At 44.8% G+C, this 113,104-nt stretch carries 127 protein-coding genes, 2 pseudogenes, 2 riboswitches and 1 other annotated feature (2 of these 132 cut by a window edge); of the genes and pseudogenes, 91 read left to right on the top strand and 38 right to left on the bottom strand.

Translation table 11 applies throughout. The annotated features are described in order from the left end of the window. From EL268_RS24540 to EL268_RS24505, 9 genes are all read left to right on the top strand, one after another. Positions 1–28, top strand: partial view of a hypothetical protein gene (locus tag EL268_RS24540; protein ID WP_106655988.1) — the final stretch only. 302 nt of this gene lie to the left of the window's left edge; 28 of the gene's 330 nt are visible here — the last part of the coding sequence; its start codon lies off the left edge, out of view; the stop codon is at positions 26–28. Further along, positions 25–258, top strand: a complete 234-nt coding sequence (locus EL268_RS24535; RefSeq protein ID WP_106655987.1) for a hypothetical protein — start codon at positions 25–27, stop codon at positions 256–258. Before EL268_RS24540 ends, EL268_RS24535 begins: the two co-directional genes overlap by 4 nt. Next, complete coding sequence (locus tag EL268_RS24530; protein WP_106655986.1) at positions 255–596, top strand: hypothetical protein; 342 nt, start codon at positions 255–257, stop codon at positions 594–596. Before EL268_RS24535 ends, EL268_RS24530 begins: the two co-directional genes overlap by 4 nt. A gap of 140 nt (positions 597–736) precedes the next feature. Next, on the top strand, positions 737–1,867 hold the full coding sequence (locus EL268_RS24525) for a hypothetical protein (RefSeq protein ID WP_106655985.1): 1,131 nt from the start codon (positions 737–739) through the stop codon (positions 1,865–1,867). A gap of 81 nt (positions 1,868–1,948) precedes the next feature. Then, the gene (locus EL268_RS24520; RefSeq protein ID WP_106655984.1) at positions 1,949–2,668 is read left to right on the top strand and encodes a hypothetical protein; all 720 of its coding nucleotides are present in this window, start codon (positions 1,949–1,951) and stop codon (positions 2,666–2,668) included. 223 nt (positions 2,669–2,891) lie between these two features. Next, positions 2,892–3,524, top strand: coding sequence for a hypothetical protein (locus EL268_RS24515; protein ID WP_106655983.1), 633 nt, complete (start codon positions 2,892–2,894; stop codon positions 3,522–3,524). 195 nt (positions 3,525–3,719) lie between these two features. Further along, positions 3,720–3,890: a hypothetical protein gene (locus EL268_RS32955; protein ID WP_164724517.1), complete on the top strand. Its 171-nt coding sequence runs from the start codon at positions 3,720–3,722 to the stop codon at positions 3,888–3,890. Further along, entirely contained in the window at positions 3,887–4,375 is a 489-nt protein-coding gene (locus EL268_RS24510; protein WP_106655982.1) for a crossover junction endodeoxyribonuclease RuvC, read from the top strand. The genes EL268_RS32955 and EL268_RS24510 overlap by 4 nt, the downstream gene beginning before the upstream one ends. Beyond that, a complete protein-coding gene (locus EL268_RS24505; RefSeq protein WP_106655981.1) occupies positions 4,372–4,731 on the top strand; it encodes a hypothetical protein in 360 nt (119 codons plus the stop codon). The genes EL268_RS24510 and EL268_RS24505 overlap by 4 nt, the downstream gene beginning before the upstream one ends. A 36-nt stretch (positions 4,732–4,767) precedes the next feature. On the opposite strand, the gene EL268_RS24500 is transcribed toward EL268_RS24505, so the two are convergent. After that, a complete protein-coding gene (locus EL268_RS24500) occupies positions 4,768–5,061 on the bottom strand; it encodes a YolD-like family protein (protein WP_232030044.1) in 294 nt (97 codons plus the stop codon). Between the two features lie 218 nt (positions 5,062–5,279). Between EL268_RS24500 and EL268_RS24495 the strand changes: the two genes are divergently transcribed. The 23 genes from EL268_RS24495 to EL268_RS32945 all read left to right on the top strand — a co-directional run bounded on the left by EL268_RS24495 (position 5,280) and on the right by EL268_RS32945 (position 23,149). After that, positions 5,280–5,729 (top strand): hypothetical protein, encoded by a 450-nt coding sequence (locus tag EL268_RS24495; protein ID WP_106655979.1) that lies wholly within the window; start codon positions 5,280–5,282, stop codon positions 5,727–5,729. Positions 5,730–5,884: 155 nt separating this feature from the next. Further along, on the top strand, positions 5,885–6,169 hold the full coding sequence (locus tag EL268_RS24490) for a hypothetical protein (protein WP_106655978.1): 285 nt from the start codon (positions 5,885–5,887) through the stop codon (positions 6,167–6,169). 2 nt (positions 6,170–6,171) lie between these two features. Beyond that, a complete protein-coding gene (locus EL268_RS32950; protein ID WP_164724516.1) occupies positions 6,172–6,333 on the top strand; it encodes a hypothetical protein in 162 nt (53 codons plus the stop codon). 46 nt (positions 6,334–6,379) lie between these two features. Continuing rightward, on the top strand, positions 6,380–7,174 hold the full coding sequence (locus tag EL268_RS24485) for a sigma-70 RNA polymerase sigma factor region 4 domain-containing protein (protein WP_126435473.1): 795 nt from the start codon (positions 6,380–6,382) through the stop codon (positions 7,172–7,174). A 641-nt stretch (positions 7,175–7,815) separates the two neighbouring features. Further along, on the top strand, positions 7,816–8,274 hold the full coding sequence (locus EL268_RS24480; protein WP_106655975.1) for a phage terminase small subunit-related protein: 459 nt from the start codon (positions 7,816–7,818) through the stop codon (positions 8,272–8,274). Then, positions 8,267–9,583: a PBSX family phage terminase large subunit gene (locus tag EL268_RS24475; RefSeq protein ID WP_106655974.1), complete on the top strand. Its 1,317-nt coding sequence runs from the start codon at positions 8,267–8,269 to the stop codon at positions 9,581–9,583. The genes EL268_RS24480 and EL268_RS24475 overlap by 8 nt, the downstream gene beginning before the upstream one ends. Before the next feature lie 12 nt (positions 9,584–9,595). After that, positions 9,596–11,008: a phage portal protein gene (locus tag EL268_RS24470; RefSeq protein WP_106655973.1), complete on the top strand. Its 1,413-nt coding sequence runs from the start codon at positions 9,596–9,598 to the stop codon at positions 11,006–11,008. Continuing rightward, positions 11,001–11,885 carry a phage minor capsid protein gene (locus tag EL268_RS24465; RefSeq protein ID WP_106655972.1) on the top strand — a complete coding sequence of 295 codons (885 nt, stop codon included), beginning with the start codon at positions 11,001–11,003 and terminating at the stop codon, positions 11,883–11,885. The genes EL268_RS24470 and EL268_RS24465 overlap by 8 nt, the downstream gene beginning before the upstream one ends. A gap of 108 nt (positions 11,886–11,993) precedes the next feature. After that, positions 11,994–12,641 carry a hypothetical protein gene (locus EL268_RS24460; protein ID WP_106655971.1) on the top strand — a complete coding sequence of 216 codons (648 nt, stop codon included), beginning with the start codon at positions 11,994–11,996 and terminating at the stop codon, positions 12,639–12,641. A 46-nt stretch (positions 12,642–12,687) separates the two neighbouring features. Then, positions 12,688–13,530: a N4-gp56 family major capsid protein gene (locus EL268_RS24455; RefSeq protein WP_106655970.1), complete on the top strand. Its 843-nt coding sequence runs from the start codon at positions 12,688–12,690 to the stop codon at positions 13,528–13,530. A gap of 49 nt (positions 13,531–13,579) precedes the next feature. Next, the gene (locus EL268_RS33765; protein ID WP_269149374.1) at positions 13,580–13,705 is read left to right on the top strand and encodes a hypothetical protein; all 126 of its coding nucleotides are present in this window, start codon (positions 13,580–13,582) and stop codon (positions 13,703–13,705) included. Beyond that, positions 13,702–14,121: a DnaT-like ssDNA-binding protein gene (locus EL268_RS24450; RefSeq protein WP_106655969.1), complete on the top strand. Its 420-nt coding sequence runs from the start codon at positions 13,702–13,704 to the stop codon at positions 14,119–14,121. The genes EL268_RS33765 and EL268_RS24450 overlap by 4 nt, the downstream gene beginning before the upstream one ends. Continuing rightward, a complete protein-coding gene (locus tag EL268_RS24445; protein WP_106655968.1) occupies positions 14,121–14,408 on the top strand; it encodes a hypothetical protein in 288 nt (95 codons plus the stop codon). Before EL268_RS24450 ends, EL268_RS24445 begins: the two co-directional genes overlap by 1 nt. Beyond that, positions 14,405–14,842: an HK97 gp10 family phage protein gene (locus EL268_RS24440; protein WP_106655967.1), complete on the top strand. Its 438-nt coding sequence runs from the start codon at positions 14,405–14,407 to the stop codon at positions 14,840–14,842. Before EL268_RS24445 ends, EL268_RS24440 begins: the two co-directional genes overlap by 4 nt. A gap of 18 nt (positions 14,843–14,860) precedes the next feature. After that, positions 14,861–15,223: a minor capsid protein gene (locus EL268_RS24435; RefSeq protein ID WP_106655966.1), complete on the top strand. Its 363-nt coding sequence runs from the start codon at positions 14,861–14,863 to the stop codon at positions 15,221–15,223. Further along, entirely contained in the window at positions 15,220–15,780 is a 561-nt protein-coding gene (locus EL268_RS24430) for a hypothetical protein (RefSeq protein ID WP_106655965.1), read from the top strand. Before EL268_RS24435 ends, EL268_RS24430 begins: the two co-directional genes overlap by 4 nt. A gap of 71 nt (positions 15,781–15,851) precedes the next feature. After that, on the top strand, positions 15,852–16,250 hold the full coding sequence (locus tag EL268_RS24425; RefSeq protein ID WP_106655964.1) for a hypothetical protein: 399 nt from the start codon (positions 15,852–15,854) through the stop codon (positions 16,248–16,250). Positions 16,251–16,273: 23 nt separating this feature from the next. Continuing rightward, positions 16,274–16,582, top strand: coding sequence for a hypothetical protein (locus EL268_RS24420; protein ID WP_106655963.1), 309 nt, complete (start codon positions 16,274–16,276; stop codon positions 16,580–16,582). A gap of 15 nt (positions 16,583–16,597) precedes the next feature. Then, complete coding sequence (locus EL268_RS24415; protein ID WP_106655962.1) at positions 16,598–18,613, top strand: phage tail tape measure protein; 2,016 nt, start codon at positions 16,598–16,600, stop codon at positions 18,611–18,613. Between the two features lie 14 nt (positions 18,614–18,627). Then, positions 18,628–19,032, top strand: a complete 405-nt coding sequence (locus tag EL268_RS24410) for a hypothetical protein (RefSeq protein WP_106655961.1) — start codon at positions 18,628–18,630, stop codon at positions 19,030–19,032. Then, positions 19,029–21,218 (top strand): hypothetical protein, encoded by a 2,190-nt coding sequence (locus EL268_RS24405; protein ID WP_106655960.1) that lies wholly within the window; start codon positions 19,029–19,031, stop codon positions 21,216–21,218. Before EL268_RS24410 ends, EL268_RS24405 begins: the two co-directional genes overlap by 4 nt. A gap of 14 nt (positions 21,219–21,232) precedes the next feature. Beyond that, on the top strand, positions 21,233–22,963 hold the full coding sequence (locus EL268_RS24400; RefSeq protein WP_106655959.1) for a hypothetical protein: 1,731 nt from the start codon (positions 21,233–21,235) through the stop codon (positions 22,961–22,963). A 15-nt stretch (positions 22,964–22,978) separates the two neighbouring features. Beyond that, complete coding sequence (locus tag EL268_RS32945) at positions 22,979–23,149, top strand: hypothetical protein (protein WP_164724515.1); 171 nt, start codon at positions 22,979–22,981, stop codon at positions 23,147–23,149. Between the two features lie 26 nt (positions 23,150–23,175). Here the strand turns inward: EL268_RS32945 and EL268_RS32940 are convergent, their stop codons facing one another. Further along, on the bottom strand, positions 23,176–23,325 hold the full coding sequence (locus tag EL268_RS32940; RefSeq protein WP_164724514.1) for a hypothetical protein: 150 nt from the start codon (positions 23,323–23,325) through the stop codon (positions 23,176–23,178). Between the two features lie 98 nt (positions 23,326–23,423). Here EL268_RS32940 and EL268_RS24395 point away from each other — a divergent pair, with 98 nt between their 5' ends. The 9 genes and pseudogenes from EL268_RS24395 (at position 23,424) to EL268_RS24355 (ending at position 30,611) form a co-directional block, all read left to right on the top strand. Beyond that, the gene (locus tag EL268_RS24395; protein ID WP_106655958.1) at positions 23,424–24,074 is read left to right on the top strand and encodes a hypothetical protein; all 651 of its coding nucleotides are present in this window, start codon (positions 23,424–23,426) and stop codon (positions 24,072–24,074) included. Beyond that, positions 24,064–24,936, top strand: a complete 873-nt coding sequence (locus EL268_RS24390; RefSeq protein ID WP_106655957.1) for a peptidoglycan recognition protein family protein — start codon at positions 24,064–24,066, stop codon at positions 24,934–24,936. The genes EL268_RS24395 and EL268_RS24390 overlap by 11 nt, the downstream gene beginning before the upstream one ends. Before the next feature lie 188 nt (positions 24,937–25,124). Beyond that, positions 25,125–25,424 (top strand): hypothetical protein, encoded by a 300-nt coding sequence (locus tag EL268_RS24385; protein WP_106655956.1) that lies wholly within the window; start codon positions 25,125–25,127, stop codon positions 25,422–25,424. Positions 25,425–26,495: 1,071 nt separating this feature from the next. After that, positions 26,496–27,029 carry a Rad52/Rad22 family DNA repair protein gene (locus EL268_RS24380; protein ID WP_126435471.1) on the top strand — a complete coding sequence of 178 codons (534 nt, stop codon included), beginning with the start codon at positions 26,496–26,498 and terminating at the stop codon, positions 27,027–27,029. 132 nt (positions 27,030–27,161) lie between these two features. Further along, complete coding sequence (locus EL268_RS24375) at positions 27,162–27,467, top strand: hypothetical protein (protein WP_106655954.1); 306 nt, start codon at positions 27,162–27,164, stop codon at positions 27,465–27,467. Positions 27,468–27,625: 158 nt separating this feature from the next. After that, entirely contained in the window at positions 27,626–27,919 is a 294-nt protein-coding gene (locus tag EL268_RS24370; protein WP_106655953.1) for a hypothetical protein, read from the top strand. Positions 27,920–27,968: 49 nt separating this feature from the next. Next, positions 27,969–29,012: pseudogene (locus tag EL268_RS24365) on the top strand (protein prkA); the annotation flags it as partial. Between the two features lie 69 nt (positions 29,013–29,081). Next, complete coding sequence (yhbH, locus tag EL268_RS24360) at positions 29,082–30,239, top strand: sporulation protein YhbH (protein ID WP_106655952.1); 1,158 nt, start codon at positions 29,082–29,084, stop codon at positions 30,237–30,239. Between the two features lie 84 nt (positions 30,240–30,323). Further along, positions 30,324–30,611: a YiaA/YiaB family inner membrane protein gene (locus EL268_RS24355; protein ID WP_106655951.1), complete on the top strand. Its 288-nt coding sequence runs from the start codon at positions 30,324–30,326 to the stop codon at positions 30,609–30,611. 192 nt (positions 30,612–30,803) lie between these two features. Here EL268_RS24355 and EL268_RS24350 read toward each other — a convergent pair whose 3' ends face one another. The 3 genes from EL268_RS24350 to EL268_RS24340 form a co-directional block, all read right to left on the bottom strand. Continuing rightward, positions 30,804–31,853 carry an alpha/beta hydrolase gene (locus EL268_RS24350; RefSeq protein WP_106655950.1) on the bottom strand — a complete coding sequence of 350 codons (1,050 nt, stop codon included), beginning with the start codon at positions 31,851–31,853 and terminating at the stop codon, positions 30,804–30,806. Positions 31,854–31,966: 113 nt separating this feature from the next. Continuing rightward, a complete protein-coding gene (locus EL268_RS24345; RefSeq protein WP_106655949.1) occupies positions 31,967–33,439 on the bottom strand; it encodes a methyl-accepting chemotaxis protein in 1,473 nt (490 codons plus the stop codon). A 3-nt stretch (positions 33,440–33,442) separates the two neighbouring features. Further along, positions 33,443–33,997: a GNAT family N-acetyltransferase gene (locus tag EL268_RS24340; protein WP_106655948.1), complete on the bottom strand. Its 555-nt coding sequence runs from the start codon at positions 33,995–33,997 to the stop codon at positions 33,443–33,445. A 193-nt stretch (positions 33,998–34,190) separates the two neighbouring features. Next, positions 34,191–34,274: riboswitch (cyclic di-GMP riboswitch) on the bottom strand. A 191-nt stretch (positions 34,275–34,465) separates the two neighbouring features. Here EL268_RS24340 and EL268_RS24335 point away from each other — a divergent pair. The 5 genes from EL268_RS24335 to EL268_RS24315 all read left to right on the top strand — a co-directional run bounded on the left by EL268_RS24335 (position 34,466) and on the right by EL268_RS24315 (position 37,914). Beyond that, a complete protein-coding gene (locus EL268_RS24335) occupies positions 34,466–34,651 on the top strand; it encodes a hypothetical protein (protein WP_106655947.1) in 186 nt (61 codons plus the stop codon). 124 nt (positions 34,652–34,775) lie between these two features. Then, positions 34,776–35,483, top strand: a complete 708-nt coding sequence (locus tag EL268_RS24330) for a DNA alkylation repair protein (RefSeq protein WP_106655946.1) — start codon at positions 34,776–34,778, stop codon at positions 35,481–35,483. Between the two features lie 160 nt (positions 35,484–35,643). Then, positions 35,644–36,420, top strand: a complete 777-nt coding sequence (locus EL268_RS24325; RefSeq protein WP_106655945.1) for an amino acid ABC transporter substrate-binding protein — start codon at positions 35,644–35,646, stop codon at positions 36,418–36,420. A 73-nt stretch (positions 36,421–36,493) separates the two neighbouring features. Then, on the top strand, positions 36,494–37,153 hold the full coding sequence (locus tag EL268_RS24320) for an amino acid ABC transporter permease (protein WP_106655944.1): 660 nt from the start codon (positions 36,494–36,496) through the stop codon (positions 37,151–37,153). A 14-nt stretch (positions 37,154–37,167) separates the two neighbouring features. Next, on the top strand, positions 37,168–37,914 hold the full coding sequence (locus tag EL268_RS24315; RefSeq protein ID WP_106655943.1) for an amino acid ABC transporter ATP-binding protein: 747 nt from the start codon (positions 37,168–37,170) through the stop codon (positions 37,912–37,914). 65 nt (positions 37,915–37,979) lie between these two features. Here the strand turns inward: EL268_RS24315 and EL268_RS24310 are convergent, their stop codons facing one another. Continuing rightward, positions 37,980–38,243, bottom strand: a complete 264-nt coding sequence (locus EL268_RS24310) for a KTSC domain-containing protein (protein ID WP_106655942.1) — start codon at positions 38,241–38,243, stop codon at positions 37,980–37,982. Positions 38,244–38,709: 466 nt separating this feature from the next. Between EL268_RS24310 and EL268_RS24305 the strand changes: the two genes are divergently transcribed. From EL268_RS24305 to EL268_RS24295, 3 genes are all read left to right on the top strand, one after another. After that, entirely contained in the window at positions 38,710–39,036 is a 327-nt protein-coding gene (locus EL268_RS24305; protein WP_007726768.1) for a PadR family transcriptional regulator, read from the top strand. A gap of 5 nt (positions 39,037–39,041) precedes the next feature. Beyond that, positions 39,042–39,797, top strand: coding sequence for a VanZ family protein (locus EL268_RS24300; RefSeq protein ID WP_106655941.1), 756 nt, complete (start codon positions 39,042–39,044; stop codon positions 39,795–39,797). 139 nt (positions 39,798–39,936) lie between these two features. After that, positions 39,937–42,231 carry a glycoside hydrolase gene (locus tag EL268_RS24295; RefSeq protein ID WP_106655940.1) on the top strand — a complete coding sequence of 765 codons (2,295 nt, stop codon included), beginning with the start codon at positions 39,937–39,939 and terminating at the stop codon, positions 42,229–42,231. A gap of 51 nt (positions 42,232–42,282) precedes the next feature. Here EL268_RS24295 and EL268_RS24290 read toward each other — a convergent pair whose 3' ends face one another. Further along, a complete protein-coding gene (locus EL268_RS24290; protein ID WP_106655939.1) occupies positions 42,283–43,209 on the bottom strand; it encodes a LysR family transcriptional regulator in 927 nt (308 codons plus the stop codon). Between the two features lie 136 nt (positions 43,210–43,345). On the opposite strand from EL268_RS24290, the gene EL268_RS24285 reads away from it, so the two are divergent. The 5 genes from EL268_RS24285 to EL268_RS24265 all read left to right on the top strand — a co-directional run bounded on the left by EL268_RS24285 (position 43,346) and on the right by EL268_RS24265 (position 49,138). Continuing rightward, positions 43,346–44,092, top strand: coding sequence for an SDR family NAD(P)-dependent oxidoreductase (locus EL268_RS24285; protein WP_106655938.1), 747 nt, complete (start codon positions 43,346–43,348; stop codon positions 44,090–44,092). Positions 44,093–44,245: 153 nt separating this feature from the next. Next, positions 44,246–44,515, top strand: coding sequence for a spore germination protein (locus tag EL268_RS24280; protein WP_106655937.1), 270 nt, complete (start codon positions 44,246–44,248; stop codon positions 44,513–44,515). Between the two features lie 124 nt (positions 44,516–44,639). Then, on the top strand, positions 44,640–45,785 hold the full coding sequence (locus EL268_RS24275; protein WP_106656003.1) for an alpha-hydroxy-acid oxidizing protein: 1,146 nt from the start codon (positions 44,640–44,642) through the stop codon (positions 45,783–45,785). A 208-nt stretch (positions 45,786–45,993) separates the two neighbouring features. Continuing rightward, positions 45,994–48,120, top strand: a complete 2,127-nt coding sequence (locus EL268_RS24270) for a bifunctional diguanylate cyclase/phosphodiesterase (RefSeq protein ID WP_106655936.1) — start codon at positions 45,994–45,996, stop codon at positions 48,118–48,120. A gap of 112 nt (positions 48,121–48,232) precedes the next feature. Further along, complete coding sequence (locus EL268_RS24265) at positions 48,233–49,138, top strand: DMT family transporter (RefSeq protein ID WP_106655935.1); 906 nt, start codon at positions 48,233–48,235, stop codon at positions 49,136–49,138. A 59-nt stretch (positions 49,139–49,197) separates the two neighbouring features. On the opposite strand, the gene nadD is transcribed toward EL268_RS24265, so the two are convergent. The 4 genes from nadD to EL268_RS24245 all read right to left on the bottom strand — a co-directional run bounded on the left by nadD (position 49,198) and on the right by EL268_RS24245 (position 52,074). Then, complete coding sequence (gene nadD, locus EL268_RS24260) at positions 49,198–49,836, bottom strand: nicotinate-nucleotide adenylyltransferase (protein ID WP_106655934.1); 639 nt, start codon at positions 49,834–49,836, stop codon at positions 49,198–49,200. A 29-nt stretch (positions 49,837–49,865) separates the two neighbouring features. After that, the gene (locus EL268_RS24255; protein ID WP_007729905.1) at positions 49,866–50,411 is read right to left on the bottom strand and encodes a cysteine hydrolase family protein; all 546 of its coding nucleotides are present in this window, start codon (positions 50,409–50,411) and stop codon (positions 49,866–49,868) included. A 34-nt stretch (positions 50,412–50,445) separates the two neighbouring features. Next, complete coding sequence (locus tag EL268_RS24250) at positions 50,446–51,234, bottom strand: NUDIX hydrolase (protein WP_106655933.1); 789 nt, start codon at positions 51,232–51,234, stop codon at positions 50,446–50,448. A 153-nt stretch (positions 51,235–51,387) separates the two neighbouring features. Continuing rightward, positions 51,388–52,074 (bottom strand): YceI family protein, encoded by a 687-nt coding sequence (locus tag EL268_RS24245; protein ID WP_106655932.1) that lies wholly within the window; start codon positions 52,072–52,074, stop codon positions 51,388–51,390. 280 nt (positions 52,075–52,354) lie between these two features. On the opposite strand from EL268_RS24245, the gene EL268_RS24240 reads away from it, so the two are divergent. From EL268_RS24240 to EL268_RS24220, 5 genes are all read left to right on the top strand, one after another. Continuing rightward, on the top strand, positions 52,355–53,038 hold the full coding sequence (locus EL268_RS24240; protein WP_047071237.1) for a response regulator transcription factor: 684 nt from the start codon (positions 52,355–52,357) through the stop codon (positions 53,036–53,038). Further along, positions 53,035–54,531 carry a sensor histidine kinase gene (locus tag EL268_RS24235; RefSeq protein WP_106655931.1) on the top strand — a complete coding sequence of 499 codons (1,497 nt, stop codon included), beginning with the start codon at positions 53,035–53,037 and terminating at the stop codon, positions 54,529–54,531. Before EL268_RS24240 ends, EL268_RS24235 begins: the two co-directional genes overlap by 4 nt. A 49-nt stretch (positions 54,532–54,580) precedes the next feature. Next, positions 54,581–54,822 (top strand) — a binding site (T-box leader). 125 nt (positions 54,823–54,947) lie between these two features. Then, the gene (locus tag EL268_RS24230; protein WP_007722565.1) at positions 54,948–55,448 is read left to right on the top strand and encodes an Lrp/AsnC family transcriptional regulator; all 501 of its coding nucleotides are present in this window, start codon (positions 54,948–54,950) and stop codon (positions 55,446–55,448) included. Continuing rightward, a complete protein-coding gene (locus tag EL268_RS24225) occupies positions 55,445–56,623 on the top strand; it encodes an aminotransferase (RefSeq protein ID WP_106655930.1) in 1,179 nt (392 codons plus the stop codon). The genes EL268_RS24230 and EL268_RS24225 overlap by 4 nt, the downstream gene beginning before the upstream one ends. 312 nt (positions 56,624–56,935) lie before the next feature. Further along, the gene (locus EL268_RS24220; protein WP_106655929.1) at positions 56,936–57,847 is read left to right on the top strand and encodes an aminoglycoside phosphotransferase family protein; all 912 of its coding nucleotides are present in this window, start codon (positions 56,936–56,938) and stop codon (positions 57,845–57,847) included. A 71-nt stretch (positions 57,848–57,918) separates the two neighbouring features. On the opposite strand, the gene EL268_RS24215 is transcribed toward EL268_RS24220, so the two are convergent. From EL268_RS24215 to EL268_RS24195, 6 genes are all read right to left on the bottom strand, one after another. Beyond that, positions 57,919–58,974: a TolC family protein gene (locus tag EL268_RS24215; RefSeq protein WP_106655928.1), complete on the bottom strand. Its 1,056-nt coding sequence runs from the start codon at positions 58,972–58,974 to the stop codon at positions 57,919–57,921. A 221-nt stretch (positions 58,975–59,195) separates the two neighbouring features. After that, on the bottom strand, positions 59,196–59,342 hold the full coding sequence (locus tag EL268_RS32935) for a hypothetical protein (RefSeq protein WP_164724513.1): 147 nt from the start codon (positions 59,340–59,342) through the stop codon (positions 59,196–59,198). Next, complete coding sequence (locus EL268_RS24210; RefSeq protein WP_106655926.1) at positions 59,335–59,523, bottom strand: hypothetical protein; 189 nt, start codon at positions 59,521–59,523, stop codon at positions 59,335–59,337. Before EL268_RS24210 ends, EL268_RS32935 begins: the two co-directional genes overlap by 8 nt. A gap of 146 nt (positions 59,524–59,669) precedes the next feature. After that, positions 59,670–60,530, bottom strand: coding sequence for a hypothetical protein (locus EL268_RS24205; RefSeq protein WP_106655925.1), 861 nt, complete (start codon positions 60,528–60,530; stop codon positions 59,670–59,672). Positions 60,531–60,748: 218 nt separating this feature from the next. Beyond that, positions 60,749–62,197, bottom strand: a complete 1,449-nt coding sequence (locus EL268_RS24200) for an amino acid permease (RefSeq protein ID WP_106656002.1) — start codon at positions 62,195–62,197, stop codon at positions 60,749–60,751. 113 nt (positions 62,198–62,310) lie between these two features. After that, positions 62,311–62,496: riboswitch (Lysine riboswitch) on the bottom strand. 84 nt (positions 62,497–62,580) lie between these two features. After that, positions 62,581–63,075, bottom strand: coding sequence for a DinB family protein (locus EL268_RS24195; protein ID WP_106655924.1), 495 nt, complete (start codon positions 63,073–63,075; stop codon positions 62,581–62,583). Between the two features lie 168 nt (positions 63,076–63,243). Here EL268_RS24195 and EL268_RS24190 point away from each other — a divergent pair, with 168 nt between their 5' ends. Continuing rightward, positions 63,244–63,801, top strand: a complete 558-nt coding sequence (locus EL268_RS24190) for a CGNR zinc finger domain-containing protein (protein ID WP_106655923.1) — start codon at positions 63,244–63,246, stop codon at positions 63,799–63,801. Positions 63,802–63,832: 31 nt separating this feature from the next. Here EL268_RS24190 and EL268_RS24185 read toward each other — a convergent pair whose 3' ends face one another. After that, entirely contained in the window at positions 63,833–64,633 is an 801-nt protein-coding gene (locus tag EL268_RS24185; RefSeq protein ID WP_164724512.1) for an inositol monophosphatase family protein, read from the bottom strand. Positions 64,634–64,838: 205 nt separating this feature from the next. Here EL268_RS24185 and EL268_RS24180 point away from each other — a divergent pair, with 205 nt between their 5' ends. Continuing rightward, positions 64,839–65,591, top strand: a complete 753-nt coding sequence (locus EL268_RS24180) for an alpha/beta fold hydrolase (RefSeq protein WP_106655921.1) — start codon at positions 64,839–64,841, stop codon at positions 65,589–65,591. Here EL268_RS24180 and EL268_RS24175 read toward each other — a convergent pair. From EL268_RS24175 to EL268_RS24165, 3 genes are all read right to left on the bottom strand, one after another. Next, entirely contained in the window at positions 65,569–65,967 is a 399-nt protein-coding gene (locus EL268_RS24175; RefSeq protein ID WP_106655920.1) for a hypothetical protein, read from the bottom strand. The two genes, EL268_RS24180 and EL268_RS24175, sit on opposite strands and share 23 nt — an antisense overlap. A 32-nt stretch (positions 65,968–65,999) precedes the next feature. Further along, positions 66,000–66,524 (bottom strand): ImmA/IrrE family metallo-endopeptidase, encoded by a 525-nt coding sequence (locus EL268_RS24170; protein WP_106655919.1) that lies wholly within the window; start codon positions 66,522–66,524, stop codon positions 66,000–66,002. 72 nt (positions 66,525–66,596) lie between these two features. Beyond that, positions 66,597–67,043 (bottom strand): helix-turn-helix domain-containing protein, encoded by a 447-nt coding sequence (locus tag EL268_RS24165; protein ID WP_048031497.1) that lies wholly within the window; start codon positions 67,041–67,043, stop codon positions 66,597–66,599. A gap of 180 nt (positions 67,044–67,223) precedes the next feature. Here EL268_RS24165 and EL268_RS24160 point away from each other — a divergent pair, with 180 nt between their 5' ends. From EL268_RS24160 to EL268_RS24130, 8 genes are all read left to right on the top strand, one after another. After that, positions 67,224–67,418, top strand: a complete 195-nt coding sequence (locus EL268_RS24160) for a BhlA/UviB family holin-like peptide (protein ID WP_017251979.1) — start codon at positions 67,224–67,226, stop codon at positions 67,416–67,418. Positions 67,419–67,654: 236 nt separating this feature from the next. Then, positions 67,655–68,632 (top strand): homoserine kinase, encoded by a 978-nt coding sequence (locus EL268_RS24155; RefSeq protein WP_106655918.1) that lies wholly within the window; start codon positions 67,655–67,657, stop codon positions 68,630–68,632. Positions 68,633–68,726: 94 nt separating this feature from the next. Further along, the gene (locus EL268_RS24150; protein WP_106655917.1) at positions 68,727–69,659 is read left to right on the top strand and encodes a hypothetical protein; all 933 of its coding nucleotides are present in this window, start codon (positions 68,727–68,729) and stop codon (positions 69,657–69,659) included. Between the two features lie 189 nt (positions 69,660–69,848). Then, a complete protein-coding gene (locus tag EL268_RS24145) occupies positions 69,849–71,015 on the top strand; it encodes a dicarboxylate/amino acid:cation symporter (RefSeq protein ID WP_106655916.1) in 1,167 nt (388 codons plus the stop codon). A gap of 208 nt (positions 71,016–71,223) precedes the next feature. Then, entirely contained in the window at positions 71,224–71,604 is a 381-nt protein-coding gene (locus tag EL268_RS24140; RefSeq protein WP_106655915.1) for a hypothetical protein, read from the top strand. A 108-nt stretch (positions 71,605–71,712) separates the two neighbouring features. Continuing rightward, positions 71,713–71,853 carry a hypothetical protein gene (locus EL268_RS32930; RefSeq protein ID WP_164724511.1) on the top strand — a complete coding sequence of 47 codons (141 nt, stop codon included), beginning with the start codon at positions 71,713–71,715 and terminating at the stop codon, positions 71,851–71,853. Positions 71,854–71,971: 118 nt separating this feature from the next. Then, a complete protein-coding gene (locus tag EL268_RS24135) occupies positions 71,972–72,352 on the top strand; it encodes a hypothetical protein (protein ID WP_106655914.1) in 381 nt (126 codons plus the stop codon). Between the two features lie 177 nt (positions 72,353–72,529). Further along, positions 72,530–72,991: a hypothetical protein gene (locus tag EL268_RS24130; RefSeq protein WP_106655913.1), complete on the top strand. Its 462-nt coding sequence runs from the start codon at positions 72,530–72,532 to the stop codon at positions 72,989–72,991. Between the two features lie 105 nt (positions 72,992–73,096). Here the strand turns inward: EL268_RS24130 and EL268_RS24125 are convergent, their stop codons facing one another. Continuing rightward, on the bottom strand, positions 73,097–73,534 hold the full coding sequence (locus EL268_RS24125; protein ID WP_007722508.1) for a Dps family protein: 438 nt from the start codon (positions 73,532–73,534) through the stop codon (positions 73,097–73,099). An 87-nt stretch (positions 73,535–73,621) separates the two neighbouring features. Between EL268_RS24125 and mobA the strand changes: the two genes are divergently transcribed. Further along, on the top strand, positions 73,622–74,254 hold the full coding sequence (gene mobA / locus EL268_RS24120; RefSeq protein WP_106655912.1) for a molybdenum cofactor guanylyltransferase: 633 nt from the start codon (positions 73,622–73,624) through the stop codon (positions 74,252–74,254). A 37-nt stretch (positions 74,255–74,291) separates the two neighbouring features. On the opposite strand, the gene EL268_RS33760 is transcribed toward mobA, so the two are convergent. Then, positions 74,292–74,822, bottom strand: a complete 531-nt coding sequence (locus EL268_RS33760) for a hypothetical protein (protein ID WP_126435469.1) — start codon at positions 74,820–74,822, stop codon at positions 74,292–74,294. Between the two features lie 152 nt (positions 74,823–74,974). Continuing rightward, positions 74,975–75,772 carry a formate dehydrogenase accessory sulfurtransferase FdhD gene (gene fdhD, locus EL268_RS24110; RefSeq protein ID WP_106655910.1) on the bottom strand — a complete coding sequence of 266 codons (798 nt, stop codon included), beginning with the start codon at positions 75,770–75,772 and terminating at the stop codon, positions 74,975–74,977. 401 nt (positions 75,773–76,173) lie between these two features. Between fdhD and EL268_RS24105 the strand changes: the two genes are divergently transcribed. The 6 genes from EL268_RS24105 to hmpA all read left to right on the top strand — a co-directional run bounded on the left by EL268_RS24105 (position 76,174) and on the right by hmpA (position 83,669). Continuing rightward, positions 76,174–77,448 (top strand): L-lactate MFS transporter, encoded by a 1,275-nt coding sequence (locus EL268_RS24105; protein ID WP_307724149.1) that lies wholly within the window; start codon positions 76,174–76,176, stop codon positions 77,446–77,448. Positions 77,449–77,501: 53 nt separating this feature from the next. Continuing rightward, positions 77,502–77,867 carry a Na-translocating system protein MpsC family protein gene (locus EL268_RS24100; protein ID WP_012684864.1) on the top strand — a complete coding sequence of 122 codons (366 nt, stop codon included), beginning with the start codon at positions 77,502–77,504 and terminating at the stop codon, positions 77,865–77,867. Positions 77,868–78,061: 194 nt separating this feature from the next. Beyond that, positions 78,062–80,410, top strand: a complete 2,349-nt coding sequence (locus tag EL268_RS24095; protein ID WP_106655908.1) for an FdhF/YdeP family oxidoreductase — start codon at positions 78,062–78,064, stop codon at positions 80,408–80,410. Between the two features lie 42 nt (positions 80,411–80,452). Beyond that, positions 80,453–81,712, top strand: a complete 1,260-nt coding sequence (locus tag EL268_RS24090; protein ID WP_106655907.1) for a molybdopterin molybdotransferase MoeA — start codon at positions 80,453–80,455, stop codon at positions 81,710–81,712. Between the two features lie 3 nt (positions 81,713–81,715). After that, positions 81,716–82,234, top strand: coding sequence for a molybdopterin-guanine dinucleotide biosynthesis protein B (mobB, locus tag EL268_RS24085; RefSeq protein WP_106655906.1), 519 nt, complete (start codon positions 81,716–81,718; stop codon positions 82,232–82,234). 217 nt (positions 82,235–82,451) lie between these two features. Beyond that, complete coding sequence (hmpA, locus tag EL268_RS24080) at positions 82,452–83,669, top strand: NO-inducible flavohemoprotein (RefSeq protein ID WP_106655905.1); 1,218 nt, start codon at positions 82,452–82,454, stop codon at positions 83,667–83,669. 26 nt (positions 83,670–83,695) lie between these two features. Here the strand turns inward: hmpA and EL268_RS24075 are convergent, their stop codons facing one another. Then, on the bottom strand, positions 83,696–84,205 hold the full coding sequence (locus EL268_RS24075) for a Crp/Fnr family transcriptional regulator (protein WP_017251999.1): 510 nt from the start codon (positions 84,203–84,205) through the stop codon (positions 83,696–83,698). Positions 84,206–84,370: 165 nt separating this feature from the next. Here EL268_RS24075 and EL268_RS24070 point away from each other — a divergent pair, with 165 nt between their 5' ends. The 7 genes from EL268_RS24070 (at position 84,371) to EL268_RS24040 (ending at position 92,856) form a co-directional block, all read left to right on the top strand. Next, complete coding sequence (locus EL268_RS24070; protein ID WP_106655904.1) at positions 84,371–85,312, top strand: MBL fold metallo-hydrolase; 942 nt, start codon at positions 84,371–84,373, stop codon at positions 85,310–85,312. Between the two features lie 126 nt (positions 85,313–85,438). Further along, positions 85,439–87,229, top strand: coding sequence for a M3 family oligoendopeptidase (locus EL268_RS24065; protein ID WP_106655903.1), 1,791 nt, complete (start codon positions 85,439–85,441; stop codon positions 87,227–87,229). 180 nt (positions 87,230–87,409) lie between these two features. Further along, entirely contained in the window at positions 87,410–88,372 is a 963-nt protein-coding gene (locus tag EL268_RS24060; protein WP_106655902.1) for a metal-dependent hydrolase, read from the top strand. 336 nt (positions 88,373–88,708) lie between these two features. Next, positions 88,709–89,629, top strand: a complete 921-nt coding sequence (locus tag EL268_RS24055; protein ID WP_106655901.1) for an ArsR/SmtB family transcription factor — start codon at positions 88,709–88,711, stop codon at positions 89,627–89,629. Between the two features lie 51 nt (positions 89,630–89,680). Continuing rightward, positions 89,681–90,919 (top strand): MDR family MFS transporter, encoded by a 1,239-nt coding sequence (locus EL268_RS24050; protein WP_106655900.1) that lies wholly within the window; start codon positions 89,681–89,683, stop codon positions 90,917–90,919. 372 nt (positions 90,920–91,291) lie between these two features. Continuing rightward, positions 91,292–92,464 carry a bis-aminopropyl spermidine synthase family protein gene (locus EL268_RS24045; RefSeq protein WP_106655899.1) on the top strand — a complete coding sequence of 391 codons (1,173 nt, stop codon included), beginning with the start codon at positions 91,292–91,294 and terminating at the stop codon, positions 92,462–92,464. Positions 92,465–92,517: 53 nt separating this feature from the next. Beyond that, positions 92,518–92,856, top strand: coding sequence for a DoxX family protein (locus tag EL268_RS24040; protein ID WP_106655898.1), 339 nt, complete (start codon positions 92,518–92,520; stop codon positions 92,854–92,856). Between the two features lie 47 nt (positions 92,857–92,903). On the opposite strand, the gene helD is transcribed toward EL268_RS24040, so the two are convergent. From helD to EL268_RS24020, 4 genes are all read right to left on the bottom strand, one after another. Then, positions 92,904–95,264: an RNA polymerase recycling motor HelD gene (gene helD, locus EL268_RS24035; RefSeq protein WP_106655897.1), complete on the bottom strand. Its 2,361-nt coding sequence runs from the start codon at positions 95,262–95,264 to the stop codon at positions 92,904–92,906. Positions 95,265–95,517: 253 nt separating this feature from the next. Further along, entirely contained in the window at positions 95,518–96,138 is a 621-nt protein-coding gene (locus EL268_RS24030) for a DUF6143 family protein (protein ID WP_106655896.1), read from the bottom strand. A gap of 79 nt (positions 96,139–96,217) precedes the next feature. Continuing rightward, entirely contained in the window at positions 96,218–97,063 is an 846-nt protein-coding gene (locus EL268_RS24025) for an arylamine N-acetyltransferase (RefSeq protein WP_106655895.1), read from the bottom strand. A gap of 147 nt (positions 97,064–97,210) precedes the next feature. Continuing rightward, the gene (locus tag EL268_RS24020) at positions 97,211–97,585 is read right to left on the bottom strand and encodes a DUF423 domain-containing protein (RefSeq protein ID WP_106655894.1); all 375 of its coding nucleotides are present in this window, start codon (positions 97,583–97,585) and stop codon (positions 97,211–97,213) included. A gap of 197 nt (positions 97,586–97,782) precedes the next feature. Between EL268_RS24020 and EL268_RS24015 the strand changes: the two genes are divergently transcribed. After that, positions 97,783–97,965 carry a hypothetical protein gene (locus EL268_RS24015; RefSeq protein WP_088906177.1) on the top strand — a complete coding sequence of 61 codons (183 nt, stop codon included), beginning with the start codon at positions 97,783–97,785 and terminating at the stop codon, positions 97,963–97,965. A gap of 135 nt (positions 97,966–98,100) precedes the next feature. Beyond that, positions 98,101–99,522 (top strand): SpoVR family protein, encoded by a 1,422-nt coding sequence (locus EL268_RS24010; RefSeq protein ID WP_106655893.1) that lies wholly within the window; start codon positions 98,101–98,103, stop codon positions 99,520–99,522. A gap of 368 nt (positions 99,523–99,890) precedes the next feature. Here EL268_RS24010 and EL268_RS24000 read toward each other — a convergent pair whose 3' ends face one another. Next, positions 99,891–100,358, bottom strand: a complete 468-nt coding sequence (locus tag EL268_RS24000) for a hypothetical protein (protein WP_232030042.1) — start codon at positions 100,356–100,358, stop codon at positions 99,891–99,893. A gap of 323 nt (positions 100,359–100,681) precedes the next feature. Between EL268_RS24000 and EL268_RS23995 the strand changes: the two genes are divergently transcribed. Continuing rightward, positions 100,682–101,023, top strand: coding sequence for a YolD-like family protein (locus EL268_RS23995; RefSeq protein ID WP_106655892.1), 342 nt, complete (start codon positions 100,682–100,684; stop codon positions 101,021–101,023). A gap of 123 nt (positions 101,024–101,146) precedes the next feature. Here the strand turns inward: EL268_RS23995 and EL268_RS23990 are convergent, their stop codons facing one another. From EL268_RS23990 to EL268_RS23965, 5 genes are all read right to left on the bottom strand, one after another. Beyond that, positions 101,147–101,614, bottom strand: coding sequence for a hypothetical protein (locus tag EL268_RS23990; protein WP_106655891.1), 468 nt, complete (start codon positions 101,612–101,614; stop codon positions 101,147–101,149). A 25-nt stretch (positions 101,615–101,639) separates the two neighbouring features. Continuing rightward, positions 101,640–102,056 carry a hypothetical protein gene (locus EL268_RS23985; RefSeq protein WP_106655890.1) on the bottom strand — a complete coding sequence of 139 codons (417 nt, stop codon included), beginning with the start codon at positions 102,054–102,056 and terminating at the stop codon, positions 101,640–101,642. A gap of 129 nt (positions 102,057–102,185) precedes the next feature. Next, positions 102,186–102,497: an aspartyl-phosphate phosphatase Spo0E family protein gene (locus EL268_RS23980; protein ID WP_106655889.1), complete on the bottom strand. Its 312-nt coding sequence runs from the start codon at positions 102,495–102,497 to the stop codon at positions 102,186–102,188. A gap of 334 nt (positions 102,498–102,831) precedes the next feature. After that, positions 102,832–104,196, bottom strand: coding sequence for a helix-turn-helix domain-containing protein (locus tag EL268_RS23975; RefSeq protein ID WP_106655888.1), 1,365 nt, complete (start codon positions 104,194–104,196; stop codon positions 102,832–102,834). A gap of 964 nt (positions 104,197–105,160) precedes the next feature. Next, entirely contained in the window at positions 105,161–105,529 is a 369-nt protein-coding gene (locus EL268_RS23965) for a hypothetical protein (protein ID WP_232030040.1), read from the bottom strand. 695 nt (positions 105,530–106,224) lie between these two features. Here EL268_RS23965 and EL268_RS23955 point away from each other — a divergent pair. Beyond that, entirely contained in the window at positions 106,225–106,626 is a 402-nt protein-coding gene (locus tag EL268_RS23955) for a hypothetical protein (protein WP_174769477.1), read from the top strand. A gap of 305 nt (positions 106,627–106,931) precedes the next feature. Here EL268_RS23955 and EL268_RS23950 read toward each other — a convergent pair whose 3' ends face one another. Together EL268_RS23950 and EL268_RS23945 are read right to left on the bottom strand one after the other, a co-directional pair. Continuing rightward, the gene (locus EL268_RS23950) at positions 106,932–107,699 is read right to left on the bottom strand and encodes an SDR family NAD(P)-dependent oxidoreductase (protein ID WP_106655887.1); all 768 of its coding nucleotides are present in this window, start codon (positions 107,697–107,699) and stop codon (positions 106,932–106,934) included. 30 nt (positions 107,700–107,729) lie between these two features. Then, the gene (locus EL268_RS23945; protein ID WP_106655886.1) at positions 107,730–108,431 is read right to left on the bottom strand and encodes an SDR family oxidoreductase; all 702 of its coding nucleotides are present in this window, start codon (positions 108,429–108,431) and stop codon (positions 107,730–107,732) included. A 199-nt stretch (positions 108,432–108,630) separates the two neighbouring features. Here EL268_RS23945 and EL268_RS23940 point away from each other — a divergent pair, with 199 nt between their 5' ends. From EL268_RS23940 to EL268_RS23925, 4 genes are all read left to right on the top strand, one after another. Then, positions 108,631–109,563, top strand: coding sequence for a 3-hydroxyacyl-CoA dehydrogenase family protein (locus EL268_RS23940; protein ID WP_106655885.1), 933 nt, complete (start codon positions 108,631–108,633; stop codon positions 109,561–109,563). A gap of 308 nt (positions 109,564–109,871) precedes the next feature. Next, positions 109,872–111,851 (top strand): methyl-accepting chemotaxis protein, encoded by a 1,980-nt coding sequence (locus tag EL268_RS23935; protein WP_106655884.1) that lies wholly within the window; start codon positions 109,872–109,874, stop codon positions 111,849–111,851. Between the two features lie 116 nt (positions 111,852–111,967). Then, entirely contained in the window at positions 111,968–112,504 is a 537-nt protein-coding gene (locus EL268_RS23930) for a GNAT family N-acetyltransferase (RefSeq protein WP_106655883.1), read from the top strand. 139 nt (positions 112,505–112,643) lie between these two features. Further along, on the top strand, positions 112,644–112,985 hold the full coding sequence (locus tag EL268_RS23925) for a GRAM domain-containing protein (RefSeq protein WP_106655882.1): 342 nt from the start codon (positions 112,644–112,646) through the stop codon (positions 112,983–112,985). Between the two features lie 62 nt (positions 112,986–113,047). Here EL268_RS23925 and EL268_RS23920 read toward each other — a convergent pair. Next, a pseudogene (locus EL268_RS23920) lies at positions 113,048–113,104 on the bottom strand (hypothetical protein); it runs 181 nt beyond the window's last position.

Below are 113,104 nucleotides of genomic sequence, written 5' to 3'. Positions count from 1 at the left end.
GTTAACGGCAGGAGGTGTTGCGATATGAATTTGTCATTAAGTGAGTATATTTCCGCAAATTATGTAGTCGCTTTGTTCGTTGAAGAGACACAATCATACAAAGTAATCTTGAATTTTTGGGAAACAGATCCGAACGGTGAGTATTTTAGAGACTCATACACTAGAAATGCAACAGTAGAAGATTTTCGTTCATTTAAACAATTAAGAGTTCCAAACGATGAACGCACAATTGAAAGATGGGAGGATGATGAAATATGAATAAAGATTATGTTCTTTCTAAAGAAGAGATTAAAGAAATCCTTTCGGAACATTACGAGAACTATCAAAGAGAAAGAGAGATTGATTCACTCTCATTCAAATTGTTCGATATTAATTTCAGTTTCAAGAAAGTCAAATACTCACCGGAACTAATTGGTGTAAATGTAGTTGTGGAAGGAACCACACTTACATATGTAGATATTGATGATTTCTTTAAAATCTTTATGCCACAGTTGAATGAAATTTGGAGAATCGAACAGACGAATAATCCGACATTCGAGAAATACAACTACTTCAAAGAGTGCAAGAACAAGATATATGAGTATTTGAAAAAGTAACAAAAAGGGGTTATGCCCCTTCTGGAGCCTACAAATCACTTCACAGTGTAGGTTGCATAAGGGATATAACAAAACACGAACACACACTTACAACACACTACAAACACACCTCTAGCCCTTCTACATGGGAGGTGTATAGTATGAAATTTTACACGATGGATACAAACTTTTACGAACTGCTTGGTTGGCAGCACTATATAAAAGATTGCGGTCTTGCTGTTATGAAGATGCTTTGGAAATTAGAACAGATATATCACTTTAGAAAACAACGTGACTGGGAAACTGAATCAGAAGAAGTCATTGTTTCAGATGCAGAATTAGCAGAACTAATTGGGACAAGTTTAAATTCAATAAAACGAGCAATAAACGGAGATAAAAAGTTGGGAAAAATCGGATTAATAGAGTATGGCTTAATTAGACCAATTAAAGATAGAAGATTTAATAAAAAGGGTGAGGCGACTCAATGGATTATTACAAAGCCAATTCCTTTCCCAGAAGAAATTAGGACTCCGCAAGCATTTATAACACTATTCGGCATCGTTTGGTGCGAACAACAGATTGAGCGATTAAAAGAACTTCACGAACAGAAAGGTACTCAAAATGCATACCTGAACTCAGGTACCCAAAATGCATACCATATGGGTAGCAAAATGGATAGTATAGATAAGCAAATTGCACATCCTATCTATAATAAGAATAAGAATTTGAAAGACGGACGGATGGATGCTGAGGGTGTATTTTCTGATTCTGTTTCTGATAATCAACAAAACCAACTTCCTGCTGAGAACCAACCTATTTCAAAAATCTCTTTTGAAACGGAAAAAGAACTCATTAAGTTAGTGAGTGTCTTTCTAAAGAATACAAATGTCAAACAAGCGATTCTGCCTTACATTTCAAACGAAGAAACTGCTCTACTTTCCATCCAGTGTTTGAGACATTCAGTTCGGGCTTACGATAAAGGATTCGTCCCCGACAATGTCGCTGGCTTCATAAGAAATGTATTAGAAAATCCTGATGTTCTAAAAGCAGATGCCGAAGCGACTGGTTATATAAACAAAGCAGATGGGGTAATCCAAAAAAATGAGAATGTCAGTCCGGGCGGCGGCTCGGCTGCACAAATGAAGCAGAAAGTTGAGACAAGCAAGAAGAGAAAGTCAGTAACACCAACAACACGTGATTTTTATAAAGAACTACTCGCTTCACTTAATGAAAGAGAGCAGTTAGAAAACAACGAACAGATGCAGAGTAGCGAAGAAGTAGTTCCATTCTAACACTCAAAAACAGACAGTTTGCAATTTCAACAAAAGACAGCACTTAGCCTTTGCTAAGAGAGAAAAAGGAGGAGTGATACTATGAGTATTTTAAAGAACAAGCGAAAGGAAGATGTCGCTTTTGAGCAACAAATCAAATTCTCACTAAATCAGATTTCTAAAGTAAAAATCTCTATTCATTTCAACGAAGAAATGAGCAAGTTAGACAATATCAGTTTCGTGCAGCAACACTTGAATTTAAGCGAGAGCGAGGCCATTTCGTATCTCCAAGAGAACTTCCAGAAGGACTTCTTACTTGGCATGATGAATGGCAGGAACTACGAACCAATTCCGCTTAAAGACTTACAGTGGATTTCGTGGGAACTAGACTGCAACTTGAGAGTGAAAGAAAACATTGTTCAAACTTTTGACAACGGAAGATGGATTAACCACTCGATTGAAAAAGAGGCTTGGGCTTTACCGAAAGAACTCTTATATCAGCACATTAAAGAACTGCTGAGTCCACCGTTAATGCCAATCATAAAACAGAAAGAAGTAGCGAAACCGAGTTTCCAATGGCTGTTCCGTGAACCCGCTCCTCCAAAACAAACTAAACAGGAGCCTCCGAAGCCGTCGATTGAATTCAAACCAACAAAACAAATAGACACGAAGAAAATGTTCGCTGCTCTTGATGAAGCATTTGCGAAACACTCTGCAGAAATGAAAGCCGAGCAACAAGCAGAAAAAAAGAAAGAAGCATCTACTGCGTGGCTGGGCAATCTCGAAATGACAGAAGAAGAGTATGACAATCTGCCGTTCTAAAGGTTTTGGATGTTTTTTCCTTGATGGTGCGACAAGTGCTTAGAGGCATGATATAATAAAAATACAAACAAATGTTCTCGAAAAAACAGGATTTGAAGCAGATATGTCAAAGAGACAAGTAGATAATTCACTTTATCTTAATGTATCTTTGACAGAGACAGTTTGGCTACAAATGACAGTTCTAGTTGTTGCTCAAGACAACTTCGATGAGGTGCTATGAACAATGACACAGAATAAGTTCTTTGTTTACAAAAAGACATTTGTAAAAAGCGGCTCTATGGCAGTTGTTAAGTTCTTCTTCAACAGAGATAATGAGAAACTTTGTTCAGAGATTTTCTTTTTCAGTCCGAATTTTTCTCAAGAAACAAGTTATGACAGCATAGAGAAGCAATTGGCTATAACGATTCAGTCAGTAAGAAGACACAATCTGTTTAAAAATGTTTCTTTCACTCAAGATGATTACTCCGTGATACTTCAAAAAACAAAGCAAATGAGTAAAAAACTGAAGGGAAGAGCAGAAACTATGACATTAAGCGACTTGATGGACGGAATCAAAGCCTCCGAGGGCATTGCTACAGTGATTGAGTATCCTAGTGGGAACTCACATTTACGGCTGTCTTATTCGTTCACAGACAGGGAAGGGCAGACTCACGGAGCCACGGAGAGGATCTACTTGAATCGTGAGCAAACGAGTGGCTTGTATCACCTGTTTTTGACTCAAACATCAGGCAAGGATTACTGCTCATTGAACTGGGTGATTCTTGACCAGATTGACATTGAGAATGCTTCTGATGACTTGATGCTAAGTCAAACAGAGTCTGAGTCAGAAGCAGAATCAGCAGCCGAACAAGGCTGAATTTACAACAACAACAAACTTTTCAACACAGCAACCATACAATTTGTCCCCCCGCTTCAACAGGGACATCTTTGGTTGCTTTTTATTTTATCAGGAGGGGTTACTTAACATTATACAAATACTTATCGGCTAGAAAGCCTTACAGACACAATCAACATAACAGATACTCCTCCTCCACAAAGAGGAGGCGATAGTATGGAAAAAGATTTAGTTCGTTTATTTTTTACTGATAATTTCAAGGACTGTCAGATTCATTTCGTTGATAAAAGCAAAGAGCGAGTACATAGTGAAATGCTCGATTTGTGGCTTTATTGGAAGAGGAAACAGGCACAGTCTCAATCCTCGCAAGAGGAGGTGAGGCAATGATTATTATGGGTGTTGATTCTGCTCTTGGACAAGCAGGTATAGCCATTATCAACGACAAGAGAGAAGTGCTTTATACATTGAATCTCAAGACGAGTAATAAAGACACTCTCCAGTACCGCTTGGCTGACCTATATCTGAAAGCGATTGAACTTATTCAGGATTATAAAGTCGATGTGATGGTTATTGAAGACAACTTTTTTGCGAAGAATGCCGCAACTGTAAAGAGGCTGGCTAATGCTTTCGCCGCTTTCCTGCTTGCTGCTGAGATAAATCGTATACCGACTGTTGTGTATGCCCCCGCTTCCCACAAGGCTGTTACGGTGAGGAACAGTAAGGCTACGAAGGAGCAAACGGAACAATGTGTTAGAAATATCTTTGCCTTCACAGGCAAATTAACTGATAACGAAGCCGATGCTTTAAGCCTTGCGAACTGCTATCTAGTCAAAGAAGTAGAGAAGAAGAAAAAGGAGGATGATGTGGAATGATCATTTACTGTACACCAAGAAATTTTCGTCACGAAGTTATTTTAAGGACTATTCGTGTTCAAGAAGAGGAATCATATTTCTTTAATGTTAATTCTATTCGTATTTACTACAATGCTTTTGAATGTGGAGCAGACAAAATCGTATTGAACAATTGCATACAAACTGAATCATTATTTCAAATTATTGACTACTTTGGATTCGATACAGAAAGTGGAGAAAGAACAAGTAACATATTCGAACAAATTAGATTAGTTGTCTTTTATAGTGTAGATAATGAAATGAAAATAGTAGAATACATAGTTGAACCAATTGATATTGATGCTAAATTGAGGACAATACAATTTAAACAACTGTAAGATACTCAGAAGCGGGACCGTCCCCGCTTCTTTTCTTTAATCAGCAATCACACTTGTTATGAAGCGGGACTCGATCCAGACCACTTCAGTTACATTTACGATTTTGATTTTTTTCGTATCTACATATTTCACTACTCCCCAGAATGTGAATAGAGAGCCAAGTCCGTTCTTTTTCTCTTTCCACAAACTGACTGTGATTGCATAGTCGTTTCGTGCGGAGTCACGGATTGCATAGTCGAAATGCTCTAATTCGTCCTGCTCCAGAATCGGCTGCGGAACCAGTTTTTTTTCTTCTTGCAGTTCAAGAATTACTGTCTTATGTTCAGACAAGATAAGCCTCATCGATGCAAACAAATTGTCCCGCTTCCCCATAAATGCAAACACTCCAATCTGAATAAGAACGTATGTTTGTATTTTATAACTTATCACGATAAATATTCAATAGGCATTTTGTTTGGATATGACAAATACTGGAATGGATGATATACTAGATATAGTATAAGAACATACATTCTTGTCTATATTTTCAAATATAGGAGTGATGACGGATGTTGGATAAAATCGAACGGATTCTAGATAAAACGAATTTTCCTGCTTTACTGACTGGAGTTATTTTCTTTTTCAATTGTTTGATTATGTCTATCATTGTGTATCTTCCCGTTACAAGGCTTTTCCTTGCGGAAATTTCGCTTGGAAGATATGCGATACTGTCGCTGGGAGCATTGCTGGTTGGAGGATTCGTATTGTGGCATATTGACCGTGAATTCGGAGTGGAGAATCGCTTCATTTTGGCTGCTCTGCTGGCTGTTGTATCGCTCGTATGTGCGACAGGGACATACTTCTATGCTACGAATACATTCTTGCCAAATACGGACTTCTTCAAGTTTATCAGTGTCGTGTCTGTGTTGGTTTCAACCGGAGGACTGCTTTACTTAAATGCAATCAGTTCCGCAAGGAATGCTATGGCGAGACATAAACTTGAAAATTTATCTAATTAAAAAAAGGGATTCAATAAGTTTTGTCTAAGAGAGATGTACCAGAATTGCATTGAACAATATGAGCAAACCCATTTAAGAGCATTCCAACACACAGAGGGTGAAAGATGTGTTGGTGTGCTCTTTTTGGTGTATAGAGAAAGAAGGTGATATAGAAAATGGAATTCAGAATCGGTGGAATGGTTTATTTTGTTGAGGATGCTTCCAATTTAGCAAGGAAACATGATGCATGGGGGAAGGTCTACTACGACACATGCAAAATCGAAATAGAGGAAGAACTATGTGAGAACAGAAAAAAAGAAGTTATTGTTCACGAGTTATTACATGCAATGTTTCACGAAGCGGGTTTTTCGCAACAGGACGAAGAAATTGTAAACAGAGTAGGCTTAATCCTTCATCGTTTCCTGCAGGATAACGATTTATCAATTTTCAGGGAGGAATAACAATGATTCTCAGTTTCTACTTGCTCGGAATGGCAATCTTGTTTTTAGTTTTGGCAGTTGGAATGTTCATTGTCGATAGAGATAAACTAATTAGCAGTATCTGTGTGTTACTCGTTGCAATCGTTCAATTTGCCGTATTTTTCTGGCATCGAACTTACTTGTAGGAGGTGATTGTGATGGATTATAAAAAAGAAGAGGAGGTGAATCAACTTGAACAGTGGCATTTTAAGAAAAGAAAAGGTTGGCGAGAAACTATACAGAACATTGGATTTTTTACTCTCAAATAACGGATACGACATTCGTTTTATGTTTGACAGTCAGGAGGAACTGGTGAATGATGTCTATGCTTATCATAACGATTTGCTAACTCGCTATGACAGTTCAAAGGGAAGTATCTGCAACTGGCTTTCGCAGACCCTTACAGGACGATACATAAGGAAATACGGGGCTTCTTTCCGAGTTCTGGCACTAGATGACTACCGAGACATTCCATGCGAATATGAGGCTCTGAGCACGCCTAGCACGGTCCCGCTACTAAGGCCTGATTTTGGTCGTATGTATTTTCTTTCTGATATACAAAAAATGATTGCCGAACTTTATCATGGTGAAGAAATGACGGTTAGAGATATCGCAGAACGAACAGGTCTTAAACTACAACACATACATAGTGAAATACTTCGAATCAATAAAAAACTGAAAACAAAACTTAGAGATCCGCTTGAGTTTTATATATATTGCTCTATCGATTCGTTTCCTGATTTGAGTTTCTTGGCGAACACTCAGGAACATATCGTTATCCAATTGTACGGCATGGGAATGAGTTCTACTAATACGATGAAGGTGTTTGATATGAAGTCAAAGGATGTATTCTACAAGCAGTTGTCTGAAGCGAAGAAAAGAATGAGAGAGAAGTGGTGGCTTGAACTTGAAGTATGTGAATGCATCTATCACATTCTTGATAATTACATTAGCAGCAAGTTTACAACGAACGGACGAACTGCTTAACAAGTTGCCTATATATAGTGTGAAGAACTTTTTTCTACTTCACCTCCTCTTTCAAAGACAAGGTACTTAATTGTATCCTGTCTTTTATTATTATGTGGGACATATCTGGTGTAGCAGGTTCGATTCCTGCAGTCCCGCTCCAAATAGGGCTGTGCAGAAGAGGATTACACCGAACCGAAGGTATCAGACTTTTAATCTGAATTATTTTCCTCTTCGATTTTCTCCCTAATTTTATATTTGATTAAATCAGTACGAATCTGGCTAAGGTAGAACAAGAGGTGATGACAGTGAAATTTTTCTGGAGATTTCTATATTCACTTTCATTTGCATTTGGCTTTATCGGATTGTTAGCAATAGCAATCGACTTGATTGTATTTAGACAGCACACATTTACACAAGCAGAAACAGTCGAGTTTATTTGTTTAATTGCATTGGCTTATTTGATTAAGCGATTTATATACCCAAAATTTGTATGACAGATGTTTGATGGTAAATATCACTCTCAAAAAGAGCCGGTGATGATACGTGATCGAACGTGATAAACAAGCACAATCTGAAGGCTGAATAAGCCTTTTATTTTTTTGTCTTTAAATAGCACACACATTGCATCTGCATAGCAAAGAAAGAAAGGAGGGAGTGATATGGCTAGAGCAAAAAACGGGAAAAGACAACGAGCATTAGATATGTATTTACACATGCAAGAGCGAAGCACAAGACTTGTAGCAGAAGAGTTAAGTATTTCAGAAGCAACTGTCTGGAAATGGAGCAAAGAAGACGAGTGGGTTCGTCAGGCCAAAGAATTCGACCTTGCGGTTCGTGAACAGAAAGCCGTTGAACTCCTTCCTACAATCGTTGAGGCAGAGTTGGAAGAACTGAAGAGGCTATACGAAGCACGAACACGTGTAAATGTATCAAACCTTCCGACAACAAACTGGTATGAGTACGAAAAGATGTCCAACATTATTTTGAAAGAACTGAAAGAGATAAAAGAACTACTCCTGATTCGTGGGAATCCTACTGAAGTTGAAGTTACAGGAGAACAAACTCATGTTATCGAGGTGATGATAGAAGAAGACGAAGGAGTTGATGAAAATGAGTAAGACAATATTAAAACTTAAAAAGAGCCACTTTAATAAGATTTACTGGCCGCTCATTTCAGACAAGAGCCGTTACGAAGTCCTGTACGGTGGAGCCGCTTCTGGTAAGTCTTTTTTTGTTGCCCAAAAGATTGTATATCGTGTGCTTGTTGAATCCAATCATAAGTTCCTAATCATTCGCAAAGTCGGGACAACTCTTCGTCATTCAGTATTTGAAGAAATAAAGAAAGCAATAAGCAACTGGAATGTAGAACACATGTTTACGATAAACAAAACGGAAATGACAATTACTTGTGCGAACGGAAATCAAATCGTCTTTAAAGGTTTAGACGACCCTGTGAAATTAAAATCTATTCAAGGTGTGACTGGCATCTGGATTGAGGAAGCAGCGGAAATTACCCAAAAGGATTTTCAAGAATTAGACAGACGATTGAGGGGACGGAATAAACACTATAAACAAATCATTGTTACATTTAACCCTGTCTCCGCTTCACACTGGCTAAAGAGTTATTTTTTTGACAGAAAGTTAGACAGTTGTTCAATTACGAAGAGCACATACTTGGATAACAAATTTGTAGACAAAGGAACTCTGATAGCACTTCAAACTTTGAAAGAGACTGATCCTGAAGAGTATGAAGTGTATGCGCTCGGAAATTGGGGAACAACCGGCAAAACACTTCTTCCGAAGTCATTCATTTTCTTACAAGAAGAAAAGCATGCAATGGACCCGCTCCCGCTGCAAGACGAATATGAAGAAATCAAGATTTGGGCAGAACCAATCAAGAATGTCGAGTATGTTGCTTCAATTGACCCATCCAAAGGGACAGGTAACGATAATCATGTTCTGCAAATATGGACAAGACAGGGAGAGCAGGTGCTTGAATTTGCAATCAATGACCTGCCTACTGAGTTTTTCGCTCGTAAGTGTGACGAACTCATGAGGAAGTACAACGATGCTTTCTGTATCGTAGAAAACAACATGGGTGATTTAGTTCTACACATATTGATAAACGAACGAATGTATCCAAATATTTATTTCTCGTTCAATACAGGAAGGGCTGGATTTGAAACAACGAAGACAACAAAGCCTATTATGATTGCAGACCTGTCTGATGCTCTCCGTGAGGAGAGTATAAAAGTCAGAAGCAGAGAATGTCTTGAAGAAATGAAAGTGTTTATACGAAAAGAAAACGGAAAAATGGAAGCGGCTGACGGTTGTAAGGATGACCGTGTGATAGCGGCTTCTTTATTTTTGCAGGCTATAAAAGCATATGGCGGCCTAGCCGGTTACAGCAATAACTCTGCACTATGAGGAGGTGAGGATATGGAGTTAAAAAGACAACAATTGAGTAAAGCAAGCAAATATCAATACTGGAAGAAACTATACTTAACAAAACAGCCGGAACTATTCCGAAATAAGACGAAACTAAAAAATGATGAATTGTATATCCCGACAAAAGTGTTTCAACGAATTTCTGATACGGCAGCGGATTTGGTTATGCAAGAAACTCCCCGCTTCGTCGTTCAGACGGATAATCCTAAAACATTAGAGTTTATCCAACTGCTTCAAGATAACACGAATCTCGAAGCGAACGGAAAGCCAATGGTTCGTGAAATGTCGTTTGCTGGCTGTACGATTATCAAGGGACTACTGCAAGAAAAGGAAGGAAAACTTGCCCCGAAATTCGACTCGGTGAATCATGAAATGTTTTATGTTGTATTCCATCCTGACGATGCCACTCAGATTCTGGTGGCAGAAATTCGTTGGCTTATAAAAGTAAACGAAAAAAGATATATCAGAAAAGAAATTCATCAACAAGGTCAAATCATTCAACAACTTTTTGATGAGCAGAATGGAGAGCAATTAGACATTGCTCTTTTTTATTTGAATACCTTCGGAATTGAGTTGAATACAGAGGTAGGGACTGGCATACAAAATATCCTTGTTCGTTACATTCCAAATACAAAGGCTTCACCAAGCGATTTTGAAGGTTTAAGCGATTATGAAGGGCTTGAAGATATTGTATTTGCACTAGAGAACTTATTGAGTGAATCTAATGTTACTACAATCAAGAATCTTCGTCCCAAATGGTCTGTTCCCGCTTCAATGGCTCAAAAAGATAAAAATGGAAATCTATTTCTGCCGAATTCAGAAGTCTACTTTGTGAATGCTCCAATGCAACAAACGTCTACCGGCTTATGGGTTCCAGCCCAAATTGGTGTAGATATAGACATGGAAACAGTAAAAACAATGTATGAGTTGTTGATTCAAGATTTACAACTAGCAAGCGAACTCAGCCCCGCTGCTTTAAGCATGTTGAAGGATGGTATGAATGTCGATTCAGGAAAGGCTCTCAAATTTAAATTCTATGACCCGCTCAATAATGCGGCTCGTAAGAGGAGCAATCTCGATATGGCTTTCCGTGACTTGGCTTACGATCTAATGCAAGTTGCGAAGAATCTTGACCCGTACTGGAGCGACATGGAGGTAATTCGTCCTTCCATCGATTGGAGTGATGGACTACCGGCTCAGTGGGATGAGAATGCAAATACAGTTATGGCCTTGTATGCAAATGGTACAGGCATTCTTTCACAAAAAGAAGCATTACGATTGCAGTTCCCACATTGGAGTGAAGAAAAAATAAATCAAGTCATAGAAGAAAAACTTTCTGAGCGCTCGGCTCCTCTTGATGCTGGTTTATTTCCTACATTCGGGAGCGGGATGACAAATGAATAATCAAGAACTTATCAATGCACTTATAAAGGCTAAAACAGATAGAGAAATCAATTCAATTGTTCGCATTTATCAACTCGCTCACAAGGAGATTTTTAAGTTAGCAAAAGGCTTGAATCCATATAGGGGAATCGATACGAATTACTACATGGACAGTACATATGTAGCAAATGTCCTTTATCAACTGAGTTTAATCTTGAAGCGGGTTGAGGAGCAGACAATCGGAAGAACTCAAGCAGTCATTCGTCAGATGGCCTACGAAGGACATTTATTCGCATTGAGTAATATTGCAGCGATGGGTGTAAAACCAACTCCCGCTTCTTTTTCGATAGTGAAAACTAGAGCAGTTGAAGCGGCTGTGCTTCTTGCAACAAGACAATTAAGAGATGCGAACAATACGGTAATGGAATTTTTCCAACTATCGATTTATGAGGGATTAGAAAAAATAAATAAAGAAGTAGCAAAACAAAGAGTAAACGATATCGTATCAAGCGGGATAGCCACTGGAAGAAGCCGTATCAAGACAACTGATATTTTGCTCGATGAAATGAAGCGACAAGGATTAACTGCAATGGTGAAGTCCAACGGACACAAAATGAATCTAAGTGATTATGCCGATATTGTGGTCCGATCGCAGACGATGCAAGCCTACAATTTCGCTAATGTGCAGACTATACAAGATAATGGTTTTGATTTAGTCAGAATCAGTAAGCATGCAAATCCGTGTAAGAAATGCCAACCATACGAGGGCAAAGTTTATAGCATAAGCGGGGAACATCCTGAGTATCCGTCTATCAACATACTGCCCGGTGGAATTGTCGGCTCATTTCATCCACGATGCAGACATACATGTGTGCCATATATCGAAAAATTCAATTGAATACTTGTCCCGTTATGCCGTGGGACATTAAACATAACGGTTTTCGTTAAGACCTGACAGGTTAATCCTCTGTATGGTCTTTTTTCATTTTGAAAGGGGGATGGATTTATGGGTGATGATATGCAAACTCAACAAGTTGGCAACTTAGAAACAACAGCCACTGATAACGGACAGGTGCAAACCGTTGAGAATCAAAATGCACAAGACGATAAGGACACGAAGGGTAAAGAACTTTTCGACAAAGGATACAAACAAGGACTCAAAAAAGCGCTTGAAAAGTTAGGCTTTGAGGATTTAGAGAAAGCCTTGAATGAATTAACTTCCCTTCGTGGACAAAAAGAAGAAAAACAAAAAGCAGAAGAAACTGAAATGCAAAAGATGCAGCGAATGGTTGAAGAGATTCAGAATCAACTGAAAGCCGAACAGGAAAAAGCGAAACAGTTGGAGTTAGACAAATTGAAAACGGCAGTCACTACTAAACTGCAAGAAGAATACGGATTCAAACTCCCAACATTTGCGAAACTCGAAGGTGAAGACGAAGCAACTATTGAAGCCTCTGCCCGTGTGTATTTTGATTCGTTGAAAGAGTTCGTTGGAGAACAAAAGCCAACAGTAAAGTCTGTTGGTGTGACTACGAAACCTGCTCAAACTTCGCAAATCACAATAGAGCAATTTAGAAAAATGACTCCAAGTGAAAAATCGGACTTATTTCGTAGTAATCCTGACTTGTTCAAACAACTAGCGGCACAGATATGATTCTGTGCTTTTTAATTGCCATTTATAAAAAGGAGGCTGATGTGTAATGGCTACTACAAAAACAACTGATTTGTTCATCCCAGAGGTTGTGGATGCTGAAATCAAGGAAGGTGTAAAAAATAACTCTATTTTTATGACAGATGCAGAAGTAGATTACGATTTGGTTGGTAAGCCCGGTGAATCTGTAACTTTTGTTTCTGACAACTCAATTGGTGAAGCAGAAGAATTAACTGAAGATACTGCTCTTACTCCTGCTAAGTTAACTCAAAACGAAATGCAAGCAACAATAATCGAGTTCGGTAAAGCAGTAGAGGTTTCTTACCGTGCAGAGACTCAAGGTATGGGTTCTGCGGTTGACCGTGGTACGAAACAAATCAAAACAGTAATTTCTAACGGGTTGGATACAAAACTATACAACACTTACTTAGCAGAGGCTACGAATGTATTGGACGTTTCTACTGAATCAGAGACTAAACTTTCTTACAGCAATATTGTTCGTGCAGTTTCCTTAATGGAACTGGATGAAGAAGGTGCAGAGGTTCGACTGTACATTCATCCTGACCAAGTCGTTGATGTAATTACTGACCAACACTTTATCGATGTGGCTAAATACAGTCAAGGTGCAGTAAATCCACGACTGGCATCTGCAGAAGTCGGTAAAATCCATGATGTTCGGATCTTCAAGACGAAAAAAATCCACAAATCTGCCGAAGGAGTTTACAGCAATATCTTAGTTTCGAAAGGTGCTGCTAAAGTGAAATTCCAGAAGGAAGCAGAAATTGAATCTGACAAAGACATCTTGGCAAGAAAAATCGTTGTGGCTGCCACCACTCTTGTTGCATTAAAGACCGTAAACCAAAATCGTCTTGTTGTTCTCAAAACTAAGTAAGTGAAGCGGGGCTGGTTCCCCGCTTTTTGATGATAAGGAGGTGTTTCTGATGGGACTAACAGGATTCAATAGACTACGTAGGGAGCAATTATTGAAAAAACAAAAAGAAGAAAAAAAGGAATTGGATAAATCCATCAAGCAGATACAGAAAGTAAAGAAGGCTGATGCGAAATGAGTTATATAACTGTTTCCGAAGCCGATTACTTTTTACGATTCCACGACTGGAGCGAAGAGTGGACTCAATTATCGAGCGAAGAAAAAGAGTATCTGCTGAACTATGCTACCAGTCAAATCGATTCTTATCGTGTATTCATTTTCGGAGTCAAGTTAGACGAAAACCAGCCAAACGAATTTCCACGAAGAGGACAAGATACTGTTCCAACAGAGATTAAACAGGCTACGGCTGAACTTGCTGTATATAAAGCAATCAATAAACAAAACAAGCAACATCGTCTTGCTCAAGAAAATGGTTTGCAGTCTGTCGGAATGCTCGGCATTTCATTTGGATATGCTGGCGGCTACTCTGACATTCCGAAATCTGTAGAAAGGCTCATGATGCCGTTTCTGTCTTTCTGTGGAGGTGTTTACTGATGATGAGTATGTACTATCCAAAAGCAGAACTGTTTCGAGGAGATGAACTGGATGAATACGGGCGACCAATCAAAGGTGAACTGGTTGAAATACGAATGCTGATTGTGCCATCTGCAAAGCGAATTCGTGGCAAAGATGGAGTGGAGGAAATCACTCTCACTGCAAGAGGCTTGACTAACTCTGACATAAGATTGCACGACATTGTAAAACAGGACGGCAGAGAGTATAAAGTAGAGTCTATTACTCCGTTCCCGTTTTCTAGTGACAAGGAGGTGGGGCTGGTATGAATATAAGCAGTCAAGTGAACGGAATTCATAATGTATTAAAAAATATGGCTGAGAAGCAAAAAAAGCACGAAGAGGCTGTATTGAAGGCTTTGAAAGAGAATGCTTTCGACTTAATCAGTAAATCTGAACCGATGGTTCCTGTCGATAAAGGTCCGTTAAAGGCAAGTTGGGTTGTCTCAGTCAATGGGAAGCAGACACAACAAGGTCCTGATGCAGATATTCAAGATCCTACACTCTTGAAGAAAAGGAACAAAGGTGACGACAAATTAGAAGTCCTTGTCGGTTACTTCACCGAGTATGCTTGGGAGCAGCACGAAAACTTGGCTTACTATCATGATGATGGGGAAGCAAAGTTTCTCGAGAAAGCATACGAACAAAATAAAAGAAAGTATCAGCAGAATCTAGCAGATGCCGCAAGGGATGCACTCAAATAAAAGGGGGTGTATTTTTTTATGGAGATAAACAAGATTATAAAAAAATATCTGGTTTCAAAAGGATACAACGAAAAAGAAATCTTCTTGAATGCACGACCTGCTAGGGAGTGTATTTCTGTTTATTCAACACCGGGAGGTGAGCCAGAAAACGGTCTATGTTATCCGGGGTTTCAAATCAATGTAAAACGAAAAGATGGTGCTTATGAAGAAATACAACAGATCACCAAACTGTTACATAAAATTGTGAACGCAACTGTTTCTGGTGTAAAGATAAGAGGATTTAGAATTCTTGATTCAACACCATACAAGTTGACTGAAGAAGATGGCTGTTTCGTTTATATCCGTAATTTCAGACTTATCGTAAAGGAGAGTGATATATGATGTCTATTATAAAAAGAGGGACTGAAGAAGATTATGCAATTGGAGCATATGTTTTATGTATTGTTCAAAACAATATTGATGTTCCAATTGGTGAAACCTCTAGTGAAGGAGTAAAACTATCTGTTGAATCCAAAACTAAGGAAATTCCCGGTGCTAAAGCAAATATATTGGGAGACTTTCATTATGGAGACATAGGTTATGTCGAGTTTAAATTAGTAATGTGGGGCAATAATACTTTTGCGAACATTGCTTTACCGGGTCAACCGCATTCAATCAGTTCTGATACTGCGGGAAAAAATCGTGTGACAATAAGATCCAGACAATATGACCTAAAAAAATATGCTCAAAAATTTGTATTAAAAAAAATAGATACAGATCCAAGCGATCCAGATTATGATCGAATCGTATTACATTGTGCTGTTAATGTTGCAAATCTAGAATTAGATTTGAAACCTGATAAAGAGGTTGAATTACCGTTGAAGTTTAAGTGTTATGAGGATTCTAATGGAGACATAATTACCTTTGGTGACGAAACCGTTTCAATTCCAGAGTTATAAAAAAATTTGGCAGAGTCTAATTCGGCTCTGCTTTTTTATTTTACTTAAAAAAATTAAGGAGGCTGATATTAATGAGTAACTTTATTGATATATATGGGAAATCTCACACACTCCCACTTGTTGTTAGAACAAGAGAAGGAGAGTTTATGGAGAAACAGGTTATGGTAAATCGAGTTTCAGCAACAACGGCATTCAAAGGTGGACTTATTCTGTTCGGAGCGATTAGTGACTTTCAGCAATTTGCAAAGGCAAATGAGCAAGATAAGATTTCCAGTCTCATCATGAATTGTGGAGATAAAGTAGAAGCGGCAATTCCGTTTTTTGTTGACATTAATCCAGACGAAGAAATTTATGACCTATCTCAACTATTTGACCTTTTACTTGCAATATACGATGTGAACGATATTGGAACAGTTTTAAAAAAAGTAGCCGCTTTACAAGCGAAAGCAAATCAGACACTCAAGAAATAAAAAAAGAAGAAGAAAATCAATTTTTGGAACTGTATCACTATGTCATTCATTTTGCTTTTTCAAAGGGAATAAACAAAAATGACCTATTGGATCAGTATTCACTCTTGGAAGTTGTTGAAATAGTTGTAAGGGACTATGAGGAGAAATTACGAAACGACTACAAACAGGCTTACTTTTCAACTTTCCCTGCAATGTTGAAAACTGAAGAAGGTGCTAAATGTGTACAGGAGTACATGAAATCACTTGAAAAAGAACTTGGTTGGAATTCAAAACCAAAAGTTGATAAAGAAAGACGAAAAAGGCTATTCCAAGCACTCGGAATTAACAAGTAAAGGAGGTGTGAAACTATGGGATTTGAAAGTATCGCAGGTGAGATTGTCACTCGATTTGTAGCAGACTCTTCTGATTTGATGGACACATTCTCTAAGATAACAGATTACTTTCAGAATTTCGGAAATCAGTCTGCTACGGCTCAAGTCGATATTAAGGCAGTAGGAGGGGCTTTTATGGCGGCCGGTGCGGCTGGGGTAGCCGCTTTCGGAACGATGGCCGGTATGTCTGCTCTCCGTACAGATGATATGAGAAAATTGGCCGCAAGGACAGGTGCTACTGGCGAAGCATTTGATAAATTGAAAAATACAATAAGAGATATAGAACTATCTGGATTTAGCGATGGGATGGAAGATACCAGCAGGGCTTATCTACTTGCTAAAAGAGGTGTTGAGGAATATGGCGGTGAGATTGATAAAACTGCAGAAAAGTTTCTCCAGTTCAAACGAATATTTGGAACTGAACTGGAGGATTCAGGAAAAGCCGCGAACAATATGTCTGCGGCTTTTAAAATTAACCTAGACGAGTCGTTGGACACCATTACAAAAACCGAACAGTCGTTAAAAAGACCTGTGGATGATTTGTACGACACATTTTGGGAGTTCTCTGTTCAATTTAAAGATGCTGGTTTTACATACAAAGAAATGGCACAGATTATTGTAAATGGCATTAACGATGGAAATGCTTTCAATACTACAAAAATTGGCGATGCAATCAAAGAGGTAGGAATAGGATTTGCTGATTTACAAACTAAAGCAGAGGCACTTCAAGGTGTGGCTGAAAAAGCGATTCCTTCTTGGGACGAGTTTTACTCCGAGAAAATGGGTGATGTGCAAATCAAAAATGCAGAAGATTTATTCAAGATAAAAGAAAAAGAAGTAGAACTACAAAAGGAATATCAAAAGTTAGTTGAGGACACGAATCAATCAAATCAAGATGCAATGCAAGCCGCATTGGAGTATGACGATAAGGTAAAAGACCTTCAATATCTAGGTATTGATCCTGAGCAATATGTCCAAACAATCCGTAAAGGTGGAGAGTCTGCAAAGGCTGCTGTTATTGATTTAATGACCCGTCTTGGCAATGTAACAGACGATAAGATGTTTCGTAAAATCCGAACGGATTTCTTCACGTCAGCAGGTGAGGATTTGGGACACGACTTCTTCCGTTCGTTTGCAAACTTCAAAAATGTAGAGATGAATACGAGTGGCTCTTTGGATGAAGCAGTCAAAATTTATACAGATGGGAATCTACTACAAACATTAAGACAAACACTTGCATATATAAAAGACATTGGAAATTCGCTAGGTTCTGGTCCAGCAATGGCATTAGATTTATTAGCGAAAGGATTCAACTATTTACTCATGGCAGTTTCTTGGCTCCTTAATTCGATACCCGGCTTAGGTCCACTAATCGGAATTCTTGGAACATTAGCAAGTTTGGTGATGTTGATTGGTGGGGCAAGCATGGCTCTCGGAGGTGCTTGGACTTTCCTTTCTGGCTTGTGGTCAGCAGGTATTGCGGTATTGAACGGTGTTCGTGTGGCTATGCTGGCACTCAATCTTACAATGTTGGCAAACCCTGTCTTTCTAATCACCGCAGGTATTGTAGCACTTGTTGCAATTATTGCAGTTGTTGTTGAGAAAACAGTTGGCTGGAGAAATGTTTGGAGTGGCATTTCTAACTTCTTCAAAAATGTATTTACCGTAGCCATCAATCTCGTAAAAGGAGCAATAAACGGATTGATTTACTTCTTTACTGATTTGCTTCCAAAATCGATACTCAGATTTATCGACTTTGTTACTGCACCATTGAAATACTTCTATGACCTCATTCTTGCTCCAGTGAGGATGCTGGGTAAATTGGTTGGGTTCAATATTCCGAAGTTTTCTGATTATAGTCTTTATGGGATGGTATACGGCAATAACGGTGGAGGTAATAAGACAACAAACATAACCATCAATGCAAATCAACTTGATATGGCTAATGCTGACCGAATCGGTCGTTCAATCGCTCGTCAAACTGCACAATAGAAGGAGGTGGTTGTATGCAGTTACATAATGAACAATTTGTTTTTGCTATACAGGATTTCTCGGGATTACTTACTTTCTATATTGCGGCGGCATCGGCTGACTACCAACCGCCTACTTTTGAGGTGCAAGCCAACTCGTACTATCCAATCGAAGTTACAGAAGAAACAGAAGAACTTATCGATTTAATTAAACAACCAAGACGACCATTGGCACTTACAGGGTATATAAGTAGAGATTCGGGAGTTTTGTTACAGAACTTAATTGGAAGAAAAGTACTCTTCTATGAAGCAAGTGAAGATAGGAATTTCTTAAATACTCCTCCCAACTATAAAGGTATTCTATTGAAATGTGACAACATGTGGGATGATATTCAAGAATTATACCGCACCACGGTTGAAATAAAGGTGGTGGAATCATGAGTCTACAATCAAGTTATCCTGCAGACCGTCTGGCAGTAATGAAGTCTCGGATTCGTGGACCATTCGATAACCCACCAACGAAATCAGTTGGTGTACATATCGAAAATGATCACTTCCGAGCAATCACTAACGAATGTATTGAAGAAATAAATGTAGAAGACAAGGATGAAGGTAAAGCCACAATCACCTTGATAGAGGTAAAAAGTGGCTATTCTTTCGACTGGAATAAGGATGGCGAATGGAAAGGGATATTGAACACAAAAGGTCGAAAAATCAACATTGCTGAAGGCTGGGGAAATATTATCGAACGAACTTTTACAGGCTATATCGATAGTTGGGTAAAGGACGAGAGCAGCACAGATACAACTCGTTACACTATTACATGCACGAACAAATCATTGGATTTAAAAAACACGGATACGAATGCTCAGTCCTTGTCAGAAGGCTCAAGTCCACTCGATGCAGCAACAAACATTCTGCAAGATGCGAACAATCAGGCTGGAGGTCAAATTCCATACAATGTTGACCGAACAAAACCAAGTGTGATTGGTGGAGATCAACTACTGATAAAAAAATGGAATCAAATAGCGAATTATCCAAACAACATTGATGATTATCCTTCTTCTATCTCAACACTTCCTCAGTACAATTACATAGTTGCTCCTGAAATGTGGACAAACAAATTGCTTGTGTATGACTATGCTAGAAACAAAAAAGTGACTGACCATCCGTTTGCGAATTTTTTGCACGATGGAGGAGATATTACGGACACGAAGGTACTTACGAATCCGTATACGAGCGATCCTCAACTCGGCAGTAAAGTATTTATGTTCGGGAAAGTAGTCAGCCGACAAAATGACAATCTGTACGATTTAACTGCAAGCCTTTTGGATTTCGGAACTCGAACAACAGATATATTCACATTTGATTATCCATTCTTCAACACAGTAAATAGAAGAGTTGTAAAGGCTTGCTTGGGAAAAGACGGAAATATCTACTATACAGGCGGGAACAATGTGATTTATAAATGCAAAGTCGATTATGCGAAACGAATTATTACTACTGAAAAGTTGATTGACTTAAAAGAAATCACTGGAGTGGATATACCAAGTGACACTTATTTCGACCACGATTTATTTGGAATCTTTCAAGGTTCTATTGAGGTTCTATATCAGAAAGGGAATAAGTATCAGATTGCTACGATAGATATTCGAAGTGGAAAAGTTGCTCAGACTGTCGAATCTGCTCTAGAGTTCAATATTCCAGCAACTGGAGTCTCGGTTTACAAAAACTCTTTCTATTTTGGAGGCTTCTTCATTGTTGCTGTTCAGTTTATTAAATCAACTGAAAATAATTTTAACGAAACAGAAATCAAATACATTGTCATAGATGGTCAGGACGGAAGAAGTAAAATTGTCAATTTGGAAGGATTTAAATTCAAGACAAGTAGCAAAGAAGATTATCCTCGTCGATTTGTCCTTATGAACGATACTTTGCTGTTAAAGCCAGTCAGAACTTATCCAACATCGAATAAAACATACACTCTGTACACACATAAAATCGAATTGTTCGATGGTGGATATACCAACAATGAACCCGACAACATTTGGAGCGATCCAAACGGTGCGGGAACATATGAACCGCCTCAACCGATAAATTACACTGTTCCAGCAAATCAAAACAGTTGGGATATGCTCAAAAAAACCACTGGAGATGCAGGGGCTGTTGTTCATACCGACACAGCCTTGGGAGAAACAAGAGTATTCTATCCGCAAATTAAAAGTATTCCAACGTACATATTTGAAACACATGTAGACATCATTGAAATGAGCGAACAACAAATTAACGATGTATATAACTCTGCCGAAATTTTTTACGGCTCAGGTTCAAACAGCGGAGTTGTTCATTACGGTAAAGGTGGAAATGTATTTAAAAGATTGAGTCCATCTTTAACTCAAGCACAAGCAATCGAATTGGCAAAACTCATTGTTACTCCAGAATTCCGTTCTGTTATTAAAATCAGAACCCGTGCAGTTGTTGGGCTGAAACGGTTTGACACTGTTTATATAGCGAATAGTGAAGATAAAGTTCTCTTCCGTGGAATTATCAAAGCACTAAAAACTGAGCACAGCCAAACGAACTACTACTGGGCAGAGTACGAAATCATGGGGCATATACCTGAGTAAAAAGGGAGGTGGAAATGGTGAAAGATATAGACTTTAAAGACTTTCTAATACAGTTGGACAAGCGAATCGAAAAGAAGTTATGGGAACACAAATTGAATGGTCAATACATTATTCTTCCGAATGGGCAGACAATTGATGTAGAATACGAATTCAGTAAAGGCAAAGAACGAGTAGACAATCTAAAAGAATTGCTAAAATCATATGCTACAAAACAGTGGGTTCTTGAGCAGTTACAAGACCCCACTCTTTTTAATAAAATCAATCAAGACATAAAGAATCTTCGTGACGAGAACAAAAAGACGAACATAAATCTGCTGAAACAGGCTACTCGTTCACGGATTGTGGAGGAGTCTGTTGGCTACAACAACAAGCCCGTCAAGGATTTTACTGATATGAAATACGATGCTCTGTTTGATTCAAAAGAGTTTGATAATACTCTCAGCAAAGAATGTTTTTGGGATTATGAAACAAAAACTGTACGAAGCATAAGAGCAGTAAATAAACGACCATCATTCAGCGAAGCGAAAAAAGACATGCCTGTTCAGTACAGCAACATTATGTTTTACAGAACTTCATACGATAGCAATTATCAACTGTATTTCTTTGACCAAATGAAAAAACTTCACAAGATTAATGTTGGACATTCAGGATTAGAGCAGATTGAAGAACTCGTTATACAAAATCCAGAAGTGATTTCAAAAGAGAATTTGTATGGATTCAAGGCTGCATACAGTTCAGACCACAACTCTCTCCTTATTTTCCCCGGCTATATCGATAATCAGAGTTTTACTGCTTACATATTAGATATCAACACTTTGACAATTACCAATATAAGCCTCAATTCTGGCACTAAACCAGAAAAGCATATTTTCGGAGATGCACTTGTCTGGTATGACAAGGCAAACAGAGTATTCTGCTTTAGTGGCAGTAGTTATAACAACGACAAATTGTATACTTACAGTCCTGATACGAACTCATTCAACAGTTACAATAACTCTTTTTCATATATGCATAATCATATAAAAGCATTTGACGAATCGACTCAGACTGTATATGTCTTCAATCCAATTACACGTACCGTATCGGCTATAAAATTTAATGGCTCTGGTTTTGTGATTGAAACAAAAAACACTACTGGTGATGCAACAAATTTGGCTGGAGCAATGGCATTTATAAAAGATGACGAAATGCTTTTCTTTTACTGCTATGAAGCGAATGACAAAGTGTTTTCTCTTAATCTCCACAACAATCAAATTTACAATAAAAACTACTATGTGCCGAAGCCACTAAGTTCAGACGATACTTCATCAGTTCTATATGTTGAGATTTTGCAAGATGAGTGGGGAAATCCATTATACAACCAAGTTCGTACTGCTTATTTCTATAACTTAAATTCAGACTCAACACTATACACATGGACATACAAGTACAACGAAGATCCTGCAAATCCGTACAATCCGAGTGCTCCCGAAAATCAGATTCCTTGGGAGTTCGTGACCATGCCAATTTCAACGAGTGAAGTGCTTAATTTCGTCTACTCGTATGTAACTGTCTTGAATAACCTGTACGGACAACTCATTGGTGTGCAGTACAGCCGTGACGATGGTCAAACTTGGTCAGGATTTGTGCAGACAGAGGATTTGACTGATATAAGTAGCCAGCCGAACGGCACTAAACTGAGGCTTAAAATAGTGGCTAAACACGATGCAGAGATTGTTTCCTATGGCTTCGGTGGCATGCGATAAAGGAGGGATGTACGAATGGCTTTTGAACGAATTGAAACGAATAGAAATACGGAGGATAGAAAGAAAAATGAAATGGAAAATCACGAATTCATTATGAGACTGGCAGAAGAGATTAATCAGTTGAAGCAAGACAGAGAAGTATTGATGAATGAACTAAACGAATTAAAAGAAAAGCAGGGTGTGTAGTTAGATAATGCGGCTACATACCTTGCTTATTTTTTCAGACTGTTTATGGCTGACTGAATGACTGATGTAGGCCAGTTGCTCATGTTCTCTGGAGCCGGTGTATTGTTTTGCTTGGTTAGATCCTTCAGTTCTCTCTCTAAGCGAATACGGTCAATGTCATAAACATTGTTATTCATCAGAATCATCCTTTGATTTTCATTATTACTATTATAACCAAATTTTGAGAGATGGAGTGCCATTCAAAGGCACTTTTTTTGTGAAAGGAAGTGGGGGAATGCAAGAGGTAATAATTATTGTCAAAAAAGCAATCATTGCTAAATTATTAGCACTTCCGAAATACGCATGTATAGGAGCATTTCTAACTATAACTATGAAAATTTTAGATTTTCTGGGACTATACAGTATTGAGGTTTTAAAAGTAGGAGGTGCAGCAATTGCATTGATGTTTCTTGATTTTTACTCAAAGAAATATCAATACTTTAAACATTTTGGGAGCATTAAGAAGGCTGAAAAAGCAGGTGCTTGGCGAAGTGAATTCAAGCGACTATTTACTGCGATTAAACTACTGCTGTATCTTATTTATTTTTTGGCTGCTATCTTATTAATTGCAATAGTGAATGAGATACAAATGATTTCCATTGATCTTAACGGCTTTATAATTGCACAAGAACAGTTAGTTATGTGTGTGCTTCTCTGCATATGTTCCATCGAATTTGACTCGATCAAAGAGAACCTTACGACTGAAATCAGTGAAAAGGAAAAGAAGCGATGGGCAAATTCAGAAGAATATATTAACAGAGTGATGTCTGAGTCTGAAAAAGGGAAATTAGAAATGATTTCAACCATTGTCTATCTAGGAATAGATAGACTTTTTGCTTTGCTAAAAGGCTTAAAACGGAAGGGAGGAGATAAGGATGGGAAGTAATTTATCTTTTGAAGATATACAGCCGCATCTGGTCAGAATGGCTATCTTGGAAAATGAAACAGGTCAACGGTTAGCAACAGGTATCCTACTTGTTACAGGTGATGGAGACAAACAAAATTGGTCTACATATGCAGAGAAAATAGCACTTGAGAATATTGTTCAACAGAAAATTGATTATCCATTTTCGATGGCTCCAGTGGCTCTGGTTGCTAAGTACGGCTACGAAACGAAGCAGGTTGACCGTTCTGACGGACTACTACATATACAGATAAAAAAATCAGTAACAGTAAAGTTCACCTCTCCTTGTCCTTGGGAGATAAGATACTTAACGAACACAAAAAACTTTGAGCATAATCCAGACGGGAGTTTCTTCAGAATCAAGCCAACTAAAGGTATCATCCACTGGACTGCTAACGAGGCAGTTGGTGCCAATGCTGATGCACATTACAAATACTTCAATAGCGATCATGTTGCTTATCCAAGCAATGCAAACATATTTGTAGATGATAAGAAGATACTACAGATTCTTCCGCTTTGGGCTAAGGCTTGGCATGTTGGTGCAGCGAAATATAATCCGGGCTGGAACAATGCAAACAACTTCACATTCGGAATTGAGATTTGTGTAAACAAGGATGGGGATTTCAAAAAGGCTTATCAAAATGCAGTTTATGCAATGGCAAAGTCATTAAAAGAATGTGGTCTTAAAGCAGGAGATTTTGACCGTCACTATGATGTGACCGGCAAGGTCTGTCCTGCTTTTTTTGTTGACGATGCAATTACCAAGAGATTCTTCAACAAAACGGCTGCACAGGCATATGCGATGTTTAGAACTGATGTAAACAATGTCTACAATCTGCTTTAATTCATAACCGTACTTTTTTATTAATATTAAAAAATAACAAAAAGTTTTATTAATAATGATTAATAATCGTTATTGACTATTCTCACAAGGATTTCTGATATGTCGATAATGGTTATTTTTTATTAATAACAAAAAATAATAAAAAGGTTTTGTTATTATCCAATGCTATTTGAAAGGAGTGGTTCGTAATGGATATGTATACTGAATTCTTAATTTATGTGATTGCTTTCGTAGCAGCATTCATAACACTGTATTTGTGGAGAAAAAGGGATATTGTGGTGAACAGATTGGAGCAAAGTCTTGGGAAAGATACTGTACAGCAAGTGTCTTCTGTACTCATAAATGCAATCAGAGCCAATAAAGACAGGATTCAAGCATTTTTAAAAACATCTGTCCTAAAAATCACGAAAAACAGGGTCAAGGAACAGGATATAGACAAGTTTATTGATGAGTATGAAAAGCAATTGAAAGACCAGAACAAGCAGTAATTTTCGATAAATCAGTGGAAATCTTTCCAATCCGCAACGGTGAAAAAAATGCGAAATAAATACCTGAAAAAAATCGCCTACATGCAGTTTAACATTCAAGAAAAAAAGAGAAAAAATCTAAGAGTGCGAAAAAAATAGAGATTGTATCGACATTTAATTAGAACGAGGTAAAACAAAATTAAACAAAACAAAATCGGTCTAAATCGACTTTTCGATGAATTACCATGCTTCTCAAATTTTCGAATGCACGTCTACATTCCACATTTCACGCCTAGACTAAAAGTAACATGATGAACTTGTTTGGAGGTACGAAATATGGGCAGATACAATGACGATGAGCACACGGATTACAGAGGAAACGGGTTAGGAACAAGGGTTGCTTATTATATTCTGATTCTAGGCTGTTGGCTGATTGGCATGTTGTATGTAGTTCATTATTTTCAGGAAAAGTTCTAGAAAAACAAGGGAACTGTTGTTCTTTGTCAAAGAGATAAGTGTAAACAATAAACTTACTTAGACAGAACAAATTGAGAACACGAAGACAGACAGGCTTAGTAATAAGTCGCTGTTTTCGTGTTCTTTTTTGTTTCGAAGTCAGTAAGAAGTCACTAGAAAGAGGAGGTTTAGTATTGACTGTTTTTCTGAAACGGTTTGCAGAAATTACTTCTGCCATCGTGTTCGTGGTATTAACTGTTTGGGTAATTGCATCATGATTAACACTTTGTCTTCTGGCCAGAGAACAAAGAGAAGAAAAATTGAAGAGGAGAAATGAGAAATGACATACGGAAAAATGAGAGCAGTCATGTATCTAGCAATTGCAGTAACTTTTATTTCGTATCTTGCCAAGTAACAAATGATAGCAAGCCTTTAAATTTGATAATGGAGGATGATAACATGAACAAAAAAATCGTACCGAAATGGTTTTACAAATCCGTGAAGGTGACTTTTATCGTGAGTGTTAGTCTGTTAGCAACTTTCGTTGCTGGACTTGTTGTAATCGCATATTTACAGTAACTCACACAAACAAAGCCGTTGTTTATTCTAGCAACGGCTACTTTTTTAAGGAGGTTCATGATGAACTTAGAATTGTTGACGAAACAATTTCCACGGGAACAAATCAAGTCACGGCAAGGCAAGAAAGGAATGACATATTACTATGTGCCAGCCGCTTTAGTGATTGAACGGCTGAATGAGGCACTAAACTACAAATGGAGTTTCACAGTGATAAAGGAGTACATTTTTGAAAACGAGACTGTTGTACTTGGAGAATTGAGGATTGGAACAGATATTGTAAAGCAAGCATTCGGCAATGCACCGATTAATGGAACGGTTGGGGATGCATTGAAATCAGCCACTTCTGATTCCATTCGCAAGAATGCCGCTGCACTAAATGTACCGTGCATTTTTCATACTCAGTCAGAGCAACAACAAGGAAATAATCAACAGAGTTCTCCACAGTCTCCACAACAGCAGACTGATAATCCGTACCGCTGCTCGGTCTGCGATGCAAATATCACAAAACAAATACATGACTACAGTTTTCGTACTTTCAATAAAGTGCTGTGCATGAAGCACCAGCAGGAAGCACGAAAACAAGCACGTTAGGAGCAGATTATCTCTGCTTCTATTTTTTTATCTACGAAAATTTTCAAAATTATTTTCGTAGTAATAGTAGACTGAACAGATGCACTTATTTTACAATTTTGTTAAACAGAAAAAACAAAGGAGTGGATGGGAATGGATCATTTATCAGTAGATAAAATCGTTGAGGAAGAACCTAAACAAAGCAAAAAAATGATTGAAATTGATTGTCCTCCGGGTCCAACAAGACCTGATTATTATCTTAAGTTAATTCTCAAAGATACTGGAATTCCGTTCAAAGATACGAATCACAGAGTATTTGGAGAATGGACTTGGTGTTACGACGAAATTGATGATGAAACTTGGATGAATGCTTTTCCGGTTATCTGTGAAAGGCAAAAGGAATTGTATGAAGAAGGATTTATCAGATATGCAAGTGTAAGTAATCCATCTAAACAATAATTAGATGAAGCAAGTCAATGTAATCAGAAGTAAATTCAATACATAAAAAAGGTCAAGGAAAGTCAAACAAGGAAAACAAAGAATACAACAAACTAATATCACACGAAAGAAGTGATGCCTTTTTCTTCTTTGACCTCCACTTAGGAGGTTGAGCGAATATGCAAGTTAACGAAAATATTTCTCCATCAATTGGACAAGTCCATCCTCATATGCTGTACAACACAGCAGCACATGGGAGGGGATGGAAACTGGAAACGATGATTCCTGTTCCTGTTGAGGACGAAATTTCGAAGAGTGAAGAACAAGAAGTTCATAAAGAAATTAATGGACAATTCGGAACCATCCGTATCCTTAAACCTCATCGGCAGGTTACAGAAGCAGACGAGGATATCCACACCCTAATAGCCAGAATATTGTTAAAGAAGCAAGAACGATTAGCCTCAGGTGAGTAAGCCTGAGGTCTTTTTGTGCCAATTCTTCATTTTTTAGTAGTATCATTTTACAGCGAATGAGCTGATTGTTGCGCATACAAACGAATCGGAGTACAAGGCTTTTATTGCGAATAAGAAAAATGAGGCACTTCAATCTCGGATTATCGTCATGCCGATGCCGTATAATCTGCGTGTCAGTGATGAAGAAAAAATATATGCGAAATTAATCAAGCAATCTGACTTGGGGCATGTGCATATTGCACCGCATGCGCTCCGTTCAGCAGCAGTCTTTTCCATTATGACCCGCCTGAAAGAATCGAAAAAACAAGGGGCCGATCTGTTGAAAAAGATGCGGCTGTATGACGGTGAATCGGTGGAAGGCTTCAAGGGAGCCGATCTGGAAGAGCTGCGTAACGAGCATTCCGATGAAGGAATGTCCGGTATTGATCCGCGTTATGTCATCAACCGTATCTCTAGTGCACTGATCCGCCGCGACACCGAGTGCATCAATGCCCTTGATATTCTTCGGGCGCTAAAAGAAGGCTTTGACCAGCATCCATCCATCACCAAGGAGCAGCGGGAGAGGTATATGAACTTCATCTCTATCGCGCGCAAGGAATACGACGAGCTGGCGAAAAAAGAAGTGCAGAAGGCGTTTGTCTACAGCTACGAAGAGTCGGCAAAAACGCTTATGGATAACTATTTGGACAATGTGGAAGCTTATTGCAACATGAATAAAATCCGTGACCCCGTTACAGGTGAGGAGATGGATCCAGATGAGCGCCTGATGCGTTCCATCGAGGAGCAAATCGGTATCTCGGAAAATGCCAAGCGGGCCTTCCGTGAAGAAATTCTCATCCGTATCTCGGCCTATGCGCGTAAAGGGAAGCGTTTTGACTACAGCACCCATGATCGTCTACGGGAAGCTATCGAGAAGAAGCTGTTTGCTGATCTGAAGGATGTCGTCAAGATTACGACCTCGAACAAAACACCAGATGAGCATCAGCTCAAGAAAATTAATGAGGTCACCAAGCGCCTTATCGAAGAGCATCAATATTGCCCGGTTTGCGCAAATGAGCTGCTGCGCTACGTGGGAAGCCTGTTGAACAGATGACAGACGTTGGCGACATGAGGAGCACGTCATATTCGGCGCAGATTGCGCCAGTTGCTAGGAGGAGACGGCATGAAAGATGAATCATCGTTCATTGTCTCCCGGGAAGACTGGTCGCTGCACCGCAAAGGGTACCAGGACCAAAATCGACACCAGGAAAAAGTGAAAGAAGCGATCAAAAAAAATCTGCCCGATCTCGTCAGCGAAGAAAACATCATCATGTCGAATGGTCGGGAAGTCATTAAGATCCCTATTCGCTCCCTGGATGAATACCGATTGCGTTTTAACTTCCAAAAGGGAAAACATGGCGGTCAAGGTAAAGGAAACAGTAAAGTAGGCGATGTCGTAGCCCGTGACGGCGATCCGGCGCAAGGGCCTGGAAAGGGTCAAGGAGCGGGTGATCAGCCAGGTGTAGACTACTACGAGGCTGAAATCAGCGTAGAAGAATTGCAGGAGATGCTTTTCGCCGAGCTGGAGCTGCCGAACCTTCAACAAAAAGACGAGGAACAAATCGTCGTGGAAGAGACTCGGTTCAATGATGTCAGGAAAAAAGGCTTGATGGGCAACATTGATAAAAAACGTACGCTGATCGCGGCCATCCGCCGAAATGCGCTGGCAGGCTACAGTGATATGGAGCTGGGGATAACCGATGATGACCTGCGCTTCAAGACGTGGGAAGAGATCATCAAGCCTCATTCCAATGCTGTCATTATTGCGATGATGGATACATCAGGAAGTATGGGCGTGTTTGAAAAGTATATCGCCCGCAGTTTTTTCTTCTGGATGGTACGTTTTCTGCGCACCAAGTACGAAAAAGTCGAAATCGTCTTTATTGCCCATCATACAGATGCGAAGGAAGTGACGGAGGACACCTTTTTCTCGAAAGGGGAAAGCGGGGGGACGATCTGCTCCTCTGCCTACAAAAAAGCGTTGGAGATCATCGATAGCCGCTACCCGTCATCGCAGTACAACATTTACCCGTTCCATTTTTCCGATGGCGACAACCTCACGTCTGATAATGAGCGTTGCGTAAAGCTGGTGAAGGAGCTCATGGAGAGATGCAATATGTTCGGCTATGGCGAAGTGAATCAGTATAATCGCCATTCAACCCTCATGTCAGCGTATCGCCACATCAAAGAGCCGAAATTCATGCATTGTGTCATTCGGGAAAAGGGCGAGGTATACAAGGCGTTGCGTACGTTCTTTGGCAAGAAAGAAGCTGTGAAGTAATCTCTAGAGGCAACCGGGCGAGAAATCGTCCGGTTGACTTATATTTAGCATGAGCCACATGAACAAAATGTGAGGGGTGTTACTATGTATCCACAAAAGCATCGGATGCGCAACACGGGAGCCTTCACTTTCTTGGCATACTTTACATTGGGCGCAGGTGTACTGCTATTTTCCATCGGTTTATACAATGCAACAGGTCTTCAGCTCCACGAAAAAGGGTATTATATCGCATGTATGCTTCTGGTAGCAGTTGGATCGATTTTGACGCAAAAAGTAGTGAGAGATAATGCAGAGGATCGAGCGATTATTGAGGAGCAGGAAAGAGAATTTAACTTGAAGGTATCGAAAGCGGAGAAAGATACGCCGAAATAGCCCTTATCAGGATGTTCCTATCGGATATCCAGGTCGCGTAGTCTTTCAGACGAGCGAAGGATAAGCTTTGATACAGAGGAACATCATTTAGTGTCAGCAGCACGCGAACAGGTGTGTCCGAGATCGTCTGCTTTTAGCCCAATGTGACCAAATTTGGACGGGATGAAAACGGACAACGAGAAACCGTCAGGGTCATGCCCTGACGGTTTTTCGAATGAGCTCTACAAACTCTGCCGCTTTCTCGATGTGTGGAGCGTGCCCCACATTTTCCATAACTATCTCCTGATAAGAACCACCAGCGCACTGATATTGTTCGAGGACGTCACGAATTTGGGAGACCATCGGTTGCGGGGGGTATTCGTCTTCTCCGGGCCATCCGGGGACATAGCCAAGCTTGCCCAGCGTACCGAAATCAGCAAGCGACTGATCCGAGATAATAGCATCATCCGCACCGCGTATCCATAAAATCGGACACTTCGGCTCCATCTGGACAATACCGGACAAATTAACGTACTTGGGAGAAATCGCATTCGTAATCCCCGTCGTTCCAGGAGCAACACCGGGCCAATCGTTTACGTATTCAAAGGCACCGGGGTAAAAGCCCTCTCCCGTTCTCGTAGAGAGTATCGCGCTCACATAACGATCTTCCTGCTCTGGGGCAACTTGGAACGGGGGCTTGAAATAGAGCTGATTCATGACATTGCGAGGACTGGAGGGAGATTCATTGCCCATATCTTTGGCTGCTATTCTTTTGACCAGCTCGGAGTTGGCGGCTCCTCCACCTGATCCGGAGAAGCTGCTATAGCATGGGGTGCCAGCTATATCCTTGGTTCCACCAAAGCCGTAAGGGGACATGGGGGCGATGAGAATCAGGGAGCGGACTTCCTGCGGGTAATCGATGGCAAACTGCATCACGATTCCTCCACCTAATGACCAGCCGGCAAGATGGACAGGTGTTGGCAAGTCCAATGCCCGAATAAACGAATGAAGGTCATCCGACCAGTCTCGCAAACCGCGTGTCGCATCGATGGGCAATGCTTCGCTTGCTCCATAGCCACGCATATCAGGTGCATACACACGGTACTGGTCACACAGCGCCGCAATGGTATCATCCCAGAACAAGTTGGATGATGCATTGCCGTGAATGAGAAGAAGCGGTTCTCCCTCCGGTACGCCTGCTGTCAGGTAGGAAACGAGCAGGCGATTGGTCTGAATGGTTTTCGTTTCGATACGTCCATCCATCAATGATGTGCCTCCTTTCATGGTAACAAATATCAGAATATTTACATTATATATATGTTCGGTTACAAAATGAAAAAGAAAACAACCGCCCGTGAAAGGCGGTTGCAGGAAGGTTACATATGGAGACCACGCATTTGCTGTTCGATTTTCTCAAAGCCGCCAGAAACCTTAACGACTTCTTCTTTTTGCTCAGAAACGAGAACAAGCACTTCTTCCAGGCTCTCCTTGTTCTTGTCGGTAATATCTGCGTTGACTTCAACTTTTGCGCCGACTTCCTGAATCATGCTGTGAACATGGATGATGAACTCTTGCAGGTTTTTCGTTTTATCTGCGAAGTTTTGCATGTAGTTGTCTACATTGGTAAACATTTCTTGTACTTCGAGAATGCCCTCGCTGTTTTTCTCAAAAGAAGTCTGGGACTCAGAAATCATATCCGATACGAGCTTCATTTTTTCGCGAATGGTCATGAGCAGGCTCGAGATCGACTCGGAGGATAGCTTGGAGGATTCAGCCAGCTTGCGTACTTCATCTGCTACGACAGCAAATCCTCGGCCGTGTTCGCCTGCGCGAGACGCTTCAATCGTGGCATTGAGTGCCAACAGATTGGTTTGTGCAGAAATCTCGGAAATGGTTTGAATAATCTTCCCAATCGATTCGGTTTCTTTATTGAGCTCTTGAATCAGCTGGTTCGTGCCTTGGATGTCCTTGATGAATCGTTCAAAGTCATTGCCGATGTTGCCAATGCGTTTTCCGCTCTCGCTAGTGGCTTCTTTGGTCGATTCTACGTACTCATGCATCTCTGTAACTGAGCGGGTCATATCCTCAACTTGCAGATTCGTCGAGCTCATTTCCCGACGCAGCTCGTCCGTATTGCTGGTCTGGACCGTAAAGGACTCCATAATGTCTTGCAGGGAAGCGACGGTTTCGACAGCGCGAACATTTACACCATCCGTCACCTTGTTCAAATTCTCTTGATAGTCTTGCATAGAGGTGAGTGATTCATTGATCTGATCCAGAACACGTTGCAACGATTCCTTCGAGGCAATCGCTTCTTGCTTTTGTTGTTCACTTTCCTCTTGCAGCTTGTTATTGAATACAGCATGCATCATGCTCGTGACAGAGACGAAGCAGAAGGTAAGCAGGAAGTACATCAGATCAAGATTGCTTGTCGAATGGAAAATCGTTTCTCTCTGTGTCAGGAAGTAATAAGAGACAATACCCAATGTCGATACAATTGTCAAAATATTGATGAGTCGGTCTTGATAAATCCCCATGACTGCTACAAAGAACATAATGGTCATGATATTGATCATATGCGGGTCCAGTCCAACTATGATGAACATAAAGATCCCGATTACGGCGAAGTTGAAAAACTTCATAAAGGGCGCTGCTTTTTCACGGAAATTCGGGCGATTGGAGATGTAAGTAAAAGGTGCCAGCACGCCATACAAAATACCTAGCACCGTGAAAACGAATGTGTACGGTACGCCTAGAAAGAGGTTTAAGACTTGAACAACCGTAATAATACTTGCGAATACGATTACGACCCAATTGTTTCTTCTTCTCAATAGATCAATGTTATCCATTTTTTACCCACCTACCTCGACTTTTACTTGGTTGGATGACGACGAATTGTACCAGGAATATTTCGGATCGTGCTTATTGTCATAGACATCTTTTAGATGAAAGAGGGTCGGAATGGCGTCGGCCCCTTTGTAAAAGACGATATCTTTGGTCTGAGTCGCCTTTATTTGATATTTCTTGTTGATGAACTTAAAAAAGGTCGGATCAGCTACCCCGATTGCGTGGGTATAACCATGCTTTTCAGCGTAATCTATCATCAGGCAAATTCCTTTTTGCCCCAGTTGTCCGCGGTATTTCGGCAAAACAGCGAGACTGTCTACCTCCATTACTTTCATATCTTCTGTAACAACATCCTGAAAAAGTGATTTCATATAAGCACTTGATTTGGAAAAGGGCGTCATTTCAAATGTTCCGCCTGCTTCACCATCTTCGGCAATTAAGAGGAACTGAGCGGAGCCTTCTTTCGCGTACTCCATCTCGAAGCCCATGCTGGTCCATACTGTTTCTTTGATTTCATGAAATTTAGCTAACTCTTGTACGGTTTCTACTTGTTTGTACATAACTTCTCCACTCCATCATTTTCTCTGATTGAACCATGTTGTGTATGTTTGTCGTCTCAAAAGTTATGTGTTTCCATCCGTTACGAAAATGAAAATGCTTTCATCCTCCTTTCAAAAAAGTAAACACAAAAAAAGGCCGTTCCATCGAAATGGAACAACCGAAGCTACCAACATCAAAAAATGGTCACAAGATGATGGCAACCCGGCTATCATGGTCAAAGACTGTAGACCCGTGGTTTTGCGTCGCCACCTTTCGATGACTTTGCCTTTTGCGTTATTTAGCAAAATTTGTAAAGTTGTGTCGAAATTTGCTAGATATAATCTAGCAAAATATAAGCCAAAAGATGTATCTTTGTCAAGTTTTGGTAGGGAAAAGAAACTAATTGTTCATAAAGTATTTCCCGAAAATCACCCGTAACAAAAATTTTCCAACTATCCGATAACTAGAAGGAATAGGAGGGGATTTTTATGAAGGAAGTAAAAGTGATTCAATTTTACTTTTCCGGAGGCGGTGAAACGATTAGCGTCGAAACGACGGAACCGGAAGAGATCATTCAAATGGTCGCTAATCAAAACGACGGATGGCTTCAGTATGATGATGTTGTCATCAACGTCAGAAATGTTTCGTATATCAAAGTACGCAATCAGGCGTAAGGATAGGAAAAGGGCGTCAAGCTCCAACACGAAAAAGCTCTCCTTTGAATGTGGAGGGCTTTTTCGTGTTGGAGGTAGCGCTGCTGGTTATCCTATTAAATAGAAGAAAAAGGAGGGTGGCAAGATGACGTTGGAAGAAGTCATGCAGAAGCTCGAAGCGATGGGGACAGAACAGACGAAAAAAACGTTATTGCGGCATGGGGCGAAAGAGCCTTTGTTTGGCGTGCGAATCGGTGATATGAAAAAGCTGGTCAAGGAGGTAAAGCGTGATCAGCAGCTCGTTCAGGCGCTATACGATACGGGAAACTACGACGCCATGTACTTGGCCGGATTGACGGTTGACCCGAAGAGCATGACAAAAGAGCGACTGCAGGCTTGGGTCCAGGAAGCGTCTTGGTACGCCCCCGCCGAATATACGGTTGCGAGTGTAGCCGCTGAGAGCCATTTTGCCATGGAGTTGGCACGGGAATGGATCGAGTCAAAGGAAGAGATGGTAGCCACATGTGGGTGGAATACGTATTCGAACTACTTGTCGATTACTCCCGATGAACAGCTAGATAAAGAAGAAATCAAACGGCTCCTCATGAGAGTGAAGGAGACGATTCACCAGGAACAAAATCGCGTTCGGTACACCATGAATCAATTCGTTATTTCAGTAGGCGCGTATGTGCCGGAACTTCATCAGGAAGCGTTGGAAGTGGCCGCAGCGATTGGCAAAGTACATGTGGACGTTGGACAGACAGCGTGCAAGGTTCCGTTGGCTACGGAGTATATCAAAAAGATAGAGGAACGAGGGAGTGTCGGAAAAAAGAAAAAGACATGCATCTGCTAGTCGGGCATTTTTCTCGTTCATTTGGCGTATATTTCTAAGGTGCTTTTGTTTACTAAAGTATCGACTATTGTTTGCTAATGTGCTATCATGATACCTTGTTAACGTATTACCACTTTATCAGAGTAAAATATAGAGTAGGGAAACGAGGGGGATCATCACGATGAAGAAAATAGCATGGATGTCATTGTTGTTGAGTGCGATGGTTTCATTGGTAGTGGGCTGTTCCAGCGCAAACACTGGCGCTGACGCGAACAAGCTGATTATCGGAATTGATGATAAGTTCGCACCAATGGGATTCCGGGATGAGAAAAATGAGCTAGTCGGTTTTGATATTGATTATGCGCGTGCGGCCGGCGAAAAAATGGGAAAACAAGTCGAGTTTCAACCAATCGATTGGAGTGCAAAAGAGTCTGAACTAAACAGCGGTCGTATTGACTTGATCTGGAATGGATATACGATTACAGATGAGAGAAAAGAGAAGGTTCTCTTTACCAAGCCTTATCTGAAAAACGCACAAGTAGTTGTCACGATGGCAAACAGCAACTTGACCAAGCTGTCAGACTTGGCAGGTAAAGGAATTGGTTTGCAAAAGCTGTCTTCCGCAGCTGACGCGATTAATGCGAGCGATATCAAAAATCAGGTCAAATCGGTTACCGAGTTCCCTGATAACGTATTGGCACTGAGTGATTTGAAGATCGGTCGTGTAGAAGCGGTCGTCATCGACCAGATTGTTGCCGATTACTATATGGCAAAAGAGCCTGGAACTTTTAAGCAATTAGAAGAATCGCTGTCCCCTGAGGAATATGGAATAGGCGTCAAAAAAGGCAACGAGGCATTGTTGAATGAGCTGCAAAAAGCGCTGGATGCGATGAATCAGGATGGTACAGCTGCAAAAATATCGGAAAAATGGTTCGGCGAAAATCGTGTATTGAAATAAGAAGAACAGCGATGGCTTCGCCGCATGATTGGCGAAGCCACGCTTTTATTTTCAGGATTAGGAGCATACCAAGATGAGCGTAGACTACATTCTCTCCATTACGAAGCCCATGCTAGAAGGGGCGCAGATGACGGTGCTGTTGTTTATCATCGCCATACTGCTTTCCATTCCATTAGGTTTTCTGATCACCTTAATGGCAAAGAGCAGTAATAAGGCGGTGTCCTGGTTCGCGCATACGTATGTGTATGTGATGCGCGGGACGCCTCTCTTGTTGCAGCTGTTGTTTATTTGCTTCGGGCTGCCCCTCTTGCCTGTAGTGGGAGAGTATTTGGTGATGGATCGGTTCGTCGCTGCATGTGTCGGCTTTGTGCTGAATTACGCAGCGTATTTCGCGGAGATTTTCCGTGGAGGACTGCTGTCGATCGACAAAGGACAGTACGAGGCGGCGCAGGTCCTCGGCTTTAGCAAATGGCAGACAACCAACAAGATTATTTTGCCGCAAATGTTTCGCGTGGCTTTGCCTGCCGTCGCAAATGAATCCATTACCCTCGTAAAAGACACAGCGCTGCTCTATGCAGTTGCCGTCCCAGAATTGCTTCACTTTGCACAAACGGCTGTGAATCGCGACTTTACCATCGTTCCGTTTTTTATTGCCGGAATCATTTATTTGTTGATGACGCTATTGTTGACGTTGTTCTTTAAGTGGCTGGAAAAAAGGTTCAAATTCGAATAAAGGGCTGGCGTAATATGGATATCATTCAAGTATCGAATCTAAAGAAATCATTTGGCAATCAGGAAGTTTTGCGAGATGTCTCGTTTTCGGTGAAAAAGAACGAAGTCGTGGCAGTAATCGGGCCTTCTGGCTCCGGCAAAAGTACGATGCTGCGCAGCTTGGTCAATCTGGAGCAGGTGAATGGTGGCAGCATTCGTGTGCAGGAAGATTATTTGGTGAAGGACGGCGTTTATGCCGGCAACCAGGAAATCAAGCAGATCACATCGAGAATGGGCATGGTCTTTCAGCATTTTAATCTGTTTCCTCATCTCACCGTAAAAGAAAATCTGGAGATCGCACCACGCGTAGTCAAGGGGGAGGCGCCCCAGGACATCCACAGAAAGAGTGCAGATCTCTTGGAGAAGGTCGGTCTGTCTGATAAGGCAGACGCGTATCCGGCGAAGCTCTCAGGCGGACAGAAGCAGCGTGTGGCGATCGCCAGAGCACTGATGATGAATCCGCAAATCTTGTTGTTTGACGAGCCTACGTCTGCGCTCGATCCCGAACTGACGGGTGAGGTCCTGCAAGTCATCAAGCAGCTTGCCCAGGAGCATATGACGATGATGGTTGTGACGCATGAGATGGGATTCGCGCGCGAGGTGGCGAATCAAATCATGTTTATGGACAACGGGGAATTCGTAGAGTCGGGGACGCCTGAGCAATTGTTTACAAACGCCAAATTTGAGCGGACCAAATCTTTTTTGCATCGCGCCTTAAAGTAGAGAAGTTCAACAACAAATGCCCTCAGTGTCGAGAAGACAGACTGAGGGCATTTTGTATAGACAGGCTACATCACCTGATAGTTCAAGTACCGTTGGCTGATGAACGAATGAAAATGATCGCTGAACGAGTCAGCATTTAAAAACGCATTGTAAGCGTAAGGAGTGACCCGACAGTAAACGACTTCTCGTCCATCGTGAAAACGGATGTAGAGGTGGCTTGCAGCCAGATCGTAGCGAGCAGCTTTGATCAATTTCGAATCCAGTTTCTTGTATGTAATTTCGTGAGGTTGATTCTGACGTGGCAGAAATTGGCGGAAAAAAGATCTCAATGTACGTGCAAACTCCTTTATCGAAAAATCGGCTTATCTATTTCTACGAGTCTTCATTTTACGCAAAAATTTGGATTCGGAATACAAAAATAGCACACCGATTGCAAAATAGGCTAAGAGAACCGTATTCAGAACAATCATTGAAAAGTCGGCAAGCATGTAAGTGCCTCCTGTTAGAGAGAATGAAGTCACGAATTGAAAGTAACCTGATCCAAAAAAGTGAAAATCTTCTTTTTTATTCGTTCTATGGGCCTGTGATCTGGTTGTGTATAGAAAAGAATGATCATCCGAAAGTATGTAGACTCATGAAAAATGTTGTCGAATATAGTCTATATTACCTATTTTATTATTGTCAATAATTACATAGCACCAAAACTTGTTTCCGGAAATTTCCTTGGTCAACTACCTTGTATCACGAGGTATAGTGTGATAATCTCTAGGCATGTCACTGGGAGGAGATGCTTTTGTGAACAAGGAGTTGTTGAAAGGAAGCATCGATCTATTGCTTCTATCGCTGATCGCACAGAAAGATCAGTACGGCTATGAGTTGGCCAAGAAGATTCGCGATAAAAGCGATGAGCTGTATGAAATCGGTGAAGGTACACTATACCCTGCCCTAAAGCGGCTGGAGACGCAAAAGGCAGTAGAGTCTTACTGGGGGGAAGCCAGCGAAGGCGGACGCCGCAAATATTATCGGATTACCAAGACCGGCCAGGGACTTCTTCAAGACAAGATGAAGGATTGGCAGAGCTTGAGCAGACTCATTTTGCTTTGCAATGAGGGAAGTGAGTAAACGAAATGAAGCTCGAAGAATATGCAGAGCAGGTCGTCAGTCGCTTGCCGTGCTCGAAATGGGAAAAGCAGGATGTCAAAGATGAGCTGATGGATCATTTGAACAGCATGAAGAGTGAGCTCGTCGAAGAAGGCTGTGAAGAACAGGAAGCCGTTTTACTGACCATTCAACGATTTGGTCCGACGAAAGCAATCAGTCGGCAACTGTCTGAGTCCATGCCGCTTATTGATAAATACATCCGTAAATGGCTCCTGTCGTTGTTTTTGTTGTATGTAGCTATCTCCAGTTATCTCTTGCTATTGTCACCGGATCGCTTCCGACGCAGAGCTTTTACCGTGGAATGGAAGCAAAGGATGCTGGAATACGGCGTCCCGCAATATACGCATCTGTTCCAAAATACGAAACCATTTCAAACCTTGGTGGATTACGTTTTTCATTATGACAATTACAGCTTTGGCATTGTGATGTATAACCTGATTGGCAATGTCATGTTGTTTGTTCCGCTCGGGCTGTTGCTGCCGCTGATATTTATGTCCTTCCAAAGCGTGCATCGCGTGTTTTTTCTCACACTTTCGGCGAGTCTCATCGTCGAAACCTTACAGCTATTGTTTTCGTTAGGCAGCTTTGATGTCGATGATCTGCTGCTAAATGTACTCGGCGGACTGATTGGCTACGGAATGTTTCGAGTCGGGGCGGAGCTGATCCACAGGAGACGGAAAAACAGTAATTTCGATGACGATCTGTCAGCCACATCGTCTTAGTAGGACAAGAGTCGTAAAAGCCTTTTGCTTGACTGGGGTCGTACAGTTGTGAGGCGACCTTGGCAAAGGCTTTGCCCATTTTTTTGCATATGTACATCGTAATGCGATATACATAGTGAATCGATTTAGGGGGATTTTTATGAAACGAACAGCGATTTTCCTCATGGTAGTTGTTTTCCTGCTCCAGGTCGTAGTTGGTTGCGAGAGTAATAATGCTACTGAGCAGGTGCAGATGAAGCAGCTTGCAGATTTTACTTTTGATGTGAAGCCGGAGACCTTCGAAGTGTTCGTCGAGAGAGACGGAGTGAAGGAAAGTGCTTCGGAGCCCATGCCTGCGCGCAAGGTAACGAATGTACAGAAAGGTGTACAAGAAATTGCTTGGAGCTACCCGGACGATCGGCTGAATGTCTCGATCAAAAAGAAAGAGGATCATTTGCAAATTACCCTGACCTCCACAGGAACAGAGAGCTTTTCCTGGCCGACAGTAAAAGGATCAAGCTACATATTGCCTTTGGGAGAGGGGAAATGGATTCCTGCGGATGACAGCAAGTGGCAGTCCTTTTTTAAAGAAGAGAGTCTTAGCTTTGCTGAGTCTTTTTCCATGCGCTTTTTTGCTGTGAACAAGAGCAAGTATGCGCTGATGTACGTCGTGGACAATTTGTTTAACAACACCGTCGATTTTGCCGTTAATCCGACGATTGCGTTTACGTTTTCTCACGAGTTTCCCACGATTAACCCGGACAAGACCTACGGGTTCCGCTTGTATGTCACAGACAACGATCCGGTTAGTGTAGCGGGCGTGTACAAGCAATATGTCAAAGAGCAGGGAGAACTGCTGACGCTTGCCGAAAAAGCCAAAGCCAATCCGAATATCGAAAAGCTTTACGGCGCTCCTCATTTTTACTTGTGGAACAAGAGCTTCCTATCGGTCAACGATGTGAAATGGAATGCGCTGAAAACGAAACTGAATGAGAGCTTCATCGGGACACTTGAGCAAATCTTGGCTTCCAATGGAGTGGACGGAAAAGAGAGCATCCAGCAATTCCGCGAGATTCAGAAGCAGGATTACGTTGCGGATTATCAAAAGAAAGCGATCCTAGGCGGGTTGAATTACGCTTTGCGTTCCCGTGAGTTTTACAATCCGCAGCTATTTCCACATATCGATGAAGAGGCAAAGAAAGCGCTTGGAAAAGGGAGCGACTCGTTGACGGAATCACAGCTGTACGACTTGAATAAAAGGCTGCTAAAGAGTGTGCTGCAGGATGTCGTTCCACCTGTGGAACAGTGGGGGAATGCCGACTCTACTCATCTCTTGAAAGAAATGAAAGCGGCGGGGATTGATCAGGCATGGATCGGTTTGCCGGATTGGACGGCTGCCTACATGAAGCCAGCATTCATTCAAGAGGTGAATGAGGCAGGTTATTTGATCGCCAGCTACGATTCCTACCATTCGATTCATCAGGAAGAAAATCCCGATTGGAACACGGCTATTTTCAAGGATAAGAGCTTGTATGAGAATGCGACGATCACGAAGAAAAATGGAGAGAAGAAAGCTGGTTTTCTCCAACAGGGGAGATTGCTGAATCCGACTCTATCGCTGCCAAGTGTCAAACAGCGCATGGATGAAATCATGAGTAACGATGTCGCTTTTAATTCGTGGTTTATTGATGTGGATGCAGCTGGAGATTTCAACGATGATTATTCGCCGCAGCACACGACGACTGAGGCAGAGGATATGAAGGCGAAGCTTGCGCGTATGGACTACATTCGCGATGAAAAGAATTTGGTCATCGGCTCTGAGACTGGAAATGACTTCGCCAGCCGAAGCATCGCCTATGCCCATGGCATTGAGACGCCTGTCATCAAATGGGCCGATCCGGACATGCGAAAAAACAAGCAAAGCCCGTATTATGTAGGAGGCTACTGGTCCCCGGCGGGAGAGATTCCGGAACGATACGCCAAACAGGTTCCGATCAAGGAAGAGTATCGTCATGTATACATTGATCCTGCGTATTCTTTGCCGCTATACAAGCTGGTGTACAATAACGCAGTGATCACGAGCCATCATTGGGAGTGGGGCAGCCTGAAGATTAAGGGTGAAGTCGGTACCCGTATGCTCAAGGAGCTGCTTTACAATGTACCGCCGCTCTATCATTTGGATGAAAAGGTGTGGGATGCAAACCAACCATTGATCACGAACTATTTGAAGGTGTGGTCTCCCTTCCACAAAAAAGCGGTGCAGCACGAGATGACTGATTATCGTGTGTTGTCCGAAGACAGGCTCGTGCAGAAGGCAGTCTACGGGGATGATCTGCAAGTGATTGCCAACTTCTCTGAGCAAGATTTCACGTACGAGGGTCAAGTAGTGAAGGCGAGATCAGTTCTGATCATCGACGGTAACGATATCCAGACCTTCCTTGCCCCTGCGCAGTAGGAACGATTTGAAAAAGGCTGTCCGCGAAAATGAAGCGGCAGCCTTTTTCTGCTAAGGAGTGGGTGGGGATTTCTTGCTTTTCAAATCGTATTGGAGTCGATTGATAAAGTTCATCGAAATACGGGAATAATGCCGTTCCTCCGAGCGCACCCACCCATAATAGATGGGTTGTTGATAAGGAATATCCAAATCAAGCGTGATTGAATCGGAGTCTTGCAAATGAGGTTCATGAACAAAAGAGTAGTCCAGTCCGATGGTTACCGCGAGATTTTGCCGGATTGCATTGCGGAGCGCTTCTGTGTTGTTCGACGTAAACAAAATGTCGACGGGACCATAAGTAGCGGCAAAATCCTCTACGAACCATTTGACGTAGTCGTCGTTGTACAGGACGAAGGACTGCTTGCGAAGCTCTTCAGGTGTGACGGAATCCTGGTAGGCAAGCGGAGAGGTTTTGCCTACACCTACGACCATTTTTCCCTCTAGCAACTGTTCGAACACCAACCCGAGGCCCTCGCTCTTTTTGAGCAGGTTCTCATGGATAATGACCAGACCAATGTCCAGCTTGTCCTGAAGAATGTCCTCTAATATTTCCTGTGTGCCTTTTTCTGCAATTTCCGTACGGATGTAAGGATAATCTTTTTTAAAGCTCGCGACGGCATCGACCAGAAGATTCATGGGACCGGGAATCGTGGCGAGCCTCAGCTCTCCACTCAACGTGTTCGTATAGTTTTGTGCTTCCTCCCAGATCTCCTGGATCTTGCCCAAGGCTTCAAACGCTTTTTTGATGATGATGCGCCCTTCAGGGGTAGGTACCGCCCCAAGACGCGAACGTGAAAAAAGAGTAACGCCCAGCTCTGCTTCCAGACTGGAGAGCGACTGGCTGATGGCGGAGAGGGTGACATGCTTGTTCTGAGCGGCTTTGGTCAGGGAGCCTGCCTTCGCTATTTCTACGATATATTCCAGTTGTTCCAGATGCATTTGGTAATATCACATCCTTTAGTCGTACTTAAGGAAGGGTAAGCATGTTTACATATTTTTAAATATAAAAGAGTCCTATAATGAAAGCAAGGCAAGAGATCAGGTACTAGAGACATAACGAATGGAGGTATTTACAATGGCGAGACTCGAAGGAAAAGTAGCGATCGTTACGGGTGGAGCAAGTGGGATCGGTGAAACGACCGTCCGTCTCTTCGCAAAAGAAGGGGCGAAAGTAGTGATTGCTGACTTCTCCCCACGTGGAAATGAATTAGCGGAAGAGCTGAATCAAGCAGGCTTCGATGCGTTGTTCGTGAAAACGGATGTAACGAAAGAAGACGAAGTCAAAAACATGGTGAGCACCACAGTAGAAAAGTACGGAAAGGTAGACATTCTGTTTGCCAATGCAGGAATAGCGAAAGACGCACCAGGTCATCTGTTGAGCATGGATGATTGGCAAAGAACGATAGATATCAATCTGACCGGCGTGTTCTTGTGCGATAAATACGTCATCGAGCAAATGTTGGCGCAAGGGACTGGCGGCGCGATTGTAAACTGCGGGTCGATCCATAGTCATGCGGGGAAAGCAGGCGTAACTGCATACTCATCCGCAAAAGGCGGCGTGAAGCTCCTGACTCAGACGCTGGGACTTACGTATGCAAAGCAAGGGATTCGCGTAAATGCGGTCTGCCCGGGCTACATTGATACACCGCTGATTGCTGGGCGCAATGAAGCCTTGAATGAGCACCTGATCGGGTTGCATCCGATGGGACGCTTGGGTAAACCAGAAGAAGTCGCCAAGGCTGTTCTGTTCCTTGCCAGCGACGATGCTTCCTTTGTCACAGGGACGAGCCTGCTGGTCGACGGCGGATATACCGCGCAATAAAAAAGGTCTTTCTCCTCGCGTAGAATTATCTACTCGGGGAGATTTTTTTTGGCAAGACCACATCAGACAAATGCCCTCAACCATCGTCCAAGCGGGCGCAAAACGGTTCGAATATGATGGGAAAAAGCCATTACGCAGCGGGGGGGAGGAGTTTTGCCGACTTTTGTGGGCAAGGTGATCATCACCAATAATGTCGGAAATATCAACTTTGGCGACACGGCAAACAACTCTCCGAAAAGCGTAACCAAAGCGTTTTCCGGTTCGGGTGGAAACAATAGCGGCAACGTAGTGAAGGTCATCAATGAAAATAGCCAAACCAATACATGGGTGGGTTCAGGAGCCGCTGGAATGAAGACGATGAAGACAGTGAAGACAAAGAATCGGGTCCGTCGAGCAGCCCGAAAAGGCAAAAAGAAAAAGTAGCCTTGAAAAAGGCGCGTGTGAAAGTGGACAAGCTCCGAAATAGAATTGAGATTAAGACTATTGCGAATTTATGAGAATTGAGATAAAAAAGATGAAAGACGATCGCAGAAAGGAAGCAAACCAGATGACGAAAACAAATGAGGAAACACTCTTATTTACCCGTGTGAACAAGGACACGCAGGCACTGCCGATTTCCATTGAAGATTGGGAGAAAAAGGCGCGAGAGGTTTTGCCGGATGGGCCATTTGATTACGTTGCCGGGGGATCAGGGGCAGAAGAAACGCTGGTAGAAAACCGGACAGCTTTTTCCCGTTGGGCAATCATTCCGCGGATGATGCGGGACGTGACGAATCGTACCCTTGGTATTTCAATGTACAATCAAGCGTTGCGCACGCCGATCTTCTTGGCTCCTGTGGGTATGCAGACGATTTCACATCCCGATGGAGAGCTGGCGTCTGCCAAGGCGGCAGCAGCAGCTGGAGTACCGTTCGTAGCCAGTACAGTTTCTGCTCACTCACTCGAACAGATTGCCGAAGTGATGGGCGATGCCTATCGCTGGTTCCAGCTCTATTGGTCGAACGATCGAGAGGTTTCTGCGAGCATGGTCAGACGAGCGGAAAAGTCTGGTTATTCTGCCATTGTTCTCACGGTGGATACCGTCATGCTAGGGTGGAAGCGTAGAGACTTCCGCAACGGCTATTCGCCACTGCGCGAAGGAAGAGGACTGGCGAATTACTTGACAGATCCTGTTTTTTGCTCGCGACTCCCTGAGGTAACACCGGAGAATGCAGTAGAGGAAGTGTTGAAAAACATTTATCATCCAGCACTGAATTGGAACGATATCGCGTTTTTGCGTGAGCATACTCGTCTGCCGATTTTGGTAAAAGGCATTTTGCATCCGGATGATGCGCGACTTGCTTTAGAGCATGGTGTCGATGGAATCATCGTCTCCAATCACGGTGGACGGCAGATGGATGGAGCTATTTCTACGCTGGATGCGTTGCCAGCGATTGCCGAGGTGGTAGCTGGCAAAATACCTGTTTTGCTCGACAGTGGCGTGCGTACAGGAGCAGATGTCGTTAAAGCGATTGCTTTAGGTGCCGATGCCATTCTGATTGGTCGCCCATTCCTGTATGGACTGGCTGTTGCTGGAGAGCAGGGCGTAGCGAGTGTGTTAGATACACTCATTCATGAATTTGACGTCGCGATGGCGCTGTCTGGCAGCAATTCTGTCGCAGACCTCAATCGCAGCATTCTTGCCCGGTTGTAAGGGAAACAATTCGTTCATACCCATTGAAAAAAGTGAGCCAGTCTTCATGCACTGGTTCATTTTTTTCGCAAAAATGTTGTTTCTACCGCAGGTGTTCTCGTTGATCTTTCGGAAAAACATGGTAAAATGGAACGAACTTGTATTCAGAACGTTACGATCCTTCTGTAAGGATCATTTTTTTTGACTGTATCCAAAGCAGGTGATGGAAATGAAAAACCAAATGATATCTTCACTGACACCCCAAGATTGGGCAGGGCTACTACGTGAAAAAGATGGTGAGCTGAACATGGTTGTGAATGAGCTGGCAGATGTCAAATACGCTTTGGACCAATCCACGATCTTGGCAATTACGGACCATAAGGGGATTATTTTGCGGGCAAATGAGCAATTTTGCCGCATATCGAAATACGAACGAAGTGAATTGATTGGAAAGGACCATCGTATTCTTAATTCGGGTTACCATCCGAAAGGCTTTTTTAAAGAAATGTGGTCCTGTATTCGATCTGGCCAGGTATGGCGGGGGGAAATTCGCAATCGCGCAAAAGATGGCAGCTATTATTGGGTCGATACAACCATCGTGCCATTTAAGAATCAAGCGGGCGAAATCTATCAATACCTGTCCATTCGCAGCGATATCACAGCACGCAAGCAGATGGAAGACGAGCTCAAGCGGAGTGAAGAAAAGTATCGCATCATCGCGGAAAATACGTCGGATATCATCAGCATCATCAACCTGGATGGGGATTTTCTCTATTTGTCCCCGTCTCACAAGCGTGTATGGGAGCATACCGTTCCTGATGAGGAAATCCATAACCTGTTCGAGTGGATTGTGGAGGATGATCGGGATATTTTTGCTTATGCGATTCAGCATGCCTTCTCTACACGTAAAGAGTACATGGTAGAGTGCCGGATTAACACCCAAATAAACGATGTAATTTGGACAGAAAGCAAAATCAATCCGATTATGGATGAAGAAGGAAATGTGACCAAGCTGCTCCTCGTTACCCGTGACGTCACAGACCGGAAACAGTCCGAAGAGACGATTCACCACTTGGCTTATCACGATGCGTTGACAGACCTGCCGAATCGCCGGATGTATGTCCAACAGCTCAGCAAGGAAATGATGCAGGCTAAGCGTTTCCAATCGAATCTGGCTGTGCTGTTTTTGGATTTGGATCGCTTCAAGGATGTGAACGATTCGTTCGGTCATGACGTAGGGGATATGTTGCTGATCGAAGCAGCAAATCGTCTACAGGCGTGCCTCAAGCCGGGAGATGTCGTGGCCAGGTTGGGTGGAGACGAATTTACGATTATGCAGAACCAGCTGCAAGATCGAAGTGAAGCGGCTGCATTGGCAGAGCAGATCATGAATCAGTTGCAGCGGCCCTTTGAATTGGATGGTCATGTGTTCAACGTGTCGTGCAGCATCGGCATTGCCTTGTACCCGCAGGATGGGGACAATCCCGAAGATTTGCTGAAACGGGCCGATACGGCATTGTATACAGTGAAATCGCGCGGGAAAAATGGCTATGACTTTTTCGATCCGACGATGGAGGCGAAGTCACTCGAGCGTATCTTGATGGAAAATGAGATGCGGAAAGCCATTGAACAAGAGCATTTCCAAATTTACTACCAGCCCAAAATAGATATCGCAACAAGCGCGATGACAGGCATGGAGGCGCTTGTTAGATGGGTGCATCCAGAGCTGGGCATCATCCCGCCGAATCGCTTTATTCCAATCGCCGAGGAGACAGGGATGATTCTGGCGCTCGGGGAATGGATTTTGAAACAGGCGTGCAAACAAAATAAAATTTGGCACGATGAAGGTTATACGCTAAAGGTGTCTGTGAATTTGTCGGCGAGACAAATCTATCAAAAAGATCTGGTCGAGATGATCAAGGATATTCTTCGGGAAACAAATCTGTCTCCTGATTGGCTGGAGCTCGAGATTACGGAGAGCATTTTTGTTAAAATGGAAGAGGCGACGGCAGTCCTGCAACAGATTCGGGATATCGGTATCCAAATTTCGATTGATGATTTTGGGACAGGCTATAGCTCGTTTAGTTATATTAAAAGCTTGCCAGTCGATACAATCAAAATTGACGCCTCCTTTATTCGCGACATTCATCACAACCAAGAGAGTCAAGCGATTGTAAAAGCGATTGTCACGATCGCGCAAAGTCTCAATATGAATGTCATCGCAGAGGGAATTGAGCTGGATGATCAAGTAGCAGCTCTGAAGGAAAACGGCTGCGATCACGGTCAGGGCTATCTGTTCAGCAAGCCGCTTCCGACAGATGCTTTCGACCAGTTCCTTCGTCAAGAACAGCAATAAAATGGCAGGAAGCAAAGCCGGGTGAGTACATCCGGCTGTTTCTTTTGTGTGGTACTATAGGAGGCGGACAAAAACACAAGAGCAAGTGTGCAGCTAGAAAGGGAGGCCCCTCGTGGGAAAGTTGTCGGGAAAGACTGTATTAGCTATCGCAAGTTTGGTGTTGATGTGGGGATTAAGCTGGTCGATCTACAAAATGTCACTCGCCTATACGCCACCGATTTTATTCGCAGGAATGCGTTCGCTGATTGGCGGACTTCTGCTCGCTTTATTCATTTTGCCGAAATGGAAAAAGATCAACTGGCGTGAAAACTGGTTGCGCTATTGTATATCTGCCTTTCTGAATACATTGTGCTTTTACGGCATTCAGACGGTTGGACTCGTGTATTTGCCAGGTGGATTATTCTCTGTGTTGGTGTACTTCCAGCCAATCTTGATTGGACTCTTTGCCTGGTTGTGGCTGGGTGAGAGCATGACAGTGCTCAAGATCATTGGGCTGGTCATGGGATTCCTCGGGATACTTGCGGTCAGTGCGGATGGACTGACTGGACAGGTTTCCATCGTGGGCGTCATTTTAGGTTTGTTGACGGCTCTGACGTGGGCGCTGGGCGTGATCTATGTGAAAAAAGTCAGTGCCAAGGTAGATTCGCTGTGGATGGTTGCCATGCAATGCATGATTGGTGGCGCGGCCTTAACTCTTTTGGGGACAGGCGTAGAAAGCTGGTCAGACATTGTCTGGAATGTGCCTTATTTGATCGGTCTCAGCTATGGTGCTACATTTGGCGTGCCGATTGCCATTGCCATTTACTTTGGGCTTGTGAATGCAGGCGAAGCGAGCAAGGTAGCCGCCTTTACGTTTCTTGTGCCGCTCATCGCAGTCGTCACTGGCACCATTTTCATGGACGAGCCGGTTACGTATTCACTCATCGCCGGTCTTGTATTGATCGTGTGCAGTATTTACTTGGTGAACTATCAGAAAAAGATACAAAAGCCTGTCATTGCCAATACGCTCAATCGTTGATGGAAACGACAATGAAAACAGCCGACACTTCACAGGTTCGGCTGTTTTTCTTATTGAGATTATACGTAAGGTTCTTTGTAGATTCCCTTTTCATAAATGTACTGGAGGCAAGCATCCGGCAACAGGAAGCTGGGGTCGCCGCCTTTGCGGATTTCGTCTCGGATGTAGGTAGAGCTGATTCCCATGTTGATGCCCTTGCTCATGATGAGAAAATGCTCGTCGTGATTGCGCAGCAGCGCGTCCTCTGCGATCAGGTCAGCGGTCGGATAGCCTTCGCGCGACATCACGATGAAGTTGAAGCCTGCGACCAGCTTTTCAGCGTTGCCCCAGTTCGATAGTCCCTCTAACAAATCTGACCCCATGATGAAAAAGAGCTCGTCGTTTGGGTACTTCTTTTTCATGTGCATCATCGTATCATACGTATAGGTTTCACCTGGCAAGGCATCGATCTCGACTGTAGAAATTTCGAAAAGAGGTTCGCCATTTTTGTTTGTTTTGTGTGCGCTGCCAGCCAAAGCCAGTTTGAGCATGTGCAAGCGATGGACGTCCTCTGTCTGCAATTTTTTATCATTACGCTTTGAAGAGCATGGTACGAAAATGACTTTGTCCAGTCGTCTCCGGTGAGCGACGGTCGCTGCCGTGAACAAATGGCTGTACGTGATGGGATCAAAGCTGCTGCCATAAATGCCGATTCGCATGAAAATTGCCTCCTATCGTCATGAGCCTGTTATTTTTTTCGAACAGTCATACCAAGCTGGTTCTGAAAATGACCGAGAGCCCATTTGTGACCTTCTGGAAGAAAGCTCGCTACGGCATCCTCGTGGATGACGACAGAAAAGCCGTTATAGAAGCCTTCAATCGCTGTATGCAGCACACAAATGTCTGTGCAGACACCTACCAGATGAATCTCAGTAATACCTCTCGTGCGTAACAATAGTGCAAGGTCGGTGCCTTGGAAAGCACTGTAACGCGTCTTATCCATCCAGTGAATCGTATCTTCGAATTCTTCGTAAATCTCCTGAATGCTGCCATACAAATTCCTGCCAGCTGTCCCGATAATGTTGTGCGGAGGGTAGAGTCCTGTCTCAGGGTGGTACGGGTCCTGCTCTCGATGAGCGTCGACTGCCATGACGACAAAGTCGCCTTCTGCGAGGAAGTCGCGGATCAGTTCTCCAATGCGTCCTTCAATAGCCTGACCAGGCTCGCCGCAAGTCAATGCACCATCTGTCGCGACAAAATCATTCGTGTAGTCGATCACAATCAAAGCTTTCATGGCAAAAACCTCCTGAATGTGAGTGTGGACTTGCTCAGTAAATCATGGCAGTAGGGGTGAAGCCGGTAAAACGATACAGCTTGGCTGGGGAATTCGAAAACTCGGTCGAGTAGACAGGCTGTCCGTCAGCCGATAGAACTGGTTCGAGAAGTCCTTGCCGTCTGGTCGTCGCAAGCAAGCGCCGCTCAAAATTGCCGCGATCTTTTGCCGAAAAGGATGGAACGACTGTCTCGATCACTTGCAGCAGTTCGCTCAAGGTAAACTCATCTGGCAAAAACGCTTTGGCGATAGTTGTTTGCAGCATTTGCTCACGAACTCGCTGTAAGGCGTCAGTCAAAATTTCACGATGATCAAAAGCAAGGTTGAGGGCAAAAGCTTTCTCAATCGGAAACAGCTGCGCGTCTGATGCATCGTCGTTTGCCTGTGCGTGCTTCAATAAATCTTCATGAACGAGGGAGACATAGGCAACACTTGGGATCCAGCCACGAGGGTCTCTACCCGGCTTGTAGTACGTCTTCAGCTGCTCAATGTGTACATCGCGGTCAATATTCGTCTCTTCTTTCAGCTCACGATAGGCGCATTCGTCCAGTGTCTCCGATTCAAGGGAAAAACCGCCAGGCAAGGCCCATTGCTCCCCAAAAGTATCGCTTTTACGCTTGATCAGAAGAACGGCCAATTGCTTGAGTGGCAGCGATTTGGTTTTCGTTTGGCGCGGGATGGAAAGGATCGTAAAGAGGCAAATATCTGTTGGAAGTCCATCCGGCGAGCGGTACTTTTTGGTCCGATAGCGGATGCGTTTGGCTCGAAGGGGAGATGTACTCACAAGATCATCCTTTCCGTTTGCTCGAATCAGTTCTCATGCTTTTATATTATGATATCATTTTAACAATGTCAATATTACAATGTAAAAAACTGTGAAAAAAGACGTCTGTGGATGTCAGACGTCTCTCGGAGCAGTTCGCGCGAAAAGGATTGATTAAACAGCATCCAGCGCGAGTCGCAATGTAATGTTAATGTTTTCTTCCGTTTTCGCCACGATCGTATGCGGGCTGGTTAATCCGAAGTCACCAAACGTTACGACAGACGTGCCTTCCAGCTGCAGCTTGCCTTGGGAATAAATCGCGTCAGCATCAATTTTCACGTCTTTGGCAATTCCTTTGAGAGTCAAAACACCATTGATGGTGAACGAAGCCTTTTGTCCTTCTGTCCATGTGGTAGGCCAGTTCTCAAAAGATTTCGCTTCAAAGGTAGCAGCTGGATGGACGGCTGTATCAAAGTAATCAGGCGATTTGATATGCGTGTCGCGCTTTTCATTACCGGAGTTCAGCTGATTCAAGTCAGCGGAAGCCGTTGCTTTCATTTGATCGGGTGCAGAGAGGTTCACATCCCAGCTGCCGGTAATGCCGTCCATTTCAAAGTTTACCGTTTCTTTCGACGTAGTTACGGAGAAATAGACTTTGGACTGGTCATTGATCGTCCATTTTTTATTCAGTTGATCTGCTGTCAGAGCCGTTGATGAAGCGGTAGATGAGGCTGTTGCTACCGCAGCTGCAGGCTGAATCTCCACATGGTTTCCCACAAAATAGTCATAGAGCATGTAGCCTCCGATACCGACCACGAGCGTGGCAACTGAAGCTGTCAGGATAACCGAATTCTTTTTCATTATTGGATAACCTCCATGTTTTTGAAGTGTTCAGACTTGAGTCGTATGTATTTGACTGCGCAGGGATCATTATGAGAGAGGAAGCTGAATGGGTCTTGAAAGCTGGCTGAAAGTTTGTTGAAAGTGCAAGGGGAAGAGAATAATCAACGTTTTTTATGTTGAATTTACATTTTTTGGTTTATTATTCTGCAAAAAGCTTTCAGCTTGCACTCAGGGCATATTCAGCAAACATTCAGCTACTCTTGGCCTGATCAGGTAAAATGGAGGTGAGGTGAAAGAAATGAGCCAAAACAAAGGCATTAAAATATTGCTTGTCGATGATGAGCCGACCATCCTGCAATTTTTGGAGATGGGTCTTGAAAATGAAGGTTTCCAAGTATTGACGGCACAAGACGGGATGACCGCGGTGACCATGGTAAAGGAGCATCAGCCCCATGTCGTCATTCTCGATGTGATGATGCCAGGCATGGACGGCTTCGAGGTATGCCGGATGCTGAAAAAGATACAGAATGTAGCAACGATCATGCTAACAGCCAGAGAAGACGTGGAGGATCGGGTAAAAGGACTAACGCTGGGTGCTGATGATTATATGATTAAGCCGTTTAGCTTTGAGGAGCTGCTTGCCCGTATCCATGCGCGTATTCGCAATCATTACCCACATTTGCTCTCCAAGGTACATCTCGGGCCATTCCAGATCGATGACAGACGAAAGGAAATTACCTACGAGGACACACTTCTGGAGCTATCGCCAACGGAATACTCTTTGCTGAAATATTTGGTGACGAATCACGGCTTGGTGCTGAGCAAACCAATGATTCTGGATAACGTATGGGGCTATGATTTTGGTGGGGAGGAGAATATTGTCGAGGTGTATATTCGCTCCTTGCGTGACAAACTGAACGATCGTCAGCATCGGATCATTCGCACTTTGCGCGGTGCGGGCTATCGGGTTGATTTTGTATGACAATGAATCGAAACAATCAATGGGCCTCCTTCCTAGAACCGAACTCTTTGCGTTATCAGCTGTTGTCTCGTTCGTTATTTATCTTATCCGGGTTGCTGCTTCTAATCGGCATGATTCAATACTTATTGATGGAGCAATTCTTGTATCGCAGCAAAGCCGAAAGTCTGTTAAATCTGGCAGTTACCGTTCCGTATCAGGTCTTGGAAGATACGGAAACACTCCCGAAAAACGATCAGTATGTCAGCGCGTTGCTCTCCTTGCGTACACCCGATATCAAGTATGCCTTTATTGACAACGATGCCAACGTGACGGAGCTGTTTGCGATTCCGAGCGAAGGGTATTCCCCGCGCTTTCCTGATAGTTTATACCGCGAGATCTTAGCTAGTGGCGTATGCACTTTCAAATACAAAATTTTGGAAGGTAGCACTGGGACGGATTATTTGGTCGTGCTGGCACCGATCAAATCATCTGAACAGCTGCAAGGAATCGTACAACTGAGTACACCTGTCGGCTCGATGCGGGAAGTGCTATTTCCACAGTTGATCATTTTCTTCTCTGCATCTGCACTCGCCTTGCTAATCGGCTTGTTAACCTATGTGCCTGTGCTTCGCCGTACACTGAACCCACTTTCGCGTATTGAGGTTACCGTTGAGCGGATCAATGCGGGTAATTTGGATGAGCGGCTGCCGATGGATCAAGGTCAGATGGAGATTGATCAATTATCGGCGGTCTTTAACGGAATGCTGGAGCGGTTGGAAACCTCCTTTAAAATCGAGCAAGAAGCTGGAGAACGGATGCGGCGCTTTGTAGCAGATGCCTCACACGAATTGCGAACACCGCTGACATCCATCCATGGTTTTTTGGAAGTGCTGCTGCGTGGTGCGGCGGCAAATCCCGAACATTTGCAGAAAGCATTGAAAAGCATGCACGGCGAGACAGAGCGGCTGAACAAACTCGTCAACGATTTGCTGTACCTGGCTCGGATGGATCGGGAACCGGCTTTCCTTTTGCAAGAAGGGCAGTTGGACGCGGTCGTGCACAGTATGGAATCGCAGCTCATGGTTCTGGCGGGTGACCGAAACGTTCATTTCCGCGTAGAACCGAATGTTACGGTTGCTTTCGATTGTGATGGAATGAAGCAAGTTATTCTCAATCTGTTTCAAAATGCGGTGCAGCATACTGACCCTGTCCAAGGTGAAATCGAGCTTACATTGAGCAAGATTGCCAATGGCATTGAACTGACGATCAGAGATAATGGGGCCGGAATCGCACCGGAGCATGTCCCGCATGTATTCGACCGTTTCTACCGGATTGAATCCTCCCGTGCACGCAAAAGCGGAGGGGCTGGTCTGGGGCTGTCGATTACCCAATCCATTGTAGAAAATCATCGGGGAAAAATTGACGTACAAAGCAGCTTGGGAACAGGGACCGTGTTTCGCGTATGGTTGCCTAACGATTTGAAAGAGGGTCAGAAGACAGAAGTTGTTAGTTGACAATGAGAGAAAACCTCATTTATAATCTGAGACATTCAATAAAACAACCAACACAGCCGTGAAAAGGAAAGTAAAAAAGGGATTTTGACGTCCAGAGAGTTGCCTGTTAGCTGAGAGGGCAGCCGCGAACTCTTTTTGAAAGCCACCTTGGAGCTCTGCTTTTGAAAATGCCAAGTAGAAAGCAGCGGATGGCCCACGTTATGGGGCGCATGTCTTTGTAGACAGCACGAGTTTGCCTTTTGTGAGAGAGGCAAAAAAGCTGAGTGGTACCGCGATACCTTCGCCTCAGCAACCGGATTCATGGAAATCATGAGCCTGGTTGCTGAGGCTTTTTGCATGATGGCGTTGTTCAAAAAGTCGACTACTTGAATACGCACTTATGTACAAAAATAAAGAGAAAACTGGAGTGGTGGGGCATGGATCGCTTGAAGCAAAGAGAGCTGTTGCACCTGTTGGAAGAAGACAGTCGCATGAGCGCTGAGCAAATCGGAAAAATGATCGGGGAGCCAACCGAGGTTGTTGAGCAGACGATTGCAGCCTTGGAAGCCGAGAAGGTCATTGTCAAATATCCAGCGCTAGTGAACTGGGAGCGTGTGGACGATCATCCGTACGTAAATGCCATGATTGATGTGAAAGTGACGCCGAAGCGCGACGTCGGCTTTGATGAAGTAGCGGAACGAATTTGCCGTTTCCCAGAAGTGAAGGCTGTTTACTTGATGTCTGGTGCAAGCTATGACTTGTCGATTATTTTGGAAGGCAAAACCATGAAAGAGGTAGCCACTTTTGTTTCGCAAAAGCTGTCCACTCTCGATTCGGTTGTCTCAACAGCTACACATTTTATTTTGAAACGTTACAAGCACGATGGCATTGAGCTGGAAGATCGTGACGAAGATCACAGGATGGTGGTTACGCCGTGAGTACACAAGTCAAAGTCAAAAACCGTTTATCCAGTACAGTTCAATCGTTGAAGCCATCAGGTATTCGCCGCTTTTTCGATTTGGCAGCATCGATGGAGGGAGTCATTTCCTTAGGTGTAGGGGAGCCTGATTTCGTCACTCCTTGGCGCATGAGAGAAGCTTCGATTTCTTCGTTGGAGCGTGGACATACAGCTTATACATCCAATGCAGGTATGTTGCCATTGCGTGTGGAAATTCAGAAATACTTGGAAGAACGTTTTTCTGTCAGCTATCATCCAGAGACAGAAATTCTCGTGACGGTTGGTGCCAGCGAAGCGATTGATATCGCTCTGCGTGCCATTCTCGATCCAGGTGATGAAGTATTGGTCGTAGAACCTTGCTATGTCTCCTATGAACCAGTCATTCGCTTGGCTGGCGGGGTGCCAGTATTCCTGAAAACAACGATGGAAAACCAGTTCAAGCTGACACCGCAAGAGTTGGAGGCGCACATCACCGCGCGTACAAAAGCAATCATTTTCTGCTATCCAAATAACCCGACCGGGGGGACCATGACGGCTGAAGAGTGGAAAACACTTTTGCCGATCATTGAAAAGCATGACCTCATGGTGATCTCCGATGAGATTTATGCGGAGCTTACCTACGGACGAATGCATGATAGTATCGCGGCTCTGCCAGGGATGAAAGATCGGACAATCCTGATCTCCGGTTTTTCCAAAGCGTTCGCGATGACCGGCTGGCGTCTGGGATATGTCTGCGCGTCACCTGATTTGCTCGCAGGCATGCTGAAAATCCACCAGTACACCATGCTGTGTGCACCGACAATGGCTCAGATGGCTGCGTTGGAAGCCCTGCGCCACGGACGTTCTGATATGGAACGAATGATCGAGAGCTACCGTCAGCGACGCAATTATGTGGTAGATGGATTTCGTCAAATCGGATTGACTTGCCATGAGCCGGACGGCGCATTCTACGCATTCCCGTCTGTAGCTTCTACAGGTCTCAGCTCTTCTGAGTTTGCGGAGAAGCTGCTCATGGAGGAAAAGGTAGCTGTTGTACCTGGAGATGTGTTTGGCGAAAGCGGACAGGGGCATATCCGTTGTTCTTATGCAACATCGATGGAGCAGTTGAAGAAGGCGCTGGATCGTATGGAGCGCTTGATGGGACGACTGTCATAACATTTTCCGGGAAATAAAGGGGGGCGGCTTTCAAGCTGCTCCCTTTTTTAACGAGTGGCTGTGGGGGGAAGAAGCGCATTTCCAGTCTACGCTTCGGCCTACGCCCTGCAAGGGGGATTCACTGTCCGCCTCGGGAAAAATGGCGGGAGCGCTTCAAACGTAGAAGTTTCGATGAAGTGTTTCGAAGCTGGGATGGGCTCCAGAGGCGCTTGACTGGAAATGCGCTTCTTCTTACGCGGCTGTGGGAAGGGAACAGCTTGAAAGTTGGTGCAAGAGGATGTTTTGCAAGTAGTTCGAGGAGGGGATTCCTTAATGATTTCATTGCCACCCCATTTTATACAAACAATTACGGGCGTACATAAAGAAGAGGGGCGTCTATGGCTGGATTCCTTTCATGAATTGATTGCTGATTGCGAAGCACGGTGGTCTCTAAAGGTGCTTGAGCCATTTCCACTTTCTTATAACTTTGTCGCACCAGTTGTGTTGCAGGATGGGAGAAACGCAGTGCTAAAGCTTGGTTTGCCTGGAGTGGAATGGCAAAGAGAGCTAGCAGTGATTCGAGCTTTTGCAGGGCGGGGAATGGTGCAGCTGCTCGATGCTGACGAGGAAAAAGGCATCATGCTTTTGGAGCGCATCATGCCAGGGGAGACACTGGATAAGCTGAGCAGCGAAGACGATCGAATTGAATGCTTGGCGGACGTGATCAAAAGGATGCATACCCCCGTTTCGAGAGCTGGTAAGCTTGCCGCTACGTTTCCGACGATCGCGGACTGGGCTGTGGGACTGGAAAAGATTCACCCTTATTTCCAAGGGGGGACAGGACCAATTCCCGAACAAATGGTGGAGCAGGCCATGCGATGGTACAAAAAACTTCTCTCCACACAAAAAGAACAGTGTCTGCTGCATGGTGATCTTCATCATGAAAATATTTTACGAGCAGAAAGAGAGCCGTGGTTGGCAATTGATCCAAAGGGGCTGATCGGGGAGACGGAATACGAGGTGATTCCGTTTTTGCTGAACCATTTGCCCGAGGTTGGGGTAGAAGAAGTAATGAAACAGCGAGTCGATGGGCTGACAAAGGCGCTGTCTTTGCAAAAAGAGAGAGTGTTGGCGTGGGCCTATTGCCATAGTGTGCTGTCGGCTTGGTGGTTCATAGAGGATTTTGGTGTAGACGGCGGTCGTCTGGTGATGCCGAGAGTTTTTGAGAGGCTGTTATATGAGTAAAGGCTTCACCCTGTCGGATGAAGCCTTCTTTATGTTAAATGAATAAATTAGATCCTTCGTAACACGAAATATTAATAGCCACTTGACTGATTCAAGGTGGAAGCAGCGAGATTGTATTGATAAACCGATTCGATTGCTTTTGTTTCGGAGTCAAACAGGTTTGCTTCGTCTTCCATCAGTTCTTTCATCGATGCTTTTCCTAATCTATATTGATCGATTGTTGCCTGATAGCGCTCCAATGCGGCTTCTTTCTTTGTTGTACTTTCCTCTAAGGCTTTTTTCGCTGCCAGTACCTTCGTATAGTTGTCACTTACTTCTTGACCGATTTTCTTTTGTGTTTTTTGTTTTTGCAGTTCCGCTTTTTTGTGCTCATTTTTTGCGATTGTACCTTTATGTGTACTGAGTGCGGAATACTCGGCTGTGTAATCAATTCTTACTTGGGCAAAGTCTATTTCTGCTTGTGCCTTGAGCATCTCAGGACGTTTTTCAAAAGCTTTTGCTTGCAATTGCTCCAGGGAAGGCAGCTCATGGTGGGTCAGATCAGTGGCGATCATTTTCCATTGTCTGTCCGCTTTTTCATTCATTAAATCGTTGAGCTTGGCCAATGCTTGCTTGTAGCTGGCTTCAAGGGCAGCAAGATTTTTGTGAGCTTCTGTTTCTTGGGAGTCCAACCAGTACTGTCTTTGCAAGCTTTTCTTCTGCGCTTTGATTTTGGCGTCTAATGATTGGACTTCGAAGAATGCTTTTTGCACTTGCAATTGAAGGGTATTTTTTTGCGTATTCAGGGCGACTTCATCGACAACCACTTCTTTGATCGCTTTGGCTGCGTCTTCGAATTTCTTTTTTGCATCAGCCAAGGTCATGATGTCGGCTTTTTTGATTTCTGCTTTTTCTCTCAGGGTGATGGATGTTTCGTACTTCGTAGTATCTAAGTCAAGCCGAAGCACCTCCAGATCAACGCTATTCTTTAGTGCCTGTTCAACTGCGAAATCTAGCGACAAAGGGGAAACATCCGTCTGTTCAGCAGTGGCCACGAGTGGAGCGGCCAGAGCCAAATGGGCGCCACCTGTGAGGAGAGAAGTGACTAATGTTGTGCTGTAAATGTGTTTGAAGAGCCTGGATTTCATGGGGCAACCTCCTGATCATATATACAAGAATATGATAACGATTCTCATTATCAAATCCATGAAAAGTATATATTTCCAACAGAATTTCGTCAATAAAAAAATGTTTTTCACCGTGTTCTTGGTCAGAAATCCAAAAGAATCCCCTTCCGGAAAAAGGCAAAGTGAGCATCTGCCTGTTTTCCTAAAGGGGATTTGATTTGTTCTTCGTAGTGGGGAAAGAACTATTCTTGTTCTCTGTTTTCTTTGTTTTCCGCAGCCGCCTTGGCAGTTTGGTCCAATGTCCCTTCCTTTGGTGTAAGGGAATAACCATGCATATTGCTTCCGTTATAACCCATGTCCGGTTTTTCCTTTGAGATGCGATCAGTCATTTGCTTCCCCCTTATTTTGTCCAGATTTAGAGTCTTGCTGCACATACGGATTGTCGACGTTATTTGGTTCCTTGTCCAGATTGGTACGGATTGCGATGATTGGGCTATTCGGAGGTTGAGCGATCAGTCTGTCGTCCAGTTGTTTGAAATCAGGCAGGTCGTTTTCACGATTGTCGTCCATGTTCGTCTCCTCCTTTACTGGTTAGTATGTCCACCATCTGCCTGTACATTTCCTTAAATGGAAAAGGAACGAGACTGGTACTAAGAAAAAACAGCCCCAGTCCCAGGGAAGTTCGGGCGGAGGCTGTGACGATCGTCTTTGTGCAATTAACTCGTTTTCTTGGCCAGGATCTTCATAAAAGAAGCAAGATTCGTTTGTAGCATTGGTGTGAAGGCAGAAAAGGAAGCATTTTCAGTGAGCGTATTCATTTGATGAACAAATTCAGTGGCGTCCTTTGTATTGACATTCTCAAAGCGGTTAGCGATTTTTGTATTTTTTAAATCGGAGAGAAGCGTAGCTTGTTCGTTCCGGTATTGTGAGATCCAGTCTGGACGATGTTGCAGCTTTTTGACGAATTGAATCAGCATGCTTACTTTCTCTGTTTGATTGGTAGTCGCTTGCATTTTTTTGTAGGCTTCTGGATCATACCGCTCCATCAGTTTGGATGGATTGACATAGTCGTTCGGAGCCCCATGTGGTTTTTGAGGAAGCTCTACGTAGCTGACACTGCCAGTGGCAGGGTCAGCCTTCCGTGTTTTGGCAACGCCAGCGAGCAGATGGAGGGTATCCAAAAATTCAGCAGCATTTTCATCGTCAGTCATGAATTGTTCTGCCAAATATTTGCCTTGGGTTAAACCGGCTTCTACCAAAGCAGCTCTTTCTTCCTCCGTGTAGGTGGATTGGGAGTTGAAAAAATTTTGCTCCAGGATGTGGTCAAAGGCTTTGCGAGCCTCGGGCGGTTTATCTGCAAAAAGTTTATCCAAACGCTCATTAATCTCTGTGCTAAAGAAAAATTGGACGCTATGATGTTCGATGACACCAGCAGGGAGCTCACGTGCCTGGTGAGAACGAAGGTCTACTGTATCGTGCTCGGGCAATCCTAGACGAGGTCCTGTCACCATTTTGGGTGCAGCTTGGTTAGTTGATAGCTGGGGTGTAAGGTAGCGGGTATTCGATTGGATGTGCATGTTCTACTCTCCTCACATGGATTCATGTTCAGTCGTGATGGAAGGAGATCATGGTTACCTTTTATCAGATGACTGGGATGAGTTGTGGGAACGGAAGGAAACGGATCTCAATTGCTTCTTGTCTATACTATCGGCTATTTTTGGGCAGTTTTAAATATGCTGGCAAACATGAAAAAGGACTCCCGTTCAGATAACGGAAGTCCGTAATTTTTCTTCTATTATTTCGTGTATTCATCCATGCTGAAGTCTACTTGTTCAAGAGGGACGATCTTGGTCTTTTGCGTGATTTTATAAGCGAGCCAAATGATTAAGAAAAGTGGCAGGCCAATGTAAGAGACCAGGACGCCATACCAGTCGATTGTTCCACCCATGAATGCGGAGTAGTTTTGCCCCAAAATAACGATGCAGCAAATGATGAAAGCAAAAATCGGTCCAAACGGGAACCACTTTGCCCGATAAGGCAGTTCGCTTAAGTCACGGCCCTGAGCGATAAACGCTTTGCGGAAACGGTAGTGACTAATGGCAATTCCCAGCCAAGCGATGAAGCCTGACATACCGGACGCATTCAATAGCCAGACATACACCTCGCCTTCCCCAAACAGGGAGGACAGAAAAGCAAGGGCGCCGATGAGCGCAGTCAAGATCAAAGCATTGATCGGTACGCCGTTACTTGTTACTTTTGCGAACCATTTTGGTGCTTTTCCTTCTTTCGCCAAGTTCCACAGCATGCGTGTAGAGGCGTACATGCCAGAGTTACCAGCAGACAATACAGACGTAAGAATAACGGCATTCATGACGGAGGCTGCAAAAGCAAAACCTGCATTTTCAAAAACAATCGTAAACGGACTGATTGCAATATCCGTAAGGTCGCCACTAATCAGATTTGGATTATCGTATGGAACCAACAACCCGATGATCAAAATAGCGAGGATGTAGAAGAGCAGAATGCGCCAAAAAATTTGACGGATGGCCTTTGGAATGTTGCGGGCAGGGTCTTCGCTCTCCCCAGCTGCGACACCAACGAGCTCTGTCCCTTGGAAAGAGAATCCGGCAATCATAAAGACACCGAGCAGGGCCATGAAGCCGCCATTGAATGGCGCGTCGCCTTTGGTGAAGTTTTGGAAGCCGACTGCTTGGCCGCCCATAATGCCAAAAATCATCAACACACCGACAATTATAAAGACGATAACCGTTACTACTTTAATCAAAGCAAACCAATATTCAGATTCTCCATAGGCTTTCACAGACAGGAGATTCAAGGCAAACAGCAATCCGAGGAATAAAGCGCTCCACAATATCGCTGGGGTATCCGGGAACCAATATTTCATAATGAGTGCGGAAGCTGAAAGCTCGACGGCAATGGTAATGGCCCAGTTGTACCAATAGTTCCAGCCGAGAGCAAAACCGAGAGATGGATCGACGAACCGTGTGGCATACGTCGAAAACGAACCGGACACAGGCATGAAGGCCGCCATTTCCCCCAAGCTGGTCATCAAGAAGTAAACCATGATACTAATAGCGAGATAGGCGACTAAAGCTCCACCTGGTCCGGCGGAATGGATCGAGCCTCCGCTGGCGAGAAACAATCCCGTCCCAATCGAACCGCCGATGGCGATCATCGTCAGGTGTCGGGCTTTTAAACCACGTTGCAATTGATTCTGTGACATAAGCTGCTTGCACGACCTTTCTTGATTTTTGAGAAGGAAGGTCGGAAACGAAAAAACCGCCATAGCCAAAAAAATGGCATAGGGCGGTATCATCCAATCCCCACCAAGCCTTCACTGAAGATAGCTCACCACGTTTGCTTGGCATGCAAACGTGACAGTTCTGCCCCTTTCGAGTACAGCCCCAACCCAATCGCACAGAGACGCGATATGAGCTTCGGCGGATTTTCCTTACCTGGAGTCATTGATTTTCTCTGAATCTCGTACAGGATGATATAAAAGCCGCGACCTCTATCCTCACCGTGAAAGATGAGGATAACATGTATGAAATTATGTGATTCATTCACTATAAAGGATTGTTTGTGATTAATCAATGTGAAATTTTGTTATTCAAATGAGCGTCTGGCAGGCCAAGAGCCATGCAGCTTGCGAATTTGGACGATTTGTCCCGTATGAAACGCATCATGCAGGACGAGACTCATCACGGTTTGGTAGATGGGCGTATAGGTAGCCGTCTGATTTAAATCCTCGTCTGTCAGCAAGGAAAGCTTTTCATGAATGTGGCGATGGACGCTTTCCATTTGCAAAAGGGTAGCTTGCCAAGCGTTTTCATCATCTGGACCGCCGGATGGGATGAAGGTATCATCGTTCGTTTCAGCGGAGCCAGGAAATTCGGTGCCCAATAGACGATGCAGCAGGCGTTCTTTGTAATAAAGAAGGTGGCTGACGTTTTCCCAGATCGTGTTGGCTGCTTCTCCCACAGGGCGCCAGCTAGCCTCGGCAGCTGACACTCCGGAAAGCGCTTCTTTTAAGGGTGGATACCAGTCTTCCTTGTCATACGTACATTCCCATCCGTGCAAAAGCAATTCCTTCCGATTCATACGCTTCCTCCTCGTCTGTGAAACAGATTGATGAAACGCTATAATAGCAGTAAGAAATGAACTTGTAACCAGTTAATTAAATTACGATAGTTACAAATAGATATTACCATATCCTGTATAGTCATACAAGAGAGAAAAATGAAGGGTTTCGTCAGGAGAGATGATGACATGGACTGGCTTTGTATCGATTTTTTAAATAGTGATTGGCGTGATTGGCGCGGTTCTGGTCGTGCGGAAAATCGCTTGGAGAACCAGGAATGGCTGACATCCTTTTTGCAAACATACAATCTAACTGCTCCGTTGCCGATGAAGGAGGAGTGTGCCGCGTCTCTTTTGCAATTGCGCGAACGCTTGAGACGTATGCTGGAAGCCGTTGTCCGTGGAGACCGATTCCAAGAGGAGGACCTTGCGGAATTGAACAACACGTTGGCTCTCGCCCCTTTTCATATGCAGGTGTTGTATGTAGATGAGGAGGGCGGCTACAGGCAAAAGCATGTTAGCTCAACAGAGGGTTGGCCCCTCGTCATGGCACAAATTGCGGCTTCTTTCGCGGAGTTGCTTGCCCCGCAGCATCTGGAGCGAATCAAAATATGTGACAACGAGGATTGCCGCTGGGTGTTTTATGATGAAAGCCGCAACCGGGTGCGCCGCTGGTGTGATGACAAAATGTGCGGAAACTTGATGAAGGTGCGCCGTTTTCGTGAGCGGAAAAAGGATAAAGGGTGATGCGCATAGGCTCACCCTTTTTATCTGTCTGTTAGGAAGCTGGGGTCAATTGGATCAGTTTAGGGTGGATGGACGAGCCTGCTGCTACGATGCCTGTGCTTTTCCAGCAAAAATCATTTCCTTGCGTATCCGTAATTTTGCCTCCGGCTTCCTGGACCAAAAGAGCACCAGCCAGCCAATCATACACCCCTTCACCGTATTCCCAGTAACCGTCGAGTCGTCCACACGCCACGTAGGCGAGATGGAGTGATACTGCGCCTTGCATGCGGATGGCAAAAGCTTCTGGCATCACTCGCGTCAAGGAATTCGCCGTATACTTTCCGACCAAGAGGTTCATCGGCTCGGAGGAAGCAAAGAGCGTGCCGAGAATGCACTCACTCAGCTGCGATTTGGATGAGGTACTGATTTTTTGTCCGTTTAGAAAAGCTCCGCGTCCGTCAATGGCTGTAAACAGCTCATCACGGCATGGATCATAGACAAAAGAAACAACCGTGCGTCCTCCGTCAATCAGGCAGAGGGAGGTAGCCCACATCGGCATATTTTGCAGAAAGTGGACCGCTCCATCGATTGCATCCATCACCCAATAAGGACTTGTGAATTCAGGCTTTTCCTGTGCAGCCAGATCGAATTCCGCGTCAGAGAATTCATAGGTGGGGAAACGCTCGGACAATGAGCGCTTCAATCGAGCTTCAACTACAGGATTCACCTCTTCAAAGCGTTTAGACATTGCTGCCTTGCTGTGGCAGGGCGCGCCTTTTTCAAATTCCACTAGCAGCTCCTTTCCAACGCTTCTTACCAGTTCCTCGCAAAATTGCACATCCTGTTGATTCATAACAATTCCCATCCCTTCTCTTTTTGGTAGACAATCATGAGCAAAACCTCTAAACAAATTTGAGTAGTATTTTTAAATACTACTATGACGAAATCAGTTCGTCAACACCACGAAATTGTCGAGATTTACAATTCATGCACATGCGCAGAGTGTTTAAGACATAATAAGTAGCATCATGCATGGGAACGGAAACGAGGTGGGTAGGATGAGTCAAGCACGCAAAAAGTGGTTTCAGGCAATCGTATTGGTGACACTTGGAGCCATTTGTCTGGCTATATGGTATTTGCAGCCATATCAGCCCGATCAAGCAGCGTTAACGGCCATGCAAGGCGGTGAAGGGATTACGGTCATGGATACGAATGACTGGATTATTTTCCAAGGCGGGGAGTCACGCGAACCGGGACTCATCTTATATCCAGGAGCACTGGTCAAACCGGAGAGCTATGCACCGATTGCCCGTGCCTTGGCAGGTTACGGCTATCATGTTTTTCTCGCACGAATGCCGCTGAATTTGGCTGTAAGTGATATGACGCGGGCCACACAAGTATTAAAGGCGTACCCAAATAAAACGTTTGTCATCGGAGGACATTCGCTCGGTGGGACCATGGCAGCACAATTCGCAGCAAACCATCCAGACCGAATCAAGGGTGTGTTTTTATTGGGGGCGTATCCGAACAGGCAGGGAAACTTAAAGACCGCGAATTTGCCTGTGCTGTCTTTAATTGGATCTCGTGATGGTGTGATCGATATGAAAGCGTTTGAGGATAGCAAGCAGTATTTGCCGGAGCGTACCGTGTACATGTCCATAGAAGGGGGGAACCACTCCCAGTTCGGTAGCTATGGATCGCAGGAGGGCGACCAGCCCGCTGCCATTACCCCGCAGGAGCAGTGGCAGCAAACGGTGGCAGCGATTAAGGATTGGCTGCTTAATGAGGTTACAATGATGAACGTGGAATAATACCGGATACAACACCTGTAATGCGAATGTTTTCCGAGGGGAGTAGCATGGGGCTGTCTTGCTCGCGTGTGGTTGTAAACAGACATTCCAATGGATTGACGTCTGCTGCAATGCGCACAAGGAACTGCCCCTCCTGTCGGATCAACACGGGTCTGTCTTTTACTGGCTCCATCGAAAAGTCTGAGATCAAGAGGGCGTCACCAGGAAAGATACCGAGACCACGAAAGCCGTCATCTCGCATGATGAGAGCAAAGCGGGCCACGTGATAGCTGGCTACCTGCAAGGAGGGTAACAGCGACAGCTCCTCGTCTTGGTCCAAGGCGAGATCAAAAAAATGAGTCGTGTACGCATCTCCGGCAATAAAGACTCGTTTCATCAGGTATCGCCTCCTCCATATAGCGTCGTAATTTACCCATAGACGGGAAAGCCTTTGGCATACAGACGGCTCAGTATGCGCTCAAAACGGGCACGAGCAAGAGGCATCGGCACCTGAAAGCGCTGAGCCAACATAGCAGGAGCGTTGTATCGCGAGCAATCGGCAAGCAGGGGGCTCATCATGTAAATAGGAAGCAGCAAATGCTCGGCAAAATGATTCGCCTGCGATTCTTGCCAGTCAATCATCCATTCGCTGCTCTGGGGCTGAATGCCTTCATGAAGGAGCAAATGTCCGAGTTCATGCGCGATTTTAACTCGCTGGGTAGCCAGATCGAGTCGCTCGTCCACCGCAATGACATAACGTCCCGGCAAAAAGGGATGCGCATGTGCACGACTCCTGCCGCAAATACGATGGATCTCAATGCCGTATGTCTCGCACAAGAGATGCAGATCGATTTGTTCGGGCGAATCGATGCCGTGATGCTGAAGCAGCAAGTACACGCGGCTCTCGAGCCATGTTTGCGGTTCGCAGATTTCTTTCAAAAGGGAGTGAAGCATCAAGGACCTCCTAAATGAATGGTAAGGAACGTACGTTCTGTATTTCATTGAAAAGAAAACCCCGCACTGGGGTTATTTTTTTTTGATGTCTTCCGTGATGTCAAACAAAGACGGAGGTCGTTCCTCGCGTACTTTACGGACTTTCCACTGTTTCTTCAAGTCGTACCAGTAGCGGCGAATTTCTTTTTTCTCCTCTTCTGAAGCGTCCAGATACCCGTCTAGGAAATAGTAGTCGTCCGGGTCATCGATCTTTTCCTGCAAGAGCTCGTCCAACGAACGTTGATTTGTCTGCTCAGTTGCGGGGAGAATATAGGCCGTGACTTCATCTGTGCGGCCCAACAACCAATCGGTCGTGACGTCCAGCACATCAGCCAATTGCCGCAGCATGTCATTCGGAGGTGTGCTGTGGTTGTTCTCGTAGTTACTGATCGTCCCCTTGGTCGTGCAGACATGCTCTGCCAACTCTTCCTGGGTCAGACCTTTTGTCTTACGAGCTGTGCGTAAGCGCTGAGATAGCATGAGCGTGCCAGTCCTTCCTGTGAGGATGTACAAGCCTATTGTACTAAATGAGAGGGAAAAAGAAAAGTATGGATATTAATTTTGTTTTCAACGAATTATGTACAAGTCTTTTGTACAAAATACAGATAAGAACGTTGCAGGAACACTCGTTCTGTACAGTGACAAAAGGGGAGATCAAACATGGAAGATCAAGTAACAACCGTATTACTTCAGCAAGGGCCATTTGCTGCTTTGTTTGTCTGGTTGTTGTTTTATATTATGAAAGCAAATCGCGAGCGCGAGGGACGTTTACAAGATTTGCTGGACAAATACAGCGACAAATACGATCTGATCCTCGAGGAATTGCGCGAGATCAAAGGAAAAGTGAAGAAATAAAGCTTTTGGGACAGCAAACCTTCTGATGAGCGTGACGAATACAAATCCATTACTTATGTTGCCCGATTCCTTGAAAAGCTTATACAGCAAGGGAGACAAATGGTTGCAGCCTGTACCAGACCTTGAATCGGCTCTTAGCCCTTCAAGGTCCTTTTTTACTTGCTGTGTCCTTTCCCCCATTCACACGTCTACCATAATAACTTATCCAATACTTAGCAAAAAGGAGCAGCATGACTATGCATTTACCCGTCGTCTACTCAACCATCTGTGAAAAAGCATTACAGAAAGTACTTCAGGAAGCATATCCAACCGAACAAATACAATCGGTTCACTACATGCTTCGAGGCATGAACGATACGTACCTTGTGGAGACGATCGATCAGAAACGAATTTTCAGGCTGTATCGCAGCGATTGGCGAACAGAGGAAGCAGCAGTCGCGTTCGAAATGGAGCTGTTGCTCCATTTGGACAGACAAGGAGTATCTGTTTCTGTGCCAATTGCGGACGGCTCAGGAAAGCATGTCTTGAGACTGCAAGCAGCAGAAGGCAATCGCTTTGGTGCGCTGTTCACTTATGCCGAGGGCAAGGAGCAGGAAATCGATAGCGAGGAACTGAGCGCACGATTTGGCAGGGCTGTTGCCGAGTTGCATGTTAAAGCAGAAGGCTTTTCCACACAACAAGCTCGTGAGGTATGGGACGCCAAGACGCTGATTCATCGCCCGTTAGCCATCATGGAGGCGCGTCTGCAGCATCGGAAGGAAGATTTTCAATTTCTCCAAAAGCTGGCGATGGAGCTGGAAGCTAAGTTGAATGCGCATATCCGTGCCGGACTCGACTGGGGGATTTGCCATGGAGACCTTCAAGGGAATTTTAATACGAATTTTTGTGAGGACAACACCTATACCCACTTTGATTTCGACCTGTGCGGATATGGCTGGCGAGCGTATGATCTGGCTGCTTTCAAGCTGAGCCGAATATTGATCGAAGAAGATGACGAACTGGTGGAGTCACTATGGAGTGCTTTCCTAAAAGGATATACCGAGGTTCGCCCCCTATCTGAAAACGATCGGGCTGCGGTGTCGCTTATGACAGGCATTCGCCAATTATGGCTAATGGGGCTGTGCATGCATGATCCTCATATCATGGGTAGCATCGAATCGGATGATGCTTTCTTAAGTGAGAAGATGGAATTTTTCAAAAAATATTTCGCGTGAACGAGAAGTGTTTTGCAAAGCGTTGTCAGAAAAGCATGCGACTCGAAGTCAATGATAGGTAAGCCATACATTGACGAGAAAGAGGGAGAAATGCATGTTACCGTACATCGGAAGTGGCGCGTACTGCTACGCAAATTCTTCAGCTATGCTTTTAGAGACGATTGGGGAGAAGGTTTCGCCTGCTGTACTTGAAGTACTCTCTGGGGTTGGTATCGGGGCGACGTGGCATGAGGAGCAGAAAATCATTTATTTCGGACAAGTGATTCCCGATCGTGGTGTAAGTCATGCATTGGAGCTACTAGCGTTTCGCTGGACGGAGAGGTCAGGGGATGCTGAGAGCGAGCCACCATTGGAGGAATTACGGCGTGATTTGGAACATGGGCCTGTTTTGCTCGGACCGCTTGATATGGGTTATTTGACGTATAATCCCAATGCTGCTTATTTGGGGGGCGCTGACCATTTTGTTCTCGCGTACGAGATGGATGAGCAAACGATCTATTTGCATGATCCAGCAGGATTCCCGTTTGTGAGCTTGCCGTTGGCTCAGTTTGTCTTGGCGTGGAAAGCCGAAAAAATCTTCGATCGCCTCTTTTCCTATCACTACTGGACAGCACCAAAGCGTGTAGGGAGTCCGTCAGAGGAGGAACAGGCTGCAAAAGCACTTCGTTTATTCCAAGGGATTTATCAGGAAAGTGCATCGGCAAAACCAAACCCTTCGGTCCTATACGGAAAGGAAGCGATTTTGCGGGTAGTAAAACGGATAGAAAAGGAAGGCGGACTCTCCCCAGCTGAAATTGGTCATCTCTCCTATTTTGCTTTCCAGTTGGGAGCGAGGAGAGCCATGGATTTCGCTGTGTTTTTCTCGAAGCATGCGCCAGAGCTGGCGGCAATCAAAGAGAAGCAGGCGAAGCAATTCGGTCGTTGTCACACACTGATTGTGGAAAAGAATGAGCAAGAGCTAGCGAATGCCATGTGCGTGCTGGCAGATATCGAAGAAGAATTTCGCCAAGTGGTTTGCGCCAAATAATATCGTTCCCCCAAGTGAGTAGGCAGTGCTCATTGGGGGTTTTTCTTTCGTTTTAATATTTTTACTTTTTTATGATCCATGACAATCTCATCCGGAATGTGTTACCTTGTTATTCAATAGTCCATGTAAAAGAGACATAGTCCATTCCACATGGACATTCTTTACCAACACGTAACGGGGGTTCAATTCATGAAACAGCTAGGTTTACTACCCAAAATCCTGATCGCTATTGTCCTTGGGATCGGGATCGGCTCCATTTCGCCGATTTGGGTTGTGAAAGGATTGGCTACATTTAGTGGCCTGTTTGGAAATTTCCTCGGATTTGCAATTCCGTTGATTATCATTGGGTTTATCGCGCCAGGCATCGGTGAGCTGGGCAAAGGGGCAGGGCGTTTGCTTGGGGTAACCACAGGGGTTGCTTACTTGTCTACGATCCTTGCAGGAGTACTTGCTTATTTGGTCAGTACGAGTATTTTTCCACATATTCTTGAGATAGGCGGATTGGTCAATCAGTATGCCAACCCGGAGAAAGCACTGGTGAAGCCGTTCTTTACCGTGGACATGCCGCCGATTGTAGGTGTGATGACAGCATTATTGCTCGCCTTCACCCTTGGTCTTGGAGCGACTGTCATCAAAGGAAACGCACTGCAAAATGTGATGGTAGACTTGAGAGATATCGTCGAGAAGCTGATCGCTTCCGTCATTATCCCGTTGCTTCCATTCCATATCCTGTCTGTATTTTCCAATCTGACCTATGGTGGACAAGTCACCATGATTTTGTCCGTGTTCGTTAAAGTTTTCGTGATGATTATTGCTTTGCATCTATTCTATTTGTTCGTACAGTACTTGGTAGCGGGCCAGATGGGGCGCAAAAACCCATTCACGCTGATGAAAAATATGCTTCCAGCTTACTTCACAGCGATTGGAACACAATCATCTGCGGCCACCATTCCTGTGACACTGAACCAGACCAAGAAAAACGGTGTAAGCGAAAAGATTGCGGATTTCGTCGTTCCACTCTGTGCCACGATCCATCTTTCCGGAAGCACGATTACGCTTGTCAGCTGTTCTATGGCAGTCATGATGCTAAATGACATGACGACATCCTTTGGCGTGATGTTTCCGTTCATTTTGATGCTGGGCGTAACGATGATCGCCGCACCAGGTGTGCCGGGCGGAGCAGTCATGGCAGCACTCGGATTGATGGAGTCCATGCTCGGATTTACTACCACGTTGACTTCGTTGATGATTGCTCTGTACATCGCCCAGGATAGCTTCGGTACTGCTTGTAACGTAACAGGTGATGGTGCGATTGCAGTGATTACGGATCGTTTGAGCGAGGAGAAGGCGGCTTGATCATGAAATAGAAAGGCGTAGGGGAACAAGACCTGTCCATTTTGGGATGGGTCTTTTTTGTCTGATTCTGAGTGCTTATGCTATACCTCGACAATTTTATGTGAAAGTCTACATAAAACTACAAATAAAGGCAAAAAACATTATGTTTTGACAATTATTGAATAAAATGGTATATTCCATTTATCCCATAATATAGGAGGCATTCATTGTGAAAAAAATCTTACTCGCATTGACACTAGTATTTGCACTATCCTCTTCCGCATTTGCTGCGAATACAGAAACAGAACCTAACGATACCTTTGAAATGGCGGATACTTTGGAGATTAACTCCTCTATCTTAGGTCAAGGGGAGAGCGGTGATTGGGATACTTTTGTTTTTGTAGCAAATCAAACCGGAAAAATGAGAACGAGCCTTACAAATAAGACCCAAGGAGTAGTTCCATACGTTGTGTGGGCTTCAGATAAAACTACCAGCCTTGCAGAGACTTCTGGTGAAGCAGAATTCGATGTAGTTGCTGGTGAAACATACTATATAAGACTCTGGTCTGTTGGAAAATCTGATTACACTTTCTCATTGAACAATCTGTAAATAGCCTTAAAAAACGCAGATAGCTTTTTACGAAAGCAGATTATGGCTTTGTAAAAAGCTATCTTTTTATTTTCGAACGCATGGGGACAACTTGGAGGTGTTTATTATGTGGCAACGAGAGTAAGTTATCCTGCGGAGAGAAGTAATGGAGCACCTCTGTATCAAGAACAAAACGCAGGTGAAAGCATGGTACGTTGGGATAGAAACGGGCGGGGAACAGTCCCAAAAGACCTGTCCATTATTGGATGAGTCTTTTTTGGGGAATTTTGACGAAAAACAACAAATAAATTCAAAAAACATTATGTTTTGACAATATTTGCAGATAATGGTATATTTCGATTATTCCATATTATAGGAGGCAATCATTGTGAAAAAAATCTTACTCGCATTGACACTAGTATTTGCACTATCCTCATCCGCATCTGCTGCGAATACGGAAACAGAGCCTAACGATACTATTGCAACAGCGGATATTTTAGAGGTTAACTCCTCTATCTCAGGGCAAGCGGGAAACAGTGATTTTGATCATTTTGTTTTTGTAGCAAACCAAACCGGAAAAATGAGTACGAGCCTTACGAATAAGGAAGCATCAGCTGTTCCATACGTTGTAATGACTTCAGACACAAATACCACTCTTGCAATGAGTTCTGGTGAAGCAGAATTCGATGTAGTTGCTGGTGAAACATACTATATAAGACTCTGGTCTATTGGAAAGTCTGATTACACTCTCTCATTGAACAATCTGTAATTAGCCTTAAAAAATGCAGATAGCTTTTTACGAAAGCAGATTACGGCTTTGTAAAAAGCTATTTTTATTTGCTAAATTGGGCACTTCAATTTCCCATTTCCAACTAGTGAGAATTATATTATCATTGGGTATAATTTCATCATTCTACTTTTTGCGAAAAGGGGAATACATAACGCAATGTTTAACGAACGGAAAGCGTTACAAATGACATTGCAGGCCATGCTAGAGCAGCGTATGGCACTGCGTCGACAGTATGTCGATCAGGACAAGCAGTTGGGAGCTGACATCAAGCAGCTTTTGAGCCGCATTCGCGAGTTGGATAACGAAGCCGGGATCGGAGTCGATGAAAGCCCAGAGGATACAGCCATGTCAACTGAGGAATTTTCCGATGATCTGATGAAGCGAATGAAAGTAAGAAAGGCTCACATTCGCCACGATTATGTGGAAGTTGCGAAGCACATCGAAAACCTGTTACGGGAAGCGATGTCTCCGATGTCATTGGCTGATCTCTGTTCCGTGTTGAAAGCACGGCACCAGGTAGAGTTTGCGAGTCCCTACATAGGTGTACAGAAGTCATTAAAGTATCTACCCCAAGTAAAAGTAGAAAAGGACGGGCGGAAACTGATTTTTTCACTCTAGGCAACCAGGGTGAGATAGGCAGTTCAACGGGAGGCAAGACCCAAAAAAGGCGATGTGTCTATGCACAATCGCCTTTTGGTGTCTATTGATTTTCGATTTTCTTGATTATTGCAAGAAGGATTTGAGCATCCAAATGTGTTTTTCCAGGCTGCTGCGGATTCCCAGCAGCATATCGGCTGTCGCTTCATCGTCAGCTTGGTCAGCTGTTTCCATAGCCAGCTTCAACTCGTCTACGAGAATGGAGAAGTCTCTCGCGATCGTTTCTACCATTTGCTCAGCTGTTTCGCTTCCTTCTGCTTCGGTGATGCTCGCTGTGTTCAGACATGCAGCCAAAGTCGCTACAGGCTTTCCACCGATGGAGAGAACACGTTCAGCGAGGGAATCGAGATTCGCTGCTGCTTCATTGTACAATTCCTCAAATTTTGCGTGGAGCGTAAAGAAGTGAGGTCCTTTTACATTCCAGTGAAAATTGTGTAGTTTCGTATAGAGAACTGTCCAGTTCGCCACTTGTTTATTTAAAACGCTGTAGAGTGTGTTTTCCATCGAGAATCTCTCCTTATTTATAATAATTATTTGTTTAAACTTATTATAAACTAATAAGGATTATTGTCAACACCCAGGAGGAAATTTATGCAGCAACTGCGAATCGGTGCGGTTATTTTAGCTGGCGGAAAAAGCAGCAGAATGGGTTCGCCCAAGCAAAAATTACCGTGGAGGGACGGAACCTTTTTAACAGAACTGGTAAAGGAAGTACAGGCGGTTGGCTTGTCTTGTTTCATTGTAGCGAATGATTTTTCGAACACTCAAGTGACACAAAAGGAACAAATTGATGAACAGCCCGTCACAATAACACCTGATCTGGTACCATCCTGCGGTCCTGTCAGTGGGCTGGTTACTGCCTTTCGCATAAGTTCCGAGGATGCTTTGCTGGTACTATCCTGTGACCTTCCTTTTATGGATCGTGTGCAAATCGCCAAGCTCATTGAATTTGCTAGGGAGAGCAACGAGTGGGATGTGATTGTCGCCCAATCAGAGGGACGAATCCATCCATTATGTGCCGTGTACCATCGTAGAACACAGGCGAACTGGGAGCAGGCGCTGTTGCATGGACAGCGAAAACTGATGCGGACATTAGATGAGCTGCGCGTGGTGCCCTTGCCTGATGAAAGGTTGGACCTTTGGTCTGTTTTTAATGTCAACACGCCTGAAGAGTACGAACAGGCAAAGCTTGAAGAAAAACGCAGAAAGACAGGACATGCTTGAGGCGTGTCCTGTTTTTTGTTTGGAAAAAAGGGGCTTTTCATAGAGGGCTATCATACAAGCGTTTCTCTGGACAAACCGTATGAATAGTAGTGATGGCTAACGAAAGGAGGGAAGCGCAATGACAAGAAAATGCAAAAAACAGGGCAAACGCTACGAGCACCACTGTTGTTGCAAAAAAACCGACAAATACTACGACCACCACTGTTGCGGCAAAAAACACGACAAGTATTACGACCACCACTCCTGTTGCAAAAAACACGACAAATATTACGACTACGACTGCTGCTGCAAGAAACACGATGATTACTACGAGCCTCACTGCTGCTGCAAAAAACACAGCCAATACGATGAGCCGCATTGCTGCTGCAAAAAGCATGAGCATTGCCACGATCACTGCTGTTGCTGCAAACAACATGATTGCAAAGGCTTTGAGAAACATGACCATCACTGTTGCAAGAAGCATGAAATAGATGATGAAGACGAAGAAGATGACGACGACGAAGACGAAGAAAAAGATGAAGAAGATGACGAGGACGAAGATGATGACGACGACCACTACAAGCATCACAAAAAGAAACATTGCTGCTGCAAATAAAAAATTCCCACGTACAAAGAACAAAAGCCCGAGAGGCTAACTCGGGCTTTTGAGATTACCAGATGAGAAAAACATAGAAAAGCGGGAAGGCGCAAAGCTTGTCCCGCTTTTACTTGATTCCTTCTTTAAGGTAGGAGGATTCTCTGGGCTTGTGTATACACGTTCATTTTGTCATTGCGGATAAAACCGACTGCGGTGAGCTTCAGCTCATCTGCCAATTGAAGGGCGAGATCAGTTGGAGCGGACTTGGACAGAATGATGCCAGCCCCAATCTTGGCAGCCTTGAGCAGCACTTCAGATGAGATGCGTCCACTGAATACAAGAATTTTGTCCGTGGTGGATATGTTATCTCGCAAGCATTTCCCATAGATCTTGTCGAGAGCATTGTGACGTCCGATGTCGGAGAACTGAAGCAAAACTTCATCCGGTGTACAGAGGGCAGCATTGTGGACGCCACCTGTTTGACGGTGGATCTCAGACGACGCTTGCAATTCCTTCATCAGGTGCATGCATTGAGCGGGAGTGACAGTTGTTGTGCTTTCAACGGGCTTTGCTGTGCGTGCATCGCTAAAAAAGTAAAAGGATTGTCTGCTTTTTCCGCAGCAGGAAGTAATTCTGCGTTTGGAGTAAAAGCTTTGCGACAAAATTGTTTCTTTATGCAAATCAACGTAAGCAAACCCTTGGGCCTCATTCATCGTAAGCTGTTTGATTTCCGAGTAGCTCTTGATGACACCCTCGGCTGCGAGAAAACCGATGACCATTTCTTCCAAGTCGGCTGGGGTACATACGATTGTAGCGAATTCCTCATCATTGAGGAAAATCGTCAGGGGGTACTCGGTAACGATTTCGTCGTCTTCCCAGCCGTGTTGGTCAGCCGAGATTTTCAACACGGGCAATCGGGTGGTGATGGTTAGTTCGGACATACGGGCCTCCTTTTTGTCGAAATTATGAAGTTTTCATGGCTATTTTGTGAGGAAAATATTGTCGAGTGAACGCTTACATGGTAGTATACTATGTGAGATGAAAAGTGTCATAAAATTTTCGTCTTTCCATGTATTCATAGCGTAAGGACAGATTGACACGGAGCAGCGACCCTGCCACCGATTATTTTGTAGCCTTGCAGCGAATTACATAGTGAACACAATGCTTGTTGATGCTGATGTAGCGTTCCTGCTGATGATTAACTGCTGTGTTCCATCGTAGCTCTCGTTTCCATTTGTGGAGACCTGGGTGAGTCGGTGAAATCAGCAGTTTTTCTTTTTTTCGAGAAGGCTGCTGATGGATCCACAGCATGCCAAAGACCATTGAAAAGGAGATGAATGATTTGGAACAAAAAGTGAAAAACCGCTGGCTCATTGCATTGGCTGCGGTAGGCATCCACATCTCGATTGGATCGGTATACGCATGGAGTGTATTCACCAAGCCAATTACCGAGCAGTTCGGCTGGGACTTGCCAGACGTTCAATTTACGTTTAGTATTGCGATCTTGTTCTTGGGGCTGTCTGCTGCCTTCCTCGGTCATTATGTAGAAAAGCATGGCCCGCGCAAAGCTGGCATTCTCGCATCTATCTTTTTTGGAGTAGGAACTGTCGGGGCAGGCTTGGCGATTCAATTGAGCAGCTTGCCTCTGTTGTACCTATGTTATGGCGTGCTGGGCGGTATCGGACTTGGGGTAGGCTATATTACGCCAGTATCGACGCTGGTCAAATGGTTTCCGGATCGCCGTGGTTTAGCGACAGGTCTTGCGATTATGGGCTTCGGCTTTGCTTCCATGATTGCCAGTCCGATTATGAACGCTTTGATTGCAAATGTAGGAATCGCGAACACCTTTTATATTTTGGGCCTTATTTATTTCGTTGTGATGCTGGCTTCGGCTCAATATTTGGCACCACCTCCAAAAGGCTGGGTACCGGCTGGATTTTCCGATTCGGGAACAGCTGGCAGCAAGCAAATCAAAAAAGATTTGTGCCAATTAACTGCTAACGAAGCGATCAAGACACACCGTTTTTACTGGCTGTGGCTGATGCTGTTTATCAACGTGACATGTGGAATCGCCGTTATTTCGGTAGCATCGCCGATGGCGCAAGAAATGGTAGGCATGTCCGTCGGAACAGCAGCCCTGATGGTAGGACTAAACGGTTTGTTCAACGGTGGTGGACGAATCGGCTGGGCGTCTCTGTCTGATTTCATTGGACGACCAAATACGTACACAGCTTTCTTTGCCATTCAAATGGTATTGTTCTTCCTGTTGCCGAATATGTCCAATCCCATCCTGTTCATGGTTGCGATGTTTATCATTATGACCTGTTACGGTGGTGGCTTTGCATCCATTCCGGCGTACATTGGTGACTTGTTTGGAACGAAGCAATTGGGCGCGATTCACGGCTATATTCTGACGGCATGGGCAGCTGCCGGCTTGGCAGGACCGATCTTTGCAGCATGGGTTCGCAAGACGACAGAAAGCTATACAGGAACTATGAGTGTTTTCGCAGGAATGTTCGTTGTCGCTCTGGTGATCTCGCTATTTGTCCGACTGGATATCAAAAAACTGAAGGAAGAAGCCAAACAAAGAGAAAAGTCTGTTGAATTGGCTAGTTAATCAATGGTAAAGTTTAAGTAGAGAATGATTTGAAGTAAAGGTGATTTTCCTCGATGAATAAGTTCGAAGCAGAATTCAGTAATTTGGTCAGGGCTTTCCGAAAGCGCCATATGGGAAAGGGACCTAGCAAGATCAGCACCACGTTCTGCAAGAACTGGGCGATCTGCGAGATGGAAGGCAACCTTTCTCCGGTGGAAAAGTTCATCGCCACTTCGGAAGACGGAAAGCAGACATTACGAGCTGCCCGAACCGAAATGGTCAAAGAGATCTATCGGAAACACCAGCCAGTTGACATGGAAGCGTTTCTTGGAGCAAAACTCGTTGATCTTTTCGTCGATATTGACATTGAACGGGATTTTGGAATGTCGATCTTTGTTTTTGATCAAGACATTGAAAAGAAAATGAAAAACGAACCGTAAGTCTAAACGAAGCAGCGTCCCTGTTCACCGGCTTAGACGTAACGGAATTCGCGAAAGCAAACACGAAGTTGAGACTAGGTAGCGAACCTGCCGTAGACAACCACCGTGAACACGCTCTTTTCCTATAGGACAAGGGACGGTTTCATGGTGGTTTTTTCGTCTCAATGGAGTTTATTAGAGGGGAGACAAAAGAAATGGGCAAGACCAAGCATGGCGGACCAATTAAGCTGGATACTTCGTGGAAGCCTTCCTTATGGGCTTCACTAATGCCGATGGGACTCGGAAAAATCAAGCCGCATCACATTCGCGATACGATGAAGGTGGCCTATGACAATCGCGATAATTTGGGTTATGCCTATCGCATTTTGACGCAAGGGGTATGTGATGGCTGCGCCCTCGGCGTATCCGGTCTCTACGATCAGACGTTGACTGGTCCGCATTTGTGCACCACGCGACTGAACGTATTGCGTCTCAATACCATGCCTGCCATGGATGCCAAATGGTTTGAAGACGTGAACGCGCTGCGCACGCTGTCCAGCGAAGAATTGCGCAAGCTGGGTAGAATTCCGTATCCGCTTTCAAGAAAGCCAGGCGAAAACAAGTTCACCCGCATCAGCTGGGATGAAGCGTTGAACCGCATCGCGAGAAAAATCAAAAACATCAGCCCGAAACAGTTGGCCTTTTTCTTGACCGCTCGTGGAATTACCAACGAGGTATACTACACGGCTGCTAAAATGGCTCGTTTCCTCGGAACCAACAACATCGACAACGCATCGCGTATTTGTCACTCGCCGAGTAAGACAGCATTGAAGCGTTCGGTTGGAATAGGTGCATCGAGCTGTAACTATCAGGATTGGATCGGTACAGATGTGCTCGTATTCTGGGGTTCCGTACCTGGTAACAACCAGCCTGTATCGACGAAATATATGTATGCTGCGAAAAAAGCAGGAACGAAAATCATCCTGATCAACCCGTACAGAGAGCCAGCGATGGAAAAGTACTGGATTCCATCTGTACCGGATAGTGCTTTGTTCGGAACGAAGATTGCGGATGATTTCTACCAAGTGAACATTGGCGGCGATATCGCTTTCATGAACGGCGTGATGAAGATTTGGTTTGAGATGGAGGAAGCCAAGCCAGGTTCTGCGATCAACCATGAATTCATCAAGGAGCATGCGAACGGAATCGAAGAGCTGCGCAAGCATGTGATGAATGAATCATGGGAGAAGATCGTGGAATCCTCCGGTCTCAGCCGCGAGCGTATCAAAGAATTCGCGCAACTGCTCGCCAACTCCCAAAATGGTGTATTCGTATGGAGTATGGGTCTGACTCAGCACAAATTCGGTACGGACAATATTTCTCAGGTAGCCAATCTGGCCATCCTTCGTGGATTCTTGGGTCGCAAGCACACGGGTCTTATGCCAATTCGCGGACACTCCGGCGTACAAGGCTCCGGTGAAATGGGTGCCGACCCGTTCAGCTTGCCGGGTGGAGATTTTGAAGAAAAATCATGGAACCGGATTGAAAAGATCTGGAACTTCCCGATCCCGAAATGGCAAGGAGATATCGTCGGTATTTCTTTGGAAAATGCCGTGTTGCCAGATGGTCACGAGCGCAAGACCAGATTGTTCTATACGAGCGGCGGCAACTTCCTGGAGACGATGCCAGATCCGGACTTCATGCAAAAATGCTTGGAGAGCATAGAAGTGCGTGTGCATCAGGACATCATTTTCAATACATCTACGTTGGTGGATGCAAAAGAAGAAGTGATCGTACTGCCAGCAATGACTCGCTATGAGCAGCCAGGTGGCGGAACTTCGACAAGTACAGAGCGCATGGTTTACTTCAGTGCCGAAGTGGAAGGGCCACGTATTGAAGAAGCGCGTTCGGAATGGGAGATTTACGTAGATCTGGCGGCACGGGTAAATCCAGAGAAAAAGCATCTGATGCACTTCTCAAGCGCAGCCGAAATTCGCGCAGAGATTGCCCTAGCGAATCCGAACTATGACGGTATCCAGCATCTGAAAAACCGCGGAGATGTTTTCCAATGGGGCGGTGCATGGTTGTGTGAAGGTGGCGTATGCCCGACACCGGACGGCCGAGCGAATCTGATTCCGATTGAGATTCCGGATTTGAACAAGCCAGAGGGACACTTCTATGTAACGACTCGTCGCGGCAAGCAGTTCAACTCGATGATTTACAGCAAGAAAGACCCGTTCAACAATGCGGACCGTTATGATATCCTGATCAATGCAGAGGATGCAAAAGAACTGCGCATTGCAGAAGGCGAAAATATCGTCGTTTACAATAAATATGGAACGTTCCAAGGACGGGCCAAATTCGAGGACACCAGACGCGGCAACATTCAAGTACACTGGCCGGAAGGAAACGTACTCATTCCGAAAGGTGTATACGAGACATACGCAGGTATTCCTGAATACAATACAGCCGTGAAGGTTGAAAAAGCGGACACTTTCCACGCCAACAAAGATTTGAAATACGTGGAGAGAGAAGTAGAAGATTTGGAAGTAAACGTCGGCTGACGAGCTGCAGCAATGGGTGGTCAAGATTAGGAGGAACAAGCCATGCGTTTTTCGCGACAAACACTCTCGGTTGAAGAAGCGATGAGCAAGCTGTTGGCAAAATTGCTGACAGGGAGAACGGAACAAGTGCAGATCGGGGAGGCATACGGGCGGATACTGGCCTCTGATCTACGTGCAACATACGATTTGCCGCACTTTGACCGCTCGCCGCTGGATGGGTTTGCCGTGAGAGCTGCGGATACGGTTGGGGCCTCCGTTGACCACCCGATTACGCTAACAGTGCTAGAGACGGTTGCGGCTGGGCAAGTACCTACTAGAGAATGGAAAAAGGGCCATGCTACGCGGATCATGACAGGTGCGATGATGCCTGCGGGTGCGGATGCGGTCATCATGTTTGAGCAAACGTACAACCCAGCGGAAGAGGCGGATACGGTACGGATCAAGCGGGAGATGAAGCCTGGGGAAAACGTATCTCGTCGCGGTGAAGAGATGGCGACAGGAACGATCATTGCCAGGGCGGGCGAGCGGATCAACGCAGGTACTCTCGCCAGCTTGGCTACGTTTGGCTATTCGCAGGTCGAGGTTTTCTGCAAGCCGCGTGTCGGTCTGATTTCGACTGGAAGCGAGCTGTTGGAGATTGATCAGCCGCTTGCCCCAGGCAAAATTCGCAACAGTAATACGGTGATGCTGACTGCCTTGATTGCTGAGGCAGGGGGCATCCCTGTTTCGTTTTCAAGACTGCCGGATGATCTGGCTGTGGCAAAGGCGAAAATCAGTGAATGCTTGCGGGGCGTGGATCTGGTCATTTCAAGCGGCGGTGTGTCCGTTGGGGATTTTGATGTGATCGCGGCTTTAGTGGATGAGCCTGAGGTGGAGCTTCTGTTCAATCGGATTGCGATACGTCCAGGAAGTCCGACGACAGCCATGATCATGGAAGGCAAGCCTTTTATTGCCCTATCAGGTAATCCGGGGGCCTGTTTTCTCGGGTTTGAGCTATTTGCGCGAGCAGCCATTCGTCGCATCTCGGGAGAAGCCCATGTAGTGCAACAGGTGATTAAGGCGAGACTTGGCGTCGATTATACGAAGCCTTGTCCATACCCGCGTTACCTGCGAGGGAGGCTCCTCGAAAAAGACGGGGTTTTGCACGCGATCCCTGATTTCAATGAAAAGGCAGGGAATCTTGGGACATTGAAGGACAGCGAATGCTTTATGATCATACCAGCCGGGGGAAGCGGGCAAAAAGCAGGAGAGCTAGTTGATGTTCTCACGCATGCCGCCCCAACCTGGAGAAGAGAGGGATAGCGAATGGTCAAGCCACCTTGTGTTTTGCAGATTGTCGGTTATTCGAACAGTGGCAAGACGACGCTGCTCACCAAGCTCATTCCGATTCTCGAACAGGCAGGGATAAGGGTCGGGGTCATCAAGCATGATGGCGGACACGATTTTGAGTGGGATCAGCCAGGGAAGGACACCTGGCGTTATCGTGAAGCCGGAGCTTCGCTGGTTGCGATCACATCCAAAACGAAAACGGCCATCGTGGAGCAAAAGCCGCAGGAGCTGTCCGTCCTTATCCAGCGCTTGGCAGATGCTGGGGCCCAGCTCGTTTTGGTAGAAGGCTTCAAGCGTGAAGGCTATCCTAAGCTCGTACTGCTTCGCAGGTCAGAAGATGAGGAGCTCTTATCGATCGTTACTGATTTGGTAGGGATCGTAGGTTGGTCAGACAATCGTCAGCCGGGGTTGCCCTTTTTCGATATAAATGACATAGACAACTTGGCCAAGTTTGTAAGGGAACGGGTATCTGGTTGGTATTTCAAAACTGATTAGAAACATTGAGATCATTCCAGCTTGATTTGGGATGATCTTTTTTTTGTAGCATAAGAAGGATTGGAAAAGTCGAAGAAGCTGCTATGCCTGCTGCCAGGATGTTTTGCAATTGTCACAAATTGTTTCTATTTCCTGTGACCAGAATCACATGTGTATCTGTGAACCTCCCGTACACTTGAAATATAGAAAGTACGAAGCACTTCAAGGAGGTTCTACGATGTTAAGCCAAAAAACCATTGAAATTATAAAATCAACCGTTCCTGTGCTAGAGGTGCACGGAACTGCTATTACAAAACGTTTTTATCAAATGATGTTTGCCAAGCACCCTGAGCTTCTCAATATTTTCAACCACGCTAATCAAAAGCAGGGAAGACAGCAAATGGCTTTGGCCAATGCGGTGTATGCTGCGGCATTGTATATTGATAAGCTGGAATCGATTTTGCCAGTGGTGAAGCAGATTGGACATAAGCACCGCAGCTTGGGAGTGAAGGCTGAACACTACCCAATCGTTGGGGAAAACCTGCTTGCTGCGATCAAAGATGTACTTGGCGATGCCGCTACGGACGAGATTTTACAGGCGTGGGCGGAAGCGTATGGCGTCATTGCAGATGCTTTCATCAGTGTAGAACATGAAATGTATGAACAGGCAAGCGGTCAGACTGGAGGATGGGTAGATTTTAGAGAGTTTATCGTCCAACGCAAGGTGAAGGAAAGTGACGTGATTACTTCCTTTTATCTGGTTCCGGCGGATGGTCAACCGATTTCCAGCTTTGAGCCAGGGCAATATGTCAGCGTCAAGGTAGAATTACCGGGCGAGCAATTTACACACATTCGCCAGTACAGTCTCTCTGATGCGCCAGGGAATGCGTACTACCGCATTTCTGTCAAACGCGAGGACGCGATGCAAGATAAGCCGGCAGGAAAAGTATCCGTCTATTTGTCAGAGGAAGTGAAGGAAGGAGATAGCCTGCAGCTGTCTGCTCCGGCTGGAGATTTTACCTTACAGCAAGAGGACAGCCGTCCGGTTGTGCTGCTCAGTGGCGGTGTAGGATTGACCCCAATGATCAGCATGCTGAACACACTGATCAATTCGGGAACAGACCGTCCGATCACCTTCATTCACGCAGCAAAAAACGGAAATGTGCATGCCATGAAGCCGGCAGTAGAGGAGTTGGCCGCAAAACATCCACTGCTTTCTGTTCACTGGTGCTATACACAGCCGACTGAACAAGATCGATTGAACGGTGCTTTTCAGAAAGAAGGATATATCGACTTGCCATGGCTGCAAAAGGTCATCGATACAAAAGAGGCGAGCTACTATTTTTGTGGTCCAATTCCATTCATGAAGACGATCAACGGTGCTCTGTTGGAATGGGGAGTGCCAGCTGCCGATATTCATTATGAGTTCTTTGGCCCGGCAGCGACCTTGGCATAAAGAGCTCTTACAAAAAAAGCCCAAGCTTACTCGCGATTCGCAGCTTGAGCGCGCAGCAGCCGATTTACCGTCTCGCGGCGAAGCCCGATGAGCTGACCGATTTCATCCTGAGTCAGCAAATCCGAAAGCGAAGCGACAGGGATAAATGTCTGAAACCAAAGCTGGAGCTTGCGAAGCTTTTCAGCAGGAGAGACTTCGGTCAGTTGGTCGATACGCTGCTGCATCATCCGCAGCTTCCCTTGCAGCTGTAACGCGATATCACGACATTTTTCAGGATTGTCATCCAGATGGCGATACCAATCCGGGGCAGACAGTACTTCGACCTCACAGGTCACGAGAGCGATTGCTGTCCCGTAATAGGGATTCGGGCTCATCAACGAATGATGCGGAATGATCTCATCCGGAACGATGATGTTAACCAGCGTCAATGCTCCGTCTGCATGTACCCGAACGATTTTTAACAGACCGCTCTTCAAATGATAGAGCGGTCCAGATTCTCCTTGTCGAAACAAAACTTCTCCCTTGTGCAGGATCATGGGTTTCTCCTCGATTCTCTGAGTCTTTCTCTAGCAATTATAGCAAGCCCGGCAGGAGGAAGTAAGCAAGCGTAAAAAGCAGTTTGCCGCTTTTTTAGGCTTGCTACAGCAAGGATGCCTTTTGCTATAATGGGGAAATCACAGATGAATAAAGGGAGTTGTCTGATGTTCAACTTTTTTACATGGGTAGGCTCCATCATGGGGGTACTCACACTCGGATTGATTGCCTATGTGGCTTACCGCTACTGGTACCATATGGGACAGCTTCCGAAGCCGGAGTTTCGTTATCTGGACACGAAAAAACCAGTGCCTGCCGACTGGAGTCATGATGAGGTTACGTTTACATGGATCGGCCACTCGACGATTCTGTTGAATATGTTTGGTACGAAAATACTGACAGATCCGGTTTTGGGCGAGAAGCTCGGGATTAAGCTTGCTGGTGTCCATTTTGGTCCCAAGCGTTTTACACCTCCTGCCCTCGACTTTGCTGAAATTGGCGAGGTAGATATCATCTTGCTATCGCATGCCCATTTGGATCATGTCGATCTGCCTACTTTGCAGAAAATAGCGAATCGCTCCACACATGTCATTACGGCGCACCAGACGAGCAAGCTGTTCAAGCATATGCCATTTGGTTCGTATGAGGAAATGCAGCCGGGAGAAGTCATTACTACCAAAGAAGGAATGACGATTACTGCGATTCCTGTTCGCCATTGGGGCAACCGCTTTCCATGGAATCATGAATATGGCTACAACGGCTATATGATTGAGAAAAATGGCGTGCGCATCCTCTATCCAGGTGATACTGCTTATATCTCCATGGAAAATTTGCCGAAACAATTCGGGGCTATCGATCTGGTGTTCATGCCGATTGGCGCCTACAAGCCAGACTCGTATCAAGCAGCGCATTGTACGCCAGAGCAAGCATGGCAAATGTTCAAGGAGACCCAAGCCAAGTGGCTGGTACCTATTCATTGGAATACGTTTGTGCTCTCACGTGAGCCTGTTGATGAGCCGTTCGAGCGTCTGTTGGCAGCAGCGGGGGACGAGAGGGACAGGATTGTTGTTGAAAAACAAGGGGAGACGTTTTCAATCCCTGTTCAATAGGTGTGAAAAGTTGGCGACTGCGTACATAGCAGTCGCTTTTCTAATTGATATGAATAAACGGGGAGGGAATAGCTACCTTATTATAGAAATATTTTTATCGAAGGAGTTTGTTGAGGAGGGGTACATATGACAAAAGCATTGCCACAACGCTGGGATATGGATGTGATTTTTCCTGGTGGGAGTGAATCGGAGGATTTTCGGGCGTTTTTAGGGACTTTGGAAGGGGATATTGCGAACCTGAAAGCACGGTTGGAGCAATCTGGCGCTGGTTTGCATGAGACAGCGGCTTTCAAGGAAGTTGTCACTCATGTCCAAAGCATTGCCGTGCGTGTGAGACAAGCAGGTGCATTCATTTCCTGCCTGACTGCTCAAAATGTAAAAGATGAGCCAGCCAAGCTGATGGGTGGTCGTGTGAAGAGTATCTCGGCTGCGTTTGGTGCAGTATTGACGCGCTGGGAAGAACAGCTGCTGGCTATTGAAGCGGCTGCATGGGAGAAGCTGTTGGCAGACGAAGAATTGCAACCGCTTGCTTTTGTACTGAATGAGCGCCGCCGCCGTGCACAGGAAAAGCTGTCGCCTGAACAAGAAGTGCTGGCAAACGATTTAGCTGTAGACGGGTATCACGCTTGGCAAGATTTGTACAATGCGGTCGTAGGACGTATGACCATTGAGGTTGAGGTCAATGGAGAGACGAAGCAGATGTCTGTCGGGCAAGCTTCTAATCTGATGAGCAGTCCTGATCGAGCTGTACGTGCCCAAGTATTTGAAAAGTGGAAAGAAGCCTGGGGCAAGGAAACGGAGCTGTGCGCGCAGGCGCTGAATCACTTGGGTGGTTTCCGTCTCTCTCTGTACCGACATCGCGGCTGGGATTCCGTCCTGCGTGAGCCGCTGGATATTGGACGGATGCAGGAAAAAACACTCGATGCGATGTGGCAGGCCATCGAAAATCGCAAGGATCGTCTGGTTGCCTACCTGGAGCGCAAGGCAAAGCTGCTCGGTGTAGACAAGCTGAGCTGGTACGATGTAGGAGCTCCAGTCGGTAAGGTACATAAAGAAGTGTCTTACGATGAAGCAGCTGCCCTGATCGTTGAGCATTTCAACCGCTTCAATCCGAGCATGGCTGAGTTTGCGCAAAAGGCATTCGATGAAGGCTGGATCGAGGCAGAGGATCGTCCTGGCAAGCGCCCAGGCGGATTCTGCACGAGCTTCCCAGTCAGCAAGCAGTCCCGCGTGTTCATGACGTATGCGGGAAGCGCAAGCAATGTATCCACACTGGCACATGAGCTGGGGCATGCATATCATCAGCAAGTCATGTGGGATTTGCCGGCGCTTAACCAAAACTACGCGATGAACGTAGCGGAAACAGCATCGACCTTCGCAGAGATGATCCTCGCTGACGCTGCTGTGAAAAATGCAGCCAATGATGATGAGAAACTGGTGCTCTTGGAAGATAAGCTGCAATCCATTGTCGCGTTTTTCATGAACATCCACGCTCGCTTTATTTTCGAGAAAAACTTCTATGAGAAGCGCAAAGAAGGTCTTGTTAGCGCGGCTGATCTCGACCGAATCATGGAAGAGGCGCAAAAGCAAGCGTACAACGGAGCTTTGGCAGATTACGAGCCGCACTTCTGGGCATCCAAGCTGCATTTCTATATCACGTCGTATCCGTTCTACAACTTCCCGTACACATTCGGGTACTTGTTCAGCATGAGTGTCTATGCGCGTGCGCTTGAAGAAGGCGAGAGCTTCGCACCGAAATACGATGCACTGCTCCAAGATACGGGCCGCCTGATGGTAGAAGACTTGGCGAAGAAGCATCTCGGCGAGGATATGACGACAGTCGAGTTCTGGCAAAAAGCTGTTGATCTGGCTGTGGCAGACATCGACGAATTCCTGCGCCTGACAGAAGAAGCATAAATTCAGGAATAAATAAGCTCCAAGCAGTCTGTCGCTTTTCCGACAGGCTGCTTTTTCGTTGAGAGATTGTTAATATCGCAGACGAAATCTTCGGATAACCTTTACCTGCGGTTTATAGAATCCTCGCCATTTTTTCGTACAGTAAAAGGGAAGGGAATACTTGCAAAGGGAGGCATCGTAATGGACACTGGCAGTCATCTTTTGTTGGGTGTCACACTGGCGGGCTTAGCCCATATCACGCCGGCAGTGGCACATGATCCGGCGCTTGCTCAGGCGCTGATGGTCGCAACGGTAGTGGGATCTCATGCCCCGGATTTCGACACTGTGGCCAGACTTCGCGGTATTTCTTTTTACATTCGCTTTCATCGGGGAATTACTCATTCGATTCCCGCCTTGTTTCTGTGGCCCCTTATCATCAGTCTTCCTCTTGCCTGGGGGTTTGGTCTCATGGGACAGTTCGGGATTTTGTACGGATGGACGCTGTTGGCCGTTGTGCTGCATGTATTTCTCGATATGTTAAACGCCTATGGAGTTCAATGCATTCGTCCTATTAGCAGGCGCTGGGTGCATTTGGATGTACTCGCGATTTTTGAGCCACTGGTGTTCGCGGTTCATCTGGCAGCGGCGATATGGTGGATAGCTTTTAACGGAGATCCCAGCGTGTTATTTCCGATAGCGTATGGCATGACGCTCCTGTATATTGGCGTGCGGGCTTGGCAGCATCACCGTAACGTCAAGCGGGTAGCAAGGGCATTGGAAACAAGAGGCATATCCCATGTTTTCCCGAGCATACATCCTTTTCACTGGCGATTCGTCGTAGAGACGGAGGAACTGTTTTACACAGGGAGAATCGAGTATGCACGTGTAATACTGGAGGATGTGTATCCGAAACAGCAGCGTGATGCAATTATTCAGGCTACAGTCGGTGTGGACGGAGTTCGTGCTTTTCTCGGATTTGCTCAACGCATCCACGTCACGTGGAAGGAGATTGCCGACGGTTATGAAGTCACGTGGAGCGATGTGCGCTTTTGGTACAACCGCAAGCTGCCATTTGGCGTAGATGTTGTCTTGGACCGTGATTTGAACGTTGTTGATCATCGGTTGGGCTGGCGAAAAAAAGCGTGGGACCCGCCGTTTGTATAAGGAAAGCTAGTATAGGTAAGCCCCGTCAGTTTGGTGAAGCTGGGGGCTTACTTTTTTTGTGTAAGGACATTTATAACAATAACACCAACAAAGCTGGTGAGAAGAAAACACAGGGCTTGTAGACCTTGATAGCGCCTCCCCTTTTGGAAGTGGAGACGGACAGTGAATCACCCCTGCTGGCGTGTCAGAGTCGAAGAGAACTGTGCTTTTTCTTCTCCTCCACTATGTTGACCCCATTCATAAGGACCTTTATAAGTTATTCTAACGAAATGGCGCTATGCAAAATCTAGCAAGAATGATACACTGAGAAAAACTAAAACGTTCGATGGTGATAGAATGAATGATATGTATTCGATTAGAGTAGAATGGTCTCCTGCGTATGAATGTATCATTAGCCTCTACACTTACATTTACGAAAAGGAGCGCAAGCATTATTTGCTTGGTTCTGCTTGGAAAGAGGAGACAAAACAAAAGCTCCCGGCGTCTTTTGCAGATGAACTCGCAGATGAACGCTGGGAGGTGCTCCACCGTTTGGTGCTGCTGGTAGCGCAATCGCCCCAGACCAAATCCGTTGAAGAATTTCTTGGGTGGCTGGAGAGCATCCCTCCCGGTGAAATTTATGAGCGCCTCGCGCCATGGGTGGAGACAATCCCGCTGAACCTGGGGGAAATCCGTGATCACAGCCTATCGTTGCTTACCCGGTGGAATGAACATTATTTTTCGAAAGTGGACTCACGCATTTTGGAGAGTCTGCAACGGAGAGCCGATGAGCTGACAGTCCGCGCCAAAGAAACGCCTCCTATCGATTTGGTCGATCATGTTACGAACGGTATCTGGATTGAGCCGATGTCAGATTTGCGCGAGGTTGTACTGATCCCGCAATATCATTGTGCCCATTCTTCTGTTCTCGACTTTTATCGGGGGCTTGCCACTTGCATGTACCCTGTCAAAGATGCGGCAACGACAAAACCACAGCCGCTCCTGGAGCTGTTGCCCATCACACAGTGCCTAGCGGATGAGAAGCGCCTGCAAATCTTGCGCTGCCTGGCAAAAAAGACGTGCACTCTAGGTGAATTACAGAAGCAAGTATCACTGGCAAAAAGCACCGTCCATCATCATGTAACGGCGTTGCGCAGAGCGGGGCTGATTCGTGCTCACTACACGGGAAGTACGACGATTTCCTACTACAGTCTGCGAGAAGCCTTCGTCGAGCGTCTCCCGGTCTTGCTTCGTTCCTTCTTCCATGCATCAGAGTAATTTTGCTTACGGAAATGACATGATTTTGTTGAGAGGGTAGGTTGAATCAGTATGAGCAAAATGAGGCAAGTGTGGGAGGCGTATCACCCGATTGTTCATCTGTTGATGGCAGGGTCGGTGTTCGTTCAGCTCACCCAATCGATGAGTATCCCTTTTCTGGCCATCTATCTCGGTGAAACGACGAAGCTCTCTCACGCCTATATTGGGCTTATTATCGGTGCAGGTCCTTTGGCTGGAACAGTAGGGGGATTTGCTGGCGGGATTCTCTCGGATTTGTTTGGCAGACAAAAGCTGATGTTTTTTTCCTTGCTTGCTATGGCGTGCTCGATTATCGGATTCATTACGGTGGCTCATCCGATCGGTTTGCTGTTGATCAGCTTGGTTATGGGATTGGCGGCTTCAATTTTTGCGACGGTTTCAAAAGCGCTGATGGGTGACTTGACTCCCGAGCATAAACGTTTTCGTGTGTTCTCGAATCGCTATCTTGCGAACAATCTAGGTTTTGCGATTGGTCCTATGCTCGGTGCTTTTTTGGGGATTTCCGGCAGCAATCTGGCATATATTCTGACTGCGGTATCCTTGGTGAGCTTTGCTGTCATTTTATTAGTGGCATGTCGGAGATGTGGCGTCACTGATGAAGGCGGGGGGAACGGCGAGGTAGAAAGAGCCAGTTTGCCTGAGATCTGGCAAGTGCTCAGAAGGGATGTCGTCCTTCTTACATTTGTCACAGGCGGAATCCTGTTAGTGACGGTGTACGGTCAGATGTCTGTTACGCTCTCCCAATACTTGCGGGAAAACTTTTCGGAAGGAGTCGCCTTGTTTGGAACGTTGATGAGCCTCAACGGATTTACCGTCTTGCTTTTGCAAATTCCATTGACGAGACTAGTTGAGCGTTATTCCTTGTTTACACGGATAGCAGGTGGCGCTGTATTGATGGCCATAGGAGAAGTCGGCTTTGCTTTTTCGCCAGACTGGGCTTGGTTTATTACAGCGATGATCGTTTTTACGCTAGGTGAAATCCTGATTGTACCGGCGGAGTATGCGCAAATCGACGAGATCAGTCCCGCGAATATGAGAGGGACTTACTATGGGGCACAAAGCGCAACGATGCTGGGCAGCTTCCTCGGTCCATGGGCAGGTGGCATGGTGCTCACCGCATATGGTGGCCCCGTAATGTTTTTGGTCATGGCAGTATTGGCGCTGGTCAGCTTGATCTTTTATTGGCTTGGACGCAGGTTGCATGAAAAGCGGAAGCAGCCTGGAAATGCGATTGTAGAGACTGCCATTTAGCTTCTTGCCGTTTATTTGCGAGTGCCGTATAATAGAAAGTATCTTTTTCAAAAGGGGACGTTTTGATGTCGGTGTGTGTTCTTAACTAAGCAATTGGATAGGGTACTCCCAGTATTTTTGGCAAAAACCACATTTCATGTCGGCTTATTTGCTATGGAAAAAGGGAGGCCTTGATTAGTTAAGAACTTACGGTCATCCATCTACCCATTTGCTCGACTACGGGAACCGTGCTCTTACGCACGGTTTTTTTGCGTGACTATCCACGCGCACGTAGCGAACGTATGCCCTCAAGGCGGAGATGAACGAATGTTCATGCTCTGCCTTTTTTGCATGCATCGATGGGTCCATCCCTTTTGAAGAGAGGTTCTCCACATGAAAAATTATATCGAAGACACCTATAAACAAGTACGTTTGCAAGAAGGACAACGTGTAATCGAACAGTTTCTGCTCGCGTGTTATTTTCATCCGGGTTTGCCTACGAAAGAGCTGGCGAGAAAAGTACTCTTGCCTGTACCTGTGGCGACTGCCATTAAAAAAGAGCTGATCAAGGCAGGTGCCATACAGCAGGGGAGCGGGGTGAGATGCACCGTAGAAGGGGAAGCGTTCATTGAGCAAAAGCTAGGGTATGGTGGGCTGGATCGGGAGCTGTACGAGAAGCTGATGAGAGGCGACGAAGCTTGGAAAACCGAGCTGGCTGACCTGCAAGCGGAGATGGAGACGATTTTTGCTGGGCGTCCGCAAGTCGATGTACAGATCGATCAGTCCAAATGCACAGTCGAGACGAGCTTGCGCAGGGCGATTTTATGCTTGCGGCATCAGAGCTTGGTGGGCAAAAAAATATTATGCGTCGGGGATGATGATTTGGTCAGCATTTCGCTAGGGCTTTTGCTCAAGCGCTTGTTTCCAGGGAATCAGCAACGTCCAGAGCAAATTGACGTAGTCGACATCGATGAACGCTTTCTCCAGTACATTACGGATGTGTCCAAGCAAAAATCATTGTCCATAGTATGCCATCAGGCTGATTTACGGCAGCCGCTGCCAAAGAAGCTGCAGGGTGGGTACGATTGCTTTTTCACCGATCCCCCTTACACACTGCAAGGAATGGCTTTGTTTTTATCACGTGGAATCAGTGGGCTGCAAAAGCAAAAAGGACTGTCCATCTTCCTGTCCTTTGCGCATAAATCGCCTGATTTCACGCTGAATATGCAGCGGGAGTTCGTGCTGGCAGGCTTGACTGTACGAGAGGTGCTCAGTCATTTCAATGAATACGAAGCGGCGCAAATGATTGGAAATAAGGGTCAAATGATCGTGCTCACCACCACAGAGATGACGGCTCCGACGATCAAGCATTCATTTCTAGAGTCGCTGTACACAGGCGAAGAGACTCCTTCCAAGCGTGAGTATCAATGCAAGCGTTGCAAAAGATCGATCCAGGTTGGGGCACAGGCAAAAATAGTGACGATCGAACAATTGAAAAAACGCGGCTGCCCTCGTTGCAAGCACCAGAGCTTTGAGCTGATGTCTCGCCGGAGAGCACAAGACTGATTGTACGCAAGTGGACATATGGTAGTGGTGGAGGGGAGGGAGAAAAAGATAAGATGGCTTACGAAAAAGCGTTTGCTGTATTACGGATCGGGACGGGTATCTTGTTTTTCATCCATGGCATAGCCAAGCTGCAACGAGGGATGGCTGCCGTTGTGACGACGTTTGGCGATCTCGGCTTGCCGGGGTGGCTGGCGTATCTGGTGTTGATCGTAGAATTGATCGGCGGTCTCGCGCTGATCATCGGAGTCGGGGCGAGATATGCTGCCTGGGGATTAGCTGCGATCATGGCAGGAGCGATTGTGACGGTGAAATGGGCGAAAGGGTTCGTGGGCGGTTATGAGCTGGATTTGATCCTGTTGCTTGTCACGATTTGTGTGGGTCTAAAAAGGTGAAAAAGAGATCCGGCTGAACCAGTAAGCGGTCAGCTGGATCTCTTTTTTTAAACAAACAGCTCGTAACACTCAGGAGAAACGCTATCTAAAAATGGACTTTTTTCACCCGAATAGTAAAGATGCAGCTCGTGCATGGCACGTGTACATGCCGTATAAAAAAGCTTGCGTTCACTTTCTTCGCCATAGCATGAGGCGGAAGCATTATAAAGGATGACCGCATCGAACTCGACTCCTTTTGCCAAGTAAGAGGGGATGATCAAGATTCCTTTCTCAAAGGAAAGAGTAGCGGGCTTGATCAAGCGAACCGGCAATCTCTCTTGCAAAGTGTCATGCACGGCTTGGGCTTCCTCTAGCGTTTTGGTGATAACAGCGATGGTCTGATGACCACGATCGGCGAGCTCACGTATGCGTGCTTCGATTTGATCGGCATGAGCTTGAGGGGATGTCACTTTGGTTAGTGTTGGCAAGCGACCGTCACGCATAAAAGGCTCAATCATATTCCCATCTCGCAAAAGCTGTCGCGTAAATAAGACGATGGGATAGGTGGAGCGGTAGCTTTTGGTCAGGACGAAGGTCTCCGTCTCTTCAGGCTCAAACAGGGATGTGACTGCCTCAAAGCTATTCTGGTGATAAGCATGGGCGTAAATCGCCTGATTCCAATCTCCCAGCACGGTCATTTTGGCACGGGGAAACAAGCTCTTGATGAGAGCGAACTGAAAGGCGGAGTAGTCCTGGGCTTCATCGAGAAAGACATGACGGACGAGGTTATTCGTCTGCTTGCCCTCCAATCGTTCCTGCAAATACAAATAGGGAGGGATGTCTTCACAAGCCAAATACTGTTGCTCTAAACGCTCTGCTGTCTGTACGCACACTGCGGGCCAATTGTCCATTACATCGTGTTGGAGAGTGTTTGGCGCAAGTGTCCCGAGTAAGTCAGGTGACAAGAAAAGCTGGCGGTAAATGGAGCGAGTATCAATAAATTGAAGTTCCCGAATAAAATCGCGCAGAGGCCGAAACTGCTTTTTGACGACCCATGTGGCTAAGAGCTCCTGCTCGCGTTCGAAGTCATCAAAGGTGTCCTCCCGAAACTGTTTTTTGCGGCGCAGCGATTGATAGGCAGCTACATAAGCGTCTCGGTCAAGCAGCTCCATTTCCTCTTCTACCCATGGCTTTGATCGTTCTCGCTGTTCCAGCTTTTTCAGCTCCGTCAGCAGTGATTTCGCAACGAGTACCATCCGATTGGGGATCGGCAGACTCGTATCGAGAGAATAAAACAGCTCATGGATGTGGGCAGCACTGATCAAAGTCTGGTTTCTAAATGTAACAGGACGAAACATGATACCAGATTGTTTCAAGCTATTCGCGTATTCGTCCATAGCCTGCAAAAACAAGGCGCTTGATTTGAAACGGATTCCTTCCAGCCGCGCCTCGTATCCAGACTGATCACTTGCTGTCAGTACGTACTCCATCTGTTCAAGCGGGTTTTCCAGGCGGAAGTCGTCACCGAGACGATGCTCCGCGTATTCCTGAAAAGTCGTTTGCTGCATATTTTCCTCGCCGAGTTCAGGAAGAACGGTCGAGACGTAGCTGTTAAACAAAGAGTTGGGCGAGAACAAGACGATTTGCTCCGCGGTCAATGTCTTGCGATAACGGTATAACAAATAAGCGATTCGTTGCAAAGCCGCAGACGTTTTTCCGCTGCCGGCAGCTCCGGAGACGATGACGAGTCGGCTGCGTTCGTTGCGGATGATGCGGTTTTGATCCCGCTGGATCGTGGCCACGATGCTTTTCATTTGCGAGTCAGCCTGTTTGCCGAGTACCTCCTGAAGCAGCTCGTCGCCAATCGTCACGCCCGTATCGAACAGGTGCAGCAATTTGCCGTCGCGAATGATGTATTGTCTTTTGCACGTAATCTCTCCATTTACGTTTCCGCTTGGGGTATTGTACTCTGCTGGCCCCGGCGAATAGTCGTAATACAGACTGGAGATCGGTGCGCGCCAGTCGTAGACGAGAAACTCCTCGTCGTTTTTATCCAGCAAGGAAGCAATGCCGAGATAGATGGCTTCTGGCTTCGATTCCAGCTCTTCTTGAAAATCAATCCTGCCAAAATAGGGAGAGTGCAACAATCGCTGCAGCGTACGCAACTGATTTTGGGCATGGCGATGGATGCGTTCACGCTCGGACAGGACTTCCGCTTGCTGCTTGATACTGGCGTAAGTCTCGACAGCTTCGATGGCATCCTCGAAGTTGACTGTCACATCGTCCCAAAAATGCTTGCGAATTCCGATGATATCCTCGCTCACGACATTCACATGCTCTTTGAGGTCATCTATTCGGTTCTTTATCTCTGAGATGACTCGTTCAACACGTTGTTGTTCGTTTTGCCTATCTTGATCAGTCACGCTCATGGTACCGCTCCTTTTTCGTTCCCCATTTTTGGCCTGAAGGTTTGACAATCGAAAGTGAATGTGGTACTATTATATTGGAGATAAAATAGTCAGATCCTATTGATTGATCGACAGACCAATTCTCATTCTATCACGTGAAAATTGGCTTTTCAACATGGTGTAGGAAAAATACAAAGTGAAATGACAGGGAACTCCTTTGGGGGTTCCCTTTTTTGTTGCGGTTAGACTTGTCCGCCAAGCATTCCATTGAGAGCTACCCATATACGGGTTGTTCCCACCAGTCTATTGAAAAGTAAAAGGATGTCCTCTCACCTGTGCTTGGAACGCGAACGATGAGCGCCATTCCTGGTCCGAGAATCCACTGTCCGCCAGGGGTCGCCTCAACAGTGGAGGACGCCGGAATGATTCGCGTGGCGGTATGAATGTGATCAGAAAAGGTATCCGTCATACCAGTGCCATGCAAAAGTTGCCCTTGGGCGGCGGGACAAGCGGGGAGTTGAACATAACCTGAAGTCACTTGACGAGAGAGGGTCGTACCTGTGATAGAGGAGGCTTTGCCAAACAAGAAATGTGCTTCTATCGGGTGCGGGGAAGGATTGGTGATCATCCAGTGATGGACAAATAAATGAACACCGGAGCGTAAGGGATTCGACAAGGCAGCAATCCCGATAGCTCCATCGCTCACGATCATTTTTTCCGATTGCCCCATGAAGTATTTACATTGATCCGCCATCGACATCGCATACGGAATGTGAACACTCCGACTCAGCTGTTCCGTAGCAGAAGGAGTGGGAAACGGATAGTACCCCATCTGCATGTAGACATCTGGTATTCCGCCATAAAAGTACGAGCGTGTGTAGGAGGGTTTCGTCATGATTTCCTCTCCTTGTGAGTGGGGTAACTGCTAACTCTACAGCATATGGCAATCGTCCATGGAGGGTGTCAGGTGGAAATCAGGACTTGTCAGCGAACACATCGATACCGGCAGCAGCAAGTGCACTCACAGCTTCACGGACTGGGAGTCGAGGCAATCCGAATTCGCTCGCGACAATGGACTCCAACTCATCAATAGAGCGGAGATGCAGATTTTGGTCTTCGCCGTTTTCGTAGAGGATGAACAGGGAATTGTTCTTCAGCGATAGACACCGGTTTTGCGAGAGTTGATACAAATGGAGACGTAGGCATGTTAAAAAAGTAGCGTCTGGCTGAAAAGAGCGGGCAATGGCTGGTGCAAGATCGGCAAGCTCGCGTTTTTGTATAGGATCAAAGTACCAGCTATCGTTTACCAGCTCTTGATGCCTCATCCGACGAAAACGATAACGGCGTGGATGGGCAGGATCAGGTGCAATCTGGGCTGATTCGTAGCCAAAGGAAGATAGGTAGAGAGGGTCAGATGTAAATGGGACAGGTTGAAAAAAGGGAGCTGCTGCCGCAGTGTCCACATACAGTAGATCAGCTGAATCCAACAATTCCGTAATTATAATGGCCGCGTGTTCATCAGCTAGCGAGATGAGATAGCCGCTAAAACCAAGCTCGCGTAGCAAAGCGAGAAAGCTGGCGTTACTGGCATAGCAGGTTCCACCGAAATCATGGAGTATCGCATTTTCTATGTATGCAGAAGGAGTAGGGACGCTGTTGGTTTTGTAAGAGTAGTAAGAGAGGAGCTTGCTAACGTTTTCGTAGGGGAACGTTTGTAAATGAGCACGGCACAATGCAGAAAGGTAAGAAAGGCTTGCTGCTTCTTGTTTTAATCCGAGCCTGTGCAAATACGTATTCGCCCAATTTGGTAGAGTTTTCATCTGATTCAACCTCCCTATCAGTGGTTTTTTGTAAATTCAGATGATTTATTTTAGCAGGTGTGTACCTGTGTAGAATAGGTTGGCGAGAAAAGAAAAAAGGCTAGGAGTGATAATCCCAACCTTTTGAAAGCATTGTTTACTTTAGTTTTATGACACGGTCTTCCAAGCATGAATCGCAAGCAGCGCCCATCCAGCGAGGAACAGTACACCGCCAATCGGCGTAATCGCACCGAGAACCTTAATTCCGGTTAATGCCAGCGTGTACAGACTGCCGGAGAAGATCAAGGTTCCGGCTGTAAAGCACCAGCCTGCCCAGACGAGGCCGGAAGAATCCGGGTACCATTTGAGCAACAGGGCAACCAGCACGAGAGCCAGCGCATGTGTCGTCTGATAGGTCACGCCCGTATGGAAAATGCCCAGCGAATAGGCGTCCAGTTTTTCCTTCAGTGCATGTGCTCCGAATGCTCCAAACGCAACCGAAAGAAATCCACTGATACTGCCAAGCATCAAAAACAGCTTCATGAGTGCGTCACTCCTTTTTTCGCATTACCTGTACATCTGTCCGACCTCTATTTTAGCGTAAAAAGATAGACATTGCCCAATTGTAATTTGGTGAACACGCCTTGGACTACCGTACAGACCGCTTGTCAACCTCCGACATAGAGTAAAGTATCGCAGTGGTAACGCTTACAGGCTGCTGCGACGGGAGGTGACGTAATATGAACAAATGGCTTTCCAATGTTGGAGGACTCCTCGGTGGCTACGCATTGCTAAAAGCGCCGTTGGAAGGTTCCTTCCTAAGTGGGTTGGACCCGTTGGTGGATGGAGTTGGTCTGATCACTGTGGTTGTATTCGCGGGAGCTCTTATTTATTCTGGTGTACGCGACTGGTTCCAAGGCTAAGAAGGTAGACGAAAAAACAAATCAAGGGTGTCTCCAGTCGGGGATGCCTTTTTTTCTTCGGAAGGCTGGCGTCTTTTAGCGCGCTCTCCCATATACATAAAGTAGACCGACGGCAAAAGGGGGAGGCGAAACGATTTGACCAACGACGAGCGAAAAGAACTGGAGCGATCCATTGACGAAATTACCGAGATCGCCAAAGGGTTCAATCTCGATTTTTACCCAATGCGATACGAGATATGCCCGTCTGACATCATTTATACATTTGGCGCGTATGGAATGCCCACTAGATTTTCTCATTGGAGTTTTGGGAAGTCCTTCTACCGCATGAAACTGCAATATGACCTGAATCTGAGCAAAATCTACGAACTCGTCATCAACTCCAATCCTTGCTACGCGTTTCTTTTGGACGGCAATTCCTTGATCCAAAACAAGCTCATTGTGGCTCACGTCCTTGCTCACTGCGACTTTTTCAAAAACAATGTGCGCTTCTCCAACACCAATCGGGATATGGTCGAAAGCATGGCGGCCAGCGGAGAGCGGATTCGCCAGTATGAGATCGAGTACGGCAAGGAGGCTGTCGAGAATTTGCTCGATGCGAGCTTGGCGATTCAGGAGCATATCGATCCGAGCTTGCTGCGTCCGAAGCTGCGTTGGAAACGAGAGCCAGAGGAGCCGAACAAAAAGACGAGGAACGAACGGCACTCCCCTTATGACGATCTCTGGGGGTTGGACCGCAAAGCAAAAGAGGAAGCAGAGCCGGTAAAAGCACCACGCAAATTCCCGCCAGAGCCGGAAAAAGACCTGTTGCTGTTCATTATGGAATACAGCAATATCCTAGACGATTGGCAGCGGGATGTGCTGACGATCATCCGGGATGAGATGCTGTATTTCTGGCCGCAGATGGAAACGAAGATCATGAATGAAGGCTGGGCAACCTACTGGCATATGCGCATCCTGCGGGAAATGGAGCTGACAGAATCAGAGACGATCGAGTTTGCCAAGCTGCATTCCTCCGTCATTCAGCCTTCGACGACGAGCATTAATCCGTATCATCTGGGCCTGAAAATTTTGGAGGACATTGAAAAGCGCTGGGATAATCCGACGAAGGAAGAACAGGAGCGTTTCGGACGCAAGCCAGGAGAGGGACGCGCGAAAATTTTCGAGGTGCGCGAGCTGGAGTCCGATATCAGCTTCATTCGCAATTTCCTGACCAAGGACCTCGTGAGTGATCTGGATTTGTACATGTTCGGCAAGCAGGGCAACGATTGGGTTGTCGCGGAAAAGCAGTGGGAGAAGGTACGCGATGGTCTTGCGGGCACACGGGTTAACGGGGGATTCCCTTATGTACTCGTGCACGATGGGGATTACTTACGCTCCGGCGAGCTGTACTTGAAGCACCATTTCGAGGGGCTGGAGCTGGATGTCAAATACGTAGAAAAAACATTGCCTTACGTTTATAGCTTGTGGGGAAAATCCGTCCACCTGGAATCGATGGTGGAGGATCGTCAAGTGTTGTTTACGTACGACGGCAAGAAAGTGCACCGCCGCTTTTTATAGGGGGAAAAAAGCCGCATGCCCGGTTGAAGCTGACCGAGCATGCGGCTTTTTCTACGTGTCCGAATTAGGACAACTGATCCGTAATTCCAATATGACTGCTGATGCCGCCGTCCATGGTGATGCTCGCTCCATTGATGTACCCGCTATAAGGGGAGTTTTTATTGGGAGTGCATGAGAATCACAAGTTTATTATCTCAGTACCACATCTGTATGATGACATTTTTGATGACTGCTTATTAAGTACACGTAGAATCATTCAATAAGTATGTTTTTTTATTTGTATGTTTCTATCTCGTTCGCGCGTTAATCCTAGAGAGCTGGAAAACAACTCGCAAAGAAGCGAGAGCGTCCGTGTTTTTGAGGGGGTTTCAAGATAAACTGCTAGTTTTTTTCTCAGGCTCCATTGCTTCTTCTAATAAGGCTTGCCTTGCTTTTTTTACTAGGAAAACAATCAGGATTAAGACAAAGATGTAGGCAAAGTCGAGAAACCAGATAAGCGCCAAGGGATGAGAAAGCATGGCCCCTAGCATAGGTGACATCAACCCGCCCATAACTCCAGCCATTACTCCTTCAATAGAAGTGGTAAGAGAGATCAATTTCCCTGAGATAAACCCAACCACCATACCAATTGCTACAGCAATGATCGTCGCGAATTGTAAATCGCTCGCCAAATATACTTGAATATTCAAACCCAAGGAGATACTAGACATAGCACCTAATACCATAGCGATGATTATGCCATCCATACAGGCAAGCTCAGATCGATTTTTATAGGTATAGTTCGCTACTATTTTCCTACTTGCCACCCTATGTTTTATTTCCTTCTTTGCCTGCACTCACACCTGCAAAAGATCATGAATCTACTACCTCTACAAAGACATCTGTTAGCCACCTTGACCACCTCCTGCAATAACATATGAGGTGGTCAAAGAAAGTTGCTTGACTTTGGATCGATATTTTCACAAATCATTTGAAAATGGGTTTGCATAATTACTCACACTACGGATCGCTGTAATGAGTTTGGGAATGATGTAGTCGAGGAGATAAGCTGTGCCGTATATACATGACAAAAATCTAGGGAAGAATACATTGAGTGGAAGAGGTCAGAGCCTAACAACATCGAAGTCATTACATCGTGGGAGCGAAAGGGACGGTAATAATGGCAAAGAAAATCGATAATTTATTCGGCTCATCTCGGTTTGTATTACCGGAACAGCGCGAGCTCTATCTGCAAATGAAGGAAGACGACAAACTCGTACCTATACCTATACTTGAGCAGGATGAACTTGCAACATTTGACTACCTACTACGGGATGCACAGCAAAATGAAAAAGCCGTATCAATCACATGGTGGCAACATAAGAAAAACAAGCTAGGCACTATTTGCACTATGTGGGGTGCAGTACCAGAGATCAATGAGAATACAAGAAAAGTAAAACTGCTTACGGTCGAAGATGTCCAATGGATTCCGCTGGAAAACATAACCGATGTTAAAACCTAGTTGGCTAATAAATAACCCGCTCCTGTTTTGAGGAGACGGGTTATTTATTAGTACCTATTGTCAATACAGTCCAATAAAAATAGGGGATAGCGAGCGCTATCCCCCTGTGTAAATCAACGATATTTATTTTTCCTGCTCGTAATCCCATTTGCCTTTTTTTTCATTATATTTTAGTTTGAAGATCAGAGCCTCGCCATCCTCCCTGTTAAACGAGAAAGAGCCTTCTTTCAACTCTTCATCCAGAAGAATAACCGGAATGGTATCCCCTACTTTTGCATGCTCCTGCATGATCTCGTCCTGTACTTCAATGAATGCATTCTTCACGTCTACAGAACGCTCATTTTCTATTTTCTCCATTATCGGTGATCTTTTGGTGAATTCGTTATAAATCCACTTTTTTCCATTTTCGTCAGTCAAAGTTTTCATAGCTTCCAAATCGTCGGACTTTGCTTCGATCCCCAATGCGCTAAGAGTTTTCATTTGATTTCCTTTTTCGAACTGCTCAACATCTTCACTTGCGTATAGACTGCTACCTGCGAAAATAGCGCCAGCTAAAACAACACCCGAAATTACTATGTTCCGTTTTTTCATAACCTCAAATTCCTCCTACATGCTTTTATTTTGGCCATTCTCTCTCAGACGTTTCTGTCACCTTTTCGCCTACTCGGTTGTAGGCATAATGGGACGATGTGATTCGGGCTTTCATCAATGCTGTAACATTAGCTTCGTAATCTACTGACGCATACTCTGCATCATTATCGCCAGCTTGATGCTTGAGGTTTCCATTCACGTAGAAATAAGAGTAGACTCTTACTTTTTCAAGGTCTTTTCCTGCTCCCTCGGTGTATGACCATAAATAAGCAGAAGTGTCGGTCACATCATGGATATTGGATTTGTACAGAGTAATTTCGTAGTCGTCAGCAGTGCCTAATGGAGCGACATTGTTCTCCGCAGCTATTGCTATTGACGTAGACAAAGCGAGGACACCTAATACAGTTGAAAGAGCTGTAATGCGAGCAAGTCCTTTTTTCATACTAACCTCCAAATTATATCCATATATTATTCTAATTCTACCAAAATAAGCCAAATCACAAAATAGGTAGAATATACCTATTTTTTATATGTTGATCGTAGATAGATTTGTAGTTTCTTCTGTAACACCTTAGTTTCTATCTTTTAGCATCATTTTTGATTGAATTACCAAAATGTATTGATCCAATTTCTGGCTTAATTCCACGACGTCATCATGCAACAAATCATTCTTTTCTAAAAACAATTGCACAAGTTGTTCCCGCAATTGTTCCACAATGTTCTTTAAATGATCTATTTCTTGATAAGTTCCTCCTTCCCGATCTAAGAGTAGCGTGGTACATTTACTTATAGGAGCTGTAGCTGCTCCTCCTGTGGGCGTTCCTTTAACCTTGTGAAGGGGTGGAACGCCCTTTTTATGTGCAATGGCTCCTATAGTTTTCACCTCCCTTTTTCTTACAAATAAAACTATACAATAGTTTCCCAAAAAACGACTTTTTAGAAAAATAGGGAAACTTAAAAATATCTCCCAAATGGGAACCCCGCAAAAGACGACACTTTTCAGAACTACAAAACAGCTAAAGAAAAACGAGCCTATAGAAATGCTTCTAAGGCTCGTTTCAAGTTTAAAGGTAATGACTTTTTGGTTTAACCCATCCCATGAGTATAGGTCGTCACATTTGGTCTGCTCATTGTATTAGAGGATGATGTTTCACTGTTTACAATGCCGATGCAAAGGCTAAAAAATAGTGCAAATGATAACGAAAACATCTTCAGTTTCATTCTGCGAACCTCCCTATAATTTCTTGAAAAACTCGTTCATGTTGCTCTGAGGCATGTTGACGATGTTCCCAAAATAATGATGTACAGCGTTTAAATGCTTCGTGATCCTTCAATTGATCAGCTAAGTCAAGACAGCATAAGATTTCTTCGAGTGCATTTGTAATGCGTCCTTTTTTCAGCTCGTATACAATTTTATGATACCGAAAATTATAGTGTCTGCCAATATTTACCGGATTATTGTATTCATAAAAGCGATCTATTTCTCCGGCATACTGTTCCAAAATATCCTCGATAGCAATGTCGTATTTACTGGCGGCTTCCATGATCGCCAAGAGTCCGGCTGGTATTTCTTCCGGATACATGGATAAGAAATTCAGATAATCGGGCAATAGATCGGTTTTCCCCATCAGCAAATCATACGTATACAAATTGGCTGTTGCCCAAATCTTGTATTCCTTAACTACTTTACGACCAGTATCATCTAGAAGTTCAAACCAACCAAGGTCTGCATAGCCTTGGACACATTTTTTCGCTTCTTCATACAAGCCTTGCATTTGTAGTGCGACACCTTTGGCAAGAAATCCTTGTCCATAGTACGCAACTAAATGTCGTTCTGTTCTTAACGGCTCAAGGGTCTTTCCACTTTTCTTTTTGCGTAACTCATTTTGATAAACCTTCATAGCAAGCGAACGTAATTCATCGGCGTAACTTTCCACTTCCTTCCACTTTCGCAGCATAAAACACGCATTCGCCAAATGAATTAGACCGTCCAATTGGTAATTTTCCGGCAATCGTGTTCGGTAAAGTTCAAACCGAATAACCGCCTTCCAGTTTTCTTCTGCATCTGCCCCTTGCGATGCTCGAAACAATCTATACTGACTTATTGCAAATCGGTCTGAATGGCTGTCCTTCTCATTTTCAATCACGAGCTTGTAAAACGGAACAGACTCCTTTCTCTTCCCATTTTCAAAAAGCTGCTCTGCCACTGAAAAGAGGATATCCAAATTTTTTCGATCATCCAGCAACCTAGAAACTACCTGTTGAATGCAATCTTGAAAACCAATTTCGGCGCACCGGATTAGGTATGGGATTGCACGCGGCCGAGATACCCTTTCTTTAGCGAAACACTCTTCCGGGTACAATTCATACAGCCATCCAGCAGCAAATCCAAAAGCAGTAGCCATAGCATCCAATTGGCCCACAGTTATAGCACGCTGCGGATTGCCATTTAACATCTCACTCAAATGTCCCGTACTAATACCGCTCAATTCACTAAGTTTGCTAAGCGTAAATCCATTCTCTTTTACGTTTTTTTGTATCTCAGATCGTAGTGTTCGTTGAACTGCCTTGCTTTCCCCCATATTAAATCTACTCCTCCTTAACACAAGAAACCATCAAACTTCCTATATTTTACAGAAAGAGCACTTGTATGTAAATATTTGGTATTAGGGGCTATCGTCCTGCATGATTTGTCATTTAGAGTACACCCTGTATCAACAACGGTTGGAAGTCCAAAAAACAATATGCCAGAATACATTCAAGAAATAGTCAACCCGTCCCTGTTTTAAGGAGACGGGTTTTTCTTACTGCACCCAGCACGGGCGATAGCTCTAGGGTGTGAGTCCCGAACGGGGGCAACCGTTAGCCCAAGGCAAGGGTGTCCATCGCGAGGCGGAACCTGAAGGAAGCCGGCGGCAAAGTCCCGACTTGAGGTACACGAATCTAATTTGAGGCTGTTGTACTCGGACGAGTTTGCCAAACAAAACGAAGTCCAATACAGCCAAGGGGTATAGCAATAAATTAAACAGGTACATGGGACGAAAGTTATTGCTCTTACCTGGGGAGGTCTGCATGAAGTGCCTTCAAATGTTAGTAACCGTATCCGTAAGGAGTCGCTGAACATGCAGAAGTCAGCAGAAGCCATAGTACCCAATTAAAGGACGCTTGAAACGGGGAAGGGCTGAACATTAAGTCAACACATCCACTAATCACTTTCGTGATAATACTGTGAAGCAGAATTCCGTAAGGAACTGCTCTTGGAGAATAAGGGTGAAGCCTTGAAGGTACAAGAGAGGGCCGAGTATTGTCCGGCAAGACTAGCGGCTTTTTTTACGTGTAGAAACTAGGACAGCTGATCTCGCCTTTTGATCCATGGATAGCTTTTTCGTGGAATGGGACTGGCTTATGGAAGCCGATTTTTTTCCGCGGGTGTACGCTTTTAGGCGCATATCGTCGACTGTGACGATCCTATTTCTGGGAATGTAAGTAAACACAAAGAACGCCCACTTTATACAGGGGTGGGTGTTCTTTGTGTGCAGACAGTATTCAAGATAATTTTGATAGACGCCTAGCATTCAAATATAAAATTATAAAAATAAATATACTACACATAAATCCACTAACGGTGATAATGGTATCGTAGACGTGGTAGTTTTTAGAAATTGAATTAACCATAGAAAAGCCCCAAATAAGGGTAGGCAGAGTGAGGAAAAAATATAAATGAGTATCTGGAATAATTTTAACGTAGAAGGCGGTAATAATAGTAGACACGAGTAGTGTTAAAACCATACTTTGCATTTCATCGAAAGAAATAGACACAGGCATATCACTGGCAAGAATCATTTGGAAGCCCCAAAGAAGTAAGAACCAAATAGCTATCATGCTGTTAACACAGAATACCAAGAGTTTTTTCATTATAATCTCTCCTGATAAAGACATGTTGTAAGAATGTAACTTTTATGTGACCAAGTAGATAAGCACCTAGTTGTTATGACGAAGAAAAACGGAAAGAGTTTCAATAAAATGGGAATTAGACCCATGCAAAACCGGTTTGAATGTTGATCCGAGCTTGATTCGCCCGAAGCATCATTTCGAGGGGCTGGGAGCTGGATGTCAAATACGTAAAAAAACATTGCCTTACATCTATACCTTGTGGGGAAAATCCGTTCATTTGGAATCGATGGTGGAGGATCGACAAGTGTTGTTTACGTATGATGGTAAGAAAGTGCACCGCCGCTTTTTCTCCGTGTAACGAACTGGGACAGCTGATCCGTTAAAAGATGGGGTTTCATTCGTTTAGAGATAATTTCCGAAACCACAACTCCTAGTGTTTGGTAATGTAATATTGTGTAAATTTACGAAACACTATACAGTTTTTTTCGTCAATTATAATTAGGATGCGTAATTAGAAAACATAACTAAATTACAACTTTATATGAATAGCACAATTTTACAGTACTCCCCACAATAACCTTGTTTCCGATTGACTAAGAGACATTGAGTTTTCTGGTGCTGAAAACGGAGACAGTTTTTTTGAATAAACCGTAGCATCTGCCGGTCATCCGTTGTATTAACATTAGAAAAATTTAAAGAAAGGAAGAGTGTTGATTATGAAGAAGAAAAATATCATAGTTATTGGCGCAATATTGGCGCTAACTACAATTGCTACACCTACTGTATTTATTATGACTCATGCAGCAAACACAGATTCTCCTTCTAATTATCCAGTCAACGAACAAGGACAAGCTTTTGGAGCCGGGCCTTTCCCAGAAGGGGCATCACAAGAACCAGACTTGATAAAGGCACAGGGGGAGAAAGGAGTTGAAGGATATGTAAGATCTTCTGACTTGAGTCCAGGGGTTTCTTCACCAGAAGAGGCTATTGCTTATCAAAAAATGATAGAAGCTACTGGCTTCAGATCGATTCCGCTGTATAAATCAGACGGAAAAACTGTAATCGGCGAATTTAGGTTGTATTCTTCAAACAAAATCAACCCGGTTTATTCCCACTAGAGTTTATGCTTTTACAAAGTTTCATGTTTCATTTTGACGTTTTTTTAGCAGAAATTTCAAAATTAAAAAGACTGATGAATGAGGTGATATTATCAAAAAAATTCTCTTGGTTATACTTCTGGGGCTGTTAGCATTCAGTTTTTTCGATCTTGACGTTTGCATAGGAATAAGTAAAAAAGTTTCTGTAGGTATCACAGTAGCGGTGGTTTTATGGATGACTTATTTGGACTATAAGGGTGGAGGAAAGACAGGCCGCATGCCCGGTTGAAGCTGACTGAGCATGCGGCTTTTTCTACGTGTCCGAATTAGGACAACTGATCCGTAATTCCAATATGACTGCTGATGCCGCCGTCCATGGTGATGCTCGCTCCATTGATATACCCGCTATGCGGTCCGACGAGATGATAAATCATCTGGGCGATTTCCAACGGCTGAGCTACGCGTTTCACCGGACTTTTGGCGATGACCCGATTCATGTAATCCGAAATATCCTCCGGACGTACGCCCATCGCCGTATCCACATATCCCGGACAGATGGCATTACAGGTAATTCCGTGCTCTCCCCATTCCGCAGCAATTGTTTTCGTATAGCCGATCATGCCGTGTTTGGAAGCGACGTAGGTGGATGAATGTGCAGAGCCTAGCAAGCCCTGAATAGAAGCGATGTTTACGATCCGCCCATAGTTCCTTTCTTTCATTTTAGGCAGCAGGTTTCTGCAAAATAGGAATACACTCCTCAAGTTGGTATTCATGATCCAATCCCACTCTTCATCGGAGACTTCGTCGACTCGGTGGAATGGACCGCCAACTCCAGCATTGTTGACCATGATGGTAATATCCCCGAAATGCGATTCTACAAGCTGGATGGCTTCTTCAACCTGCGCTCGTTGACCGACATCACAGCGAATGGGCAAGGCCTGACCGCCTGCCTGATTAATTTCTTCAGCGACGAACTGTGCCTTTTCTTCTTGTACATCAAGAACTGCGACACGGACCCCATTCTGAGCCAAAAGCTTTGCTGCTGCGGCCCCGATACCATTGCCTGCTCCTGTGATGATTGCTACTTGCTGCATAATAGGTAAACTCTCCTTTTCATCTGTCATTTAGAGAACGCCTTTAGGCGGAAGGATTTTGACTTCATCGATTCGAACGTGGAGGGGACGGGAGGCGATATCTAACACGGTATCTGCCACATCTTTTGGTACGAGCATCGCACTCGGATCAAAAAAATGCCGGTCCTCCGTCATGTTTGTATGAACGGCGCCGGGAAAAATGGTGGAGACTCTTACATTGTCGTTTTTCCATTCTTCATTGCAAATTTGGGAAAAGCCTTGGACAGCAAATTTCGAAGCGCCATATACGCCGTTTTCTGCAATGGGAATATACCCTGAGACACTAGAGATATTGATGATACGGCCTCCGTGAGCTTTCATTACCTTGTATCCTTCACGGCTGCAAAGAAAGAGTCCGGTTACATTGGTGCGGAAAACATTCTCCCATTCTTCTAAGCTTGTTTGTTCGACAGGCTTAAACACGCCGACTCCTGCATTGTTGACGAGAACATCTAGACGTCCGTATAACCTTTGTACATGTGCAAATAGGGCAAGGACACTTTGCTCGTCAGTCACGTCTAGCAGTACATTCGTCACACTTCCCGGTTCAGCGTGTGCAATTTCGTTCGGATGAGGCGCGGTTCGAGAGGTTGCCCAAACGATCGCTCCTTCTTTTGCGAGAACATTTGCCATCTCAAGGCCCAATCCTCGACTGGCTCCTGTGATGACCACGACTTTATTCAGTAGTTTCATGTGTACCTCCGTATATGAAACGTTCATGCCAATAACTGGGTTTACTAAACGTTTTTTAATGGTACAAAAATTTGCCCTTACCAGCAAGCGCCATAGGAATGAATTTCGGTAAAAGTAGTAGGAATTTGCTGGGAGGAACTAGGTATTTGATCGTAGAAGCTTTGTTAGTAAACCTAATTCACCTTGGGAGGCTCTTTCAATGGAAAAGCATGCGGCTGTTATCGGATCAGGTGTTATGGGACATGGAATCGCGCAGCTATTCGCATTGGCTGGATTTCGTGTTTCTCTTTACGATTTGCAGGAAGAGTTTTTGATGAAAGCGAGAGCTAGCATCGAGCACAGCCTTTCCCTTCTGGTTGCAGAGGGAGTGATTGCAGACCAGTCTAGAGTAGCGGCGCTCGAGCATATCGTCCTGACCACGGATTTGCAAGCGGCAGTATCTGCTGCAGAAATTATCACAGAAGCAATACCAGAAGTCATCGAGCTAAAGTGGGAGCTGTTTGAAAAGCTGGAACATTACGCAAGGCCAGATGCGATTATTGCTTCCAATACGTCTACGTTTTCGATTGCGAGACTGATCGAAAAGGCAACTACGCCACAACGCTTTATCATTACACATTTTTTCAATCCTGCCCAATTGGTTCCGCTGGTCGAGGTAGTCAGGCACGAGAGGACAGCGCAGGAAGTGGTTCATAAAACGCTGCAAATGATGGAAGAGATCGGGAAGTCCCCAGTTTTGCTGAAAAAGGATGTACCGGGCTTTATCGCCAATCGGCTGCAAACAGCTTTGATGAGAGAAGCTTTTCATTTGCTCGCAGAAGGCGTGGCAGATGCAGCCCAGATCGATACGGTGATGAAGGATGGAATTGGCTATCGTTGGGCTTTTGTCGGGCCTATTGAGACGGCAGATTTTGGCGGACTCGATACGTGGAAGCGCGTGATGGATAACCTGGCGCCTGAGCTGGATGGCTCGACAAAAGCACCCGCGATCATTGAGGAACGAGTAGCAGAAGGCAATCTCGGCACCAAGACCGGAGCAGGTATTTACTCGTATAAGGATACGGCTGTCTCAGAAAAGCTTCGTGTACGTGACGAACAGTTCATCCGCTTGGGGAAAATGAAGCGCGGTTGAAATGGTTTACAGATAAATACTTTATTCGTAAAATTTTCACTGAGACATTGTCGCCTTCTCCGAAGTGATCAGTGGAATTTCGCAGCAAACAAACTAGTCAGCCAATTACGACCGCCCTGCCTATCACACATAAGCAGGGCGGTTTTTCTATGGCCTCGGGGGCTGTATAATTCCGGCTTTTTTATACCTATGACAGTTCTATATATTTTTTACTTAATTAACCTCTCTTCGTTTCCGATATAAAAAATTAGGACTTCACCAATATGAAACGTTTATCCTAATACAACTTAGAAAGAAGATGAAATGAAGTGAAAGTTAACCTTAGGAATTGGTTCAGAAGCTATCGAACCAAACTCATCATCACATTTCTCTTGATTCTGCTAGTCCCTTCTCTTGTCGTTGGAAGCCTGGCTTACAATCAAGCGAAACAAGAAATTGAAAAACAGATCATGGACAGCGCCAACGAAAACGTAGATTTGGTCAACTCCATCGTCAGCAGTACGTTTGAGGGCAAAAAGAAGGATGCTAACTATTTGGCAAAAGATATCACACCTGGCGTTAAATCAGCTGAGGTTCAAGAAGAAATCATGCATCATTTTGATTCCTATATGGGTATGCATCCAGAAGCGTCCAGTATCAGTCTGGGAACGGTTGACGGACAGTACTTCCGCGCACCCAAGCAAGAAGTGCAGGCAGGGTTTGATCCGCGGACGAGAGACTGGTACAAAAGAGCGATGGAAAACAAGGGGACTGTCGTCGTTACGGAGCCATATATTTCGGCAGTATCCGGTGAGGTTTTAGTAGCGGTAGCAAGAACGACGGAGGATGGAGCAGGGGTTATCTGCATTACAGTTGGGATTGAACAGATCAAACAACTGGCAAACTCAGTCAGCATCGGTTCCAATGGAGATGTTATCGTACTGGACAGCAATAAGAAGTATGTCGTCCACCCGGAAAATCAGGCAGGGACGTTGGCACAAGATAGTTTTTACGACAACATGTACCAAGGAGAAACAGGTCAATTCCAATACGAGGAGAAAAGCATCCCGAAACAGATCTACTATGTGACGAATCCGGCTACAGGCTGGAAAATCGCCGGGTCGATGCATCTGTCAGAGGTTGAGGATGCTGCACAGCCGATTTTCGCACAAACGTTTTGGACGATCACGATCTGCTTGCTGCTGGGAGGACTCATTGTAGCAGCTGTAATGCGTTCCCTTCTCCAGTCCATCCAGGAAGTGAAGGTACATGCAGTCAGAGTGAGCCAAGGTATTTTGACTGACCCGATTAAAGTGCGGTCAACCGATGAAATCGGTGAGCTCGGTCATGCGTTTAACACGATGCAGGATAACCTGCGCACGCTCATTTCCGATGTCGAGGCCAGAGCGGAGCAAGTTGCAGCGTCTTCGGAGCAATTGACTGCCAGTGCGCAGCAGACGAGCATTACAACCGAGCATGTAACGACTGCTGTTCAGGACGTAGCTGGCAGCGCAGAACAACAAACGAGCGGAATCGACCAAAATGTTCGTTCATTGCAGGACATTTCGGAAGGGGTCACACGGATTGTAGAGAGTGTCAATGTGTTGTCGGATACCGCTCAGCAAACGACGGTTCAGGCGGAAGAAGGTGGCAGCTTTGTCGCTCAGGTCATGAGTCAAATGAAGTCGATTCATGAATCGGTAGAACAGTCGGATCGCATGACCAAATCGCTCTATGATCGTTCGAAAGAAATTGGCACGATCTCGGATGTCATCAGCGGAATTGCCCAGCAGACGAATTTGCTGGCATTGAATGCAGCGATTGAAGCGGCGCGGGCTGGTGAGCATGGCAAAGGCTTTGCAGTTGTAGCTACAGAGGTGCGGCTATTGGCTGAGCAATCACAATTGTCGGCCAAGCAAATTTCTGAATTGATCACAGAGATTCAGCGGGAAACCAAGCAATCCGTCGACAACATGGAAAAAGTCAGACTGGATGTTGCAGCAGGCTTGAACGTTTCGGAGGAGACGATTCACAAGTTTGAAGGCATTATGGAAAGCACCAGACTGACCAATCCACATATCGCAGAGGTTTCCTTGATCGCACAGCAAATCTTGGCTGCTGTTCAGGAAGTAACCGCGACAGCCAATGTGCTTGTCACCATCGCGAAAAGCAATGCAGAAACAGCCGAGGAAGTAGCAGCCTCTACTGAGGAGCAGCTCGCATCCATGCAAGAGATCTCATCCTCCGCTCAATCCTTATCGTCATTGGCGGAAGAGCTGAAAGTATTGATCAATAAGTTTACCTATTAACCTGTATCCTTGCACAAACGAAACGCCCTGCTCAAGGCATACGAGCAGGGTGTTTTGCCGTATAAATGTGATAACATATGGGCAACACAATCGGTAGCGAATAGGAGATGTGAACAATGGACATGAGGATTAGAGTCGAACAGGTAGATGATTATTCCGTTACTGAACAGGTCGTAAAAAATGCATTCGCGAATGCGGAGTTCACCGATCACAAAGAACATGAATTGGTGTCTCGCATCAGAAAATCGGATGCATTCATCCCTGCGTTATCTCTAGTCGCGATTGATGAAGAGAATCAAAAGATCGTGGGACATATTCTTTTGTCGAAAATAAACATTCGCAACGACAATCAGAGCATAGAGTCACTTGCGCTCGCCCCCGTTTCCGTCTTGCCCGATCACCAAAGCAAAGGCATAGGAAAGAAGTTAATTCTCGAAGCCCTCCAAAAAGCCAAAGAACTGGGATACCAATCTGTTGTTGTCCTCGGGCACCCCGGATATTACCCGAAGTTTGGCTTCCAAAAAGCTTCCCGATGGGGAATAAAAGCACCTTTCGAAGTACCGGATGAGGTATTTATGGCATTGGAGCTGCGAGAAAATGCCTTGGCCAATGTTTCTGGAGTTGTTGAATACTCTCGTGCTTTTTTTGAATAGGTAGGGATTGTTCATGAAAAGAAGCGCAGTAGATCGTTGAAGCCATCTACTGTGTCTCTCCATTCCTAATTATGGTAATATGAAGTGCCTACCAATTCGAGAAAAAACGAATCGTATGTCGGAGGGGAAAAAGGAAGCAATGGAACTCAGGGGAAACGAATCGATCGTGCAAGAGAATATAGCGGCAAACCTATTCAGAGGAATGGAAGGAGTAGGTGGGAGGTTAACGATTACGAGTGAAAGACTCTATTTTCAACCACACAGTCTCAATATTCAAACACAACCTCTCGAATTAAACTTGAAAGATATTGCGGCAGTTGAAAAGCGGAATACGTTGTTCGTGATCCCAAACGGAATGAAAATCAAGATGCATAACGGTCAAGAGCATAAATTTGTTGTGTGGAAACGAGCGGAGATCATTGGAATGATTCAGGATACAAAAATGAAGCAAAAAATGACGGTGATCATTAAGACGAGGTGAGCTATCCGTTCCATGAAAATCGCCCTGCCACAAGCAATACTAAGCAGGGCGATTCCCACATCTTACAAGTCCTTTGCAATATGCGGTTTGCTATAATGACTGGTACCCCCACCGCCAAC

This window comes from Brevibacillus brevis, assembly GCF_900637055.1.
In the GTDB taxonomy this organism is placed as follows: Bacteria; Bacillota; Bacilli; order Brevibacillales; family Brevibacillaceae; genus Brevibacillus; species Brevibacillus brevis.
This window is presented reverse-complemented; position numbering and strand designations above follow the sequence as displayed.

Coding starts and splice junctions, on each gene's coding strand:
- EL268_RS24535 (WP_106655987.1), top strand. CDS start 25: ATGAATTTGTCATTAAGTGAGTATATTTCCGCAAATTATGTAGTCGCT.
- EL268_RS24530 (WP_106655986.1), top strand. CDS start 255: ATGAATAAAGATTATGTTCTTTCTAAAGAAGAGATTAAAGAAATCCTT.
- EL268_RS24525 (WP_106655985.1), top strand. CDS start 737: ATGAAATTTTACACGATGGATACAAACTTTTACGAACTGCTTGGTTGG.
- EL268_RS24520 (WP_106655984.1), top strand. CDS start 1,949: ATGAGTATTTTAAAGAACAAGCGAAAGGAAGATGTCGCTTTTGAGCAA.
- EL268_RS24515 (WP_106655983.1), top strand. CDS start 2,892: ATGACACAGAATAAGTTCTTTGTTTACAAAAAGACATTTGTAAAAAGC.
- EL268_RS32955 (WP_164724517.1), top strand. CDS start 3,720: ATGGAAAAAGATTTAGTTCGTTTATTTTTTACTGATAATTTCAAGGAC.
- EL268_RS24510 (WP_106655982.1), top strand. CDS start 3,887: ATGATTATTATGGGTGTTGATTCTGCTCTTGGACAAGCAGGTATAGCC.
- EL268_RS24505 (WP_106655981.1), top strand. CDS start 4,372: ATGATCATTTACTGTACACCAAGAAATTTTCGTCACGAAGTTATTTTA.
- EL268_RS24495 (WP_106655979.1), top strand. CDS start 5,280: ATGTTGGATAAAATCGAACGGATTCTAGATAAAACGAATTTTCCTGCT.
- EL268_RS24490 (WP_106655978.1), top strand. CDS start 5,885: ATGGAATTCAGAATCGGTGGAATGGTTTATTTTGTTGAGGATGCTTCC.
- EL268_RS32950 (WP_164724516.1), top strand. CDS start 6,172: ATGATTCTCAGTTTCTACTTGCTCGGAATGGCAATCTTGTTTTTAGTT.
- EL268_RS24480 (WP_106655975.1), top strand. CDS start 7,816: ATGGCTAGAGCAAAAAACGGGAAAAGACAACGAGCATTAGATATGTAT.
- EL268_RS24475 (WP_106655974.1), top strand. CDS start 8,267: ATGAGTAAGACAATATTAAAACTTAAAAAGAGCCACTTTAATAAGATT.
- EL268_RS24470 (WP_106655973.1), top strand. CDS start 9,596: ATGGAGTTAAAAAGACAACAATTGAGTAAAGCAAGCAAATATCAATAC.
- EL268_RS24465 (WP_106655972.1), top strand. CDS start 11,001: ATGAATAATCAAGAACTTATCAATGCACTTATAAAGGCTAAAACAGAT.
- EL268_RS24460 (WP_106655971.1), top strand. CDS start 11,994: ATGGGTGATGATATGCAAACTCAACAAGTTGGCAACTTAGAAACAACA.
- EL268_RS24455 (WP_106655970.1), top strand. CDS start 12,688: ATGGCTACTACAAAAACAACTGATTTGTTCATCCCAGAGGTTGTGGAT.
- EL268_RS33765 (WP_269149374.1), top strand. CDS start 13,580: ATGGGACTAACAGGATTCAATAGACTACGTAGGGAGCAATTATTGAAA.
- EL268_RS24450 (WP_106655969.1), top strand. CDS start 13,702: ATGAGTTATATAACTGTTTCCGAAGCCGATTACTTTTTACGATTCCAC.
- EL268_RS24445 (WP_106655968.1), top strand. CDS start 14,121: ATGATGAGTATGTACTATCCAAAAGCAGAACTGTTTCGAGGAGATGAA.
- EL268_RS24440 (WP_106655967.1), top strand. CDS start 14,405: ATGAATATAAGCAGTCAAGTGAACGGAATTCATAATGTATTAAAAAAT.
- EL268_RS24435 (WP_106655966.1), top strand. CDS start 14,861: ATGGAGATAAACAAGATTATAAAAAAATATCTGGTTTCAAAAGGATAC.
- EL268_RS24430 (WP_106655965.1), top strand. CDS start 15,220: ATGATGTCTATTATAAAAAGAGGGACTGAAGAAGATTATGCAATTGGA.
- EL268_RS24425 (WP_106655964.1), top strand. CDS start 15,852: ATGAGTAACTTTATTGATATATATGGGAAATCTCACACACTCCCACTT.
- EL268_RS24415 (WP_106655962.1), top strand. CDS start 16,598: ATGGGATTTGAAAGTATCGCAGGTGAGATTGTCACTCGATTTGTAGCA.
- EL268_RS24410 (WP_106655961.1), top strand. CDS start 18,628: ATGCAGTTACATAATGAACAATTTGTTTTTGCTATACAGGATTTCTCG.
- EL268_RS24405 (WP_106655960.1), top strand. CDS start 19,029: ATGAGTCTACAATCAAGTTATCCTGCAGACCGTCTGGCAGTAATGAAG.
- EL268_RS24400 (WP_106655959.1), top strand. CDS start 21,233: ATGGTGAAAGATATAGACTTTAAAGACTTTCTAATACAGTTGGACAAG.
- EL268_RS32945 (WP_164724515.1), top strand. CDS start 22,979: ATGGCTTTTGAACGAATTGAAACGAATAGAAATACGGAGGATAGAAAG.
- EL268_RS32940 (WP_164724514.1), bottom strand. CDS start 23,325: ATGAATAACAATGTTTATGACATTGACCGTATTCGCTTAGAGAGAGAA.
- EL268_RS24395 (WP_106655958.1), top strand. CDS start 23,424: ATGCAAGAGGTAATAATTATTGTCAAAAAAGCAATCATTGCTAAATTA.
- EL268_RS24390 (WP_106655957.1), top strand. CDS start 24,064: ATGGGAAGTAATTTATCTTTTGAAGATATACAGCCGCATCTGGTCAGA.
- EL268_RS24385 (WP_106655956.1), top strand. CDS start 25,125: ATGGATATGTATACTGAATTCTTAATTTATGTGATTGCTTTCGTAGCA.
- EL268_RS24380 (WP_126435471.1), top strand. CDS start 26,496: ATGATGAACTTAGAATTGTTGACGAAACAATTTCCACGGGAACAAATC.
- EL268_RS24375 (WP_106655954.1), top strand. CDS start 27,162: ATGGATCATTTATCAGTAGATAAAATCGTTGAGGAAGAACCTAAACAA.
- EL268_RS24370 (WP_106655953.1), top strand. CDS start 27,626: ATGCAAGTTAACGAAAATATTTCTCCATCAATTGGACAAGTCCATCCT.
- yhbH (WP_106655952.1), top strand. CDS start 29,082: ATGAAAGATGAATCATCGTTCATTGTCTCCCGGGAAGACTGGTCGCTG.
- EL268_RS24355 (WP_106655951.1), top strand. CDS start 30,324: ATGTATCCACAAAAGCATCGGATGCGCAACACGGGAGCCTTCACTTTC.
- EL268_RS24350 (WP_106655950.1), bottom strand. CDS start 31,853: ATGGATGGACGTATCGAAACGAAAACCATTCAGACCAATCGCCTGCTC.
- EL268_RS24345 (WP_106655949.1), bottom strand. CDS start 33,439: ATGGATAACATTGATCTATTGAGAAGAAGAAACAATTGGGTCGTAATC.
- EL268_RS24340 (WP_106655948.1), bottom strand. CDS start 33,997: ATGTACAAACAAGTAGAAACCGTACAAGAGTTAGCTAAATTTCATGAA.
- EL268_RS24335 (WP_106655947.1), top strand. CDS start 34,466: ATGAAGGAAGTAAAAGTGATTCAATTTTACTTTTCCGGAGGCGGTGAA.
- EL268_RS24330 (WP_106655946.1), top strand. CDS start 34,776: ATGACGTTGGAAGAAGTCATGCAGAAGCTCGAAGCGATGGGGACAGAA.
- EL268_RS24325 (WP_106655945.1), top strand. CDS start 35,644: ATGAAGAAAATAGCATGGATGTCATTGTTGTTGAGTGCGATGGTTTCA.
- EL268_RS24320 (WP_106655944.1), top strand. CDS start 36,494: ATGAGCGTAGACTACATTCTCTCCATTACGAAGCCCATGCTAGAAGGG.
- EL268_RS24315 (WP_106655943.1), top strand. CDS start 37,168: ATGGATATCATTCAAGTATCGAATCTAAAGAAATCATTTGGCAATCAG.
- EL268_RS24300 (WP_106655941.1), top strand. CDS start 39,042: ATGAAGCTCGAAGAATATGCAGAGCAGGTCGTCAGTCGCTTGCCGTGC.
- EL268_RS24295 (WP_106655940.1), top strand. CDS start 39,937: ATGAAACGAACAGCGATTTTCCTCATGGTAGTTGTTTTCCTGCTCCAG.
- EL268_RS24290 (WP_106655939.1), bottom strand. CDS start 43,209: ATGCATCTGGAACAACTGGAATATATCGTAGAAATAGCGAAGGCAGGC.
- EL268_RS24285 (WP_106655938.1), top strand. CDS start 43,346: ATGGCGAGACTCGAAGGAAAAGTAGCGATCGTTACGGGTGGAGCAAGT.
- EL268_RS24275 (WP_106656003.1), top strand. CDS start 44,640: ATGACGAAAACAAATGAGGAAACACTCTTATTTACCCGTGTGAACAAG.
- EL268_RS24270 (WP_106655936.1), top strand. CDS start 45,994: ATGAAAAACCAAATGATATCTTCACTGACACCCCAAGATTGGGCAGGG.
- nadD (WP_106655934.1), bottom strand. CDS start 49,836: ATGCGAATCGGCATTTATGGCAGCAGCTTTGATCCCATCACGTACAGC.
- EL268_RS24255 (WP_007729905.1), bottom strand. CDS start 50,411: ATGAAAGCTTTGATTGTGATCGACTACACGAATGATTTTGTCGCGACA.
- EL268_RS24245 (WP_106655932.1), bottom strand. CDS start 52,074: ATGAAAAAGAATTCGGTTATCCTGACAGCTTCAGTTGCCACGCTCGTG.
- EL268_RS24240 (WP_047071237.1), top strand. CDS start 52,355: ATGAGCCAAAACAAAGGCATTAAAATATTGCTTGTCGATGATGAGCCG.
- EL268_RS24235 (WP_106655931.1), top strand. CDS start 53,035: ATGACAATGAATCGAAACAATCAATGGGCCTCCTTCCTAGAACCGAAC.
- EL268_RS24230 (WP_007722565.1), top strand. CDS start 54,948: ATGGATCGCTTGAAGCAAAGAGAGCTGTTGCACCTGTTGGAAGAAGAC.
- EL268_RS24220 (WP_106655929.1), top strand. CDS start 56,936: ATGATTTCATTGCCACCCCATTTTATACAAACAATTACGGGCGTACAT.
- EL268_RS24215 (WP_106655928.1), bottom strand. CDS start 58,974: ATGAAATCCAGGCTCTTCAAACACATTTACAGCACAACATTAGTCACT.
- EL268_RS32935 (WP_164724513.1), bottom strand. CDS start 59,342: ATGACTGATCGCATCTCAAAGGAAAAACCGGACATGGGTTATAACGGA.
- EL268_RS24210 (WP_106655926.1), bottom strand. CDS start 59,523: ATGGACGACAATCGTGAAAACGACCTGCCTGATTTCAAACAACTGGAC.
- EL268_RS24205 (WP_106655925.1), bottom strand. CDS start 60,530: ATGCACATCCAATCGAATACCCGCTACCTTACACCCCAGCTATCAACT.
- EL268_RS24200 (WP_106656002.1), bottom strand. CDS start 62,197: ATGTCACAGAATCAATTGCAACGTGGTTTAAAAGCCCGACACCTGACG.
- EL268_RS24195 (WP_106655924.1), bottom strand. CDS start 63,075: ATGAATCGGAAGGAATTGCTTTTGCACGGATGGGAATGTACGTATGAC.
- EL268_RS24190 (WP_106655923.1), top strand. CDS start 63,244: ATGGACTGGCTTTGTATCGATTTTTTAAATAGTGATTGGCGTGATTGG.
- EL268_RS24185 (WP_164724512.1), bottom strand. CDS start 64,633: ATGAATCAACAGGATGTGCAATTTTGCGAGGAACTGGTAAGAAGCGTT.
- EL268_RS24180 (WP_106655921.1), top strand. CDS start 64,839: ATGAGTCAAGCACGCAAAAAGTGGTTTCAGGCAATCGTATTGGTGACA.
- EL268_RS24175 (WP_106655920.1), bottom strand. CDS start 65,967: ATGAAACGAGTCTTTATTGCCGGAGATGCGTACACGACTCATTTTTTT.
- EL268_RS24170 (WP_106655919.1), bottom strand. CDS start 66,524: ATGCTTCACTCCCTTTTGAAAGAAATCTGCGAACCGCAAACATGGCTC.
- EL268_RS24165 (WP_048031497.1), bottom strand. CDS start 67,043: ATGCTATCTCAGCGCTTACGCACAGCTCGTAAGACAAAAGGTCTGACC.
- EL268_RS24160 (WP_017251979.1), top strand. CDS start 67,224: ATGGAAGATCAAGTAACAACCGTATTACTTCAGCAAGGGCCATTTGCT.
- EL268_RS24155 (WP_106655918.1), top strand. CDS start 67,655: ATGCATTTACCCGTCGTCTACTCAACCATCTGTGAAAAAGCATTACAG.
- EL268_RS24150 (WP_106655917.1), top strand. CDS start 68,727: ATGTTACCGTACATCGGAAGTGGCGCGTACTGCTACGCAAATTCTTCA.
- EL268_RS24145 (WP_106655916.1), top strand. CDS start 69,849: ATGAAACAGCTAGGTTTACTACCCAAAATCCTGATCGCTATTGTCCTT.
- EL268_RS24130 (WP_106655913.1), top strand. CDS start 72,530: ATGTTTAACGAACGGAAAGCGTTACAAATGACATTGCAGGCCATGCTA.
- EL268_RS24125 (WP_007722508.1), bottom strand. CDS start 73,534: ATGGAAAACACACTCTACAGCGTTTTAAATAAACAAGTGGCGAACTGG.
- mobA (WP_106655912.1), top strand. CDS start 73,622: ATGCAGCAACTGCGAATCGGTGCGGTTATTTTAGCTGGCGGAAAAAGC.
- fdhD (WP_106655910.1), bottom strand. CDS start 75,772: ATGTCCGAACTAACCATCACCACCCGATTGCCCGTGTTGAAAATCTCG.
- EL268_RS24100 (WP_012684864.1), top strand. CDS start 77,502: ATGAATAAGTTCGAAGCAGAATTCAGTAATTTGGTCAGGGCTTTCCGA.
- EL268_RS24095 (WP_106655908.1), top strand. CDS start 78,062: ATGGGCAAGACCAAGCATGGCGGACCAATTAAGCTGGATACTTCGTGG.
- EL268_RS24090 (WP_106655907.1), top strand. CDS start 80,453: ATGCGTTTTTCGCGACAAACACTCTCGGTTGAAGAAGCGATGAGCAAG.
- mobB (WP_106655906.1), top strand. CDS start 81,716: ATGGTCAAGCCACCTTGTGTTTTGCAGATTGTCGGTTATTCGAACAGT.
- hmpA (WP_106655905.1), top strand. CDS start 82,452: ATGTTAAGCCAAAAAACCATTGAAATTATAAAATCAACCGTTCCTGTG.
- EL268_RS24075 (WP_017251999.1), bottom strand. CDS start 84,205: ATGATCCTGCACAAGGGAGAAGTTTTGTTTCGACAAGGAGAATCTGGA.
- EL268_RS24070 (WP_106655904.1), top strand. CDS start 84,371: ATGTTCAACTTTTTTACATGGGTAGGCTCCATCATGGGGGTACTCACA.
- EL268_RS24065 (WP_106655903.1), top strand. CDS start 85,439: ATGACAAAAGCATTGCCACAACGCTGGGATATGGATGTGATTTTTCCT.
- EL268_RS24060 (WP_106655902.1), top strand. CDS start 87,410: ATGGACACTGGCAGTCATCTTTTGTTGGGTGTCACACTGGCGGGCTTA.
- EL268_RS24055 (WP_106655901.1), top strand. CDS start 88,709: ATGAATGATATGTATTCGATTAGAGTAGAATGGTCTCCTGCGTATGAA.
- EL268_RS24050 (WP_106655900.1), top strand. CDS start 89,681: ATGAGCAAAATGAGGCAAGTGTGGGAGGCGTATCACCCGATTGTTCAT.
- EL268_RS24045 (WP_106655899.1), top strand. CDS start 91,292: ATGAAAAATTATATCGAAGACACCTATAAACAAGTACGTTTGCAAGAA.
- EL268_RS24040 (WP_106655898.1), top strand. CDS start 92,518: ATGGCTTACGAAAAAGCGTTTGCTGTATTACGGATCGGGACGGGTATC.
- helD (WP_106655897.1), bottom strand. CDS start 95,264: ATGAGCGTGACTGATCAAGATAGGCAAAACGAACAACAACGTGTTGAA.
- EL268_RS24030 (WP_106655896.1), bottom strand. CDS start 96,138: ATGACGAAACCCTCCTACACACGCTCGTACTTTTATGGCGGAATACCA.
- EL268_RS24025 (WP_106655895.1), bottom strand. CDS start 97,063: ATGAAAACTCTACCAAATTGGGCGAATACGTATTTGCACAGGCTCGGA.
- EL268_RS24020 (WP_106655894.1), bottom strand. CDS start 97,585: ATGAAGCTGTTTTTGATGCTTGGCAGTATCAGTGGATTTCTTTCGGTT.
- EL268_RS24015 (WP_088906177.1), top strand. CDS start 97,783: ATGAACAAATGGCTTTCCAATGTTGGAGGACTCCTCGGTGGCTACGCA.
- EL268_RS23995 (WP_106655892.1), top strand. CDS start 100,682: ATGGCAAAGAAAATCGATAATTTATTCGGCTCATCTCGGTTTGTATTA.
- EL268_RS23990 (WP_106655891.1), bottom strand. CDS start 101,614: ATGAAAAAACGGAACATAGTAATTTCGGGTGTTGTTTTAGCTGGCGCT.
- EL268_RS23985 (WP_106655890.1), bottom strand. CDS start 102,056: ATGAAAAAAGGACTTGCTCGCATTACAGCTCTTTCAACTGTATTAGGT.
- EL268_RS23975 (WP_106655888.1), bottom strand. CDS start 104,196: ATGGGGGAAAGCAAGGCAGTTCAACGAACACTACGATCTGAGATACAA.
- EL268_RS23965 (WP_232030040.1), bottom strand. CDS start 105,529: ATGAAAAAACTCTTGGTATTCTGTGTTAACAGCATGATAGCTATTTGG.
- EL268_RS23955 (WP_174769477.1), top strand. CDS start 106,225: ATGAAGAAGAAAAATATCATAGTTATTGGCGCAATATTGGCGCTAACT.
- EL268_RS23950 (WP_106655887.1), bottom strand. CDS start 107,699: ATGCAGCAAGTAGCAATCATCACAGGAGCAGGCAATGGTATCGGGGCC.
- EL268_RS23945 (WP_106655886.1), bottom strand. CDS start 108,431: ATGAAACTACTGAATAAAGTCGTGGTCATCACAGGAGCCAGTCGAGGA.
- EL268_RS23940 (WP_106655885.1), top strand. CDS start 108,631: ATGGAAAAGCATGCGGCTGTTATCGGATCAGGTGTTATGGGACATGGA.
- EL268_RS23930 (WP_106655883.1), top strand. CDS start 111,968: ATGGACATGAGGATTAGAGTCGAACAGGTAGATGATTATTCCGTTACT.
- EL268_RS23925 (WP_106655882.1), top strand. CDS start 112,644: ATGGAACTCAGGGGAAACGAATCGATCGTGCAAGAGAATATAGCGGCA.